This is a genomic window from Silvania confinis (genome assembly GCF_025564085.1).
GTDB lineage: Bacteria > Pseudomonadota > Gammaproteobacteria > Enterobacterales > Enterobacteriaceae > Enterobacter > Enterobacter confinis.
Map to the genome: position 1 here is coordinate 849929 of NZ_JAMGZJ010000078.1, position 114102 is coordinate 964030.

The window sequence follows — 114102 nt, forward strand, 5'->3', positions numbered from 1 at the left end:
TGGCCATCACCTCCAGCGCCACCCCTTTCAGGTAGGCATGCGGCGTTTCGGCAAACAGGAACATCGCTTCGCCGGGGGCCAGTTTCACCACGTTCAGCAGCAGCGGGGAGAACAGGCCGCTGTCGTCCGGGTAAAATTCCGAAATCACGCGAATGGTCTGCCACGGCTCGCCCTGCTGGTTGTTCAGCGCCGCTTTCAGCACGCCCAGTGCGCGCGCTTTTTCATCGCCCTGCATGTTCAGCAGGCTGGCGAAAAGGTGGCTCAGACGGCTGGCGTCGGGTTTTTCGAGGTAGTGGGCAATCGCGCTGTGTGCACCGGCAACCGGCTGCAGCAGGGAGACGATCTCTGAGAATTCGCGGAAGGCGTTCATCGCCAGGAACGGGGTCAGGGCGAACACCAGTTCAGGTTTGTGATTCGGGTCTTTATAGTTACGCTCGGCGGCATCCAGCGGAATACCGGCCGCGTTCTCTTTGGCAAAGCCCTCTTCAGAGGCCTGCTTGTTCGGATGCACCTGAATAGAGAGCGGTTGATCGGCGCACAGCACCTTAAACAGGAACGGCAGTTCGCCAAAACGACGGGCGACAGCGCTGCCTAACAGCGTCTCTTTATCGGCATCGATGACCTCGCGCAGGGCGCGTACGCCGTGGGCATCTTCAATTTTTGAGCTGCTCTTCGGATGCGCACCCATCCACAACTCTGCCATCGGCAGGTTATCCGGGTTGGCGATACCGTAGAGATCCGTTAACGCAGTTTGACTTCCCCAGGCGTAGTTCTGCACTGAGTTGATGAGTTTTTGCATTATCAAGCCCTGTTTCAAATGTGGAATTAACTGCCCGTATTAAAGCAATAAACCGCGCGGAAGTAACCTCTGCGCGGAAAAAGTCGTACTAGTCTCAGTTTTTGTTAAAAAATTGTGTAGGATAGGCCAACTCGCTTTTAAGCAGGGCAACGGAAGAACTGCCTGAACCATAATCAGCAATGTCGTAAGTGAGAGATCAATGTCGAATAAACCCTTCCATTATCAGGATCCTTTCCCGCTGGCAAAGGATCAGACCGAATATTACCTGTTAACCCGCGACCACGTTTCTGTCTCTGAATTTGAGGGGCAAGCGATCCTCAAAGTCGATCCGCAGGCGCTGACGCTGCTGGCGCAGCACGCTTTCCACGATGCCTCCTTTATGCTGCGCCCGGCGCATCAGCGGCAGGTGGCAGACATCCTCAGCGATCCGCAAGCCAGCGAAAACGACAAATACGTCGCGCTGCAGTTCCTGCGTAACTCCGATATCGCCGCTAAAGGCATTCTGCCGACCTGTCAGGATACCGGCACCGCCATTATCACCGGCAAAAAAGGCCAGCGCGTCTGGACCGGTGGCGGCGATGAAGCGGCCCTGGCGCACGGTGTGTACAACACCTATATCGAAGATAACCTGCGCTACTCGCAAAACGCGGCGCTGGATATGTACAAAGAGGTCAACACCGGCACCAACCTGCCTGCGCAGATCGACCTGTACAGCGTCGACGGCGACGAATACAAATTCCTGTGCATCGCCAAGGGCGGCGGGTCCGCCAATAAAACCTACCTTTATCAGGAAACTAAAGCGCTGCTCTCTCCGGGCAAGCTGAAAAACTATTTGGTCGAGAAAATGCGAACCCTCGGCACCGCGGCCTGTCCGCCGTACCACATCGCGTTTGTGATCGGCGGTACCTCGGCTGAGAGCACCCTGAAAACCGTTAAGCTGGCGTCGACCAAATACTATGACGGCCTGCCAACCGAAGGCAACGAACACGGCCAGGCGTTCCGAGATGTTCAGCTCGAGCAAGAACTGCTGGTCGAAGCGCAGAACCTCGGCCTGGGTGCGCAGTTTGGCGGCAAATATTTTGCCCACGATATCCGCGTGATTCGCCTGCCGCGTCATGGCGCCTCCTGCCCGGTGGGGATGGGCGTCTCCTGTTCGGCAGACCGTAACATCAAGGCCAAAATTAACCGCGACGGCATCTGGATCGAAAAACTGGAAAACAACCCGGGCAAGTACATTCCGGAAGAGCTGCGTAAAGCGGGCGAGGGGGAAGCGGTCCACGTTGACCTCAACCGTCCGATGAATGAGATCCTTGCGCAACTGTCGTCCTATCCGGTTTCTACCCGCCTGTCGCTGAACGGTACCATTATCGTCGGTCGTGACATCGCGCATGCCAAGCTGCAGGAGCGTCTGGACAACGGCGAAGGGCTGCCGCAGTACATCAAAGATCACCCGATCTACTACGCGGGCCCGGCAAAAACCCCGGACGGCTATGCGTCCGGCTCGTTAGGCCCGACCACTGCAGGCCGCATGGATTCCTATGTGGATCAGCTGCAGGCCAACGGCGGCAGCATGATCATGCTCGCGAAGGGCAACCGCAGCCAGCAGGTGACCGACGCCTGCCACAAACACGGCGGCTTCTATCTGGGCAGCATCGGCGGCCCGGCTGCGGTGTTGGCGCAGGGCAGTATCAAGAGCCTGGAATGCGTGGAATACCCGGAACTGGGCATGGAAGCTATCTGGAAAATCGAAGTGGAAGACTTCCCGGCGTTTATCCTGGTGGATGACAAAGGCAATGACTTCTTCAAGCAGATCCAGTCATCACAGTGTTCGGCGTGTGTGAAGTAAGTTAAAAAATGCCCGGCGGCGTGTCGGCTTGTGCAAGCGCAGCGCCGCCGGGCAATAACAAGAGCGCACAAAGCGCCATACCGTTTTCCCGTTCTCATCAATACTTATTTCTTTGAGCTGTGAGCAACCCACTTCGTTGTTATCAAGGAGAAAGTAATGACCACCTCACGCAGTGAGAAAGACTCGATGGGTGCCATCGACGTTCCACAGGATAAACTTTGGGGCGCACAAACCCAGCGTTCGCTGGAACATTTCCGTATCTCTACCGAAAAAATGCCCGTAACGGTTATCCACGCGCTGGCACTGACCAAACGCGCGGCCGCCAAAGTGAACCAGGATCTGGGCCTGCTGGCAGCAGAGAAAGCCACCGCCATTATTACCGCCGCCGACGAAGTGCTGGCGGGCAAACACCCGAACGAATTCCCGCTCGCTATCTGGCAAACCGGCTCCGGTACCCAGAGCAACATGAACATGAACGAAGTGCTGGCAAACCGGGGCAGCGAACTGCTCGGCGGGGTGCGCGGCATGGAGCGTAAGATCCACCCCAACGATGACGTCAACAAAAGCCAGAGCTCCAATGACGTCTTCCCGACGGCGATGCACGTGGCGGCGCTGATCGCCCTGCGTGAGCAGCTGATCCCGCAGCTCAATGTGCTGAAACAGACCCTCGACCAGAAGGCCCACGCCTTTGCCGATATTGTCAAAATTGGCCGTACCCATCTGCAGGACGCCACGCCGCTGACCCTGGGCCAGGAGATTTCTGGTTGGGTGGCGATGCTCGATCACAACCTGCGCCATATCGACCACAGCCTGCCGCATCTGGCGGAGCTGGCGCTGGGCGGAACTGCGGTTGGTACCGGGCTCAATACCCATCCGGAGTATGCGGTGCGCGTGGCGCAGGAGCTGGCGACCATCACCCAACAGCCTTTCGTGACCGCGCCCAACAAGTTCGAAGCGCTGGCGACCTGCGACGCGCTGGTGCATGCCCATGGGGCACTGAAAGGATTAGCGGCGTCGCTGATGAAAATTGCCAACGACGTCCGCTGGCTGGCCTCCGGGCCGCGCTGCGGCATCGGGGAAATCAGCATCCCGGAAAACGAGCCAGGCAGCTCGATCATGCCAGGCAAGGTCAACCCGACTCAGTGCGAAGCCATGACCATGCTCTGCTGTCAGGTGATGGGCAACGACGTCGCGGTGAACATGGGCGGCGCGTCGGGCAACTTCGAACTCAACGTCTACCGTCCGATGGTCATCCATAACTTTATGCAATCGGTACGTCTGCTGGCCGATGGGATGGAGAGCTTTAACGAGCACTGTGCGGTCGGCATTGAGCCTGAGCGCGAGCGCATCAGCCAGCTGCTCAATGAATCGTTGATGCTGGTGACTGCGCTCAATACCCATATCGGCTATGACAAGGCGGCAGAAATTGCCAAAAAGGCGCATAAAGAGGGGCTGACGCTGAAGGCCGCCGCGCTGGCGCTGGGCTATCTCTCTGAGGCTGAGTTCGACAGCTGGGTACGCCCGGAACAGATGGTCGGCAGCCAGCAGTAGTCACTCCGCCACATATAGGTGCAGCCGCTCAATGATGGGCCGCAGCGGCTGCGCCTGAGGCTTATAACGGTGCTGAACGTTCTCAGCATCGTAGTTCAGCAATTCCCCGATGTCCGGCAGCACCGCCCCCCGATCGTCGTCATACAGCGCAATCAGCGGCGTGGGGCAGGCGTACTGCACCTGCTTTTGCTGCCCGGCATGCCAGACCCTGGCGATCGGCTGCACTTTTACCGGACGTTTAATCTTCAGCCGCGCATCCGCAGGCAGGGCATAGATGGCGGTATATTCCGCCTCGAGCCGTTCCACCCACTGTTCCCGTGACCAGGGCGCCACCGCCCGCGGCGCTTTCAGGCTTTTTTCCAGCATCGAAAGCACCTCGTCACGGGTGAAGTTTTTAATAATGTGCTTATTGGCCCAGCCGAAGCGCAGCGTCGCCGGATGATGAATGACGGTCAACGTGCGGTAGGCATTAAGGGTAATCAGCCCCGGCAACTGATGATGCACCCACTCAAAGCGCGCCGCGGACGCCAGACCTGACTCCTCGGTGACAATCTTTTCAAACTCGGCTTTGAGCGCATTAATGCTCGCGATCTGCATCGTGAGTTGCTCCCGGTGCGCAGCGTCGCTTTGCAGGCAAATCACCCCAGGCAGGCGCACGGCGGCCTTGCTGCTGCGGTTTTCAGACTGCTGCTGAATAAAAAGATGGCGATAGTGCTGCAGTGCCATCGCCAGCGCCTCTTGCCCCAGATGCTGCTTGACGGCAATGGTGTTGAGCGGATCGTGCTCGGCACCTTTAACCACGTCCGGCAGGGAGAAGACTCGCGCCGCCAGCAGCCGGCAGGTTTGCAGGTCGGCGGTTAATTGCGCCAGCTCGTGCTCCATCTGGCGAAAGGTGGTGTTTAAGCGTTCAATCAAATCGTAAGTCGTCATCGCGCACCGCAGTAGTTACAACATACTGAATATATAGCACAGCACGCCCGGTCAGGCTAGCGTGCGCGTGGGGTCAGGCAGAGGTGAATGACGGCAGATGATGCCAGACCGGCCAGTTAAAGCAAAAACGTGCCCCGCCGAGGTCGCTCTCTTCACAGCTGACGTCGCCACCCAGCGCCTGAGCGATCGAGTGAACAATCGCCAGCCCCAGGCCGCAGCCGCCGGTCGAGCGGTCGCGGCTCGGGTCGAGACGCACAAATGGTTCGAATACGCGCAGGCGGGCATCGGGCGCAATGCCGGGGCCATCATCTTCCACCCATAAACTGGCGCGACTGCCAGTCAGGTGCAGCGAAATACGCAGCTGGTGATCGCTGTAGCGCAGGGCATTGTTGACCAGATTATCTACCACTCGCTCCATCAGGCGCATATCCAGCGCGCCGTAATCGCCGCTCATGCTGTTAACCTGCAGCGTGCGCTGCGGATTGACGCTTTGCACGTCCTCGACATAGCTGCGTAGCCAGCCAGGAAGATCCGGGGTGCTGAGCTGAAGCTCATTCTGCGGGCGGTCAAGTCGGGCGTAAGTCAGCAGCTCTTCGATGAGTGCTTCGAGCTGGCTGATATCGCGGTTTAACGCCTGCGACTCAGTGGGCGTGAGGTTTTCGCTCATCTCCAGACGGTAGCGTAGCCGCACCAGCGGCGTGCGCAGCTCATGGGCGATACCGTCGATCAGCTGTTTCTTACTGGCAATCAACGCGTTAATGTTGTCGGCCATCTGGTTAAAAGCCACGCCAAGGCGCTCGAAGCTGGAGGCGCTGTCAAAATGGATCCGCTCCGTCAGATGCCCATCACCAAAGCGCTGCGCAGCGGCCTCGAGGCGCAGCATCTCCTGCCAGTGGGGGCGCATCCAGATAAACACCGGGAAGGCCAGCGAAATGGCGATAAAGGCCAGCAGGGCGATATCCAGCAGGCGCATTTGATGCTGGAAATAGAGATAGGGGACCGGCCCCACCGACAGCACATAGTTGCTGCGCGGGATGCGCTGGATAAAGGTGTACTGATCGTCCAGCGCTACAATATCGCCACCGCGAAGACGCTGCAGGGTGGACGGGTCCAGAACGTATTTTTTCAGCGGCTCGATGCGCAGCTCAAATGACAGATTGAGGTCCAGCTCTTTCATCGTGCGCGCCCAGTCGCGGGGCGGGATCTCGCGCAATTCGCTGCGCATCAGATACAGAGAACTCTTCATCAAATCATCCAGCGACTGGCGGCCCGCGCGCTCGGCGGTGAATTTATACACCAGCCCAACCAGCATGGTCATCACCAGGAAGCAGACAAACAGCAGCAGGTAGAACTGCACAAACAGCTTTTTCATGACAATACCCGGTTAAGGATTCAGATGTCCCAGGCGTGCGGGGCGAAGAGATAGCCTTTGTTGCGCACGGTTTTAATGCGAAAGGGTTCGGTGGCGCTGTCCAGCAGCTTTTTGCGCAGGCGCGATATTGCCACATCGACGCTGCGATCCATCCCGTCATAGCTGACGCCGCGCAGATTTTTCAGCAGCGCATCGCGATCCATAATCTGCCCGGCATGGGTCGCCAGCTCCCATAGCAGGTCGAAATCGGCGGTCGAGAGGGCTACCTGTTGGCCTGAGAGCAGCACCTGGCGGTTTACCGGGTCGATGGACAACGTACCAAAGCGCAGCGCTTTATGCGGGGTTAACGAAGGCGCCGGGGTATCGCCGGAGGCCGCCACATGCTGGCGCAGATGCAGGCGCAGGCGCGCCAGCAGTACCGCAGGCGGGGTGGTTTTTAGAATATAATCGTTGGCGCCCATCTCCAGCGACAGAATATGGTTCATGTCGCTGTCGAGCGAAGTCAGCAGCACAATCGGGCCGTTCCAGTGGGCGCGCAGATCCCGGCATAACGTCATGCCGTCTTTGCCGGGCAGCATAATATCCAGCAGCACCAGATCGGGTTTCTCCCGCGCCACCACTTCTTCAGCGCGGTCACCGCGCGGTTCGACGATGACATCCATATCATGTTTACCCAGATAAGCTGCAATCAACTGGCCAACTTCGGGTTCATCCTCAACATATACGATCTTGTTCATACGCCGTCTGATCTGCGAAAAAAGCCAACATACACCGCGCAACCTTAACGTTCCATTAATCATTCGCAAAATGTTGCTGTTCCGTTATGCTGCCTGGCACATCGGGTTATTTTTGAAGGGATAAGGGATGGGGTTGTTGATAAAAGCGGCGATTGGCGCGCTGGTTGTGGTATTGATCGGCGTATTAGCCAAAACCAAAAATTACTATATTGCCGGGTTAATTCCGCTGTTCCCGACCTTTGCCCTGATTGCCCACTATATAGTTGCCTCCGAGCGCGGGATCGAGGCGCTGCGTACCACCATCGTGTTTGGCATGTGGTCGATTATTCCGTACTTTCTCTATCTGCTGTCGCTGTGGTATTTCACCGGATTTATGCGTTTGCCGCTGGCGCTGGGCGGAGCCGTGGTGTGCTGGAGCCTCAGCGCCTGGGTGTTAATTTTCTGCTGGAGTCGCTTTCACTAGCGTAACGGACGCCCACCATCGACGCCGAACGACCGGCCGGTGACGTAGCAGCTGGTCATAATATAGTCGATCAAATCAATCACCTCTTTTTCACCAGGCTCGATTTTCATCAGCGATTTATTCAGCGCCTGCTGGCGATAGTCGACATCGTCGTGCTCGTTAAACAGAATCAACGACGGGGCGATGGCGTTGACTTTGACCTCCGGTGCCAGCTTGCGGGCAAACGAGCGGGTCATGTTATCCAGTGCCGCTTTGCTGGCGGCATAGGCGATATGCTTATCGCTTCCGCGCTCTACCACATAGTCAGTAAAATGGATAATGTCGCTGGCTGCATGGCCGTGGCCGCGCAGCAGACCCACCAGGGCGTGGTTGAGCAAGTAGGGGGCATGAACGTGGATCTGCAGCATGCAGGCCAGCGTTTCGCTGAGCGGGGTGTCCGGGGTTTCTGCCATCCATGCGCTGGCATTATGAATAATGGCGCGCAGACCCGAATATTCGGATTTTACGTGCTCGGCAAACGCCAGGATCCCTTCGTCAGTTGAAAAATCTGCCTGAAGACAGACCGCGCCCGCGTGACGCAGGGCGGCTATCGCCGGGTATTCCGTGCGATAGCTGACGATAACGGGCTGGCGAAGATTCAAAAAATGATGCGCGAGGGCAAGGCCGATACGGCGGCCTCCGCCGGTAATCAGGATTGGCAGCGGTTGTGCGTGTCCCATCGTGTTCTCCATATCGTTCGCGATGGGAGCGACCATTTATCCCATCAGCATCCACGTTGCCGGTAATGCGGCAACCAGTAACAATCCAATTAACGCCATTTCACGGCGCTTAAGTGCGTGCTGCAGCTGGTGAGTACGACGGGCGTACATAAACACCAGCAGTCCCGGAGCATAAAGCACCACCGACAGCAGCAGGTGCAGCGGACCGGAAGCATACAGAAGCCACAATCCGTAAATGCAGGCACCCATCCCCACCACAGTGTGCATTGGACGGGTGGCTATTTTCAACAAATAGGCACCGACAAGGAAATAGGGTACCAGAATCATCTCGGAGGCGATGGTTAACAGCGTGTTATAGTCTGAACCTGTGAGCCAGATCAGCACCAGGCAAATCTGCACGCTGATATTGGTCAACCATAGCGACGCTGACGGTGCGTTGTTCTTGTTTTGCCGGGCAAAAAGACGCGGGAACGCTTTATGCGTTGCGGCGAGGAACGGCACTTCCGCCGCCATAATGGTCCAGCTCAGGTAGGCCCCACAGACCGAGACGATAAGCCCTGCCGCGATCACCACTTCACCCCATGAGCCCATCATTTTGACCATCAGGCCTGCCATCGATGGGTTACGCATTTCTGCCAGTTCAGGACGTGCCACTACGCCCAAAGACAGCAGCGTGACCATCAGATAGACCCCCAGCGCCGCCAGTACCGCCAGCATCGTGGCGCGACCAACGTCGTGTTTGTTACGTGCGCGGGCCGACACCACCACCGCGCCTTCCACCCCGATAAACACCCACAGGGTGATCAGCATGGTATTTTTAACCTGCTCCCAGACCGGGACGCCCAGCGCCACGCCGGAGAAGTCCAGGCTAAATACGTCAAGACGAAAGGCAATAAACGCCAGCACGATAAACAGCCCCAGCGGCACCAGCTTCGCCAGCGTGGCGACCAGGTTGATGCCTGCAGCGGTCTGTACGCCGCGCAGCACCAGGGCGTGAACAAACCACAGCAAAAAGGACGAGCCGACGATCGATTGCCAGGTATTACCATCGCCAAACAGGCGCAGTTCCGGGGTATCGGTAAAAAAACTCAGGGCGGAGAAAACAATCACCAGATAAGAGACGTTGGCGATCACCGCGCACAGCCAGTAACCCCAGGCGGAACAGAAGCCAATCAGCTCGCCAAAGCCTTCGCGGGCGTAGGTAAAAATTCCGCCGTCGAGGTCGGGGCGGATACGCGTCAGCAGCAGCATGGCGAAGGCCAGCAGCAGGATCCCCACCCCGGTAATCGCCCAGCCAATCAGCAGCGCCGAAGGGCTGGCAATGGCGGCCATATTCTGCGGCAGACTGAATACGCCCGCACCGAGCATCGAGCTTAAGACGAGCGCAGTTAAAGCGCTCAGGCCAAGTTTCTTTTCCATTGGCTTCCTGTTAAGAAAGAATCAGATCCAGAATAATTATTTCGCCGAAGCGCATAAAAATGGTGAATTACACTAAGGCGCGGGATTTTACGGAGTGTCACCGAGGCATGCAATGAGGAAGGGTTGAATTAGGCGTAAAAATCAAAAAAAAAGGCGGCATCGCGCCGCCTTAATGAACAGTTTGCTTATTTGTACAGATCGGCGCTGATGGTCATGTTATTCCCACGTTCCTGCCACTGGCGGGTAATGTGGTAATACTTGGCGCCTTTCTTCGCCGCGCGCTTCGCCACCTGATGCGAGATTTCCGTCATGTTGCCGTAATTGCCGGTAAACTTAACGCTGTCGAACGGTACCATCTGCGCTGCAGTAGCGTTATTCAGCTCTTCAATTTTGGTGCCATCGGCCAGCGTGACGCTGTAACGGCCACCTTTGGTGGTTTGAGTTTCGAAGAAGCGACCGACCTCAGCACTTGGCGCCGCGGTCGTTGCCACACCCGGGATCTCAACCTTCTTCGCTTCTTCACCGCCTTTGGCGATGGCCGCGCGGCCAGCATCGGAGTCGGCCGGGATCACATCCGGGCTCTGGACGACACGCTTTTTGGCGTCAGCTTTATAAAGGAAAGCGGTAATGCGCTGGTTGCCGCCCTGGTTAGCATCGATCTGACGAACGATGTAGAAGGAATCAGCATCTTTGGCCTTCGCGGCTTTGGTGATGGCTTGATTGACTTCCGGCTGGCTGCGGTAAAAACCCTGAATCGTGACGGTATCGAACGGCTCAAGCATCACGGCCTGTTCTTTTGGCAGCTCCATCACGCCATTGATGACGCGGTTGTTCTCTACGTCTGCTTTTGGGGCATTTTCTTTATACAGGGCCGCGATCACGCGCTGGTTACCGCTGTTGCCGTGATCGGATGAATCAACGACATAAAATGAGGCCGCGCCTTCTTTATCGGCGCGCTTTGATGCGGCAGCGACTGCATCGCTAATGGCGTTAAAACGGCCGACGATGACGACACGATCGTACGGTTTCAACGCTGCTGCTTGCTCCGGCGTTAACTCTGTCGCTGCATTGGCAGACAGGGCGGTCGCAGCAAGGAGTGCGGACGCCAGGAGAGTGTTCTTAAGCTTCATAAAAATAATCCTTCGCCTTACGCAAACCAGGTACTGGTGGAGTTGTTAATTTGAAAACGTGGCCGATTATGGCATTTAACACCTATCGCTGTCTGCGGCATTTTTTGCTGCTAATGCGCAGCAGGCGTTCAATTTGTATAACATTTAGTGATATGTTGAAAAAACAGGCGTTTGACCAGTAAAACTAATAAAGCATATGACTTTCACAAGTTAATTTAATGTTAATGAGTTGTTCTGCGCTGGCGCTATATCGTGTTTTTGCCGCTTCGTCTAAGCTAAATATCGGCCCTGGCGGTGAAATAAAGGGAAATATGCCTGTCAGAACCACCGATCGCTTATTTTTGACAGATAAATGCATAAATAGTGTTTTCTTGCGGTGGATCACAAGCGTCATTTTCAGTAGGTTATAGAAAGTTTGTTACTGTTTTATTTTCTGCGGATATGCGTTAGTCACGGGTTAACACTTCTGACCGTTGTCGTATAACCGTAATGAATGTTCGACAAACCATCATCAAAAACCGATGGAAGGGATTACTATGCGTATTGGGGTACCAAAAGAACGGTTTGCCAATGAAACCCGTGTAGCGGCAACACCGAAAACGGTGGAGCAACTGCTGAAACTGGGTTTTACCGTCGCGGTTGAAAGCGGCGCAGGCAAGCTGGCAAGCTTCGATGACGAGGCATTTATTCAGGCAGGGGCGGAGGTCGTTGACGACGCTAACGTCTGGCATTCGGATATTATTCTGAAGGTCAATGCACCGGAAGAGAGCGAAATTTCGCTGCTGAATCCAGGCACCACGCTGGTGAGTTTTATCTGGCCGGCACAAAATCCGCAACTGATGGAGAAGCTGGCGGCGCGTGGCGTCACCGTGATGGCGATGGATTCCGTGCCGCGTATTTCGCGCGCGCAGTCGCTGGATGCCCTCAGCTCGATGGCGAACATTGCAGGCTACCGCGCCATCGTTGAAGCGGCGCACGAGTTTGGCCGCTTCTTCACCGGGCAAATCACCGCTGCGGGCAAAGTGCCACCCGCCAAAGTGATGGTCATCGGCGCAGGCGTCGCGGGTCTTGCGGCCATTGGGGCGGCAAACAGCCTGGGCGCTATCGTCCGCGCGTTTGACACCCGTCCGGAAGTGAAAGAACAGGTGCAGAGTATGGGCGCCGAGTTCCTCGAACTGGACTTTAAAGAAGAGGCTGGCAGCGGCGACGGCTACGCGAAAGTGATGTCCGAGGCGTTTATCAAAGCCGAAATGGCGCTGTTCGCCGCCCAGGCGAAAGAGGTGGACATTATTGTCACCACTGCGCTGATCCCTGGTAAACCAGCGCCGAAGCTGATTACCCGTGAAATGGTCGATTCAATGCAGGCTGGTAGCGTGATCGTCGATCTGGCATCGCAAAACGGCGGTAACTGCGAATACACCGTTCCGGGCGTGGTCACCACCACCGCCAACGGCGTAAAAGTGATCGGTTATACCGACTTGCCTGGTCGTCTGCCAACCCAGTCATCCCAGCTTTACGGCACCAACCTGGTCAACCTGCTAAAACTGCTCTGCAAAGAGAAAGACGGCAACGTTATCGTTGATTTTGAAGACGTCGTGGTTCGCGGCGTGACGGTCGTGCGTGACGGCGAAGTCACCTGGCCGGCACCGCCGATTCAGGTTTCAGCGCAGCCGCAGGCGGCAGCAAAAGCGGCCCCGGTCGCAAAAGAGCCCGCAAAACCGGCGTCGCCTTGGCGCAAATTTGCGTTTATGGCGCTGGCGATCGTGCTGTTCGGCTGGCTGGCTGACGTCGCACCGAAAGAGTTCCTGGGTCACTTCACCGTGTTCGCGCTCTCCTGCGTCGTGGGTTACTACGTCGTGTGGAACGTCTCCCATGCGCTGCATACCCCGCTGATGTCGGTGACTAACGCCATTTCCGGGATCATCGTGGTCGGGGCGTTATTGCAGATTGGTCACGGCGGCTGGGTCAGTTTCCTCAGCTTTATCGCGGTACTTATTGCCAGTATCAATATCTTCGGTGGCTTCACCGTGACTCAGCGCATGCTGAAAATGTTTCGTAAGGGATAAGGGGTAACTTATGTCTGGAGGATTAGTTACAGCGGCATACATTGTTGCCGCGATCCTGTTTATTTTCAGCCTGGCGGGACTGTCAAAGCACGAAACGTCGCAGCAGGGTAACAACTTTGGTATCGCCGGGATGGCGATTGCGTTGATGGCCACGATTTTCGGGCCGGATACCGGCAACGTGGCGTGGATCCTGGTGGCTATGATCATCGGCGGCGCGATTGGTATTCGCCTGGCGAAGCGTGTCGAAATGACCGAAATGCCGGAGCTGGTGGCTATTCTGCACAGCTTTGTCGGCCTGGCGGCGGTACTGGTTGGCTTTAACAGCTATCTGTATCACGAACCGGGGATGGAGCAGATTCTGGTCAACATCCATCTGACCGAAGTGTTCCTTGGCATCTTTATCGGTGCGGTGACCTTCACTGGCTCAATCGTCGCCTTTGGTAAGCTGCGTGGGAAGATCTCGTCTAAGCCGCTGATGCTGCCGAACCGTCACAAGTTGAACCTGGCTGCGCTGGTGGTCTCGTTTGTGCTGATGGTGGTGTTTGTTCGCACCGAGAGTGTTGGCATGCAGGCGTTGGTGCTGCTGGTGATGACCCTTATCGCGCTGGCCTTCGGCTGGCACCTGGTGGCGTCGATCGGTGGGGCAGACATGCCAGTGGTGGTGTCGATGCTGAACTCCTACTCGGGTTGGGCGGCGGCGGCGGCGGGCTTTATGCTGAGCAACGACCTGCTGATCGTGACCGGTGCGCTGGTCGGTTCGTCGGGTGCGATCCTGTCCTACATCATGTGTAAAGCGATGAACCGTTCGTTCTTTAGCGTGATCGCGGGCGGCTTTGGTACCGATGGACAAACCTCCAACGGTGATGATGAAGTTGGTGAGCATCGCGAAATCAACGCCGAAGACACGGCTGATATGCTGAAAAACTCGCACACGGTCATCATCACCCCGGGCTACGGCATGGCGGTGGCGCAGGCCCAGTATCCGGTGGCAGAAATCACCGAGAGACTGCGTGCGCGCGGCATTAAGGTGCGCTTTGGTATTCACCCGGTTGCCGGGCGTCTGCCGGGCCACATGAACGTTCTGCTGGCAGAAGCCAAAGTGCCGTACGACATCGTGCTGGAGATGGATGAAATCAATGACGACTTCACCGACACCGATACCGTGCTGGTGATTGGCGCCAACGACACCGTTAACCCGGCGGCTCAGGACGATCCTAACAGCCCGATCGCCGGTATGCCGGTTCTGGAAGTGTGGAAGGCGCAGAACGTTATCGTCTTCAAACGCTCGATGAACACCGGTTATGCAGGGGTGCAGAACCCGCTGTTCTTCAAAGAGAACACCCATATGCTGTTTGGCGATGCCAAAGCCAGCGTGGATGCGATTCTGAAAGCGCTGTAAGTTGTGAGATGAAAAAAAGCCGCCTTAATTTGGCGGCTTTTTTATTGCCGGGTGGCGCTAACGCTTACCCGGCCTACGTTTGTAGGCCCGGCAAGCTTGCGCCGCCGGGCGTTTTTACTCAATCGTCTTCATCGTCGTCCAGCTCAATCGGAGTCTGGTACTGATCCGGCTTGATAACCAGCAAATCACATCGCAGATGGTCTATGACCTGCTCAGCAGTGTTACCGAGGAAGGCAGCGGAAAGACCGGTACGACCAATCGTCCCCAGCACCACGATCCCGGCCTGCAGATGTTCGGCTAAATCAGGGATCACCTCTTCAGGCAGGCCTTTTTCGACGTGGGTTAATTTCTCGTCAATACCAAATTTTTGCCGCAGTGCTTTCATGGCAATTAAATGCTGGCCCCGGATCGCATCGTTATAGACGCTGGGGTCAAATTCCGGCAGTTCGATAGCAATGTTGATGGGCGTAATCGGGTAGGCGCCCACCAGGTGGACTTCGGTATGGTTAACCTGCTCGGCAAGATGAATGGTCTCTTTGACCAGCTTGTCGTTCAGGGCATTGTGATAGTTCTCTTCGCTGGCGAGGTTTACCGCCACCACAGCTTTACCCCCTTCAGGCCATGGCTGGTCTTTCACCATCCACACCGGACACGGGCATTTGCGCAGCAGGTGCCAGTCTGTTGGCGTGAAAATTACCGCCTCCAGCTTGTCATGCTGGTGGGTCATTTTCAGCAGCAGGTCGTGTTCACCACTCATCACTTCCTGGATGATGGCTTCAAATGGACGGTTGTGCCACACCACTTTGATATCAATAGGCACGCCGGCATCGAGATAGAATTTTGCCTGCTCGCGGATCCACGCGGTGCGCTGGGTGATCACGCCCTGACGCATCGAAGTGCGTTCATCTGGCGACAGGAGGGTCGTCATTTCGTAAGAGAAGTCATAGATCGGCAAAAACGCTTTAATTTTGCCGCCAATCCGTTGGTGTAAATATACAGCTCGACGTAACGCCGGTTGATCGTCCTGATTAGGATCGATGGCCACCAGCATGTTTTGATACTTTGCCATACAGGTCTCCTTACTACTGTCACCACAGTCTGTAATTAAAAGAGTAACCTATATATGTTGAATGAAACAGGGGGGATGTTTTACCAGATCAATAAATGCGAAAATTTACCGACCTGGCAAAGCAGAAAGCAGAGGTGATTACGCGACGTTGCGGGAATGTCCGGCCAGCACGGCCAGCGCTTCTCCGTTTTCGATGGTGATGTATTTCCCTTTTACCGCCAGCATGCCGCTTTTCTGGAAACGACCCAGCAGACGGCTGATGGTTTCGACGGTCAGACCGAGATAGTTACCGATATCGCCACGGGTCATGGTCAGACGGAACTCACGCGGAGAGAAACCGCGCTCGGCAAAACGACGTGAGAGATTGTAGATAAACGCGGCCAGACGCTCTTCTGCGTTCTTTTTCGACAGCAGCAGGATCATGTCCTGATCGCCTTTAATCTCGCCGCTCATCAGACGCATCATCTGCTGACGCAGATTGGGCATTTTGCCTGACAGATCATCGAGGGTTTCAAACGGGATTTCGCAAACCATTGAGGTTTCCAGCGCCTGAGCAAAGCTCGGGTGGTGGCCGGTCCCGATGGCGTCAAAGCCCACCAGATCGCCCGCCAGATGGAAGCCGGTGATCTGCTCATCGCCTTGCTCGGTGATGGTGTAGCTTTTGATGGTGCCAGAACGGATAGCGTACAACGATTTCAGTTCGTCACCCGCTTTAAACAGCGTCTGTCCTTTCTGAATCGGCTTCTTGCGCTCGATAATATTATCGAGCTGATCAAGTTCATGCTCATTCAGGGTAAACGGAATACAGAGCTGGCTAATGCTGCAATCCTGGCAATGGATAGCACAACCGCCAGACTGAATGCGTCGAATAATTCGCTTTTCCGGGATCATAGGTTTGCTCAAGCCTTAATTGATATTGGTCAATTTTAACATCTTTTTTGACCCTACGTAAGCCTGGGAAACCATCAATAAGGTCAAGAAGCGCGAAAGCGCCAGCATCTTCTTGAAATTCCACAAATTGACTGCGGACTTTGTCGCTAACTTAAGGAAAGGTAAGCACTAAAAGCCTGGAGCTACAGCAGCAAATAACCTTCGTGGCGCAGGAGCCACTCTTTGCGCTGCACCCCGCCGGCATAGCCGGTCATGGTGCCGTTGCGGCCAATGACGCGATGGCAGGGGACCACAATGCTCACCGGGTTAGAACCGTTGGCTGCACCCACAGCACGCGCCGCACCGGGGCGGCCAAGCTGTTCGGCCAGTTGGCCGTAATGCATCACCTGGCCGCAGGGAATGCTGCGCAGCGCCTGCCAGACTTCGCGCTGGAACGCAGTACCGGCGGTGGCGGTGGGTAAGGTGTCGATAATGCTGAGATCGCCCTCGAACCAGGCGCTGAGCTTGTCGCTCAATCCGCCCGGATTGGTCGCACCGATCCGCTCGTAGCCCTCGGCGCGATAGTGGATATTCAACAGTTCCACCATCCGACCGCTGTACTCTTCCCACTCGACGGCGCGCAGATTGAACTGCTCATCGGCAATCACCCACAGAGGGCCGAGGGGGGTAGCGATTTTGTCTTCGAGCAATCTCAGCATAGGGTGTTCCTTAGTTCAGGCGCGGGTAAATCCCCGGTCCAATAGGCAGGCCGACAAGATACCATGCCATCAACATCAGCAGCCATACTCCTAAGAAGATAAGGGGATACGGCAGCACCAGCGAATAGTAGGTACCCAGTTTGGCCTCCGGTTTATAGCGCTGGAGGAAGCCGAGGAACAGCGGGACAAAAGGCGAAACCGGTGCCAGCGGGATCACCGCCGAGTCGGTGACGCGGAACAGTACCTGGGCAAAGGCCGGATGATAGCCGAGCAGCATAAACATCGGCACGAAAATAGGTGCCAGTATCGACCAGATTGCCGAACCGCTGGCGATAAACATGCACAGCAGCGACGAGAGCAGTGCCAGCCCGAGGAAGGCGGGTACGCCGCTGAGCCCGGCGCTTTCCAGTATGTCGGTCAAACCGACCGCCATAAATTTGCCCATGTTGCTCCAGTTAAACATCGCAACAAACTGGGCCAACGGGAACACCATCACGATAAAGCCCGCCATCTCTTTCATCGGCTCAATCATCAGCTGCGGCAGATCGCCCTGGCGGCGTATTTTGCCGGTCGCAATACCAAAGGCGAGCGAGACGACAAAGAAGAACAGGATGATCAGCGGTACGATGCCTTTGATAAACGGCGACGGCAGGACGGTATGCAGCACCGGGTCGCGCAGGATGCCGTTTTCCGGCACCACCAGCAGCGCGATAGCGGCGATAAACAGCAGCGACACCACCCCGGCAACGCGCAGTCCCCGGCGCTGTTCTGGGCTAAGCGAATCCAGCTTCTCGTCGCTGGCGCCCTGCCATTGACCCAGCCGCGGTTCGACGATTTTATCGGTAATCAACCCGCCGACAATGGTCAGCACAATCACCGAACTGGCCATAAAGAACCAGTTATCGATAACGCTGACGTGCATGGCGGCATCGATCGTTTTCGCCGCTTCGGTGCTGATCCCGGAGAGCAGCACGTCGGTGGTAACAATCAGCAGGTTAGCGGTAAAACCGCAGCCGACACCGGCAATGGCCGCCAGCAGGCCTGCCACCGGATGACGCCCCACGGCGATGAAAATCAGCGCCCCCATCGGCGGCATGATCACCAGCGCGGCATCCGAAGAGATATGGCTGAAAAAGGCAATAAACAGCACCATATAGCTCGCATAGCGCGCGCTGACGTGCGACGCCATTTTCACCATCAGGGCCGGCAGCAAGCCAGAACGCTCGGCCAGACCGGCGCCAAGCACCAGGGCGAGGATCGCGCCCAGCGGGGCAAAGCCGCTAAAGTTTTTAATCACATTCGGCAAAAACCAGTGCAAACCTTCCACGCTGAGCAGGTTTTTTACCGCCACCATGCTGCCGTCGGCCGGGTTGCGGGCGCTGACGTCAAAAGCCGACAGCACGGCAGTGGCGATCGCCAGAATCACAATCAAATAGACGAACAGCAGGAAAGGGTGCGGCACTTTATTGCCGACTCTTTCAACCCAGCCGTACAGCTTGCTGGAGGGGGAGTTCGAAGGCAGGGACGACAGACTCATGGGCGTTCCTCGGGAGTGTTGTATTGTGTTGTTGTGTTTTGTTTTATTATTTTAAAGGTGACGGTGTAACGCCATCAGGGATCGGACAGGCGTACGGTTTTTCTCTCAACTGCTGTGCAAACTCCTCGCGGCACGCCGCTAACAGGGCCGGATCCTGCAGGAGCGCCAGCGCCGTAGCGCCCATCACTTTACCCGCCAGCAACATCCCTTTATGCGCAATCGAGGTTCGACCCTGGGCCACCAGCTGCCAGGTATGCAGCGGCGTCCCCACCGTAAAGCACGGGCTGAAGCACTGCGCCACCGGCATTTTCCAGCTGACGTCGCCCACGTCGGTTGAGCCCGCCAGAATGTTGTCGGTGATGGCGTAAGGCGCGACCTCATCGATCAGCAGGGTCTGCTGATGGCGACGGGCAAACGCGTTGCCCGCAACGCCGCCGGTCGCCGCAATGTTTTTCAGGCTGTTTTGCAGATCGTTGTCGGTGAGCGTGGCGCGGATCTCTTGCGCAAACGCGCGTTCTTCGTCGCTCCAGTCCGGCGTGCCGTAATGCTGCACGGCGCGATACATTTCGGCCTCCAGTGTACGGTTGGGCAAATAGCTGGAGCAGGCTTTGTCGAATCGTCGTTCAACGCGGGTTTCGGTCATCAGCGCCGCGCCCTGGGCGATTTTCTCGATCCGTTCGTAGATCTGCTGCGCGTCGGCCATTTCCGGGGCGCGGATCAAATACAACACTTCTGCCTGAGCCTGCACCACGTTCGGCGAGATCCCGCCGGTATCGGTGATGGCGTAATGGACGCGGGCTTTTTCGATGATGTGTTCGTTAAGGAAGTTGCTGCCGGTGGTCATCAGCGTTACGGCATCCAGCGCGCTGCGTCCCAGATGGGGGGAGTTGGCCGCGTGCGCTGCGGTGCCGTGAAAGCGCCACGACGCCTGAATATTGGCCAAGGTGCTGACGTTAAACATGCCTGCATAGGCTTCCGGGTGCCAGGTCACGGCGGCATCGACATCGTCAAACAACCCTTCGCGGACCATAAAGGTTTTGCCGGAACCGCCTTCCTCGCCGGGGCAGCCGTAAAAGCGCACCGTGCCGCTGCCGCCGTGCTGTCCCAGCCAACTTTTAACCGCCACTGCACCGGCAAGCGCGGCGGTGCCGAGCAGGTTATGTCCGCACCCGTGGCCGTTAGCGCCCGGGGTCGCGGTTTGCGCTGTGGCGCAGCGGGCGTTCTGACTCAATCCCGCCAGCGCATCGTACTCCCCCAACAGGGCGATCACCGGCTTACCGCTGCCAAAGCTGGCGATAAAAGCGTTAGGCACGCCACCGGCCTCGCGGGTCAGAGTAAAGCCTTCTTCTTCCAGTGCGTTCGCCAGACGGTTGGCGGACCAGAACTCTTCAAAACGGGTTTCCGGATGATCCCAGATATCATCTGCGATGGCGGTGAAATGCGCGCTTCGGGTATCAATAGCATCCGCAATAAAAGGATAGAGAGCCTGCATTACACACCTCGGGTCCAGGGGAAGTTAAGCGCGGTGCGCGCCAGCGTTTCGATGGCGGTCAGCATCACCTGTTCATCGAAGTCGAATTTCTCGTTGTGATGCCCGGCACTGAGGGTGGTGCCAAACACCATGTAGGAGGCGAGGCCGCCGTTCTGCTGCACGCGGGCCATCATCAGGGTGGCATCTTCCGAACCGGCTGGGGCTTTGACGTTGTCGATAGCGTGTTCCACCCCCGCAACCTGCGCGGCCTGCTCACGCAGGTAATTCACCCACGCCGGCGAAGGCACGCTTGAGGTAGCGGCACCCATCAGGCGCAGCTCGCTGCTGACCCCGTAGATGGCGGCAGCACCGTCGATCACCGCTTTGGCGCGTTCAAATACGTACTGATTAATCGCTTCGCTCTCGCCACGTGTTTCGACCTTCAGCAAGGCGCTGGCGGGCACCACGTTGCGTCCGCTGCCGGCCTGCATCACACCGACATTGACCCTGGACGCGCCTTCGCTGTGTGGGGCGATGCTGTGCAGGCCAAGGGCCGCCTGGGCCGCAGCCAGCAACGCATTACGGCCCTCTTCGGGTTTGCCGCCTGCGTGGGCGGCAACGCCGGTGAAGCGCACGTCAAATTTGGTGGTGGCCATAAAGTTATCGCTGCCGCAGACAACCGTCCCGACGGGCACGCCGGTGCCAATGTGGATGGCGGTGAAATAGTCGACGCCGTCCAGTGCGCCTGCCGCAACCATCGCCCGCGCACCGCGCGTGCCTTCTTCCGCAGGTTGAAATATCAACTTAATGGTGCCATTCAACTGCGACTGGTATTTTTTGAGAAGCTGCGCCAGCCCCAGGCCGATGGTGGTGTGCCCGTCGTGGGCGCAGGCATGCATCATCCCACTGTTGCAGGAGGCAAACCCTTCCCGGAACGGCAGATGATCGTCCAGACGGGCTTCGTCGAGATCCAGCGCATCCATATCGACCCGAAACGCGAGCGTTGGGCCCGGACGACCGGTGTTCAGGGTGGCGACAATACCGGTAAAGCCGCCCTCGAACGCGCTGAGCCATTTTTCTGGTGCACCCTGCTGACGTGCGCGGGCAAAGGCGTGCGCCAGTGTCGCCTCGTCGGGCAGCCCCATTCGGCTGTCGGCATCGACAACATCGCGGCCCATCGCCAGCGCGTACCCCAGCTGGTCTAATACTTCGGCCACCTTTGCCGCGGTGCGAAACTCGACCCAGCCAGATTCGGCATAGTGATGAAAATCACGTCGCCATGCGGTGAGTTGCGGGAACATGGCCTGCAGGTCGTGCGCCAGTGTATGCATATCGTTTCCTGTCATCATTAGAATGTGTGAACTGCTTCACGTTGTGATAGTTTTTACTTATCGCTAACCGTTTTTTCACAGATTTAACCTTTCGTGGCTTACCCTCGCACACTCAATTCCATTACAGTAGATGACAGTTTCTTTTCTCTGATAAACAACGGTTATCGGTCCAGACATGACGTTTCAGATAAAATTTCATCAAATTCGCGCCTTCGTGGAAGTGGCGCGGCAGGGGAGCATTCGCGGTGCCAGCCGGGTGTTGACTCTGTCGCAGCCTGCGTTAACCAAATCAATTAAAGAGCTGGAAGAGGGAATGGCGGCCCAGCTTTTTGTTCGCCGCAGCAAAGGGGTGGCATTAACCGAGTGTGGGGAGAGTTTTTACCAGCACGCCAGCCTGATCCTCGAGGAGCTGCGCAGCGCGCAGGACGATATTCGACAGCGGCAGGGGCAGCAGGCGGGGCAGATCAACGTCGGGATGGGCGCCAGCGTCGCGCGGATGTTAATGCCCCCGGTGATTGTCCGCTTCCATCAGCAGCATCCGCAGGTCAAGGTGCGTATTATGGAAGGTCAGCTGGTCTCGATGATTAATGAATTACGTCAGGGCGAGCTTGATTTTACGATCAATACCTATTATCAGGGCCCCTATGACCACGAATTTACGTTCGAAAGATTATTTGAGAAACCCTTTGCGATATTTTGTCGGGAAGGTCATCCCGCGCGAGGTGCGACTTCGATCAATGACTTGCTGAAATATAGCTGGACAATGCCCACGCCACGAGGCAGCTATTATAAACAGCTGGAGGAATTGTTTAATCATCGTGCCCAAATACCCCGTGTCGGTATTGTCTGTGAAACATTTTCGTCATGTATTAGTCTGGTGGCGCAGAGCGATTTTCTGAGTATTCTGCCACAGGAGTTGGGCTGCGATCCGCTGCTGGCGCACCGACTGGTGATGTTGCCCGTTCAGGAAACACTACCAAAAGCAACCTATTACCTGATCCAGCGTCGGGATTCTCGTCAGACACCGCTGACCGAATCATTAATCACCCAGTTCAGACGTCAGGCCAGACAGGTTATTTGCCCGCCAAATTAAGGGCAAAAAAATAGAGTCTGTCGACATCCAACAGACCCTACAGTACACACAGCATTGCTCCCGATGCATATCCTGCTTATTGTTTCCGTAATGCAGATACATTTAGGTATATCAGCTTTTCCCAATAAATAAAGGAAATAAAAACGTCTTTGTTCACAAAATTTTAGCTAAGTCATAATGGTTAATCAGCAGTAAAAATAAAGTTTAGCTCAGGTAAATAATCAATTAATTAAATTAAATCTGTCATCCGGTATTAATCAGGATAAGGGTGCAGGTCGTCAGTTGAGGCCCATTGAGACAGTGCGGGCGTGCAGGTATAGTACCCTGTCAGTAGAGCCGGAGGATGCCATGAAACCCGATGATAACGCGCTTTTTCTTGCTGCGATGGGCGATGTCCAGCCCCTCAAACGATGTGCCGATGTCCAGTGGCAGCCGGGTCGAACGGCGCGACCGCAGCAGCGTCCAGACACCAGCCAGCTCGACAACTTTTTGACCACCGGTTTTTTGGATATCGTTCCGCTGGCTCAGCCGCTGACGTTTCAGCGGGAAGGGGTGCAGCAGGGGGTTATCGACAAGCTGCGGTCAGGAAAGTACCCTCGCCAGGCCAGCCTCACGCTGCTCCGCTTAACCGTGGAGCAGTGCCGTCAGCAGCTGTATACCTTCATTTGTCAGGCCGAACGCGACGGCTTGCGTAATCTGACAGTGATCCACGGTAAAGGCCGGGAGGATAACGCTCACCCTAATATCGTGCGCAGCTATCTGGCGCGCTGGCTGGCAGAATTTGACGCAGTACAGGCGTTTTGCGTCGCGCAGCCGCACCACGGCGGCAGTGGGGCCTGCTACGTCGCCTTGCGCAAATCCGACGATGCGAAGCTCGAGACCCGCGAGCGCCACGCCAAACGCAGCCGCTAGGCCAGCGCCCGCAGATTGATCCAAAGCCCCGCGATCGCCACCGCCAGCAGAAACAGGGCCGTCGCGACGTTAACCTGGCGGGCGAAGCGTTGCGGTACATAACGCCTGACGCTGACGATCCACAGGCTGAGGATCAGCAGATCCAGCACCACCCAGATCAGGGTAAGAATGCTGATGCTCAGCGTAAAATCGGCAGTGATCCGCACGAACTGCGGAAAGAAGGCGGCAAAAAACAGAATGTCTTTTGGATTGGCAACTGCGGTCACAAAACCCACCGCAAAGCCGCTGCGCTGAACCTGAATCGTCGCCTGCGAGCGACGGCTCTGCAGCATCTGGATAGCCATCCACCCCAAAAACAGTGAACCACCCACACCCACATCCACCAGCGACAGTGCCAGCGGATGATGCCGGGCGCGCGCTGGCTGGCCAGTTGCGGGCCGGATTCGCCACCCTCGAGAGCGCCTGTGAGGCTTTTCGCGGCACCCGGCACCTGCTAAGGCTGAAATCGCCCTCGACCCTGACGGTCAACTGGCTACTGAAAGCGTTGCACGGCTTTCATGAGGATAACTCAACGCCACAGGTGCAGGTATCCAGCGTGTGGATGGATATTGATCGGGTTGAATTCCGCCGCGAAGCCTTCGATTGCGCCATTTTGCTGGGCAATGGCCCGTTCGGCGAGAACACCCGTTCACTGCGGCTGTTCGAGGAACTGCTGGCACCTGTCTGCGCCCCCTGGTTGGTAGAAAATGCGCGTCAGGATTTAACTGCGTGCACCTTGATCCACCCCTCGGTCGATCGACGCGACTGGCGGCGCTGGCTGCAGGGTAGCGAGCTGGAAAGCGCAGTCAATCTCAGCAAAGGCCATCTTTTCGATACGCTCGAACAAGGCAATCAGGCGGCTATCGGCGGGCATGGCGTCTCGGTGGGGGATGTCGCCCTGAGCCTGAACGCACTGGAAAGCGGCCTGTTGGCGTTGCCCTTTTCCCGGTTCACCCGCACCGGCGATAGCTATTATCTGGTGTGGCCAGCCGACAGCAGTCAACAACCGGGCATTCTGCGTCTGGGGGAGTACCTGCTGGCGCGTACGCCGGATGTGGTACATTTGCAGGTTCAATGATTCTGGCGAGGGGCCGCACGCGCATGGAAAACACCGCTTTATACTACCGTCAGTTTGGTGAACCCGAATCGGTGTTAAAGGCCGAAACCGCCGCAAAAGCACCGCTTAACCCCGGTCAGCTGCGGGTGCAGATGCTGCTGGCTCCGGTGAATGCTTCGGATCTGATCCCGATCACCGGAGCTTATCGTCATCGCATCACCTTGCCCGCCATTGCCGGCTATGAAGGGGTCGGCAGGGTGATCGCCGCCCCTGATGACGCGACACATCTGATCGGCAAACGCGTATTACCCCTGCGCGGCGAAGGCACCTGGCAGCAGATCGTTGACTGCCCGGCAGCGCTGGCGATCCCGGTTCCGGATGCCATCCCGTCTCCGTTGGCGGCACGGGCATTTATCAACCCGCTGGCGGCCCAACTGATGCTCAAACTGTATCCTCCTCGCGGCAAACGGGTCCTGCTGACTGCGGCAGGCTCGGACTGCGCAATCCTGCTGGGGCAATGGGCGCATCGGCTCGGCGCGCGCAAGGTGTTTGGCATTCACCGCTCGCCGGTTCATGCCGCCAGACTGCAGGCGATGGGGATCGTCCCGATTGCCCAGCACGACAGCGCCACCGTGCAGGCGGTGGCGGCCGACAGTGATATTGTCTACGACGCCACCGGCGGCGAGCTGGCGCAGATGATCCTCAGTGCGATGCCCGGCACCGGAGAGTTTATTTGCTACGGCCTACTCTCCGGTCAGCCGTTTACCTTACAACCGCATTATCCGCCGATGCGCTGGTTCCATATCCGCAACTATCTGGATGCGCTCAGCCCACAAGCGTGGCAGGCGGAGTTCCAGGCTATCTGGCCAAAAATGGCAGAGAGTCAGTACAGCAACACCACACGGTTGCCCTTTGCCGCATGGCAAGCAGCTGTGGCCGATTACCGCCAGGCGGGGCGCAGCCACAAGCCGCTGCTGACGATGAGCAACGGCTGATGTTTTATTTTAAAAAGATGAAACCTGGGTTATTAAATTAACCGACGTCAAAAATTAAGGGTAAAGAATTGAAAAGGCTTTGAGTAAAATCCTGGCTTATGGTAAAAATCAGCGGTGTTTAACTACCGGAGACAATATTCATCTGCACTGACGAGAAGCAACAACGCAGATAATTGTAATATTATGGACAATCTGTTCAACAAGCGCATTTCAACATCGACTTCACGTATATTCCCCTCTTATTGCCTGCTGACTGGCGAGCAACACTGGCGCACCGCGCTGTAGATCCTTTCTGCCTGAGCTGGCGCCCTGCGCCGTGCCAACCATTATCGCTATTTTTTTACCCGGCTTACTGCTCACAGTAAGCCGCGAAGGATAATATTCTCAAGCAGGAGAAAAACATGTTTTACTGGATCCTTTTAGCCCTGGCTATCGTCGCTGAAATAGTCGGCACCCTGTCAATGAAATGGGCAAGCGTCAGCGGCGGGCACGCCGGTTTTATTTTAATGCTGATGATGATTTCCCTTTCCTATATATTTTTGTCGTTTGCGGTTAAAAAAATCGCTCTCGGCGTGGCGTATGCATTATGGGAAGGGGTGGGTATTTTATTGATCACCCTGTTTAGCGTGATGTTGTTCGATGAGCCTTTGTCGATGATGAAAATTGCCGGGCTGACGACGCTGGTCGCGGGGATTATATTGATCAAGTCAGGCACCCGTAAAACCAAAAAACAGCAGAAGGGGTCAACTCATGCAACAGTTTGAGTGGATCCACGCCGCCTGGCTGGGACTGGCGATTGTGCTGGAAATTGCCGCCAACGTGCTGCTGAAGTTCTCTGACGGTTTTCGCAGCAAAACCTATGGTCTGCTGTCGATTGCCGCCGTGCTCGGGGCCTTCAGCGCCTTATCTCAGGCCGTGCGCGGCATTGACCTTTCGGTCGCTTATGCGCTGTGGGGTGGGTTCGGCATTGCCGCTACGCTTGCCGCAGGCTGGATCCTGTTTGGTCAACGGCTAAACAGCAAAGGCTGGTTCGGGCTGGTCCTGCTGCTCATTGGGATGATTCTGATAAAGCTGGCCTAACCGACTCGCTGCCTGCTATTCCAGGCAGCGAAATTCCTTTGCTGTATTACGCTTATAAGAGGGCATTAAAGAGGTCGAAAAATGCATAACCCGTTAAGCTGGCGAAATATTCCTTCCGCAAGAACCCTGTTTGTCATGATTTTTATGGCAGGGATCGGCTTAATTGTCTCCGTTGTCGCCTTACTCTACCTGTCTTTGAACCTGATCAGCAGCCAGGCCAATGAAATCGATCAACAACGCACCGCGCTCTCGGTGCAGGGGGCGATCCAGACCTCGGTTAACCGGGTCTGGTCGCTGGTGATCGACAATGCGGTGTGGGACGATGCGGTGCGAGAAGCCTATCGTCCCACGCTCGACACCCACTGGCTGTACAACACCTGGGGGTCGGGCTTTAAGATCAACAACCTGTATGACGGCACCTTTGTGCTCAACGAAAACTATCAGGTGCTGTGGGGATCTTTTCGCAGCCAGCCGTTTACAGAGCACAATCTCGATTTCTTCGGGGCTGGGCTCAAATCTCTGATTCAGAAGAACACCAACGCCTTACAAAACGACAAAAATATCTATGCCGGTATCACGCGAACCCGCGCGGGCGTGGCGTTCGTCGGCGTGGGGCTGATTCGCCCGACGGTGGGTTCCCTGTCGGTGGGGGATCAGACCCGCCGTTTTCTGGTAATCACCCGCCACGTCAATCCTAAAATTTTGCGCGATTTGGGCGATACCTTCCAGATTGACAACCTGACATTGTCCCCGGAGCGGTTGAGTGCGGACAACGTCCCCTTTAAAAGTGCCGCCGGAGAAGGGCTGGGCTACCTTTCCTGGCAGCCGCGTCAGCCGGGTGCCGAGGCGGCAAAGGCGGCTTCACTGGAGATTACCCAGATCGTGCTGCTGGCGGCGGCGCTGATCTTGCTGTTTATTCTCGTCAGCAGTATCGCGTTGTATAAGCTGGCGCGCAGTGAAAGTCAGGCGCGGAAAGTGGCGCGTACCGACTGGCTCAGCCACTTACCTAACCGGCGGGCATTGATCGAAGAGCTGGAGCGGGTCAGTCAACGCGGCGACACCGATCGCAAAAGTGTGGTGTTTATCGACCTCGATGGCTTTAAAGACGTCAACGATATCTACGGCCATGAGGTGGGTGATGAGCTGATCGTCACCATCGCCAAAACCTTGCGCGACAACGTACCGAAAGATGGGATGCTGGCGCGGATGGGCGGCGACGAGTTTGCGATGACCATCGGCGGAGAACATGCTGAAGCGTTGGCCTCTGCCTTTGGCGGCTTTGTCCTCGACTACCTTAACTCGGCGATTCGTCTTGGTGAGCGGACGATCCATATCAGTGCCAGTATCGGCATTGCCAGCGGCATCCTGACCGAATGTAACAGCTCAGAGCTGTTCCGCCGCGCCGATATTGCCATGTACCACTCCAAAATCACCGGTAAAGGACGCGTCACCCACTATGATGCCGAGCTGAATAGCGCGCGTGAGCGGCGGCTGGCGATTGAGAGCCAGATCCGCAGCGGGCTGGATAACGGCGAATTCGACGTCTGGTATCAGCCCATTATTGATGCCCGGAGCCAGAAAATGGTCAGCGTCGAGGCGCTGGTGCGCTGGCCTCGTCGCCCGGACGGGGCGCTGGCACCGGACGACTTTATCACCATCGCTGAAACCAGCGGGCTGATCTACGGTCTCGGACAGTTTGTGCTGCGCCGCGCCTGTCAGGATCTGGAGCCGTATTCGGATTTAAAACTGTCGGTCAATATCTCGCCCGCGCAGTTTCGCGATCCGGAGTTTGAAGAGAAGGTGGCAAGCGTGCTGGCGATGACCCGTTTCCCGCCGACGCGACTGCAGCTGGAAGTGACCGAAAACTACGTCCTCGAGAACCCCGAACGCGCCAGGGCCGCCATCAATAACCTTAAGATGCTGGGGATCGCCGTGGCGCTGGATGATTTTGGCACCGGTTACTCCAGCATCGGCTATCTGCGTCGCTTCAACTTTGACACCATCAAAATTGATAAATCACTGGCCGGGCTGGTGGACAATGACGATCAGGCGTCAGCGCTGGTCAGCGGAACGATCCGCATTGCCAGCGCGTTGGGGATGACGGTGGTGGCCGAAGGGGTGGAAAACGAAAAGCAGATGAAACTGCTGCGGTTGGCGGGCTGCGATCAGCTGCAGGGTTTCTGGTATAGCCAGCCGCTGCCGATTGAAGCGCTTAAGGCGCTACGCCAGCAGCGTCACTGCTGAGACTCCTGAGCCAGCGCGGTCAGCTTGTCGCGAAAGCCGGTGATGGAGAGGGCGCGGTTATCCGCCCGCCAGCGATCTTTTGCTGCCGGGGCCGAACTTTGTACCCCAATAACCTGCCAACCGTCGGCGGTTTTCAGCATCAATGGCGATCCGCTGTCACCCGGCAAAGTATCGCACTGGTGCGATAGCACGCTGGTTTGAGCCCAGCCGGTGACAATACAGTCCTGATGGGTATACAGCGTGTCCAGATGATCTTCCGGATAGCCCGCCTGGCTAACTTTGCGGTCGGCCTCTTTCAGCGCGGCGGTGAGATCGGCTTTATCCCCGGTAAACAGCGGCAGCGGGGTGATCCCTGACGGCGGATAGCGTAACACCACCAGCCCAAAATCCCATGATGCGGCGGACGGCGGCACGATCCAGCCGTCGCCGTCGGCCTTCAGCCGTTTGCCCAGCGACGGCTCGACCCGTCCCTCAATGCCGTGAATTTCATAGCGCCAGGCCCCTTTTTGCGACACAAAGCGCAGAGCAACGGCTTTATCCGGCTTGCCTTTTGGCGGCGTCAGCAGGCAGTGTCCGGCGGTCAGGGCCAGATGCGGGGTGATAAGGGTGGCAGTACACAGATTGCCACTGGCCGTTTCAAGCTGACCAATGGCATCCCAGGGTGAACGCGCCGGATCGGTCACGCGCGTGCGGTCGTCATGGCCAAAAAACAGCGTTTGTACTTCCCTGGCGTTCACGGCGTTATCGGCGCTGTCGTCCGCATGAGCAAAACCAGAACAGAGACAAAACGCCCCCAGTACAACCGCAACGGATTTACGCATATCACACTCTGAAGGGGATAATTATGATTATTAAGATGAACCCTGGTTATTAACTATAGACGGGACAGCAGGAAAGTGGGAGTAAAATCAGCGTGCTACATTCACGAAAGATAAAACACGCTGGTGACGATCGCACATAAAATAAGCGTGATAAGGATCAGCTCAAACCGATAGCGTTGCAACATAACGCCCTCCGGATATAAAAACGGCGCTGACACCTTGCCGGTTCAGCGCCGGATAAATAACGTGCCCGCGGGGGCACGTTTCAATGATGTGGCTTATGCTGCTGGTTTAGCAGTTGGCGCTACAGCTTCGTGTTTTACCGCTTTTTTGTGGTGCTTTTTAGCCGCTTGCGCTTTCTGCGCTACAGGTGCTGCTTCGGTTTTGGTTGCTGCTTTTTTGTGGTGCTTTTTAGCAGCCTGGGCTTTCTGTGCAGGCGCTTTTTTGTGTGCTTTGTGGTGCACGGTTTTTGCAGCCGGTGCCGCAGTGGTGGTTGCTGTGGCTGCTGGTGCAGCGGTAGCGACAGTTTCAGCAGCGAAAGCAGCAGAAGAGAGACCCATTGCAGCGGCAACAACCAGAGCTAATACTTTATTCATCATCTTACCCTCGAATTTGTTTTTCATTTAACCCCACTGCGGGGCCGTTGAAATAACTATATGCCTGAAAATCCGAGGCTTCCGTGAGTGATTGGTTTCCGCGTGTAACGCTTTGTACAACGCCGGGTTCAGCACCCGGCGTGGGCCATTACAGGTAGCGGGCGGTGAGATGATCGCGGAAATAGCGGCTGTTTAGATCTTCTCCGGTGGCCTGCTGAATTAGCTGCGCCGTGGTAAAGCGGCTGCCGTGCTGCCAGATATTCTGCTGTAGCCAGTCAAACAGGGCACTGAAATCACCCTGCGCAATCGCGGAATCGAGTCCCGGCAGCGCGGTCTTCGCCGCATGGAACAGCTGCGCGGCGTACATTGCGCCCAGGGTGTACGACGGGAAGTAACCAAAACCGCCGTCGGTCCAGTGGATATCCTGCATACAGCCGTTGCGGTAGTTATCTTTGGTCGACAAGCCCAGCCAGGTCTGCATCTTCTCATCCCACAGCGCCGGGATGTCGTCCACTTCGATCTCGCCGTTAATCAACGCGCGCTCAATCTCATAGCGCAGCACCACGTGCGCCGGGTAGCTGACTTCATCGGCATCGACGCGAATATAGCCGGGCTTCACGCGCTGGTTCCAGGCGATAAAGTTCTCCGGAGTGAATGCCGCCTGGCTACCGAAACGTTCCTGAACCGCCGGGAGCAGATGGGTCAGAAACGCATTGCTGCGCCCGAGCTGCATTTCAAAGAACAGGCTTTGCGACTCGTGAATGGCCGTGGAGCGCGCCAGAGCGACAGGCTGGCCGAGCCAGTTGCGCGGCAGATTTTGTTCATAGCGCGCATGGCCGGTTTCGTGGATCACGCCAAACAGCGCGCTGAGCAGCTCGTTTTCGTCGTAGCGGGTGGTGATGCGGACATCTTCCGGCACACCGCCGCAGAATGGGTGGGCGCTGACATCGAGGCGGCCAGCGTTAAAGTCGAAGCCGAGCGTTTTCATCGCTTCTAACCCCAGCTCGCGCTGGATGGCGGTCGGGAACGGACCCTGCGGCGGCACGTACGACTGCTGGGCCTGCTTCTCGACGACCTGGGCGAGCAGATCCGGCAGCCAGGATTTGAGGTCGGCAAACAGACCGTCCAACCGGGCGCTGGTCATGTCCGGTTCAAAAATATCCAGCAGCGCGTCGTAAGGGGTACAGCCTTTGGCCTCGGCGCGCAGGCGCGCTTCTTCCCGACTCAACTTCACCACCTCTTTCAGGTTGGCGGAAAATCCCTGCCAGTCGTTAGCCGGGCGCTGGCTACGCCAGGCGTGTTCGCATTTGCTGCCCGCCAGCGATTTGGCTTCGACCAACGATTCTGGCAACAGGGAAGCCTGCTGATAGTGGCGGGTCATCTCGCGCAGATTGGCTTGTTCCACGTCGTTCAAATCTTCACTTTCTGCATTGCGCAGCAGTTCGGCCACTTTTTTATCGGTCAGGATCTGATGTTGCAGCACGCTCAGTTCCGCCAGCGCCTCACCCCGGGCGGCGCTGCCGCCTGCGGGCATCATGGTGAACATGTCCCAACTGGCGATGGAGGAGAGGTGCGAGAAACGGGACAGGCGTTGGAAGGTCGTGACAAGTGACTGATAGGATGACTCTTTTTTCATTGTTAATTCTCATCGTGAGTTGGGCAGATGATAAGGAGCATACAGCCCTTCAGGCGCGATTCAAGCACTTGCCGTTCACTGAAGTAGCCTTGTTTTCTCTAAAGCCATCTTCAACCTTAACGCAGCCGCTTATGCAGACGGCTGGCCACCAGCAGCGCCGCACACAGCATCAGAGCAATAAACGCCCCCACGCCATCCCAGCCGTATTGATGCCAGAACACCCCGCCGAGCGTCCCGGCGATGCTGGAACCCAGATAATAACTGAACAGATACAGCGACGAGGCCTGGCCTTTGGCGCGGCGCGCGCGCGGGCCAATCCAGCTGCTGGCGACCGAGTGAGCCGCGAAAAATCCCGCCGAAAACAGCAGCATGCCCGCGAAAATAATCCAGATATTCGCGAGTAACGTCATCAGCACGCCTGCCAGCATAATGCCCGTCGAGGCCAGCATCACCGGGCCACGCCCGAAGCGCATGGTCATGGCCCCGGCCTTCGGTGAACTCCAGGTCCCGGTCAGATAGGCGACCGACAGCAGGCCGACCAACGCCTGGCTCAGATGCCAGGGGGCGAGCATCAGCCGGTAGCCAATGTAGTTAAACAGGGTGACAAAAGAGCCCATCAGCAGAAAACCGGTGAGGAACAGCAGCGGCAGGCCTTTATCGCGCCAGTGCAGGCGAAAGTTAATCAGCAAGGTTTTTGGTCGCAAGGCAGTCGGGCGAAAGTGGCGCGACTCCGGCAGAATTTTCCAGAACATCAGCGCAGCGGCCAGCGCAAAGCAGCCAATCACGGCCAGCGCAATCCGCCAGCTTAAGAAGTCAGTAAAGACGCCACTCAACAACCGCCCGCTCATCCCGCCAATCGAATTGCCGCTGATATACAACCCCATTGAGAACGCGACAAAGCTGGGATGGATCTCCTCGCTCAGGTAGGTCATGCCTACCGCCGCCACGCCGCTCAGGGAGAGCCCAATCAGCGCGCGCATCACCAGGATCCCGTGCCAGCTGGTCATCATCGTCAACAGTAACGTACAGATCGAAGCCAGCAGCAGGGCAGTGACCATCACCTGTTTGCGCCCGATGGCATCGGAGAGGGGGCCGGTAAACAGCAGCCCGACGGCCAACATCCCGGTAGAAACAGAGAGCGAAATACTGCTGCTGGCAGGGCTGACGCCAAATTCCCGGGAGAGCACCGGCAGGATCGGCTGCACGCAGTAGAGCAGGGCGAAGGTGGCCAGTCCGGCGGAGAACAGCGCCAGCGTGACGCGCATAAACTGCGGGGTGCCGCGCTTGATCAGCTGAACTGGCTGCGGCTTGTTGGTTAGGGTTTCGATCTCGCCGGTCGCGGCGATATCTGCGGACAGTGTACGACTCACGTAAATTCCTTGCTTCAACATCCCCGTGATTATGGGTGACGGGTATGACCACAAGGATCAGGGTAGGAAAATGTAAATATTCTGTCTAATATATTAATAATCTTAAATGATACTTTTAAAATATGAATATCGAACTGCGTCATCTGCGCTACTTTGTCGCCGTCGCTGAAGAGCTGCATTTTGGCCGTGCAGCGGCGCGGCTGAACATCTCTCAGCCGCCGCTGAGCCAGCAAATTCAGGCGCTTGAACAGCAGATTGGCGCCCGCCTGCTGGCGCGCACCAACCGCAGCGTGGGGTTAACGGCGGCCGGAAAACAGTTTCTGGCCGATAGCCGTCAGATCCTCGGCCAGGTTGACGAAGCCGCAGCCAGAGCCGCCAGACTGCACCACGGCGAGACCGGCGAGCTCCGGCTGGGTTTTACCTCCTCCGCGCCCTTTATCAGCGCGGTATCGGAGACCCTCTCGTCGTTTCGTCGCGTCTATCCGGACGTGCATATCCAGACCCGGGAGATTAACACCCGGGAGCAGATTACGCCGCTCAACGAAGGCTCCCTCGACCTCGGCCTGATGCGCAATACGCCGCTGCCGGACACCTTAGCGTGGCAGTGCATCCTGCGTGAACCGCTGCTGGCGATGATCCACCGTGAGCACCCGCTGGCGGTGAAGCCGGTCGTCACGCTGGCTGAACTGGCACAGGAGCCGTTTGTCTTTTTCGACCCGCATGTCGGTACCGGTCTGTACGACGATATCCTCGGCCTGATGCGCCGCTACGGGCTCGCACCGGTGATTGCCCAGGAAGTGGGTGAGGCGATGACCATTATTGGCCTGGTGGCGGCGGGGCTTGGGGTGTCGATCCTGCCCGCCTCGTTCAGACGCGTGCAACTGAGTGAAATGCGCTGGGTGCCCATCGCCGAACCCGATGCCGTTTCCGAAATGTGGCTGGTGTGGCCAAAGCATCATCAACTGAGCGCAGCGGCACAGCGTTTCAAAATACAGTTGATTACCGCCTCGCCGGGTGGCTAAAGCCGAAAATATGGGGGCAAAAACGTGCTGCAAATCACAAGCCTAAGTAAAAATTTGACGATTACTGTAGAAGTGCTTCACCATAGCCCACAGTTTATTTCGAAGCGCGAAAATAAGGGAGTAGGTGGTGGTTGCTGATAGTCAGCCTGGGCACATAGATCAGATTAAGCAGACCAATGCAGGAGCGGTATATCGCCTGATTGATCAGCTTGGCCCGGTCTCGCGTATCGATCTTTCCCGTCTTGCACAGCTGGCGCCCGCCAGTATCACCAAGATTGTGCGTGAAATGCTCGAAGCCCATCTGGTGCAGGAAACGGAAATTCAGGAGCCGGGCAGTCGTGGCCGTCCGGCCGTGGGGCTGATGGTGGAAACCGAAGCCTGGCACTATCTCTCTTTGCGCATCAGCCGGGGCGAAATTTACCTCGCGCTGCGCGATCTGAGCAGCAAGCTGGTAGTGGAAGACCGGCTCGAGCTGGCGCTGCATGCCGAGCAGCCGCTTGAGCAGCGCATCGTCGCGCTTATCGATCAGTTCTTTATCCATCATCAGCACAAGCTGGAGCGTCTGACATCCATTGCCATTACCCTGCCGGGGATCATTGATACCGAAAACGGCATTGTGCACCGGATGCCGTTTTACGAAGACGTCAAAGAGATGCCGCTGGGCGAAGTGCTGAAAAATCATACCGGCGTACCGGTTTATATTCAGCATGACATCAGCGCCTGGACGATGGCCGAGGCCTTGTTCGGTGCCTCCCGTGGCGCGCGTGATGTGATTCAGGTGGTGATTGATCACAACGTGGGCGCCGGAGTGATCACCGACGGTCGTCTGCTGCATGCCGGGAGCAGTAGCCTGGTGGAGATTGGCCATACGCAGGTCGATCCTTACGGCAGACGCTGCTACTGCGGCAACCACGGCTGTCTGGAGACCATTGCCAGCGTCGACAGCGTACTGGAGATGGCGCAGGTGCGCTTAAGCCAGTCGATGAGTTCGACGCTGCACGGTCAGCCACTGACCGTGGAATCGCTCTGCAAAGCGGCTCAGCAGGGGGATTTACTGGCGAAAGATATTATTACCGGGGTGGGCACCCATATCGGGCGTATTCTCGCCATCATGGTGAATTTATTTAATCCGCAAAAAATTCTTATCGGTTCCCCGCTGAGTCAGGCGGCGGATGTGCTGTTCCCGGCGATTGCCGACTGTATCCGCCAGCAGTCTCTCCCGGCCTACAGCAAGCACATCGCGGTAGAAAGCACCCAGTTCACCAATCAGGGGACGATGGCGGGCGCGGCGCTGGTGAAAGATGCCATGTATAACGGCTCGCTGCTGATCCGTCTGTTGCAGGGTTAACTGTTTTTTATAAATTTACCAAAAATTGCGCTATCTCAAGCTGAACAGATGGCGCATGCCTTAGACTCCCCCCACTGAATTATTTCCTTGGCTTATATTTTCAAAGCATAACGGTGGAGTGAGTGATGCTTAAGCGTTTCTTTGTAACGGGTACTGATACGTCCGTCGGCAAGACGGTGGTATCCCGCGCCTTGCTGCAATCTCTGATGGCAGGCGGTAAAACCGTGGCAGGGTACAAACCGGTAGCCAAAGGCAGTAAACAGACGCCAGAAGGGTTGCGCAATAAAGATGGCCTGGTGCTGCAAAGCGTCTCATCCCTCGAGCTGCCTTATCACGAGATTAACCCGATTGCCCTCAGCGAAGACGAAAGCAGCGTGGCGCACAGCGGGCTGGTCAATTACACCCTGCTGTCAAACGGCCTTGCCAGTCTGAGCGAGAAGGTCGATCACGTGGTGGTCGAAGGAACCGGCGGCTGGCGGAGTTTGATGAACGATTTGCGGCCGCTCTCCGAGTGGGTGGTGCAGGAGCAACTGCCGGTACTGCTGGTGGTGGGCATCCAGGAAGGCTGCATCAACCATGCGCTGCTGACCGCGCAGGCCATTGCCAATGATGGCCTGCCGCTGGTGGGCTGGGTGGCAAACCGCATCAACCCGGGGCTGGCGCACTACGCTGAAATCATCCAGGTGCTGAGTAAAAAACTCCCGGGCCCGCTGGTGGGTGAGCTGCCTTATCTGCCGCGTGCCGAGCAGCGCGAGCTGTCGCAGTATATCGATTTAACGCGGCTCGGCCGCGCGCTCACCGTAGATCGCGTTCTGGCGTAGCGCCCGCGACAGCGTTGACGCCAGCACGCAGGCCAGCAGTAAACCGGGCAGGAGCGCATATTGCCCGGTCATTTCACAGACCATCAGCGCCGACATCACTGGCGCATGGGTGGTGGCAGCCAGCAGAGTGGCCATGCCGGTCAATCCCAACAATGTTGCCATCTCCGCCTGCGGCAGCCAGATCCCGGCCAACTGCGCAAACAGCATTCCTGACGCCATGCCAATAAACAGCGTTGGCGTAAATACCCCTCCCGGCGCACCGGACCCACTGCTCGCCAGCACCGCCAGCATCTTACATAAAAACACCCCAGCGAGAATCGACAGTAACGGCGGCGACAGCAGCCAGGCCTGCACCACACTGTAGCCGTTTCCCCAGACCGATGGCGTGAGAAGCGACAGCCCCCCGACGATCGCCCCGCCGAGCGCGAGCTGCAAGGGCACCGGGAGCTTCAGGCGTAGGAACAGGCTGTGGCTGGCGTCCATCAGCCACATCAGTACCGGGCCGCCGACACCGGCCAGCAAGCCCAGCGCGAACATCAGGCCATAGTCTGCGCCGTCGGGCGCGGCGCTCAGATGCACCTCATACAGCAGGCTGGCACCAGGGCTCAGCAGGCGGGTAGTCAACAGAGCTACCACCGCGGCGATGATCACCGGGCCGAGCGAGGCCAACATTAAAGTGCCAAACAGGATCTCGGCGATAAACAAGCTACCCGCCAGCGGAGCATGATAGGCGCTGGCCATCCCGGCCGCTGCGCCGCAGGCAATCCACAGTTTCCACTCGCATTGCGGGGTAAAACGGCGGGCAAAAAACGAGGCCGCCAGCGCGGCCAGCAGGATCATTGCCCCTTCGCGGCCGATAGCGCTACCGCTGGCGACCACCAGCAGCGACGCCAGCGATTTTACCAGGCTGGCGGCATAGTCGAACTCACCGTTTTCGGTTTCCAGCGCTTCCATATAGTCGGTGGGGGCGTGCGGACGCTGTTGGTTCATGCGCTGCCATCCCCACAGCAGCAAACCTGCCGCCAGCCCGCCCAGCGCCGGGGTTAACGCCCGTCGCCAGGGGGCTAGCCCGCTGGCGGCGTTTACCAGACTGCCGCTGTCGTTACTGAGTAACAGCCACTCCAGCAGATACATGGCATGACGGAACACGGCCACGGCCAGCGCGGCCAGCACGCCGGTGACGGTGGCAATCAGCAGTCGGCGGAACATCGCGCGGATGTCGGGGTACGCATGAAGACGTTGCATGGGTTACGCGTAGTGAAGAGGGGATACAATATTGTGGCGGCAAAACACGGGGTTAGCAAAAGGAATGGGTGCGATGGTGCATGGATTACTCCCTCTCCCGTTGGGAGAGGGCTGGGGTGAGGGGAAACATGTTGGCACCTGTGGTCGTTCCGTTCACCTTAGGTTCCGCATTTCTTTATATGCTGCGTCACTTGTGAACGTGTAAAGGGGGCTTGCCGCCACCCCCTTTACAATCCCGGCTCCCGGCAACGAAAATCGTCGTTGTAACCTCGGTATCCACATATCGTAATTTATTGCTTTAAGAACATTAGCTCTCGCTAAAAATGTTCAGCGCCCGGCGCGTGCGGCCTGAGCTCAGATACTCCGCAATATAGTCCTGCGAAATTTCGCCGTTATAGCGTCCGTCCTCGTCAACAATCGGCATCCAGCTGGCGTTGCTCTCATACAGACGCGAGAGCACCACGCGCAGGTTGTCTTCGGCTTTGCCGGTCATGCGGAACGGGTGCAGCAGCTCGCCGCAGGTTCCGCTGGCGTGGCGGGCTTCGCGGCGTTTCACAAAGCCCAGCGGTTTGCCCTCGTCATCCACCACGGTGATCGCGCGGATATCGTTGTCGTCCATGGTGGCAAACGCCTCCGGCAGCGAGGTAGAGGCGCGCACGGTAATGGTGGGTTGTTGGTCGGTCACGTCACCTGCAGAGACAAGCAGCAGGCGTTTCAATGTGCGGTCCTGGCCGACAAAGGAACCGACAAACTCGTTCGCCGGTTTGGCCAGCAGTTCGTCCGGGCTGGCGCACTGGACGATTTTCCCCTGACGGAATACCGCGATGCGGTCGCCCAGCTTCAGCGCCTCATCAATATCATGGCTCACCAGCATCACCGTCTTTTTCAGCTTGCGCTGCATCTCGAGGAACTGATTCTGGATCACCTCGCGGTTGATCGGGTCGACCGCGCCGAAGGGTTCATCCATCAGCAGCACCGGGGGATCCGCCGCCAGGGCACGGATCACGCCGATACGCTGCTGCTGCCCGCCGGACATTTCGCGCGGATAGCGGTTCAGAAACTTATGCGGATCCATCGCCACCATATCCATCAGCTCTTCGGCGCGGCTTTTACAGCGCGCTTTGTCCCAGCCCAGCATGCGCGGCACGACGGTGATGTTCTCTTCGATGGTCATGTTCGGGAACAGGCCAATCTGCTGGATAACGTAGCCGATGTTGCGGCGCAGAGTGACGGTGTCCATCCCGCTGGTGTCTTCGCCGTTAATCAGGATGTTGCCGCTGCTCGGCGTAATCAGTCGGTTAATCATCTTCAGAGTAGTGGTTTTCCCGCAGCCGGACGGGCCGAGCAGGACGCACATTTCCCCTTCCGGCACATTCAGGTTGACGTTATCCACGGCCTTCACGCCCTGACCGTTTTTCTGTGAAAATTGTTTGGTGAGGTTTTCCAGTTTTATCATTATCGAATCCCCTTTGGAGTCAGAACGACCTGCAGACGATGCAGCAACGCATCGAGCACAATCGCTAAAAGACAAATCATCAATGCGCCAGCAATCAACATACGAATATCACTCCCACCGATGCCGTTCAGCAGCAGCAGACCCAGCCCGCCCGCGCCAATCACCGCGGCAATTGCCATCACGCCGATGTTCATTACCACCGCAGTACGAATGCCGCCGAAAATCACCGGCAAAGCCATCGGAATCTCTACCCAGCGCAGACGCTGCCAGAAGGTCATCCCGATGCCGCGACCCGCTTCACGCAGGCCGGGCGGCAGGCTGTCCAGCGCGGTGTGGGTATTACGCACAATTGGAAGCAGCGAATAGAGGAACACGGCGGTGATCGCCGGCAGGGCGCCAATCCCCTGACCGATCAGCGAAAACAGCGGGATCATCAGGCCAAACAGGGCAATCGACGGGATAGTCAACACCAGGGTGGCAATCCCCAGCACCGGCGTCGCCAGCCATTTATGCCGGACAATCAAAATCCCCAGCGGCACGCCAATGATAATGGCCAGGCCCACGGCCAGCGCCACCAGCCACAGGTGCTGCAGCGTCAACGTTAATAAATAGTCCCAGTTATCAAGAATGTAGTGAACGGTATCCATAGCGCCTCCTACAGCAACTGTTTGCTACGCAGGAACTCACGGGCGACCTGCTGGGGTGACTGATGATCGATATCCACCTTCTTGTTAAGATCGGCGATAACGTCGTTGTTAAGCTGGGCGGAGAGGGTGTTCAGCGCCTCGTCCAGGCCCGGATTGGCCTCCAGGGTGTCTTTACGCACCACCGGGGTCACCGCATAGCTTGGGAAGAAGCCTTTATCATCTTCCAGCACTTTCAGGTCAAAGCCCTTCACGCGCCCGTCGGTGGTGTAGATAAGCCCGGCATCGACAAAACCATCGCGCACCGCGTTATAAACCAGCCCTGGGTCCATCTGGCGGATCTGCGGGCGATCCAGCTCCATCTTGTACGCCGCCTGCAGCGGTTTCATTCCGTCGCTGCGTCCGCTGAACTCCAGGTCTAAGCCCAGCAGCCAGTTGTTATCCGGATCGGTTTTACGGACCTGCTCAATCTTCGCTACCAGCTCCGACATGGTGTTGATATGTTCTGCTTCGGCGCGCTTGCGCTGCATCGCAAAGGCATAGGTATTGTTCATGTTCGCCGGGTTGAGCCACACCAGGCCGTGCTTCGCGTCCAGCCGTTTCACCGTGTTGTAAGATTCCTGCGGCGACATGCGTTCGTTGATGTGGTTAAAGATGATCAGCGATGTACCGGTGTATTCCCAGGTCATATCGACCTGCTTGTTGATCATCGCGTTACGGGAAATCACCGTCGCAATATTGGTTTGCGGCTGCACCTGAAAGCCTTTCTTCTGCAGATACTGCACGGTCATCGCCGACAGAATGTGCTGCTCGGTAAAGCTCTTGGTCGCCAGAACCAGCGGCGCGGCGAACGTCTGGCTGGTAAAGAGCGCGGCAGCGCAGAGCGCCGTCAGGCTGGAGAACAGTCTCATAAAAGCTCCTTGTTATTGTTATTGTGCGAGATGCGGGCTCATCAAACGCCCCAGCGCCGCCAGCAGCGTATCCAGAATTAAAGCGAACAGGGCAGTGGCAGCAGCACCCAGGATCAGCGTCGGGAAGTCGTTCAGGTAGATCCCAGGGAAAATCAGCTCGCCATAGCTGCTGGCGCCAATCAGGAAGGCCAGCGGTGCGGTACCGACGTTAATCGCCGTGGCGATGCGGATCCCGGAGAGCATCACCGGCCAGGCGTTAGGAATTTCGACCTGACGCAGACGCTGACCTTTGGTCATCCCGATACCGTTCGCCGCTTCCAGCAGCGATGCCGGCACCGAGCACAGCCCGGCATAGGTGTTACGCACAATCGGCAGCAACGAGGCCAGGAACAGGGCGATGATGGCCGGCGTATCACCGATGCCAATCACCACCATCGCCAGCGCCAGTACCGCCAGCGGTGGCAGGGTGTTACCCACGTTAAAGATTTGCATCGCGTATTCAGCAAACCCTTTCGCCGCCGGGCGGCTCAGGAGAATACCGCTTGGGATACCGACCAGCAGGGCAAAGAACATCGAGGAGAAAACCAGGAGCAGGTGCTGTTGGCCAAGATAGACAAGGTCAACCTGGCGCGCTTTGATCGTCTCCAGTCCAATTCCCCAGGTGAGGAGGGCGAGGGCCACGATAATTGCGCCGACAAAAAGCAGCGAACGTTTGAGTAATGGATGCATTGCGGTGTGTCTCCCTGTACGCATGCGTTATAGCAACCACCGGTTGCCTGTTGTTATGCCATGATTCGGCAGGGGTATTTCAGCTATAGCAACGGAATGTAAAGGGTTCCAGCGAAGCGGCAAAATGAGTAACCCTATGAAAATAAGGACAACGTAGCTAAAGCCTGATGGGATAAGGGCTGAAAGAGGGTAGACAGAATAGTCCTAAAGAGAAAACGGGAAAGTGACACCGTAACATCTTGTTAAGCACCCGCACGGCTGGCGTGCGGGTTTGAGCGGGCTACAGCATGCCGTTGTTGCCGTGGCGTAAAAAGGCCGGGCGCTGATGTAAACGTGCGAACCAGGCGTCAATGGCGGGCACGGCGGGATGGTCCAGGGGCGTCATCTTCCAGCGGTTCACCGATAACCCCAGCACCACGTCGGCGAGCGTAAAGGTGTCGCCTGCCGCCCAGGCGCGGGTGCGTTGTAATTGCTGTTCCAGGATCGCAATACAGTGATTCCACTCTTTGATTCCCGCCGCGATGCGGGCGGGATCGTTATAGTCCGGGTTTTTACGCCCCAGCGCCGGGAAGGCATAGCGCCAGGCGTTGTTAAATTCGCTGGCCTGCCAGTCCATCCAGCGCTCGACATTGGCACAGGCCTGCATATGTGTGGGCAGCAGGTCGTCGCGTCCGGCTTTACGCGCCAGATAGCGGCAAATGGCGTTGGATTCCCAGAGCACGAAATCGCCATCAATCAATACCGGCACCATGGCGTTGGGATTTAAGGCGCGAAAGGCGTCCGTTTCTGTTGAGGCAAAGCCGCTGCCGTAATCCTGCTGTTGATACGCCAGGCCCGCTTCTTCGCAGGTCCAGAGTACTTTGCGCACGTTGATAGAGGTAGTTTTGCCAAGAATGTTGAGCATGGAACGGGCGTCCTGTGGGGGAAGGTGTAAACACAATACAGGAGTCGCGAAAGGGGGTCAGGGCAAATTTGGGTGGGGGTGGGGGGTTATCTCAGTCCGGCACGCCCTTTATTCACCGTCCGGGGCGTGCCGGTACATTGTCCGACCTAAATTAATGCGCAAATAACGCAATCAAAATAATAATAGGGATCGGGACGCCGAGAAATAATAACAGTAAAGAACGCATTTTTTATTCTCCTGAACAGTTACTCGCAAATTTTATAAGTCACGTTGACGGCCACCAAAGGTCGCACAAAGGCTGGCAATAAAGGCACCTGACAACAGCGAAACAAATGTCCACAACGCAAGGTAACTTGACGTTTTACGCGCTTTATCGGCTGCTTCTTTTGCCTGGGCTTTAACTTCCTGCACCTTGGCTTGCGCCTTGGTGTAAATATCCTGGACCCGTTTCTCTGCCTCTTGTTGATTCATTCCGGTATTTTGCGCCACTAAGCTGGCGACATATTTAAGGTCATCTGCCGGAAGTGCCCCGGTATTGATGCTGTTAAGGAAAATGCTGGCGACCTCTGCAGATTGTGCTGGCGTAACAGGTTTCGCCTGGGGTTGAGCGGATGTCATCGCGCCCGTGGATTGCATATCTGTTGCAGCAGGATTACTTCCTTGTGCCGGGTTGGTGGTGGCTCTGAATAAAGAGTTAACGAAATAACCCATTGATCCGTCGGATTCACCCTTCGACGCGCTCGCCATACCGGTCATCGATAATGCTGATGCTCCCCCCGCTACCGAACCGATGGCTTTTGCGCCACCGCCGATAATAGAGCCAATGGCGCTGGTTAATAACATTGCTGAGACCAGTGCTGCCACCGCCCACGCAAGGAATCCATGCGCCGTATCGCGGAAATAAACCTCATCAGTATGCGTATCGACCCATTTAGACCGCAGGCGACCGGCCAGATAGCCTCCCATCCCGGATGCTGCAATTTGCGTGAACATCAGCCATGCAATCGTGGCGATACCTATTGTGCCGGCATCCACCCCGTGATTCCCGTAGGGAGAAACTGACGACAGCCCCAAACCGACACCCAACATCAGTAACAGCATGGCTAAAGACGCGGCGCCGGCTGCACCGGCAAATATTGCGCCCCAGGAAACGGCACTGCTATTTGTGGTGGGGAGAGAGACGTATTGTTCAATATTCCCGCTGCCAACAGATGAGCGTGGAACGGGGGTATATTCACTTGTCATATCAAATGTCCCAATCAATATAATCCAGAAACGGCATGCCTGTAATTTCCATGAAGTTAAGCCATAAAATAATCTCATGGTGATTACATGCTTATTGTTGGCGTGATGTGAGTTATCAGCCAAAAATTCACTCCGTGAAATGTACGGTGATAACCATAAATCACTGATCTAATAGTAGTAGAGGGTTTTCAATTAACCATCGGTTGCTTAAAAAAATAAAAGAGTAAGGGCTAACGCATTGAAATAAGAAGCGTTAGTGATTTTTTATATTTACGCTTCGCTTAACCTTGCGTTGTAGGAATATTCTTAAGGCGTGAAGGTTGTTTTTAATCTTAGCGGCTGGTTAGGAATTGTCTTTATTTTCCTGTGAGCCACATAAAATAAAAAATATAGCTAAGCTTATTCAGGCAATACCCAACTTACCGGCCCCAAGTGGGCAATAACAGGAGTTTGAAGATGAACGAAGATCGCATTAGCGGTAACTGGAAGCAGTTCAAAGGTAAAGTGCAGGAACAATGGGGTAAGCTCACCAACGATGATATGGATGTTGTAGAAGGAAAACGTGAGCAACTGGCTGGACGCATTCAGGAGCGTTACGGCTACACCAAAGAGCAAACTGAGAAAGAGATGAAAACCTGGGAAGATCACAACCGTTACAAATGGTGATTCTTCTGGCAGCCCGTTCCGGGCTGCCCTCACGTTTCCTTAGCGCTTAGGGCCTAAACCCCTGGCGATGTCATTTTACCCGGTTGCACTTCCACAATATTCCCCCCCATCATCTGTGCTTCTGCTTCGCTGTGGGTGACCATCAGCGCGGTCTGGCCCGCTTCGCGTAAAATATCCCGCACCTCCTGGCCGATACGTTCCCGCGTGCGGCTGTCGAGGCTGGAGAAGGGTTCATCCAACAGCAGAATTTGCGGACGCGGCGCGAGGGCACGCGCCAGCGCCACCCGCTGCTGCTGCCCACCGGACAGCTGGTGGGGATAGTGGCGGGCATGGCTGCCCAGCTCGACCATCTTCAGCAGCGTATCGACCCGCTGCGACTGCTGGGCGCGGGGCAATCGACGCAAACCAAAAGCGATATTCTCTTCGGCGGTAAGGTGCGGGAACAGGGCGTAATCCTGAAAAACCATTCCCGTTTGCCGCTTTTCCGGCGGCAGATGCAGACGGGGGCCCGCGACCTGCTGGCTGGCGATGTAAATAGCACCCACGCTAACCCGCTCAAACCCGGCTATCGCCCTCAGGACGGTGGTTTTTCCGCAGCCGGATGCTCCCAGCAGGCAGGTCAGTTCCCCTTTGCCAATCGCGAGGGAAAAGCCGTTCAACACCCGGTGCTGGCCGCCGCCGTAAGCAACGTGGATATTCTCCAGACGCAGCGCACTCTCTGACATCATCTGTTCCTTAGCCTCGACGCTGATGACGCATCAGCAGGATCACCGGCAGGACGCCTGCCAGCACAATCAACAGGGCGGCGATGGCCCCGTCTTCATACGTACCACGCGCCGCTTCGGCGTAAAGCAGGGTGGCGAGGGTTTCAAAGTTAACCGGGCGCAGCAGCAAGGTGGTGGGCAGCTCTTTCATGGCGTCGGCAAACACCAGCAGAGCGCTGCTGACCAGCGCCGGTCGCAGCAGCGGAAAGTGGACGCGGGTAAAGGTGCGGCCACCGCTTTCGCCAAGCGATCGTGAGGCCTGCTCAAGCGTCGGCGGAATACGCGCCAGTCCGGAATCCAGCGCCCCGATGGCAATGGTCTGAAAGCGGATCGCACAGCAGATAACCAGCAGAATACCCGCCGACATTAGCGGCAGCCCCCGCATGCCCAGCAGGTCTGCCAGCCATCTGTCCAGCGTCATCGCGGGCGTCAGAAAACCGATAGCCAGAATGGTGCCCGGTACGGCGTAGCCCAGCGAGGCCAGCCGCATCACCCCGCGACGCACCCCCGGGACCGGATTGCCCAGCGCCATGTGCCGCGCGTTCCATGCCACGACCATACTCACCGTTACCACCACCAGGGTCACGCCTGCGGCCAGCGTCAGGGTATTTTGCAGCGCGCCCAGCAGCTGGGATGAGAGCGGCGAATCGTCCGCCAGCCGCTTTGCGCTCTCCCAGGCGAGAAAGCTGACCGGGGCGACAAACCCCAGCACCACGGGCAGGGCCACCAGCGCACACAGCAGGCCGCCGCGCCAGCCGCATACCTTAACCGGTGCCATTTCGCGACTGCTGCGGCTGCTAAAACCCTGCTTCGAGCGGCCATGAAGCTCAACCGACAAAATAGCGAAAATTAACACCAGCATCAGGCAGGCGATTTGTGCCGCGGCGGCGAGATCGGAGCGGGTAATCCAGGTGGTATATACCGTGACCGTCAGGGTCTGGACGCCAAGAAACTCGGAAGCGCCGATGTCATTCAGGGTTTCGAGCAGGGCCAGGCTCAGCCCGACCGCCAGCGCCGGGCGTGCCATCGGCAGCGCCACCCGGAAGAACGCTCCCGTGGCGCTACAGCCGAGGGTCCGCGCTGCCTCCAGCAGGTTGGCCGGTTGGCTGATAAACATCGCCCGGGTGGTTAAATAGACGTAGGGATACAGCACCAGCCCAAGCAGCAGGATCGCCCCGGGTAAGGAGCGCAGGTCCGGCAGGCGGAACTGGCGCGGGCTGTCATAACCCAGCATCCAGCGCAGCGCGGTTTGCAGCGGACCAATCGGGTGCAGCAGATCCAGCCAGGCAAAGGCCACAATGTAGGTAGGCATCGCCAGCGGCAGCAGCAGCGCCCAGCTCAGCAGCTGGCGGCCCGGGAACGACCAGGCGGTTACCGCCCAGGCGCAGCCGACGCCAATCATCGTCACCATCAGCCCCACGCCCGTCAGCAGCAGGGCGGTGTTCATGACGGCGGTGGGCAGCACAAAGCGCAGCAGGTGCTGCCAGTGGGAGAGATCCGCGTGGAAAGCCTGCCAGACCAGCGCCAGAATCGGGGCGCAGACGCCCAGCGCAATCAGGATTGCGGTAAGGTTCAGGGGGGTAAAAAGCGACTGCGGCCCGGAAACCAGGCCGCGGATCGTGGTTAATCCCGACGATTTATTGATCGAATCCAACTTTATCTACCAGCAGGCTTGCCTGTTTACGGTGCTTCACAATCTCGGTCAGCGGGATGTTGTCGACGTTAATCTCGCCGATAGCTTCGCTGATAATCGGATCCAGCGCCACGCCCTTCAGCACCGGGTATTCATAGTTGGCTCTGGCATAGATTTGCTGAGCAGGTGCGGAGACTAAGTACTCCATCAGCTTAATGGCGTTGTCTTTATTGGGCGCATGGCGTGCAACGGCCGCGCCGCTGATATTGACGTGGGTGCCGCCATTTTCGAATGTCGGTTTCACGACTTTGATGGCATCCCCCCATTTGCGGGCATCGCTGCCTTCTTTGGCGCTCTTCATCTGCCCCACGTAGTAAGAGTTGGCCAGGCCCATATCACAGATCCCGCCAAGGATATCGCGGGCAACGTCGCGGTCACCGCCGGTGGCTTTACGCGCCAGGTTGTCCTTCACGCCGCGCAGCCAGGTTTCGGTTTTGGCTTCGCCATGGTGGGAGATCATCGCCGCCACCAGCGCGGTATTGTAAGGATGCTGGCCAGAGCGCAGGCAGACTTTGCCTTTAAACTCCGGGCTGGCGAGCTGCTCGTAATGCCACTTGTCGATCGGCAGATCTTTGTCGGCATACAGCACCCTGGCGCGCATGGACAGCGCAAACCACTGGTTATCCTCAGCACGCAGGTTGGTCGGGATCGCCGCTTTCAGGGTGGCTGAATCCACCGGCTGGGTCACACCCGCCTCGACCAGATCAACCAGGTTACCGACATCGACGGCCATCAGCAGATCGGCGGGGGAGTTTGCGCCTTCGGCTTTGACTCTCTCCAGCATGCCGTCCTTGATGTAGACGGTGTTCACTTTGATCCCGCTACTCTGGGTCCAGCTATCAAGCAGCGGCTGAATCAGGCCGGGTTCACGGGTGGTGTACAGGGTTAGATCGTCGTTCGCCATGGCGGAGAAGCTTACGGGGATCATCAGAGCGGATGCCAGCGTGATGCGGCGCAGTCCGGCGCGAGGCAAAGCAAACTGTTTCATTGCGTGTTTTCCTGTTGAGAGAGAGTCAAAACAAACCCAGCCTGAACACTCATCACTGAGTGATTAATTGATAATCAATATCATTTACTTTGTTATATAATTAAAACAATTATTACATTGCTTTACATTGTCAGGTGGGGAAGACCCCTGTCCCGGCCCCAGGTCGCGCCTTTCTGGAAGACGCCTCGCAAACCCTGAAAGTAACTCTGGGTAATTAAGGGTTAGCTCTTTTTTTCACTGAATTAGGGTCGTAAAGTGACTGCGTTGCGGCACATCCGCAATCGGGCGTAGGAACCCGTATTCCACATTGCGATATCACGATGTCGCGGCAGCGCTGATTTTTTGCTATCACGGTGGCGCTGGCGGAGCAGCTGCAAGGCTGGCCGTTTTCTATGTGGGCGGTATTCCTACCTCTGTCAGCGCTGCCCCCCGAGCGTAGGAACTCACCGGGTGGTTAATGGAATTACATGTAGAGGATGCCAAGATGGCTACTATCCCAACCCTGTTGCACTCAAAATCTGACGAAAGCGTTGTTGATCACCTTATTGCCCGGCCACTGCCGGAGTCGGCAGATCGCTTTGAGGTCGCCGATAACTGCACTGCCCTGGTCTGCGTGCTGATTGAAACCGACGACAGCGCCACCCGCGCCGTACTTTGTGACCGTTTGCTGCACGCCCTGGGCCAGCTGCGAGCCCTCTGCGATACCGAGCTGCCACCGGCGCTTATCGCGCAATTGATCGAGGGGGAAAAACTCACCTCCAGCGTGCCGGACTGCTGGCAGGAAACATCGGTGCAATTGGACTACGCCATGGCGCTCACGCAGGCCATTGCAGGCGGAACGCTGCCCGCCGAGGTTGCGAAAGCATTAACGGGGCTGCTGCACGATATGGTCTGGCTGCTGGCTGAGTATGTGAAGGAGCCGTATATCAGCGCGCACTGAACACGCCAGTTCAGAGGGTGATGTGATGAAGGGGCTCGGTGAGCCCCTTTGCGATGTGGGAGGGGCAGTAAGTCACTACCGTTGGGAACCGTTACGCTCCCCCGGTGTGCGTCCGTTTGTGGCTGTGGATTAGACCGTATCTGATTTTGTCCTCAACACATGGCTGCGGTTTACCGAACAGATAGCCTTGGGCGAGATCGCAGCCCAGAGCCTGCAGACTTTCCAGTTGATCCTCGGTTTCAACACCTTCTGCAACCGCCTTCATATTGAGGGACTTCGCCATGCCAGTGATGAGTCTGATGATATTCAGCGCGTCTTCCTGAGTCGATACCGAATTTACAAACGACTTGTCGATTTTGATTTTATCGAAGGCCAGTTTACTCAGCCGCGAAAGTGAAGAGTAACCCGTACCAAAATCATCGATGGAAATTTTCACACCCCATTCTCTGAGCTTATTCAGGGTGTTCAGCGGCGTACTGTTCTCGGTAAACAGGGAGGACTCCGTCACTTCAAGTTCAAGGCGCTCAGCCGGCAGCCCGGCGTCTTTCAGAATCGACAGCACTGTTCCGGCAAAGGCTTTGCAGCTGAGCTGGAGTGGAGAGACATTGACTGAAATTTTAATCGGAACCGCCCACGAGGCTGCTTCCTGGCAGGCCATTTCCAGCACCGATTTCCCCATCTCGTTAATCATTCCTGTTTTTTCAGCAACAGGAATAAAACTATCCGGCGACAGCAGACCTTTTCGAGGATGTATCCAACGAATAAGGGCTTCATAACTGTAAATTTCGCGGCTGAACGAATCGACAATAGGCTGATAATAAACCACGAATTCTTTATTCTCTATTGCCATGGCCATATCACGCTCAAGGGTTCGGCTTTCTTGCAGCTTATCGAGCATGTGTTGGCGGAAGACTTTTATCTTACCCGGACCTTCTTTTTTGGCTTCATAAAGGGCGAGGTCGGCAAATTTATAAAGATAGTCGGAACGGCGTTCTGTTTCTGAGATAACAATGCCCACACAAGTGGTTATATTTATAACCGTGTTGTGAATTGTGTAGGGATGGTTGATGGCATCACATATTTTTTGGGCGCGGGAAACAGCACGGTTTTCGGTCAGGCCAGTGGAGAGAAATGCAAACTCATCCCCCCCTAAACGATACAGCGTGTCTGACGTCAGGCCCATCGAAATCAGGCGGTTGGAGATCTGGCGTAACAACATATCGCCGACATCATGACCAAACGTATCGTTGACCTCTTTGAACCGATCTAAATCAAACAGCATCACCGTGACGGCATGATTATTTTCTTCTGCGATTTCGATTGTGCTGTTTAAATTTTCCCAGAAAAACTGGCGGTTATTCATCTCGGTAAGCGAATCATGATAGACGTCATATTCCAGTTTGCTATTCTGGATTTGCAGCTGTTCTTTAGAACTCTGCAGCTCTTCAGCAAGGCTCTTAACCTGGCGATGCGCCTGCAGAATATTTCTGTTTTGATAGAATATCAGTACGCCGAGTATCGCACTCAGAATTATCAACAGTACAGAGGTCGCGGAATAAATATAGTACAGCGTTTGAATTTTTAGGTTGGCATTATTGATCGAGCTAATATCTTTATCTAATGCACCGGATGAAAGACGGCTCAGTGGCGCATCTAGCGCATGCATTATTTTCAGGTAGTCCTGAATTTCTGAACGGTTCATTTTATCCAGATTAAGATCCAGATATTCAAGCGTCTGTGCAAGCTTTGCCGCCAGCTCAGAATAGGCGTTGTTTTTTTCTATATAATGGCCTAAATCGCCTTCTTTCATTAAATCACTTTGGCTGAGCATAATATCGAGACGCATGCGCACTTCATCGAACGGCATCGTGTCATCGATAGTGTAAAGACTCAGCCATGATTCGAAGCGGTAATATTCGGATACCAGCTGGGCTGCAGACCATGAATCGGTGTAATGAGTCAGTTTCTGCAACTCTTGTTGCCTTTCATGTACCAGGAAAGAGACATACCCGGTAGAGATGAAAAGGGAAAATATGATGCCCGCCAGTATCCTGTTCATGATGCTCCTCTGAACTTCTACTCAATATTCATGCTGCTGATCTGCCATGCAGACCTTGAATAAAAAATCTGATTATTCAGTTCTGGGATACTGTCATAAGGGTACACAATGAAGAGCGGGCCTTTATCACGGATACGCATATATTCACCGTTGATTTTTAACGCCAGAATCACATTGTATTTTTTAAAATCATCGAGAGGGACAACGGTAGTGTAGTCATTGAGTGCAGTGACCTTAACGACGGTGCCTTTTGCTCCGACATAATCCATCAGCTTTTGCAGTGGAATACCCGTAAAGGTAGTGCGTCCATTATACCAGGGAGAGGTCGTCTGGAAACTCACCATGCCCAGTTTCTCAAGGCTGGCGATATCAAAAACGGCTTTGCCGTCTTCATTGGTATTTTCAATCTTACCGGACAGCGTTAAAAGGACTTTACCGGTAGGTTTAGAAAGTTCCCCCGCCCAGAGCTGTGTGGAGACCACCAGAGTTAACAACATGACAATTAACCGCATTCTAACCTCACCTTAATCCCGGATTTAACAGAATTATAATTTAGTTATTAGGCTATTAACATATGCGGCCTGGCTATTATTGCTGTTATGATTCGATTAGTGATTTAAGTTATTAAAATCAGCACGTTAACAGTTTTCGATTTTTTTAATAATGATTAAGTGGTGAAGGTGTTGTTGTTAAGTTGCGCTGAAATTGATTGTGTCTGTACAAAAAACAAACCCTCCGTAGGGTCAGGCCAAATATAAACGCATTCCCATAAAGGTTTATTTTTGTACAGCCACAGCAGCATTGTGTTGAGCGACGTTGTCCGTTACGGATAAATAGCGTTCTCACACCACCACACACATCGGTCTGCCCGACAGGGGCTCCGGGTGTATTTGGGCTTCCACGCTGAACACGGTTTTGAGTAATGCCGGGTTCATCACCTCGTGCGGCGCGCCTTGCGCCATCACCCGGCCATTGGCCAGCACCACCAGATGATCGCAATAACGGCTGGCCTGATTCAGGTCGTGCAGCACCGCCACCACGGTTTTTCCCTGCGTTTTCAGCTCGCCCATCAGACGCATCAGCTCCACCTGGTGATTGATATCGAGATAGGTGGTGGGCTCATCAAGCAGCACCATCGGCGTATCCTGAGCCAGCACCATCGCCAGAAACGCCCGCTGACGCTGGCCGCCGGACAGTTCGCTGACGCGACGCTCGGCCAGGCTGTGGGTCTGAGTCTGGTTCATTGCCACGTTGACCCGCGCATTGTCTTCTGTCGAAAGCCGACCCCACAGCGACAGCCACGGGCTGCGGCCATAAGCCACCAGTTCCCGGACGGTGATCCCCTCGGGGGTTAAGTGATGTTGCGGCAGCAGCGCCAGCCGCTGTGCCAGCTGGCGGGAAGAGAGGGTGTTGATCGGCGTGTGGTCCAGCAGCACGCCGCCGGACTGCGGGGCTAACAGGCGCGAAAAGCAGTTTAGCAGCGTTGATTTTCCACAGCCGTTAGGCCCGAGCAGGGCGGTGATTTTCCCGGCGGGCAACGTGAGTGACAGCCCATCGAGCACGGTTTGCGCCCCGTAGCGCAGGGTCAGATTTTCAGTACGTAATGTCATTTATCGCATTCTCACAAGCAGCCAGACAAACCAGGGGGCGCCAATAATGGCGGTCAGCACGCCCGCCGGCAGCTCCAGCGGGGGATGAATAATGCGCGCCAGCAGATCGGCAATTACCAGCAATAACGCCCCCGTCAGTGCCGAAACAGGCAGCAGCCAGCGGTGACGCCCGCCGGTGATGCGGCGCACCATGTGCGGCACCACCAGGCCGATAAAGCTGATGGGGCCACAGACCGCAACGCCGGTGGCCGTCATGGCGACCGCCAGCATTAAGCCCCAGAACTGGATGCGCGGCACCGTCACCCCAAGGGTGGCGGCGCGCGCATCGCCCAGCGCCAGCAGGTCGAGATCGCGGCAAAAACGCAGGCTCAGCGGCAGGAACAGGAGCAGCAGCGGGACGGCAGTCTTCACAAAGCTCCAGTCGCGTCCCCACAGGCTGCCGGTCAGCCACAGCAGGGCGCTGTTAACCTCCTGCGGGCGCGACAGCATCAGATAATCCGTCAGGCTCGCCCAGCAGGCGGAGAGCGCCACGCCTGTCAACGCCAGCTTCATCGGCTGGGTGGTATTCGCCAGCATTCGCAGCAGCAACAGGCCCGCCATGCCGCCAGCAAACGCCAGCAGCGGCAGGAAGATAACTGGCAGCGAAGGCAACAGCAGCAGCGCCCCCACCGAGGCCAGGCTGGCGGCGTGGTTGACGCCGAGAATATCCGGCGAGGCCAGCGGGTTACGCACGATCCCCTGCACCAGCACGCCCGCCACCGCCAGCGCGGCACCGACAAACAGCGCCAGCAGCAGGCGCGGCAGGCGATAGTCCATCAGCACGTAATAATGCGTGCGCCCGGGCTGCCAGTCGGTCAGCAGGGCGCGCCACGGCACCGGGATCACCCCCATCTGCAACGACAGCAGGGCACATCCCGCCAGCGCGAGGGTGATGATCATCACCAGCATTATCTTCATCCGCGCCTCCTGACCAGCCAGACGAAGCAGGGCGCGCCAATCAGCGCCAGCACCGCACCTGCAGGCAAATCGCCCGGGAAGGCCAGCGCGCGGGATAACACATCCGCCAGCAGCATCAGGGTTGCCCCGAGCAACATGCTCATCGGCAGCACCTTACGTTGATCGAAGCCAATCCAGAAACGCGCCAGATGCGGCATCAGCAGGCCGATAAAGGCCACCGGGCCCGCCACGCTGACGCAGGCTCCCACCAGCATCAGCACCAGCAGATTAAGCACCAGGCGCAGCCGGGGCAGGTTCACCCCCAGCGTGTGGGCGGTGCTGTCGCTGACGTTGAGCAGGTTGAGCTGATTCGCCAGCAGCAGAACGAGCGGGGCAGCAATCGCAATAACCGGGAACAATTGCCAGAAATCCTGCCAGCGGGCGTGGGAGACGCCACCCGCCAGCCAGTAAAAGATGCCATACGCGTTATCTTCCGCCAGCAGCAAGGTAATGCGGGTCAGGGCCATGCAAAAGGCCGACAGGGCGATCCCGGCGAGGATCAGTTTGTTGCGGTCCTGGGTGTGACGAAATCCGCCCCCGGCGGTCATCACCAGCAGCCAGCTCACGCCGCCCCCGCAGGCGGCGATAAACGCAAGAGAGTAGCCTGCAAGTGGGGCCGGGCTCAGGGCGCTGGTGAGCGCCATCGCCAGTGCGGCACCGCTGTTGATGCCCAACAGTGAAGGGGAGGCCATCGGATTGTGGGTCAGGGTTTGCAGCAGCGCGCCCGCGAGCCCCAGGCTGGCACCAATCAGGATGGCCACCAGGCTCCTCGGCAGACGCAAATTTTGCACCAGCGCTTCGGGGAGCGTAGGCGTGTGCCAGGGGAGCAATGCGTGCAGGGCGTCCGTCGCAGAAACAGTAATGGCCGAGTAGCAAAACAGACTCAGCCAGAAAATAGCGATAAGCGCCGCCAGGGGAAGCCCCCACAGCAGCGCCGGATGTCTGAGCGGTTTCATTTCACGGCGGAGAGGGGTTGGTGAAAGATGCTGACCGTATCGCGGGCAATACGTTCTGCGGCAAAAATGCCGCGCATCCGCGCCCAGGCGTTGCTGTCAACGGCGGCAACCTGCTGCTTTTGCGCGGCGGTTAACATCTGCCACAGCGGATCCTGCATCCAGCGTTTGGCAATGCTCTCTTCGCGGTAGTGGGCAATCAGCAGCCACTCGGGGTTCAGCGCCAGCAGTTGCTCCAGCCCGACCGACGGCATCGCGGCACCCGCCATCACCGGGGGCACATCCAGCCCCAGCGCGGTCAGCACGCTGCCGGTGTAGGTGTCCCGGGTATGCAGGTTAAACTGCTGCTCGCGTGAGGTGCCAAACGCGACGTGCGTGCCTTTCGGCAACTGGCTGGCCCAGTGCGCCATCTGCTGTTTGTGTTGATCTAATCGTGCCTGCATCTGCGCTTTTTTACCGACAACTTCGCCGATAACTGCCGCCGAGTGCAGGTTTTCGGCGTAGGTTTCATTGCGCGATTTGAGCAGCAGCACCGGGGCGATGTGTTGAAGTGCTGCGTAGATGCCGGAATGACGGCTACTGTCGGCAATAATCAGGTCCGGTTTTAAGGCGCTGATGGCCTCTAAGCTCGGTTGGGCACGGGTGCCGACCGACTGCCAGGGCTTAAGATGGGCGCGCACCTCGGGCAGAATGCGGCTGGCATCGTTATCGTCGGCAATGCCTACCGGGCTGACGTCCACCGCCGCGAGCGCATCGGCAAACGACAGTTCCAGCACCACAATCCGTTGCGGGGTGTTGTCCAGCGTAAAGGTGCCCTGTTCGTCCTGAACGGTGGCGGCAAAGGCGTGGCTGGCGAGCAACAGCAGGCCGGTAGCAAGGGTGAGCAATTTTGTGAGCATGCGGGTTGCCTTTAAGCCGGGCAGCGTTTCGCGTACCCGGCTGACAGTTAATGATGGCGTCAGAACTTCAACGAACCTTGCATATACAGCGTGCGCGGCTGGCCTGCGTAGAGGCCTTTGTTGTTGTCATCAAACGAGCGGGTGAAGTATTCCTGGTCGAAGAGGTTCTTCACGCCGAACGCCAGATTCAGGTCGGCCATTTGCGGACCGAAGTCATAGGCCACGCGCGCGCCCCACAGCATAAAGCCCGGAATGCGCCCGGTGCTGCCATCGGCGCTCTCTTTAACGGTGTTGGCGTTATCCGCGAACTGGCTGGACTGGAAATCGCTGTTCAGATTGAACGTCCAGTTACCCGGCTTATAGTCCACGCCGAGTGTCCCTTTGTGCTTCGGTGAGAACGGCACCTGATTGCCGTAGGTGTCGCCTTGTTCGCGGATTTCTGCGTTGACGTACGCATAGCTGGCGTAGACCGAGACATCGTCGAACGTCGGGGTCAGGGTGCCGAGGTCGTAACGCACCTGCGATTCCAGCCCGGTATGACGCGTTTTCCCGCGCGCGGTGACGGTGTCGTTGGTCTGATTGGAGTCATACTGATTATTAAAGTTAATCAGGAACAGCCCCATTTCGGCAGTTAACGCGCCGTCGTCGTATCGGGTACCGAGTTCCCAGGTTCGCGCTTTTTCCGGTTCCACGTTGCCGCTTTGCACAGCCTTGCCAATCTGGCTGTACTGTACGGTGCCGAACGATCCTTCTGTATTAGCATAAAGATTCCAGCTGTCAGTCAGGTGATAAAGCACGTTTAACGCCGGAAGCGGGGCGTTGTAGCTCACTTCCTCGTGCGTGCCTTTGATGTTGTTGTTCTGGTATGACTCGATATGTTCGAAGCGCATACCCGGGGTGATAGTCCAGTTGCCGACATCGACTTTATCGTCGAGATACCAGGCGTGAGCCTCGGTGCCGGAGCGGGTGTTGCGGTCGTAAGGGCTGGAGGAAGACGGCAGCTGGCCGCGAGACGCCGGGGCGTAATAGCGCATTTCGTGGGTGGACTCGCTAACGTAGCGATAGCCCACGCCCACTTCATGCGCGGTCGGGCCGATCATAAAGCTCTGGCTGTAGCGTGGCTCAATGCCGCGCACCCAGTAGTTGCGCGGCGAGAGGGTGATGTTTTTGCCCTGATCGAGGAAGCCGCTGCGCAGGGTCTGGGTATAGAAGCCCTGAATATTGAACTTGTGCTGACTGTCCGGCTGGAACTGATAGCCGAGGCTAGCCAGCTTGCGGCGGCCCCAGAATCGGTCATACGGGCGGGTCGACTGCCAGCGGTCGGCGTCGTAATCCGCGCGCGACAGGCCGCCGGGCATGTCGGCTTCGCCGTCGTAATACTGCAGCAGGCTGTTGAAGGTATGCACCTCGTTCGGCGCATATTTGCTTTTCAGCATCAGATCGTCGATGCGGGTGGCGCTGTGCTCGCGCCAATCGCTGCCGCGCGTGCCGGAATAAAGCAGCGCCGTGCCAAACCCGTTATCCGCCGTGCCGCCAACCATCAGGTTGTGCGTCTCTTTCGGGTTATTTTGCGAGGAGGTTGGGCTGTACTGGCCTTCCACGCCGGCTGCCATGCCAAAATCCTGCGGAATGGCGCGGGTAACAAAGTTCACCACGCCGCCCACGCTTTGCGGTCCGTAACGCACCGCACCACCGCCGCGCACCACGTCGATGGCGTCCATATTACCGAGCGACACCGGTGCCAGCGAAAGCTGCGGCTGGCCGTACGGCGCGAAAGGCACAGGAATGCCGTCCATCAGTACAGTAGAGCGGCTGGCGAGGCGCGGGTTAAGGCCACGGATGCCGAAGTTCATCGCCAGGTCGTGGCTGCCGGTGCCGTTGTTTTCCGGGGCGCTGACGCCCGGAATGCGGTTGAGGACTTCGCGCATCGACGTGGCACCGGTTTTGGCAAAGTCTTCCCGGCGGATCACATCGCGAGCGCCAGCATGTTCAAATACGTCGTTTTCACGCGCATCACCCAGCCAGTCGCCCACCACGGTCAGGGCATCCTCCTGTGGCGCAGGAACGGGTTCCAGCGTCCAGCTGTCACCGCCCAGCGGTTTCACCTGCAGGCCGCTGCCTTTCAGCAACTGCTGCAGACCGCTTTCCACGTCGTAGTCGCCGTGCAGGCCGTTGCTGTGCTTACCGCGCGTCAGGCTGGCGTCCACCGACAGGGTGATCCCGCTGTGTGCTGCGTACTGGTTAAGTGCCTTGTCCAGCGCGCCCGGGGCAATATCTACGGGTGCGGCAAAAGCAGAAAACGACAGCCCGGCCAGCGGCAGCAGGCTCAGGCGAATAGCGTTACCCAAAGGTGTTGTGTTACGAAAAACGCGAAACGGCGTCATACCTTCTCCATCATCATTTTTGTTGTGTTCAGTTATGAGTCGAATGAGAAGGGTGAAAAGGACAATCGAAATAAGAATTATTTTTCTTACAGCGCAGAGATTGTGGTCCAGTATCGCGTAACAGACTGAATTCTAACGGGGAGCGTCTGAGCGATAACCTGCAAAATGGCATCGGTATTTTTTAACGGGAAGGTGCCGCTCAGGCGTAACCCGGCCACGGCGGGATCGCAGCGCAACACCCCGTTGCGGTAGCGGCTCAGGGTGGCGATCACCTCGCCCAGCGGTTTGTCGCTAACGCTCAGCACCCCCTGCGTCCAGCTCAGGCTTTCGTCATCCCCGGGTATCACTGTTGCAAATTCCGTGGCGCTGAATTCCAGACTTTCCCCGGCGTTGACGATGCGTTTTTCCCCCGGGGAGCTGGCCAGCACGATTTCCACTGCATGTTGCTGCACCGCAAGCCGGGTGAGGTTGTCCTGCTGGAAAACGGTAAATTCGGTGCCCAGTGCGGTTAGCTCACCCTGGCGGGTTAATACCCGGAACGGGCGCTGGCGGGCATCTTTGGCGGTGGTGATGGCGATTTCACCGTACCACAGCCGGACGCTACGCTGATGGGCGTCAAAGCGGACATCTGCCGCGCTCTGGGTATTGAGCGTCAGCCGCGATCCATCCTCCAGCCGCTGGTGGCTGACCACCCCTTTGGCGGTGCGGTAGTCGGCGCGCAGCCCTTCGCCCGCCTCGGATTGCCACAGCTGCCAGCCTCCGCCGACGCCGAGCAACAGCATCAGCCCTTTCATCACCTGACGACGGGTCACGCGGGTATCGTGCAGGGCCCGGCTGGCGACATTGCCCGGCACATGGCTCAGTTGGCTGCGCAGGTTTTCAACCTGCTGCCACGCCCACTGATGATCCTGGTCCTGCTGATACCACTGTTGCCAGCGCTGTTCCTGCAGAGGGCTGACGCGCTCGCCGCTGAGCACCGCATACCAGTGAGAGGCCGAGCGCAGCGCCTGACGGCGGGCATCGGTTAATGACGGATTCATAAGCCGTGCTCCAGACGAAATAACAGGCAATGCTCAACGGCTTTGGCAACATACTTTTTCACCGAACTGACCGACACCGCCAGCCTGAGAGCGATCTCGCTGTAGGTCAGCCCCTCAAGCTGTGAAAGCAAAAAAGCCTCGCGCGTTTTACCGCTCAGACCATCGAGCATGGTGTCGATCAGTTGCAGCGTCTCCAACTGACTTTCTCTTTCCTCCGGCGACGGGGCCAGCGCCTCCGGCATCAGGGCCAGCATCTCCAGATACGCCTTTTCCAGCGCGTTGCGGCGAAACAGATCGACCATCACCCGTTTGGCCACGGTGCAGAGAAAAGAGCGCGGATCGCGAAGGCCCGACAGCGCGTCGTTGCCCATCACCCGCAGAAACGTGTCCTGCGCAATGTCATCGGCATCGAATGCGGACTGCAGTTTGTGGGTGAGCCAGCGTTTCAGCCAGCCGTGATGCGCGCCGTACAGCGATTCGAGGGTAACAGCGGCGGTGGTGGTGCGGTCAGACATGCGGAGTGCATCAAAAGTTAATTATCACGGCCGCATATTAATATGAGAATGGTTCTCATTACAATTGAAAATGCAAAACATCCTGTTCCCGGTGCAAAAGCACCGTCTTAGTGCACCTGCCTTGTTGTCTCTCACCAAAACAGGGATTGCCTTACCGCCGCTTTATTTAACCTGCTAATAAACAAAGATAATTAAATCTGGCACAGCGCTTGCAACCCCTCAATACGAAGGGCAGGGCACCATACAATTTGACAATGGCTGGCTAGGGTTCCGGTTCACTTAGTGAATGACTGGTCCAAGAGCTGGCGACCTCTGAGAGGTTACACGGCGGGACAAAAGCCCGGGAGACAGCAGCACCAATGGTGTCGCGCTGCCCCCTAATTTTGAGCCACTCAGAGGTCAAGCATGAAGAAAACGCCACTACTCCGCTCCCTTATTCTGTCGCTGGCGATGCTGGTCAGTCTCCCCACCTTTGCCGCCGTCAAAAAAGAGTTCAACGTCTGCTGGACCATCTACGCCGGATGGATGCCCTGGGGCACCATCAGTACCAGCAAAATCATCGATAAATGGGCCGACAAGTACGGCATCAAAATCAACGTTGTCCAGCTCAACGACTATATCGAATCCATTAACCAGTACACCGCTGGCCAGTTTGACGGCTGCACCATGACCAACATGGATGCGCTGACCATTCCGGCGGCCGGGGGCGTGGACACCACCGCGCTGATCCTCGGCAGCTACTCGGAAGGCAACGACGGGGTGGTGATGAAGGGCGAGGGCAAAACCCTCAGCGATCTGAAAGGAATGAAGATCTACCTGCCGGAACTGTCAGTTTCCCACTATCTGCTGGTGCGCGGGCTCGAGAAAGCCGGGCTGGCAGAGAAAGACGTTACCGTGGTTAACACTTCGGACGCCGATATCGTCTCGGCCTTTAGCACCGCCAGCGTGCAGGCGGCCGTGGCCTGGAACCCGCAGCTGTCGGTGATTAAGGCCACGCCGAAAACCACCGAAGTGTTCAGCTCTTCGCAGGTGCCGGGCGAGCTTATCGACATGATGGTGGTCAACAGCGAAACCCTGAAAGACAACCCGGCGCTGGGCAAAGCCCTGACCGGGGCGTGGTACGAAATGATGGGGCTGATGAAAGCCCAGGATGCCAGCGCCCTGAATGCGATGGCGGCGGCGTCCGGCACCGATCTGGCTGGCTACCAGGCGCAGCTTAAAACCACCCATCTGTTCTACACCCCGCAGGACAACATCGCGTTCCTTACCTCTGCGGAGCTGGCGAAAACCATGCAGCGGGTGGCGTCCTTCTCCTTTGATAAAGGGCTGCTCGGCGAGGGTGCGCAGAGCGCCGACTTTATCGGTATGCATTTCCCCGGCGATGTCACTCAGGGCGATGCCAGTAACGTGAAGCTGCGCTTTGATGACAGCTTCGTGAAAATGGCCGCCGCCGGCACGCTGTGAATACTGACGGAGCTTCCATGCGACACATTAATCGCCATCCCACCTCTGGCATGCGGCTGATGCTTGTGATGCTGCCTTTTGTCCTGCTGCTGGCCGTCTACTTTTTCGGCTCGGCGGTGCGCCTCGAGGCCAACCCGCAGGACAAACTGCTGCCCGGCCTGCAACAGATGCTGGACGCGCTGTCGCGGATGGCGTTTACCGCCGATAAACGCAGCGGCGAGTATCTGTTCTGGGTCGATACCCTGGTGAGCCTGGCCCGTCTGCTTACCGGGCTGGTGATTGCCTCGCTGATTGGCCTGTGCATTGGCGTTACGGCGGGGGTGTTCCCGCTGTGGCGGGCCTCGCTTTCGCCGCTGATGACGGTGCTGTCGATGGTGCCACCGCTGGCGATCCTGCCGGTGCTGTTTATCGTTTTTGGTCTCGATGAGCTGTCGAAAATTATGCTGATTGTGATTGGTATTACGCCGATGCTCGCCCGCGATCTTGAACACCGCGCCTGCGAAATCCCCCAGGAGATCCTGATCAAAGCCCAGACGCTGGGCGCGAACAGCTGGACGCTGGTGCTGCGGGTGGTGCTGCCGCAGCTGCTGTCGCGCCTGCTCACCTCTCTGCGCCTGCTGCTCGGGTCGGCGTGGTTGTTCCTGATCTCGGCAGAAGCCATCTCCTCGACCGCCGGGCTGGGGTATCGCATTTTCCTCGTACGCCGCTACATGGCGATGGACGTCATCATCCCGTATGTCCTGTGGATCACCCTGCTGGCCTGGCTGATGGATCTGGGCCTGCGCCAGCTCCACAAACGCTGTTTCCCGTGGGCGGAAGGAGGCAAAGCATGAGTTTTATCACCATCAACAACATCTGGCAGGAGTACGGCGACCACGTGGTGCTGGAACGCCTGAATTTACAGATTAACGCGGGCGAGTTTTGCTCGATGGTCGGCGCATCCGGCTGCGGAAAATCGACCTTTCTGCGCCTGCTGCTGGGGCAAGAAGCCCCCAGCCGTGGGTCAATTACCCTCGACGGCAAACCGCTGCGCGCCGAGCCCGACAGCAGCCGGGGAGTGGTGTTTCAGCGCTATTCGGTTTTCCCGCATCTCAGCGTGCTGGATAACGTGGCGATCGGGCTTGAACTGCCGCAATCCCCGCTGTTTGGGCGTCTGTTTGGCGCGAAAAAGCGTGCGGCGCGGGAACAGGCCGCGCAGATGCTGACCAAGGTGGGCCTCGGGCATGCGCTGGATAAATACCCGGCGCAGCTTTCCGGCGGTATGCAGCAGCGCTTAGCCATTGCGCAGGCCTTTATCACCCAGCCGCGCGTCCTGCTGCTGGATGAGCCGTTTGGTGCTCTCGACCCGGGGATCCGCAAAGACATGCATGCCCTGCTGCTGCAACTGTGGGGCGAAACCCGGATGACGGTCTTTATGGTGACCCACGATCTTTCCGAAGGCTTTAACCTCGGCACCCGCCTGCTGGTGTTCGACAAAGTGCGCCTCGATCCGCAGGCCCCGAACGCGTACGGGGCGCGCATTACCTACGACATTCCGCTCAACGAGACACGCCTTTCCGGCCTGAGCGGAACGGCTCCCGACAACGTTTATGCATTAAGGGGATAAACCAGTGAACACCACGACTTTACGCGATGAAATCCTGCCGGGCGGCGGCCATCTCTCTTTTGTGCTCAAACGCGGGCAGTGCCTTCGGATGACCGACATCGAAGGCGGGGCCAACGTCAGCCTGATGATGCTCAACCCGCATGAAAAAAGTGAACGTCTGAACCTGCCGGACACCCTGAAAGGCCAGCACACCGCGCGCCTCACCGCCGGGCACTGCTTCTACTCCGATATGGGCCGGGTGCTGGCGGGGATCGTCAAGGATACCTGCGGCTGGCACGACCCGTTTGGCGGGGTGCTCAATGCCGCCGAAGTGACGGAGAAATACGGCCAGGGGCGTTATCAGGAGCTGCGTAACGGCTTCTTCCGTAACGGCACCGACAACCTGCTGGTGGAGATGGGCAAGTGGGATCTCAATCTCGAAGACCTGCTGATGGTGGTGAACTTCTTTAGCAAAGTCTCGGTGAGCGATGACGGGGCGTTCCGCTTCCACCGCGATCACTCCCTGCCGGGAAGCGTTGTCGAGCTGTACGCCCCGATGGATGTGTTGGTGGTGATGACCGCGCTGCAACACCCGATGGACCCGTCCACCGAGTATGCTCCGCGCCCGGTACAGCTGAGCTGGCGGCAGGCCGACGACGAACAGGCGGCCATCAATGCGCTGCTGACGCGCCCGGAAAACGACCGCGCCATCGCCAACACTCACCGATTTGCCCTGTAAGGAGCCACTCATGACGCAACGTAACGAACAGCAGGCCAGCTTCCGCCACGTGATCCCGGCGGGCGAGCCGTACCTGTTTGAAGTGAAAAAAGGGCAGACCCTGCGCCTGCTCGATCTGGAAGGCAATCAGGCGGTCGATACCTTGTTCTATAACGCCGATAACCCGCGTGAGCGTTACGATGCCCAGCGCACGCTACGCCGCCAGAACAATGCCTATCTCACCCAGGGCAGCGTGCTCTATTCCAACCTTGGTAACCCGCTGCTGACCATTGTCGACGATACCTGTGGGCGTCACGACACGCTCGGCGGTGCCTGCGCCCAGGAGAGCAATACCGTGCGTTATTCGCTCGACAAAGGCTATATGCACAGCTGTCGGGACAACTTTCTCTGCGCCTGTCTGCACGATGGCCGCCTGCAAAAGCGCGATATTGGCGCCAACATCAACTTCTTTATGAACGTACCGGTCACCCCGGAGGGCGGGCTGACGTTTGCCGACGGCATCTCTGCGCCGGGGAAATACGTCGAGCTGCGCGCAGAGTGCAACGTCATTGTGCTGATCTCCAACTGCCCGCAGCTGAACAACCCCTGCAACGGCTGGAACCCGACCCCTGCGGAGGTGCTGGTATGGAACTGACGCCAACACGCTGGCAGCGCCTGCGCCTGGCGATTTATCGCCTGTTTGAAGTGCGCGCCGGACGGATCCTGCCGTAACGCTTTTTTCCCCGTGGACGACCATGCGGTGAATCAATTTTCGGCGGGACGACCCGCCACGATTGAGCCTTAACTATGCTAACGAAACTCCTGATTGCCAACCGCGGGGCGATTGCCTGCCGCATCCTGCGCACCCTGCGCGCCATGAATATTGGCGGCGTGGCGGTCTATTCCGAGGCGGATCTCAGCAGCCTGCATATCCGCGAAGCCGACGAAGCCCTGAGCCTGGGCGACGGACCGGCGGCGAACACCTACCTGGTCACCGATAAAATCATCGCCGCAGCCAAAGCCAGCGGCGCGCAGGCTGTGCATCCGGGCTACGGTTTTCTCTCCGAGAACGCCGCCTTTGCCGAGGCCTGCGAAGCGGCTGGTATTGCCTTTGTCGGACCGACGCCGGAGCAACTGCGCCTGTTTGGCCTGAAACATACCGCCCGGGCGCTGGCGAAAGCGCACGGCGTACCGATGCTGGAAGGCACCGAACTGCTGGCGGACGTTGGCGAAGCGCTGCAGGCGGCGGAGCAGGTTGGCTACCCGGTGATGCTGAAAAGCACTGCAGGCGGGGGCGGGATCGGCATGCGTGTCTGCTCCAGCGCCAGCGAACTGAGCGAGGCCTTCGACGCGGTGGTGCGGTTGGGCAAAAACAACTTCAGTGATGCGGGTGTGTTTATCGAGAAGTACATCGAGCGGGCGCGCCATCTCGAAGTGCAGCTGTTTGGCGACGGCTGCGGAGAGGTGATTGCTCTCGGGGTGCGCGATTGTTCCGTTCAGCGTCGCAACCAGAAAGTGCTGGAAGAAACCCCGGCCCCCAACCTGCCGGAGGGGATGGCCGATGCGCTGTGCCAGGCTGCGATCAAGCTCGGTAAAGCGGTCAACTACCGCAGCGCAGGCACCGTCGAGTTTGTCTACGACACCGACGCCGCGCGTTTTTACTTCCTCGAAGTGAATACCCGTTTGCAGGTCGAACATGGCGTTACCGAGCAGGTGTGGGGTGTGGATCTGGTGCGCTGGATGATTGCGCTGGCGGCGGGCGATCTTCCCCCGCTGGCCACCCTGCGCGACAGCCTGACACCAACGGGGCACGCGATTCAGGCGCGCGTTTACGCAGAAGATCCTGGCCGTCAGTTCCAGCCGTCGCCGGGCCTGCTGACCGAGGTGGTGTTCCCGGCGAACGACCGCCGTACGCTGCGCATCGACAGCTGGGTCGAGTCCGGCTGCGATGTACCGCCGTTTTTTGACCCGATGCTGGCGAAAATCATCGCCTGGCAACCGACCCGCGAGGCGGCGAGTGTCGCCCTGCACGCCGCGCTGGGCGAAACCCGCCTGTACGGGGTGGAAACCAACCGCCGCTATTTGCAGCAGATTTTGACCTTTGCGCCGTTCGCCAGCGGCGAGCCCTGGACCCGCTGTCTGGAAGGGCTGGTCTATCAGGCTAACACTCTGGAAGTGCTGAGCGCAGGCACGCAAACCACGGTGCAGGATTATCCCGGACGCATTGGCTACTGGGCGGTTGGTGTGCCGCCTTCCGGGCCGATGGACAGCCAGGCGCTGCGTCTCGGTAACCGCCTGCTGGGTAATGACGACCGCGCTGCGGCGTTGGAAATCACCCTCAGCGGTCCGACGCTGAAATTCAACTGCGAGGCGCAGCTGGTGGTGACCGGGGCAGAGATTGCGCTCACCCTGGACGGGGAACCGCTGGAAAACAACCGCGTCTTCCGCGTGCAGAGCGGGATGACCCTGCGGATGGGCGATATTTCTGGCGACGGCGTGCGCAGCTATTTGTGCCTGCGCGGGGGATTTAACGTACCGGATTATCTGGGCAGCAAAAGCACCTTCACCCTCGGTCAGTTCGGCGGCCACGCCGGACGCGCGCTGCGCACCGGGGATGTTCTGCACCTGTCGCCGTTAACCTCGGCGTGCAGCGAGGCCGTTTTGCCGCCCGCGTTACGTCCTGCGCTGACGCCGGTGCGCACCCTACGGGTGATTTATGGCCCGCACGGCGCGCCCGAGTATTTCACCCCGGCGTACATGCAAACCTTCTTTGCCACCGACTGGGAAGTCCACTTCAACTCCAGCCGCACCGGCGTGCGCCTGATTGGGCCAAAACCCGAGTGGGTGCGCGAGAGCGGCGGCGAGGCCGGATTGCACCCGTCGAACATTCATGACAACCCGTATGCCATCGGCGCGGTGGATTTTACCGGTGATATGCCGGTGATACTCGGACCGGACGGCCCAAGCCTGGGCGGTTTTGTCTGCCCGGTGACCATCATCGAAGCCGATTTACACGCGGTTGGGCAACTGAAAGCCGGTGATAAAGTGCGCTTTGTGGCGGTGGATATGGCCACCGCCCGACGGCTGGCGCAGGCGCAGGAGGCGCAAATCACCCATCTGCAGCCGCAGGCGGCGGCGTGGCAACCGGCGGGGTTGGCCTCGCCGGTGGTGCTGGAACAGGGGCAGGGCGATAAACGGCTGGTGGCGCGCCTCTCGGGCGACACCCACCTGCTGTTGGAGGTGGGTGACCCGGAGCTGGATCTGGTGCTGCGTTTTCGCGCCCATGCCCTGATGCAGGCCCTCGAGGCGCGGGCATTAGAGGGCGTTATCGATCTGACGCCAGGTATTCGCTCCCTGCAAATTCACTATCAGCCAGAAATCCTTAGCCTGGCGAGCCTGCTGGATGACGTTGCCGGGCTGTGGCAGACCGTTTGCGAGCAGGATGCGCTGGAGGTGCCGTCGCGCGTGGTCTGGCTGCCGTTATCCTGGGACGATCCGGCCTGCCAGAAAGCGATTGATAAATACATGACCACCGTGCGCCGGGACGCGCCCTGGTGCCCGAGCAATCTGGAGTTTATCCGCCGTATTAACGACCTGGCGAATGTCGATGAGGTCTATAAAACGGTGTTCGACGCCCGCTATCTGGTGATGGGATTGGGGGATGTGTATCTCGGCGCGCCGGTGGCCACGCCGCTCGATCCGCGTCATCGTCTGGTCACCACCAAGTACAACCCGGCGCGTACCTGGACGGCGGAAAACTCGGTGGGGATCGGCGGCGCCTATCTGTGCGTGTACGGCATGGAAGGACCGGGCGGGTATCAGTTTGTCGGGCGCACGCTGCAAATGTGGAATCGCTATCACCAGGTCGAGGATTTTGGCGGCAAACCCTGGCTGCTGCGCTTCTTCGATCAGATCCGCTTTTACCCGGTGTCAGCCGACGAACTGCTGACCATTCGCCGCGACTTCCCGTTGGGGCGCTATCCGCTGCGCATCGAACAGACCACCCTGAAGCTTTTAGATTATCAGCAGTTTCTCGCCGAGGAAGCCCCGGGCATTGAGGCGTTTCGCAGCCATCAGCAGGGGGCATTTAACGCCGAGCGTGAGCGCTGGATCGCCAACGGGCAGGCGCATTTCGACAGCAGCGAGGTGCTTTCCGAAGAGGGCGAGGAGGCCCCATTGCAGCCAGGACAGGAAAGCATCGATAGCCCGATTTCCGGCAATCTGTGGCAGGTTAACGTCGAGGTCGGTCAAGCGGTACGCGAAGGCGAGGTGCTGGTAGTGCTGGAGTCGATGAAGATGGAGATCCCGCTGGTGGCAAGTCGCGACGGGGTGATAAGCCAGGTGCGCGTCCAGCCAGGTTCTTCGGTGCGGGCGGGGCAATGTGTGGTGGTGCTGGATAAACCCGCCTGATCGAAATGCAGCCAGGGGTTTACCCCGGCTGCCTGTTACTAACGGTAAAGCGGCTTTGCGGCGACCGGGATCAGCAGTGTGGATTGCCAGTCTGCCAGCGTCAGCTGCGCCAGCCTGGCGAGCGTGGCATAGAACGGATGCTCCGCGTTTTCCTCTAACACGCTGAGGAAACGCGGGCCCCACGGCAGCAGATGCCAGGCCAGCAGCTGGTCGCGCTCGGCGTCGCGGCCGGTTTCTGCCAGCCAGGCCGCCAGCAGCAGCAGGGTGCCGATGTGATCTTCCGGCTCGTTCTGCGACATCTCAAAGACAATGCCGTTGTCGCGCATCCACTGGCGCAGCGCGAGAGTGGAATCGCCGAACAGCACGCTTTCGCGATCCAGCCACACCGATCCCCACGGCGGGGCGGGCAGTGCCGACGGGCCGATAAACAGCCGCTGCCAGGCATCAAAGAGCGGCTCGTCGGCAGGCTGAGAAAAGGCCTCTGCCAGCGGGCGCAGTTGGGCATCAGGCAGCGGCCAGTCCTGGAGCCCGTCGCGGTGGGTTAATGCCGTGACCAGCGGTGCGGCCTGAGCGCTTGGCGGCGCATAATAAAACAGCGCCCCTAATACCCGGGCGCTAAAAGCGAAAGATTCGCGTGAGCCTACATCATTCATTTCAGCTTTCCTTGAACGGCGCGGGTTGCCCCGCGCGGACAGATTATCCGGCAATCGCCATGCCGGTGGTCATGTGCAGACCGTAAAACACGCCACGGCCAATCAGCTCCCCGGCCACCACCAACAGCGTGCCTAAGGCCAGCCCGGTGACGCCCGGGACGTTGCGGCGCATCAGGGCGCACAGCCAGCAGCCCAGTCCGGCAGCCACCATGATGATACGCAAAACCTGCAGGCAACCATAATTCGGCACCAGGGTGTTGGCCTGCTGGACGGAACTGTGGATCGTCCCGAGCTCCTGAGTTTGCAGGACGGTGGCCGCGACGCTGACCAGCAGGGCGATGACGGCGAGCCACGCCGCCGCATGTCCCTTAAACCGCGCGTTGGCCACGCGCAGCAGCAGGGCGGCAAACAGCGGACCGCCGAGCAGCATCGTCAGGAAGAAATTCATCGTGGTATAGCCATTGTGCCAGGTGGGCACCGTGTCTATCTGATACACGCGGGTCATCGCCCAGACAAAAATCACCCCCAGCAGCATACTCAGTAGCAGCCAGATCTTGCCCAGCGCGGCGGGCATTTTGCCGAGCACCGCCACCAGCCACCAGAACCCGCCGACGGCGAAGAACAGTGACCCGGCGGCAATTTCGTTACTCAGGCCGGACTCTCCCACCCGGTTGAGCGAGTTAAAGGCGCGCAGCGGTGAGCCGAGATGCAGCACCGAGGCGATAAACCCGATGCCCATCACCAGCCACAAAAAGAACATGCTGCGCACGATCCGCTGCCTGGCCCTGACGTCGTTTTCATTGAACCAGGCAAAGCCCGCAACAATCAGCGCACCGGCGACGCACTGCCCGAATACCGTAAAGATGACCAGCGGCCATTCATGCCATCCACTCCCCATCTCACACCTCCTTTGGATTGGCCAGATAGCCGGTGGTATCACCCGTCGGTCGGCTGTTGGCATTGGGTTTGATCACGATACTTGGCTTAGTGAAGTGCGCGGACGGCAGCGGCGCAACGGCGGCCAGCTTGCCGTGCTTTTTGCGCAGCTCGCCAATCGGGCCAAAGTCCAGCGCCCGCAGCGGGCAGGACTCGACGCAAATCGGCTTGTTGCCGTCGGCCACCCGGTCGTGGCAGCCGTCGCACTTGGTCATATGGCCTTTGGCAGCGTTGTACTGCGGCGCGCCGTACGGACAGGCCATATGGCAGTAGCGGCAGCCGATACAGACCTCTTCGTTTACCACCACAAAGCCGTCGTCACGCTTGTGTATTGCCCCGCTCGGGCAGACCTTGGTACAGGCCGGATCCTCGCAGTGGTTGCAGGCAATCGACAGGTAGTAGGCAAAGACATTCTGCTGCCAGACGCCGTTATCTTCCTGCCAGTCGCCGCCCGCGTACTCGTAAATGCGGCGGAAGCTGACGTCCGGGGTCAGGTCTTTGTAATCCTTGCACGCCAGCTCGCAGGTTTTACACCCGGTGCAGCGGCTGGAATCAATAAAAAATCCATACTGAGTGGTCATTGGCTACTCCTTATGCCTTCTCAATCTGCACCAGATTGGTGTGCTGTGGGTTGCCCTTCGCCAGCGGGGAAGGCCGGTGCGTGGTCAGGGTATTGATACAGGCACCGTGATCGACGCGATCGCCGGTCATGTCCGCCGTGTGCCAGGCCCCCTGGCCCATGGCGCTGACGCCCGGCATGATGCGCGGGGTCACTTTCGCCGCAATGCGCAGTTCGCCGCGGGCGTTGAACACCCGCACCATCTCGCCGTTTTTAATCCCGCGCGCGGCGGCATCCACCGGGTTAAGCCACACTTCCTGGCGACAGGCCGCCTGCAGCACATCCACGTTGCCGTAGCTGGAGTGGGTGCGGGCCTTGTAGTGAAAACCGAACAGCTGCAGCGGGAACTGGCTGCGGTCGGGCGCGTCCCAGCCTTCAAAGGTCGAGGCATACACCGGCAGCGGGCTGATGGTTTCGTCCTTTTCCAGCTGCCATTTATGGGCAATATCTGCGAGGCGGCTCGAATAAATCTCGATTTTGCCGGACGGGGTTTTCAGCGGGTGAGCATCGGGATCATCGCGGAATTTTTTATAGGCGACAAAATGCCCGTTCGGATCTTTGCGCTTAAAGATGCCCATCTCTTTGAGCGCTTCGTAGGTGGGGAGCTGCGGATCTTTAGCCACCATTTTGGCATACAGATACTGCAGCCACTCGGCCTGGGTGCGACCTTCGGTGAATTGCTGATGCACGTCCGGGCCGAGGCGCTTGGCCAGCTCGCTCATGATCCAGTAGATAGGCTTGCGTTCAAACTTGGGTGCGGTCACCGGCTGGAGGAAGATCAGGTAGCCCATATTGCCCGCGTAATCATTGGGAATAATGTCTTCCTGTTCAACGGTCATCAAATCGGGCAGCAGCAGATCGGCATATTTCGCTGACGAGGTCATGAAGTTGTCGATCACCACAATCATTTCGCACTGGCTCTCGTCCTGCAGAATGTCGTGGGTTTTGTTGATGTCCGAATGCTGGTTGATGATGGTGTTACCGGCATAGTTCCAGATGAACTTGATTGGCACGTCAAGTTTGTCTTTGCCACGCACGCCGTCGCGAATGGCGGTCATCTCTGGCCCGCGGGCAATGGCGTCGGTCCAGCTAAAACAGGAGATCTGCGTTTTGACTGGGTTATCCGGCAGAGGCATCCGTTCGATGGTGATGGTGTAAGTCGATTCGCGCGCGCCGCTGTTACCGCCGTTAATGCCGACGTTGCCGGTGAGGATCGGCAGCATGGCGATGGCGCGCGAGGTCAGTTCGCCGTTGGCCTGACGCTGCGGGCCCCAGCCCTGGCAGATGTAAGCCGGTTTGGCGGTACCGATTTCACGCGCCAGCTTGATGATGCGATCGACAGGAATGCCGGTCACGCGGGACGCCCACTCCGGCGTTTTGGCCGTGGCATCGTCGCCGTGGCCCTGAATATAGGCTTTGTAATGACCGTTGGCCGGGGCGCCTTCCGGCAGGGTGGTTTGGTCATAGCCGACGCAGTATTTATCGAGGAACGGTTGATCGACCAGATTCTCTTCAATCAACACCCATGCGATACCGGCCACCAGCGCGGCGTCGGTGCCAGGACGAATCGGGATCCACTCGTCTTCACGCCCGGCGGCGGTGTCGGTGTAGCGCGGATCGATAACGATCATCCGTGCGTTTGAGCGATCCCGGGCTTGTTCCAGGAAGTAAGTTATCCCGCCGCCGCTCATGCGCGTTTCCGCCGGGTTATTGCCGAACATCACCACCAGCTTGCTGTTTTCAATATCCGAGGTGCTGTTGCCGTCGTTGCTGCCGTAGGTGTAGGGCATCGCGCAGGCGATTTGCGCGGTGCTATAGGTGCCGTAATGGCTGAGGAAACCGCCGTAACAGTTCATCAGCCGCGCCACCAGCGAGGCATACGGTGAGGAGCGGGTAATATTGCCGCCGACGATGCCGGAGGAGTAGTTGATATACACCGCTTCGTTACCGTACTTCTCGACTGTGCCTTTCAGGCTGGCGGCCAGGCTGTCTAAGGCTTCATCCCAGCTGATGCGGACAAATTTGCCTTCGCCGCGTTTGCCCACCCGTTTCATAGGGTAGTTCAGGCGGTCGGGATGGTTAATACGCCGGCGAATGGATCGCCCGCGCAGGCAGGCGCGCACCTGATGGTTGCCGTAGATATCGTCCCCGGTGTTATCGGTTTCGACCCAGTAGACTTCGTCATCGCGCACGTGCAGACGCAGGGCGCAGCGGCTGCCGCAGTTGACTGAACACGCCCCCCAGACCACTTTATCCGCGGCGGGTTGCAGGGATTGTTGCAGCGCAGCGGCGGCAGGACGTAAACCGAAGGGTAGCGAAAGACCGCCTGCGGCCAGCGCAAGCGAACCGATGGCGGTAGATTTGACAAGGGCCCGGCGGCTGATCCCGCCGCTATGTTCATTTTCTGACATGACTCACTCCATTACGTTCATTGTTGGTGAACACGTTTAAGCCGCAACTAAAAGCAGGCTAACGGAGTGGGAGTTTTACCTGGAAAGGAGTAGATGATATTAATTTATATCAAGGCAAAGGGCATTCCCCCGCGTTAACGGGGGATAAAATTCACTGCGGTTCGGTTGGCGCTTTACCCTGCGACGCCGCGCCGCTGGCCGGGTAGTTGCCGCTGCTGGTGCGGGTATAGAGGATTTTAAAGGTGTCATTGGCGCAGTGACCGACCACCTGGGCGTCGGGTTGGTCGGCCTGATCGTTGGGCACAATGTTCAGCGTAAAGCCGGATTCCGGTACGCCGTTATTCACGATCCGCTGCTGAATATCGCTTTTGATCCGCTCGCAGGTGTCCGGTGCCGCCAGCGCGGCAGGAGCGATGCCCGCCAGCAAAAGTGCAGTAATCCAGGGTAACCGTTTCATCTCTGCCTCCTTATGACTGTGTGTGACTATAATTTTAGCAGGGTTAATATAAAGGACTGTATTTGCTAATATGATTGAGAATTATCTTCCTCTTTCGGTAAGCCATGTGAATAAACACGCCGTCATTGTTGTGCTGGTTGCTCTGCTTGCGGGGTGTGACAACACCGCCGCGCCGCTGTCGTTTACGCCAGAAATGGCGAGCTTTTCCAATGAGTTCGATTTTGATCCCCTGCGCGGGCCGGTGAAAGACTTTAGCCAGACCCTGTTTAACGAGAAAGGGGATGTGGCAAAACGCGTCAGCGGAAGCCTGTCGACGGAGGGCTGTTTCGATACGCTGGAGCTGCATGACCTGGAGTCGAATTCCGGTATCGCGTTGGTGCTGGATGCTAATTATTATCTGGATGCTGAAACCCGCGAGAAAAAACTGCGGCTGCAGGGCAAATGCCAGCTGGCAGAGATGTCGGCGTCCGGTATTTCGTGGGACACCGATGACAACGGGTTTATCGTCAGCGCCCACGGCAAAAACCTGCAGATAAGCTATCGCTATGATGCTGACGGTTACCCACTGGGGAAGACCAGCGTCTCGGGCGATCAGCATCTGTCGATTGCGGCCACACCGTCCGCCGATAAGCGCAAACGGATGGATTATACCGCCGTCAGTTTACTGAATGAAAAACCGCTGGGGAGGGTGAAACAGACCTGTGATTATGACAGCCACAACAACCCGGTGAAGTGCGAGCTGCGGATTGTGGATCAGAGCGTGAAGCCGGTAGTGGAGCGGAAGTACACCATCGAAAACAGTATCGAATACTATTAATAACCGCGCAGCAGGCTGCGCGGTCAGAAGGCGTTGCGATCAGGGGGCAAGCGTGCGGCCGGTGCGGCGATCGAGGCAGCGCAGGGTGTTCGGTTCCCAGTAGGCATTCACGTTAGCGCTTTGCTGGCACTTATCGCGGACATCAAAGGCCACATCGTCTTTATCCCACTCTTTCTCGACGCGGGTATTCACCTTATTGCGCAGATTGCGGGTGTCATTCCATTGCTCTTTTTCCATGGCCGCGTTCTGACGGCTCTGGGCGCTGTCGCCAGACTCAATCACCAGTTTGCTGGTGTTAGCGGATACCGGCGCGATGAAAACGGCGCTCAGCAGAGCGACCAGGCACAGGTGGGTGCTCAATTTACGCATAGCGAACTCCTTATAAGAGGACGGGAAATCAAGGCTCCCGCCGCAGATTCTACAACAGTCCATTTTAACGGAATATCCACATCAGCGGTGTGGAAGGGTTCCTTTCACGTTCGGGTATGATAACCCATCATTTCTAAGACAACGTTAAATATGTTTAAAACAACTTTGCTCTTTTTTGCCACTGCGCTGTGCGAAATCATCGGCTGCTTTCTGCCCTGGCTGTGGTTGAAAAAGGGCGCGTCGGTTCTGCTGCTGGTACCCGCAGGCGTCGCCCTGGCGCTGTTTGTCTGGCTGTTAACGCTGCATCCTGCCGCCAGCGGACGCGTCTACGCCGCGTACGGCGGGGTCTACGTCTGCACCGCGCTGCTGTGGTTGCGGGTGGTGGATGGCGAAAAATTAAGCCTGTACGACTGGGCCGGTGCGGCCGTGGCGCTGTGCGGGATGTTGATTATTGTGGCTGGGTGGGGGCGCGCGTGAGCGCCTCATTTTGTGATCCGGCATATATTTTTTGATCATCATACTTGTATGGTAGTAGGGTAATTGCGTAAGTTTCTTGCATCACCACATAAGATGTAAGGAACCGGAAAATGAAAATTGTAGGGGCTGAAGTTTTTGTAACTTGTCCAGGGCGTAACTTTGTCACACTGAAGATCACCACCGACGAGGGAATTGTCGGCCTGGGTGATGCCACCTTAAACGGCCGTGAACTGTCTGTGGCCTCGTATCTGAAAGACCATCTCTGCCCGCAGCTTATTGGCCGCGATGCGCACCGTATCGAAGATATCTGGCAGTTCTTCTACAAAGGCGCGTACTGGCGTCGCGGCCCGGTCACCATGTCGGCGATCTCGGCCATCGACATGGCGCTGTGGGATATCAAAGCTAAAGCCGCAAATATGCCGCTGTACCAGCTGCTGGGCGGCGCATCCCGTGAAGGGGTGATGGTTTATTGCCACACCACCGGCCACACCATCGACGACGTGCTGGAAGATTACGCCCGCCATAAAGAGATGGGATTCAAGGCGATCCGCGTGCAGTGCGGCGTGCCGGGAATGAAAACCACCTATGGCATGTCGAAAGGCAAAGGCCTGGCGTACGAACCTGCCACCAAAGGCAACTGGCCGGATGAACAGCTGTGGTCAACCGAAAAGTACCTCGATTTTACCCCGAAATTGTTTGACGCCGTGCGTAACAAGTATGGCTTTAATGAACATCTCCTGCATGACATGCACCACCGCCTGACGCCGATCGAAGCCGCGCGCTTTGGCAAGAGCATCGAGCAGTACCGCATGTTCTGGATGGAAGACCCAACCCCGGCCGAAAACCAGGAGTGCTTCCGTCTGATCCGTCAGCACACGGTAACGCCGATTGCGGTAGGGGAAGTGTTTAACAGCATCTGGGATTGCAAACAGCTGATCGAAGAGCAGCTGATCGACTACATCCGCACCACCATTACCCATGCCGGCGGGATTACCGGGATGCGGCGGATTGCCGATTTCGCCTCGCTGTATCAGGTGCGTACTGGCTCCCATGGCCCGTCGGATCTGTCACCAATTTGTCACGCTGCAGCGCTGCACTTCGACCTGTGGGTGCCAAACTTTGGTGTGCAGGAGTACATGGGCTATTCCGAGCAGATGCTGGAAGTGTTCCAGACCAACTGGACGTTTGAAGACGGCTATATGCACCCTGGTGACAAGCCGGGTCTGGGTATCGACTTCGACGAAAAACTGGCCGCGAAATATCCCTACGACCCCGCTTATCTGCCGGTCGCCCGTCTGGAAGACGGCACCCTGTGGAACTGGTAAAGGAGCAGAAGATGAAAAGTATCGTTGTTCAACAACCCAATACGTTGGTTATCGAAGACCGTCCGCTCCCGACCCCCGCCGCGGGCGAGGTGCGTGTCAAAGTCAAACTGGCCGGGATCTGCGGCTCCGACAGCCATATTTATCGCGGGCACAACCCCTTCGCCAAATACCCACGGGTGATTGGCCATGAGTTCTTTGGCGTGATTGATGCGGTTGGCGAGGGTGTGGATAGCGCCCGTCTGGGCCAGCGCGTCTCAGTGGATCCGGTTATCAGTTGCGGACATTGCTATCAATGCTCGGTGGGCAAACCGAACGTCTGCGCCTCGCTGGTTGTGCTGGGCGTGCACCGTGACGGTGGGTTCAGCGAATACGCCGCGGTGCCAGCTAAAAACGCGAAGCTCATTCCTGATGCGATTAGCGACAAGCATGCGGTGATGGTTGAGCCCTTCACCATTGCAGCCAACGTCACCGGACACGTTAGCCCGACTGAACAGGACGTGGCGCTGATTTACGGCGCGGGCCCGATGGGGTTGGTGACGGTGCAGGCGTTGAAAGGCGTCTACAAGGTCAAGCAGGTGATTGTGGTCGATCGCATCGAAGAACGTCTGGCGATGGCCGAGCGTAGTGGTGCTGACTGGGTTATCAACAATGGCAACCAGTCCCTGCAGGCGGTGCTGGATGAGAAGGGCATTAAGCCAACGCTAATTGTCGATGCAGCCTGCCATCCAACCATTTTGCAGGAGGCGATCACTCTGGCGTCCCCGGGCGCGCGCATCGTGCTGATGGGCTTCTCCAGCGAGCCGAGCCAAATCGTGCAGCAAGGCATCACCGGCAAAGAGCTGTCGATTTTCTCCTCACGCCTGAATGCCAATAAATTCCCGGTGGTTATCGACTGGCTGGAAAAAGGGCTTATAGACCCGGACAAACTTATTACCCATACGTTTGATTATAAAGAAGTTAAAGACGCAATTGAACTGTTTGAAAAAGACCAGCGGCAATGCTGCAAGGTGTTACTGACGTTCTCTTAATAACAATGAATGCGGTTTAGCGGTACGCATCTTACCCTGTTGAGATAGCCAATATGACTCAAGTAAAAAATGAAAGAAGTACATCTGACCTGGTCAAAGCCGCCGTATCGGGGTGGCTTGGCACGGCGTTAGAATTTATGGACTTCCAGCTCTATTCACTGGGCGCAGCCTTAGTTTTCCACGAGATCTTCTTCCCGGAACAGTCCGCCGCGATGGCGCTTATTCTGGCGATGGGTACCTACGGCGCGGGTTATATCGCCCGTATCGTCGGCGCCTTCTTCTTCGGCAAAATGGGCGACCGGATTGGGCGTAAAAAGGTCCTGTTTATCACCATCACCATGATGGGGATCTGCACCACCTTGATCGGCGTACTGCCGACCTACGCCCAGATTGGGATCTTTGCCCCGGTGCTGCTGGTGACGCTGCGTATTATCCAGGGGCTGGGTGCGGGCGCAGAGATCTCTGGTGCGGGCACCATGCTGGCGGAGTATGCGCCGAAAGGCAAACGCGGCATCATCTCTTCGCTGGTGGCGATGGGCACCAACTGCGGCACCCTGAGCGCCACGGCGATCTGGGCGGCAATGTTCTTCTTCCTCGATCGTGAAGAGCTGGTGGCCTGGGGCTGGCGTATTCCGTTCCTCGCAAGCGTGGTGGTGATGATCTTTGCTATCTGGCTGCGTATGAACCTGAAAGAGAGTCCGGTATTTGAGCAAGTCAACGGCGAAGAGGCCACTGCGCAGGCGGCGGATCCGGAAACCACGCTGGGGGCGATGTTCAAAAGCAAATCATTCTGGCTGGCGACAGGCCTGCGCTTTGGTCAGGCGGGTAACTCCGGTCTGATTCAGACTTTCCTTGCCGGTTATCTGGTCCAGACGCTGCTGTTTAATAAAAGCATTCCGACCGATGCCTTAATGATTAGCTCCATCCTCGGATTTATTTCCATCCCGCTACTGGGCTGGCTGTCCGATAAAATTGGTCGTCGTTTGCCGTATATTGTGCTGAATATTTCCGCCATTATTCTGGCATACCCAATGCTGTCGATTATTGTGGATAATTCATATTCGCCGGGGGTGATCATGACCTCGATTATCATTATTCACAACTTTGCGGTACTGGGACTATTTGCCCTGGAAAATATCACCATGGCAGAGATGTTTGGTTCGCGTAACCGCTTCACTCGCATGGCTATCTCGAAAGAGGCTGGTGGTCTGGTCGCCGTAGGTTTTGGCCCATTACTGGCTGGGATCTTCTGCAACATGACCGGCTCCTGGTGGCCTATCGCGGTGATGATGGTGGTTTATTCGGTTATCGGGCTGATCTCTGCCATCCTGATGCCTGAAGTCTGCGACCGCGATTTGAGCACTCTGGGCGATGCGGCTGAAGATAAGGCTCACGTACCTGGCGTCAATCCACGCGGCAACCATAGCGCAATCTCCTGACCGACAATGACTCTCCTGCACCCGCAGGAGAGTCTTTTTTTAGAGTTTTGCAAACACATAAAACCAATAAAAACAACCTTCAGGGAAGTATCGGGAATTAACTGAATATTTCGGTAAGGACACAACATGTCTCGTGCAAACAAGAAAATCACCATTCCGGTGAGTATTGGTTACGGTCTGACGGATATTATGGGCGGCGGTGCATTTACCGTTATTGGAGCCTGGCTGTTATTTTTCTATACCACTTTTGTCGGGTTATCACCGATTGAAGCGGCATCCATTGTGGCTATTGCCCGTATTGTCGATGCCGTGGTCAGTTTATTTATGGGTAGCCTGACTGACCATTTTTATAAGAATTACTTTGGCAAAAAATTTGGCCGTCGGCGTTTCTTTTTGCTGATTGGCGCACCCCTGATGCTGGTGTATGCCTTACTGTGGCTCGATGGCATGAGCTATGGGTTTTATCTGGCGGTGTATCTGGCCTTTGAGATTATCGCTGCGATGGTGCTGATCCCGTGGGAAACGCTGCCCTCAGAGATGACGAAAGAGTTTAACGGCCGCACCAAACTCTCAACCTGTCGTATGTTCTTGTCAGCTTCTGGCACCTTTCTCGCGACCTTTATTCCCGGTCTGCTGATTAATCATTTTGGCGAACACAGCGCCAATGCCTATCTGATTAACGGCGTGATTTTTGCGGTGCTGTTTATGGTTTGCGTCATTATTTCGTGGAAAGTGACCTGGGAGCGTGAACTCACCCCTGAGATGCAGGCCGAGCTGGAAAAATCAGCGCTGCCTACCTGCTTTGGCGAAAAGCTGCGTGCTGTGTCGGCGTTGTTTGCCTCCTACCTCTCCACGCTGAAAATCCGCGCTTTCAGGAAGCATCTGGCGATTTATCTGCTGTCGTTCACCGGTAAAGATGTCTACAACACCGTGTTTGTCTTCTTCTGCGTCTACTGCCTGAACGTCTCGTCCTCGCTGGCGGGCAGCCTGCTGTCGATGAGTATTGTCGGCCTACCGGTGACCTTAATTGCAGGACTTGGGATCATCAAATACGGCCCGGCCCGGCTCTATGTCTTCGCTTATGCGCTGATGATGCTGTGTCTGGCGGGTTTCCTGGCGGTGTACCAGATCCCGTCTTTGAATACGGTCGCCACGTTGTTCGTTTTGGCCGGGCTGTACCAGGTTGGGCGCTGCGTGCTGGAATTTACCCCCTGGAACGTTTTCCCGTTTATCCCGGATATTGACGAAATGGTCAGCCGCCAGCGTCGGGAAGGGCTGTTTGCCGCAGTGATGACCTTTACCCGCAAAACTACGGTGGCGATTGCCACCTTTGTGGTCGGCCTGCTGCTGCAAAGCGGCGGTTTCGTGAAGGGTAGCCAGGTTCAACCCCCGGAAGCGGTGCACATGATTGCAATGCTGATGTTTATCGGCACCGCCGTACTGCTGATTCTGGCGCTGTGGCAGGCGCTCACTTTCCGGCTCAACAAGCAAACCCACCAGATCTTCGTCCAGGAGGTTGAACGCCTGCGGGCCAATGGCGCGAAAGCGTCGGTTGAACCGCATGTCCGGCGTATCGTCGAGGATCTTACGGGCTATGACTACGACACACTGTGGACGGAGCCAGTGCCAGCGGCAAAAGAGGAGAGTACGACGGTGGCGACAGCGGGATGAGTGGTTTACAGCTTTGCGGTAATTTCTGAATGCTGTCACACAACTTTAAATTGATGTCACACCAGATGGCAAAAAGTTAACGTAAATCAAAATGTCAGTATCAACAATCAGTATGGTTAGGGCATTCGCTTTTTATGCCTACTGCCATTCTAGTTGGGTTAGTGGGTCGGTGCTGCGGTTTATTGCGGGCACCGGCCAGGATCATCGCTTCATTAATTTAACGAGTACAATCATGAAAAATCCGTTATTACATGCGCAAGCTACGCTGCCGCACTACAACCGTGAAAATCTGCAGTCCAAAATAGTGCATCTGGGCTTTGGCGCTTTCCATCGTGCCCACCAGGCGGTATATGCCGATATCCTTGCCGCCGAACACGCCAGCGACTGGGGTTTTTGCGAGGTTAACCTGATTGGCGGTGAGCAGCAGATCGCGGATCTCAAAGCCCAGGATAATCTCTACACGGTGACAGAAATGTCCGCTGATGCCTGGACCGCTCGGGTGGTTGGGGTGGTAAAACGCGCCCTGCACGCACAGGTCGATGGCCTGGAAGCTGTGCTGTCGGCGATGTGTGAGCCGCAGGTCGCCATTGTCTCGCTGACCATCACTGAGAAAGGCTACTGCCACGCTCCGGCTACCGGCCAGTTGATGCTGGATCACCCGCTGATCGTTACCGACCTGAATAACCCTCACCAGCCGGGCTCTGCGGTTGGCGTGGTCGTCGAAGCGCTGGCGCGGCGTAAAGCGGCCGGTTTGCCAGCCTTTACCGTGATGTCCTGCGACAACATGCCGGAGAACGGCCATGTGATGCGCAACGTCACCTGCGCCTATGCCCGGGCGGTCGACAGCGAGTTGGCCGAGTGGATCGAATCTCACGTCACATTCCCGTCGACGATGGTCGATCGTATCGTGCCTGCGGTTACCGCCGATACCCTGAACAAAATCGAACAGATTACCGGCGTGCGCGATCCGGCAGGGGTGGCCTGCGAGCCGTTCCGTCAGTGGGTGGTCGAAGACAACTTTGTCGCCGGGCGTCCGGCGTGGGAAAAAGCCGGTGCCGAGCTGGTGGCCGACGTGATCCCGTTCGAAGAGATGAAGCTGCGGATGCTCAACGGCAGCCATTCATTCCTCGCGTATCTGGGGTATCTGGCGGGCTATCAGCACATTAATGACTGCATGGAAGACGCTAACTACCGCCGCGCCGCGCACGCGCTGATGCTTAACGAACAGGCACCGACGCTGAAAGTCACCGGGGTGGATCTGGGCCGCTATGCGGATCTGTTGATCGAACGCTACAGCAACCCGGCGCTGCGTCATCGCACCTGGCAGATCGCGATGGACGGTAGCCAGAAGCTGCCGCAGCGGATGCTGGATTCGGTACGTTGGCACCGTGTGCACCAGCGTAGCTTCCCGCTGCTGGCGCTGGGTGTGGCTGGCTGGATGCGCTACGTCGGTGGCGTGGATGAGCATGGTGAAGCCATCGAGGTATGCGATCCGCTGCTGCCGGTGATTCAGCAGGCAGTGCAGGGGAGTGCCGAAGGGGCATCACGCGTGAAGGCGCTGTTGGGCATCGACGCCATTTTCGGTAATGAACTGCCGCAGGATGCGACCTTTGTTGAGGCGGTAACAGCGGCCTATCTGACGCTGCTGGAGAAGGGGGCGAAAGCCACGGTGGCGCAGTACATCGCGGGTTAATCCTGTCGAATGCCGCCGCCAGGCGGCATTCATTTTTACGGCTACTCTTCGCTAAACCACTCGCTATTTTCCTGCCGAATTAACTGCACTGACGCACCAATCTCCTGCAAATGCACGGTCATGGCTTTTTCCACCGCATCGGCATCGCGTTTTTCCAGTGCTTTGAAAATATCGTGATGTTGTCGCAGCAGCATCTCTGGCGGCGAAACGTGGTCGAGGCTCATGTAGCGCACCCTGTCCATCGTGGCCTTGATGTTCTCGATGGTATCCCACGCCAACTGGCAGTCGGCAACCTGCGCCAGCTTCTGATGAAACTCATCGTCCAGCAGGAAAAAGTCGTTCAGCTGTTTACGCTCAATAGCGATGCGCTGCTGATGCAGATTTTGCTCAAGCAGGTAACACTGATGGCTGTCAATCAGCCCAGCGGCGCGACGCGCCACCGCACACTCGATCGCCTGACGTACAAAACAGCCGTTGCGCACCTGAGAGAGCGAAATCTTGTTCACATAGCTGCCGCGCTGCGGGCGGATCTGGATCAGGCCGTTTTCGGCAAGCTTAATAAAAGCTTCGCGCACAGGCTGGCGGGAGACGTCGAAGCGCATCGACACCTCTTTTTCAGAAAGCGGGGTTCCCGGTGGGATCAGACAGTGGACAATGTCGCTCCGCAAAATGCGGTAAATTTGCTGATTTACGGGTTGTGTCGGATTGAGTTGCGATTCAGCGGCCATTCGATGTGATTTCTCAGAGAGTTAACCCGTAAATACTACCATTCTTTTCACGGGCATCCCATACCCGACCCGCAGGCCGGGTATGGATAGATCAGCCGCGATGCACGCTAAGGCCGGCAAAACTCTGGCTGACTGGCATCATTTCAAGGGTGTTAATGTTGACGTGCTTCGGCAGCGAAGCCACCCACCAGACGGCTTCGGTCACATCTTCCGGGGTCAGGGCGTCGGTGTTCTCATAAGTTTTGCCTACTTTCGCATCATCACCTTTGAAGCGAACATTGGAAAACTCGGTGCCGCCCACCAGACCCGGTTCGATATCGGTTACGCGGATCGCCGTACCGTGCAGGTCGGTGCGCAGATTCAGGCTGAACTGACGGACAAAGGCTTTGGTGGCACCGTAGACGTTACCGCCCGCGTAAGGCCAGCTACCGGCAGTGGAACCGATGTTAATCACGTGTCCGCGATTGCGTTCGACCATCCCAGGCAGCACGGCGCGGGTCATGTACACCAGACCTTTATTGTTGGTGTCGATCATCGTTTCCCAGTCTTCGACGCTGGCTTTGTGCGCCGGTTCAAGACCCAGCGCCAATCCGGCGTTGTTCACCAGCACGTCGATGGCTTGCCATTCCGCCGGCAGACTGGACAGCATTTCTTCAATGGAGGCGCGGTTACGCACGTCCAGTTGCGCGGTCAGAATGCTGTCGCCGAGTTCGTCTTTCAGCTCCTGCAAACGCTCCTGACGACGGCCGGTGGCAATCACCTTGTGCCCGTTGGCAACGAAGCGACGCGTGATACTTTCACCAAAACCTGCAGTTGCTCCGGTCACTAAAATAATCATGTCACTGTTCCTCAACGCTTTTTGTGTAGTACTACCATAGCATGTGATCTGACGCAGGGTAAGGCGACTTTTCGGCCCGCGCACATCACGGAGATTGCAGCCCACCGCGGGCTGGCCTACTCTGGTGGGATTCATCATATTCAGGAGTCTGATATGTCTGGCACTAATCCTTTTTTCGAACCCAGCCCGCTGCCTTATCAGGCACCGCGTTTTGATCTGATCGACGATAGCCATTATCGCCTGGCCTTTGATGATGCGATCGGCCAGAAGCGCGATGAGATCGCGGCGATCGCCGATTCTGCTGAAACGCCCGATTTTACCAATACCGTACTGGCGCTGGAGAACAGCGGTGAACGGCTGAGCCGGGTGAGTAACGTTTTCTTCGCCATGACCTCGGCGCACACTAACGATTATCTGCAGGAACTGGAAGAGACCGTCGCCACCGAACTGGCGGCGCTGGCCAATGATATCTGGCTGAATGACACGCTGTTTGCCCGGGTCGATGCTATCTATAATGCGCGCCAGACGCAGGCAGCGGATGCCGAATCCCTGCGCTTAATTGAAGAGCTGCACCAGCGGTTTATTCTGGCCGGTGCCCGGCTGGGAGATGCACAGAAGCAAGAGCTGAAGGCGCTGAACACCGAGTCGGCCACGCTGACCAGCCAGTTTAACCAGCGCCTGCTGGCGGCCGATAAAGCCGGTGGACTGGTGGTGGATTATATCCATCAGTTGGATGGCCTTAGCCCGGCGGAACACGCCGCCGCCGCGCAAGCTGCCGCCGAAAAAGGGCTTAACGATCGCTGGCTGATTCCGCTGCTGAACACCACTCAGCAGCCCGCGCTGCAGCAGTTGCGCGATCGCCAGACCCGGGAAAACCTGTTTAACGCCGGTTGGCTGCGCACGCAAAAAAATGATGCCAACGATACGCGCGAGCTGGTGCGTCGTCTGGTCAGGCTGCGTGCGCGTCAGGCGGAACTGCTGGGCTTTGCTAACTATGCGAGCTGGAAAATCGCCGATCAGATGGCGAAAACCCCCGACGCAGCGCTGCAATTTATGCGCGGGATCGTCCCGGCCGCGCGCGAACGCGCTCTGCTGGAGCAAGCTGATATCCAGAAGGTGATTGACGATGAACAGGCCCGCTTCACCGTCCAGGCCTGGGACTGGTCGTTTTATGCCGAACGCGTGCGGCTGGCGAAATATGCCCTCGATGAATCGCAGGTCAAACCCTATTTTGCCCTCAACACGGTGCTGACCGACGGGGTTTTCTGGGCGGCGACCCAGCTGTTCGGTATTACCTTTGTTGAGCGGCCGGAGATCCCGGTTTATCACCCGGACGTGCGCGTCTGGGAAATTAACGATCATCATGGCGAGGGGATGGCGCTGTTTTACGGCGACTTCTTCGCCCGTGACTCGAAAGGTGGCGGAGCGTGGATGGGCAACTTCGTTGAACAGTCCCATGAATCCGGGACCCGTCCGGTGATTTACAACGTCTGCAACTATCAAAAGCCTGCCGACGGCCTGCCGGCGTTGATCTCCTGGGATGACGTGATCACTCTGTTCCACGAGTTTGGCCATACCCTGCACGGGCTGTTTGCCAGCCAGCGCTTTGCCACGCTGTCGGGCACCAATACCCCGCGCGATTTTGTCGAATTCCCGTCGCAAATCAACGAGCACTGGGCCAGCCACCCGCAGGTGTTTGCCCACTACGCCCGTCACTATCAAACCGGTGAGCCGATGCCGGATGCCCTGCGCGAGAAAATGCTCAGCGCCACGCAGTTTAATAAAGGCTATGACATGACGGAATTGCTCAGCGCGGCGCTGCTGGATATGAACTGGCACGGCCTGACGGTTGCCGACGCACCAAACGATGTCGAAGCCTTCGAAACTGCCGCGCTGGACAAAGAGCAGCTGTTGCTCCCGGCCATTCCTCCGCGCTATCGCAGCACCTATTTCGCCCATATCTTCGGCGGCGGCTACGCGGCGGGCTATTACGCCTATCTGTGGACGCAGATGCTGGCCGACGACGGCTATCAGTGGTTCGTAGAAGAGGGCGGATTGACCCGCGAAAACGGACAGAAATTCCGTGAGGCGATTTTGTCGCGCGGGAATAGTACTGATTTAGCTGAACTTTATCGGGAATGGCGCGGGCACGATCCGAAGATCGAACCGATGCTGGTGAATCGCGGGTTGAGTTCGTAAGGGCTTTTCAGGCTGAAAACAGAACCGGGCGTAACGCCCGGTTTTTTTGTCCGATTTTTTCTTCCCCAAAATTCCTCCCCAAAATCAACTGCATGCGGTTATTGCCCTGGTAACGGGCTGCTGATTGCTGGCTTCAGTCCCGGGGGTCGCAAGCATAAAAGACATTATTCAGCACTGGCCTACCTGCTGGCGCTGGCGCTGGCGTTCTACTCCATCCCCATCCGTATCTGGGTTGGCGATTATCTCTACATCGACCGCTCAGAGCTGGTGGTCAACATCGGGTTTCTGATTGTGATGATCCTCTCCCGGGGGAATATCATCGGCAAAAGGAGCTGACAGTGAATCAACGGCAATTTGAAAAGTCTGCTGGTGTGAGCGCCAGTTTGGCTGCGCGCTGGTATCCACATATCGACTCGGCAATGAAAGAGTTCGGCATCACTGCTGTGAACGATCAGGCCATGTTTATCGCGCAGCTGGGGCACGAATCGGCAGGCTTTACCTCGCTGGTGGAGAGCTTCAACTACTCGGTCGACGGCCTGAAGAAAACCTTCGGTAGACGCCTGACGCCGTACCAGTGCGAGATGCTGGGCCGGGTGGGTGGTAAGCAGACCGCCCACCAGCCGCAGATTGCCAACCTGGTGTATGGTGCTCGAATGGGCAATAACTCGCAGGGTGACGGCTGGAAATATTGTGGTCGTGGTCTGCTGCAGATTACCGGCCGCGAGAACTACACCAAATGCGGTGCGGCCCTGAAGTTGGATCTGGTAAGCGCACCGGAGCTACTGGTGCAGGATCGTCACGCAGCGCGCTCGCAGCCTGGTACTTTACGTTACGCGGTTGCCTGCTGTATTCCGGCGATATCGTGCGTGTCACGCAGATCATCAACGGTGGGCAAAACGGACTGGCTGACCGCAAGGTGCGTTACAGCCGGGCGCAGGCGGCGCTGGCATGAAGATTCGACATGCTCTTCTCGCGCTGGTGGTCGCCGTCTCGGTCACCGGTGCAATCGCCTGGCGTTCTGGCTGGAGTGCGCACGCTGACCATGTCAACGCGCTGCCAACTCCATCAGCGGATTTGATGCAGGAGCCGTGCCGGGGAAGTAACGCCGGTACCAATAGCGATGAAGACCTGCAGGCTGATATCGAAACAACCCAATGCCTGCGCCAGTTGCGGCTCAACACGTATCGCTGGCAGGCCTGGTATAACGCGTTACGTTAAAGTGAGTGCCGGGCAGCTGTCACCACCCGGCCTTGGTTACTACTGCAGTTCCTTACCTTTTAGCTGTTCAACGTAAAAGTCATAACGTTTAAGGAACCACAGCCGGCAGTCTTCATCCATGTTGCCGGTTATTGCATCCGTGCATAGATGTCGGCCTTGCAAGCGCATCCGGGCAAAGCTAGATGCAAGAAAATCTAAATCCCGGGAAGACACAACACCCTTCTCACTTACTAACTGCATACATTCCTCCTCTGCTAGATGAATCTAAAAGAAAAATGCATCTGATATAAGTATGGCTCAAAAAATCGTAGCACGTGGGTTGCCAGCCGAAAGAATACCGAGCCTCGCAATAGCGGGGTTTTTTACCAACTGAGGGTAAGAATGCCATCTCCAATCATGAAGTAATTTGCGTATCAACATCTCCCGGCACATCTACAGAAAGTGAGTAAGCCAATTGGCGATCTTGCAACGCTGATGGATGAATCACTGCCTGACGGTGGGGAAAAGTCTGCAGGCCTCCGCAAGCTGCTCGAAGCCAAAGATGCACGGGTGCGCGCAAAGCTGGGTTAAGCAATTCCAAGCTCATCTTCGGGTGGGCTTGATAATGGTGAACTCCTCAATAAAAAATTTCCCTTCCGAAATGAAATCCTGCAGTTCGGAAGGGAGGCTAAAAGGGCCATCATTACAAGGAGGACTAGACTGTAGTCTAAGATTCAACAAATAACCGAAGTATTAAAATAATATTATAAACAGAATGGTTTTAACTTTTAGCTTATGACTGATAGCCAGTGTTAAGTGGCGCTTAAAGAAAAATTTAACGCATCTTACATAATAATTTCATTGTTAGGTCTACATTCAAATGACACGAGTGATTCGACATCTTAGCCACTCGAGCCGATCCCCCTAAGCGGTGGGGCAACCAGTAAATGCTGGACGCTTGCGAATTTGCTTACTGGAGTGAGTTCACCGGGAGGCACCCGGGGCTTGAGTGGAAGACTGAAGGAACAGCCACAACATCGAAATTTGTGTGAATTGCTATCTACATTGCTGCATGACCCAGACCAGTTCTGTCCGAGCTGGTCTTTTTTTGCCAGAGAAAGAGGATTACAGACGAAACCACTGAATGCCTGTAAAAATGAACAGTGGGTTTTGCCTGGTTGACATTGAGAATGTATACTTTTCCAGCTAGAAAAGTTTACTTATCAAGGATTCAAAGATTGAAAGATGGCATTTATAAGATGGTTTTTGAAAACAATGGTCAAAGAAACGGTCAATGTGACGGCGTAATCTCAATCCGAAAGAACCATCTTAATGGTGGTGATAACGTGTTTTTTTACCGAGGCATCATTAATTCTGAAGGTGTAAGCCTGAGGGTGGCGAGAATCAACCCTGGCGACACCACTGTGATGAATGGCATTGATAACGTGGAGCTTGTTCTGAAGCTCAATGAAAGCTCTTTTGGAGCAAATTTCGAAGGGCATGTATGGAGTCGGCCTGATTTAACCGTACGCGGAAGCTTGACGTTCTTGAGTGACCTTCTTTAGCATGACTACTAAGCCGCCGTCGGGCGGTTTTTTATTGCCATCACCATGGGCAGACCCATCGAAATGGCACAATAAAAATTAGTCTCAGCTAAGGCATTTACCAACATAAGAATGCCTTTACAAGTCAGGGTCCGTCATTGTTGTTGAGGGTACTCACCTTTTGCTTTCAGATTTTCTTTGACCAAATTGGCGCAGCTGGTTGCATTTTGTGAACTCTGATCATTAACAATAGAAGGATGAGCTTTTAATATTTCGTTGTAAGCATCTTTCACTTTCGGACTGACTGTTGAGGCAAAACTATCTGGTGGAAAGTGACCCAAAGGGTGTTTGTCACCGCTTAAGGCTTTCGCGCAGGCATTATCAATTTGGGCGACAATGCTTAGAGGTTTAGCGTTTGCATATATTGAGCAAGATAAAACCAAACACGCGAGAACAATTCTTTTCATACTCTATCTTTCTTAATGACATAGCGTTTTTTTTTGAAAAAAGCATTTAAACCCTATGAAGATATCAGCATTAATTCGAATGTGAAGGGATCCTTATGACCAAACCGGACTGGGAGGCTATCGAATCGGCTTACCGGGCCGGAGTGATGTCCCTCCGCGAAATAGCATCGCAGCACGGCATCAGTGAAGGCGCTATTCGTAAGCGCGCCAAACGTGATGAATGGTCGCGTGACCTCAATGCGAAGGTGAAAGAACGCGCTGACGATCTGGTACGCAAAGCTGAGGTACGCAAGCAGGTACGCAGCGAAACGGTACTGTCTGAGCGCGTACTGATAGAGGCCACTGCCGAGGTCATTGCTACGGTACGCATGGAGCATCGCGGCGATATCCGCCGGGCGAGAACGCTTGCCAATGCTCTGTTTGATGAACTTGAGGCGGAGTGCGCTGACGTTGAGGCACTGCGTACCTTGGGCCAGTTGATGCTCGACGTGGATGAGAAGGGGCGCGATCGACTGAATGAGCTTTACCACTTCATCATCGAGACGCTGAAAAATCTTATTGGTCTCGAGCGGCAGGCTTACAGCATGAACGAAGGCGAAAAAGATAAGGTCTTGGACGCACTGTCTGACCTGATGGATTCGCTCTCTCAGGGGGCGTAATGAAACCTGAGCACCTCAAGCTGCTGTCTGACAAAGACTGGCGACTGAATAATCTCTATCCGACCATACCGGCCGAGGCGTTCCAGCAGTCTGTCGAGGGCCGTATTACGTCAGGCAGTTCCGCTGGCTCTACACCAATAAGCGCATCGGCCAAATCCCGGATAACTCACACCTCCCGGTTCACACCTTCTGGGATATCGGCGTGGGCGACTCCACGGCTATCAGTGGTTCGTAGAAGAGGGCGGATTGACCCGCGAAAACGGACAGAAATTCCGCGAGGTGATTTTGTCGGGTGGGAATAGCACTGATTTAGCTGAACTTTATCGGGAATGGCGTGGGCACGATCCTAAGATTGAACCGATGCTGGTGAATCGCGGGTTGAGTGCGTAGGGCGTAATCAAGCGGGAAACAGCACCGGGCATCATGCCCGGCGCAATACCACGACTTACTCACGTTCCTTTAACTGCGGCATCTGTTCAATAGCAAACGCCAGAACCTTTTCACCATCCAACGAAGCAAAGGGGTAGCTTTCAATCACCGCGACAGGGCGATCCGGGCCAATGTCCTTTTTGAGTTCATCCAGCTTGTATTGAATGTGGGGAGTAACAAGGAAGCAGTCAAAGGCAGGCGCCACGCTGGCAAAGTTATCCAACCCTACTGCACTGATGATCATCTTATAGCCATGTTCATTCGCGACGGTTTGCATCTTTTTGGCGAGCGAATTGGCGGTATTACCGAACAGGCAACATATAAGCAGTTTTTTCATGGACGTATCCTCGTGGAAACTGCGCATACACTATGCCCGCAGATAACAAGGAAATGAGAGGTTGCTCAATATTCACTGGTTGAATAGGTCAAATGACATGCAACTTGATATTAAGCAAATTTGGACCGGTGAATCGACGAAAATAAATTCAATGACCGTTAGTAGTCATCCTTCAAATCCTGCATAGCAGAAAGTATCGTAAAACCGATTATGCTCACGGCAAGGATGCCGAGTATTACCAGTGCAGTAATCATTCGCTCTCCTGTGGCTGGCCTATACGAAAGAATAGCGCATGAGCGCTCCGGTTATCGCGCAGTTGTTCTACATTCGGAATTCACCTGAAACTTCATACTGATCACAGATTAGGAGAGGATGCTGCCCGGGTTAATCACCAGATAAGGCGATTTTTTATGAAATCGTGGATTAAAAACCGCGTCTGCTGGTCGCAAAATCGCGAGCAGACGCCGTGTCTGACTGTACGTTAAAGCAACAGCGACTTGTTTAGCCTTTATTTATCTTCGCCATGCTAGCTTGATAATGATCCGCAACCTGGTACGGAATGCCCGGTTCGTAGATATCAAAATACAAATCTATCCATGCAAGCATTTACCGCCAGTTTCTGGCGGTTTTTTTTTGCCCCTCTGCAGCATCATGAATTTTTTTCAACACAGATGAATTTTTCTCGTTTGCCCCCGTCGCGTCGCTGTGACATCTTTTTAGACATTCAGCCATCCAGATGGCTAAAACTTCAAATAATGAATTATCACTGTTGGCAATTACCTGGCGGCAGTTAAAGGAGATCAACATGCAGCGACAACACGCCCCGAACCGCGCCGATGTGGTAGGCAGTTTCTTACGTCCCGACGCCATCAAGCAGGCACGAGTGAAGTTTGCCAGCGGCGAGATCGACGCGCGCCAGCTGCGTGCGGTAGAAGACGAGGCGATTCGTCATGTGGTTGAACAGCAGTGCGCCTGCGGCCTGCAGGTGGTGACCGATGGTGAATTCCGTCGCGCCTGGTGGCACTTCGATTTCTTCGACGGGCTGCAGGGCGTGGAGCGCTACGACTCTAATCAAGGTATCCAGTTCAACGGCGTTCAGACCAAAGCCCACGGCGTGCGCGTGACAGGCAAGCTGGGGTTCGGCAGCCACCCGATGCTGGACGACTTCCGCTATCTGCAAAGTATCAGCGGTAGCGCGCAGGCGAAGATGACCATTCCAAGCCCGAGCGTGTTGCATTTCCGCGGTGGACGCAAAGATATTGATGCGACGGTCTATCCTGAGCTGGATGCCTACTTCGACGACCTGGCGCAAACCTGGCGCGATGCGATCCACGCCTTCTACGCAGCGGGTTGCCGCAATTTACAGCTGGACGATACCGTCTGGGCGTATCTGTGCTCGGACGATCAGCGCCGCCAGATCCGCGAGCGTGGCGATGACCCGGACCAGCTGGCGCGCACCTATGCTCAGGTGCTGAATAAGGCGCTGGCAGACAAGCCGGACGATCTGACGGTCGGGCTGCATGTCTGTCGCGGTAACTTCCGTTCAACCTGGATTTCCGAAGGGGGTTACGAGCCGGTGGCCGAGATCCTGTTTGGCAGCGTCAACGTGGATGCCTTTTTCCTGGAATACGACAACGATCGCAGCGGGGATTTCGCCCCGTTACGCTTTGTGCGTCCGGGCAAACAGCAGGTGGTGCTGGGCCTGATCACCACCAAAAGCGGCGAGCTGGAAAACCCGGAAGGGGTAAAAGCCCGTCTGGAAGAGGCGGCGAAGTATGTGGCGAAAGCGCAAATCTGCCTGAGCCCACAGTGCGGTTTTGCCTCCACCGAAGAGGGCAACAGCCTGACGGAAGCCCAGCAGTGGGACAAAGTTCGTCTGGTGGCGCAAATCGCCAACGAAGTGTGGTAACAGGCTTGTTTTACGATATGTTATAATATAACATCCTCGCTCTCTAAAACGGAGTGAGGATGTTATTTTGGCTGGACATATTGGTAAATTTGCAATGACTCTGGGGGCGCTAGTGGTCAGCGTCCAGGCGTTCGCTCATTCCCACGGTCATCAGATGACCGAAGCGGAACAACAAGCGGCGAACGGCGTGTTCGACGATAAAGACGTCAAGGATCGGCCATTGTCCGACTGGGATGGCGTCTGGCAATCGGTGTATCCGTTTTTGCTGAGCGGTGATTTGGATCCGGTCTTTAAAAAGAAGGCCGAGAAGGATAAGCGTCAATCGTTTGAAGAAGTAAAAGCCTATTACCGCACGGGCTACGCCACCGATGTCGAAACCATTGGCATCGAGAATAACGCTATGGAATTCCACGTCGGTAAAACCGTGAGCAGCTGCCAGTATGATTACAGTGGCTACAAAATCCTGACCTACACCTCCGGCAAGAAGGGCGTTCGCTACCTGTTCGAATGTAAAGACGCCAGCAGCAAAGCGCCTAAATTCGTCCAGTTCAGCGACCACACCATCGGCCCGCGCGCCTCGGCGCATTTCCATATCTTTATGGGCAACACCTCGCATGAGGCGCTGTTAAAAGAGATGGATAACTGGCCAACCTATTACCCTAACGAAATGTATAAGAAGCAGGTCGTTGAGGAGATGCTGCACCATTGATTTCGGTGCAGCCTGTGCGCCGGGTAGGCGAAACCGCCACCCGGCGTTACCGCTACGCTAATTTAGGTGCATCCACCCAGCCTTTTACGCTCATCCCGCGCAGGATCATCAGCCACGCCACCACGATGGCCACCATCATAATCACAAACAGCGACCAGTGTGGGAGATGGGTCAATATCAGCCCGGTGATCATCGGGTTAAATGCGGCTCCCAGCCAGCCCAGCGCCTGGGCGGAGAAGTAGCTCGCTTTCATGCCCGGCGGGGCGATGTTGTCGATCAGCATATATTCGCCCGGAGCATAGATTATCTCGCCGATGGTAAACACCGCTGCGGCGATCCCCCAGTAGACCAGGTTACTGCCTGAGAACATAAAGCCCCCCAATCCGAGCACGAAAAACAGGGTGCCGAGCGCCATCAGTGGGCGAATATTGCGCGCCGACAGCTTGCGGCCAATGATGTACTGGAGCGATACCACCATCGCCGCATTCACCGGCAGCACCACGGCAACCACGTTCTGCGCAAAATCGCTGTCGAAATCGGCGGCCAGCACATACTGGGAGATACAGCTGGCAAAGGATCCGCCGACGTACGAAGCCAGCAGCCCGGAAAGCGTATACCAGAACAGCGCCCGATCGCGCAGCAGCACCGACGGTTGCCACGGCACAGGGGGATGTTCACTCTCGGCGGCGAGCCCTTTTTGCACATAGCGTTGAATCAACACCAGCGGCAGTGCGGCACAGAAGGCCGCCACCCAGAACGGCAGCTGCAGACTGTACATCACCAGTAGGGTGCTTAATGGCGGCCCGATGGTCCAGCCGATGTTCAGAAAACTGTAGTTAAGCGAGAAAATCCGCGCCTTTTCCGCCGGGTTTAACACATCAGCAAACCAGGCTTTCAGTACGGTGGAAAAGATCGAATAGGCGCAGTTAATCAGCGAAAAGGCGAGCACCACCAGCACCACGTTATCCACCAGCGGGATCGCCGCAAAGCCCAGCGCGACCGCTGTAATGGCGAGCAGCATGTAACGATTTTTATCGAATTTGTCGGCCAGAATGCCAAATCCCAGGCTAAATACCACCCCAATGGTCAGCGCCACCGACAGCGCGTAGCCAATATTCTCCACGCTCATGTTATAGACGCGCGTCAGGTAGATGGTCATAAATGGCAGCGTTGCGCCGCGCCCGATGGTGAGTAATAACGATGAAGCTAACAGCGCTGTGGTTGAGCGCCTGAGTGATGCATTCATTTTCCTGCCCGACATTGTGTAAATTTTTTGTTATGTATTATCAGGATTATCACGCCATAAGTGGCTTGTATAGCACCTAATTTATCCGTAAGTGCTTCCACTGGCTGCCAGAATTAATGATCTGTTCGTCAGGGATTTTTTTCGTTACCTTGAACAGTCTTTACAAAAACTGAATAAACAGGGGCAGGTATGACGCGCAAAGACGGGCTACTGGCGTTGCTGGTGGTGGTGGTATGGGGACTGAATTTTGTGGTGATCAAAGTCGGGCTGCACAATATGCCCCCGCTGATGCTGGCCGGTTTACGCTTTTTGCTGGTGGCCTTCCCGGCGCTGTTTTTTGTTGCCCGACCTCAGATCCCGTTTCGTCTGCTGCTGGGCTACGGCCTGACCATCAGTTTCGGCCAGTTTGCCTTTCTGTTCAGCGCCATTAACTTTGGCATGCCTGCGGGTCTGGCCTCGCTGGTGCTGCAGGCGCAGGCCTTTTTCACCATCCTACTCGGCGCGGTGGCGTTTGGGGAACGTCTGCAGGGCAAGCAGCTGGCGGGGATCACACTGGCGGTTGTGGGTGTGCTGGTATTGGTCGAGGCCAGCCTCAACGGGCAACACGTTGGGCTGCTGGGCTTTATGTTGACCCTGGCGGCAGCGTTCAGCTGGGCCTGCGGCAACATCTTCAACAAAAAAATTATGCAGCTGGAATCGCGTCCGCCGGTGATGTCGCTGGTGGTGTGGAGCGCGCTGATCCCGATTGTGCCGTTTATAGCCGCTTCGTGGCTGATGGATGGCCCGTCGGTGATGTGGCAAAGCCTGGTCGCCATCGATCTGACCACCATTCTGTCGCTTTTCTACCTGGCGTTTGTGGCAACGATTATTGGCTACGGTATCTGGGGCTCGCTGCTGGGTCGCTACGAAACCTGGCGGGTGGCGCCGCTGTCGCTGCTGGTGCCGGTGGTGGGTATCGCCAGTGCGGCGTTGCTACTGGGTGAAACGCTGGGTGCGCTACAGCTGCTGGGTGCGCTGCTGGTGATGGCCGGGCTGTATATTAATGTCTTTGGTTTGCGGCGGCTGTGGACGGCGCGGGCGAAAAGTTAAAAAAAAGCCCCGCACAGGCGGGGCAAAACAAATTAAGAGCGCTGGTTGTAATACGGCACGCCTAATTCGTCGGATTTGTCGCTGCCAGCGCCCATATGGTTAAAATCATGGGGCGACTGACCGTTGGCCGTTGGCAGGAACGACGCTTCGCGGCTGGTCTGCTGCGTTGCGTTCAGGGTTTGCTCCGCAAAACTCGGGCCAGAGAATAGCACCAGAGCGGTGAGGGCGGCGGAGGCGAAAAGTTTCATAATTTCCTCGATACGTCTTAATACAGGCGTTTAGCAGTTACAGTGGTTGATAGGGAGTAGATAACGAGATTCACCGCGCATATTGGTGATGCGATATTTATGCGGTGGAACGTCGAAATAGTTCTTGAACGTGCGGGTCAGGGTCTGTTGCGATTCAAACCCGTAACGCTCAGCCAGATACAGGATCGGCTCGTTACTTTCCTTCAACTTCTGTGCGATTTCAGTCAATTTACGGCTGCGGATGTACTGACCTAATGAATGACCGGTCTCTTTTTTAAACATCCGTTGCAGGTGCCATTTTGAGTAACCAGAACGCTCGGACACTTTCTCAAGTGACAGCGGGGATTCCAGGTTATCTTCGATCCAGCCCAAAATGCTATGAATAGTGATGGCGTCAGTATTGCGTCTGGACATCGTCATACCTCTTTCTGTTTACGGCAGGATTTTCTTAAGCAAGTGCTCAAGCGTTGCCACTTCATCCGCCGCTAAGTTTTTTGTTAGTTCCTGGTGCAGCTTATGCCCGACTAATTGATGACATTGTTCACATACGGCTGCGCCGTCACTGGTCAACTGCACCAGCACGCCGCGCTTGTCATTCGGATTAGGGCGTCGTTCAATCCATCCCTTACAGACCAGACGATCCATCATGCGCGTCAGCGCACCCAGATCGACAGATAAGATTTTCTTGAGCTCACCCGGCGTGATACAGCCTTCGCAGCGCACGGAACACAGCACTTTGAACTGAGTTGCGGTGATATCCAGCGGAGACAGATAGTCGTTGAGCAGGCGATCTTTTTTCTGGTTAACCATATAGATCAGGCGCCCCAGCGGAATAATTTCGTTGAAGAGGTCACTGGAGCTTGTCACGATGGTTGCCCTGGCAAGTAGTTTAGTTGCGGTGGATATTATTGCTCAGGCAACTATAAGTCAACTGAATGCATAAGCTTATGACACGTTTTGCTAAAACGATTCAGATGCTGTTTTTGCCCTCTTCAGGGCTTCTTGCATAACCAGGAATGATTGATAACGGGTCGCAAATATTACTTACGATGTGCGCGTGGCCGATCCGGCGTTTTTCACCGTATACTTGCCAGGTTGAATTTTGCATAAGGACGATGACGTAACATGGTGGATTTATTCAAAGCACTGGGTCTTGGGCTGGTGGTTTTACTGCCGCTGGCAAACCCGTTAACGACGGTTGCACTGTTTCTGGGGCTGGCCGGTGACATGAACCGGGAGGAACGTAACCAGCAGTCTTTAATGGCTTCTGTTTACGTTTTTGCGATCATGATGGTGGCGTATTACGCCGGACAGCTGGTTATGAATACCTTCGGGATCTCCATTCCCGGCCTGCGTATCGCCGGGGGGCTGATCGTGGCCTTTATCGGTTTCAGGATGCTGTTCCCGGCACCTAAGGCGCACGAACCTGCGGATAAAAACGCGCTTGAGGACCAGCAGGACAAACCGTCGCCTAATATCGCGTTTGTGCCGCTGGCGATGCCGAGTACCGCCGGGCCGGGTACAATTGCGATGATCATCAGCTCCGCCTCCACGGTACGTACCGGCTCGACCTTCCCGGACTGGGTAGTGATGGTGGCGCCGCCGCTGATTTTCGCCCTTATCGGGCTGATTCTGTGGGGATGTTTGCGCAGTTCTGGCGCGATTATGCGCTGGGTGGGCAAAGACGGTATCGAAGCGATCTCCCGTCTGATGGGCTTCCTGCTGGTTTGTATGGGCGTGCAGTTTATCATTAACGGCGTACTGGAAATTATCCAGACCTATCCGTAATCGCGTGCCGGGTGGCGCAATACCACCCGGCCACCGCGTTAAACGTTTTGTGGCTGTTCTTCGAGGGTGACAGGCCATTTACGGAAGATCAGCACCGACCAGATCAAGGCCGCCAGCGCCGGTATCGCCCCCAGATAACCAATCGACTCCATCGACAGATGCAGGCTGATCTGATTCCCCAGCAGTGCTCCCGCGCCAATCCCCAAATTGAAGATCCCGGAAAAGAGCGACATCGCCACGTCGGTGGCATCAGGTGCCAGCGCCAGCACTTTCACCTGCATGCCGAGGCCGATAATCATGATAGCCACGCCCCAGACGATGCTGAGGATGGCCAGATGGGTTTCGCTGCCCGACGCAGGCAGCAGCAACAGCAAACACGCCAGCAGCAGGCCGATGGCGCTGCTCACCAGCAATGAGGCGTGGCGGTTGCCGAGCTTACCAAACAGCATGCTGCCGATGATCCCCGCGCCGCCCAACAGCAACAGCAGCACAGTCGCGAATGAGGCGCTAAAGCCAGCGATGGTCTGCACAAACGGCTCGATATAGCTGTAGGCGGTGTAGTGCGCGGTGACCACGACGACTGTCAGCAGATACAGGCTCATCAGCGCCGGACGGCGGAACAGCACCGGCAGGCTTTTCAGTGAGCCAGAGTGTTCGCTCGGTAATTTTGGCAGCAGTTTGATCAGGCACAGCAGGGTGATCAGCGCCCCAAGACCGATGATAAAGAAGGTGCTCCGCCAGCCAAAATACTGCCCGACGATGCGCCCCAGCGGCAGGCCAAGCACCATCGCCAGCGCAGTCCCGGTCGCCAGCAGGCTCAGGGCCTGCGCGCGTTTCCCGGCCGGGGCCAGGCGGATCGCCAGCGAGGCGGTAATCGACCAGAAGATGGCGTGCGCAAAGGCAATCCCGATCCGGCTTATCACCAGCACCTGGAAGTTCCACGCCAGGAACGACAGCACGTGGCTGGCAATAAACAGCACAAACAACCCGATCAGTAGCTTGCGGCGCTCGACCTGGCGGGTGAGCAGCATAAACGGCAGCGACAGTAAGGCCACCACCCAGGCGTAGATGGTCAGCATAATACCCACCTGCGCGGTTTCCATCTGGAAACTGGCCGCAATGTCGGAGAGCAGGCCAACGGGCACAAATTCAGTGGTGTTGAAGATAAACGCGGCAATGGCGAGCGTCACCACCCGTAGCCACGCCACCCGGCGGGAAACTGTGTTGGTTGTCATAAGCGAATCTGGATAAAGGAGAAGAGGGCGATCTTAAAACCATCACTGCTGAAAATACAATCGCTTTGTGATCTGGATCGCAAAAACTCTCTGGTCAGCATCGTAGTAAATCCGATCGGTTTCATTGAATATAAAACGCGACACAATAAAAACAGAGGTAAGACAATGCAAAAAATTGAATTTTATCTGATCGATGCGTTTAGCGATCGCGCGTTTGGTGGGAACCCGGCTGCCGTTTGTCCCCTTGAGGACTGGCTGCCGGACGAGACGTTGTTAAAAATGGCACAGCAGCATAATCAATCCGAAACCGCCTTTTTTGTGCGTACTGATACGGGCTTTGAACTGCGCTGGTTTACCACTCAGCACGAAATCAACCTGTGCGGGCACGCCACGCTCGCCAGTGCGCACGTGATTTTTGAGTATCTCGACTATCCGCAGACCGAGATTGTCTTCTCCACCCGTTTTGTCGGCGACCTGACGGTGACCCGTCAAGGCGACTGGCTGACGCTTAACTTCCCGGCCTGGGGCTGCGAGGCGGTCGACAACCCGCCGGAGCTGCTGTTCAGCACGCTGGGGATCGCTGGGGCGAAAGAGGTGCGGGCAGGGCGTGACTACATGGTGGTACTGGAAAACCAGCAGCAGGTTGAGGCGCTGACTCCAGACATCAACGCCATGATGCCGCTGGGCAAAATGGTCTGCGTGACCGCGCCGGGAGATAAAGATGACTTTGTCAGCCGCTTTTTCTGCCCGGGTGAAGGGGTGGCGGAAGATCCGGTTACCGGGTCCGCCCACAGCATGCTGATCCCGTACTGGAGCGAGAAGTTGGGTAAAACCCGGATGCAGGCGCGGCAGGTCTCCGCCCGTGGCGGGGATCTGCGCTGCGAGCTGAAGGGCGATCGCGTGCTGATCGGCGGGCAAGCGACGCTGTATCTGAAAGGCACCGTGTTCCTGCGAAAATAAAAGCAAAACGGCACCGCCAGGGGCCGTTTTTAGTCTTTTCTCCCTCTCCCGTGGGAGAGGCCGGGGTGGGGGCATCAGGCCGCACATCACCCCAGCGGCATTGCCCGGCGGCGCTGCGCTTGCACGGGCCTACAAAACCAAACGTAGGCCGGGTCAGGCGGAGCCGCCACCCGGCGCAAGCAGACCGCACCCATCACCCCAACGACGCCCCGCCGCACAGCACCAGCTCCTGTCCGGTGATCGGCGCGGCCTCGGCGCTCAGCAAGTAGTTAACCATCGCGGCCACTTCCTGCGGGGCGATCAGCCTGCCCATCGGCGGCACTTTCGGCGGTGAGGTTTCCCGGCCTGGAGCACTTAACATCGGGGTTTGCGTTGCCCCTGGAGCCACCACGTTGGCGGTGATCCCGCGTGGAGCCAGTTCAGCGGCCCAGCTGCGCATCATCCCCACCAGCGCCGCTTTGGTCGCCACATACTGCGAGCGCCCGGCGGCACCCCGTGAGGTGCGGCTGCCGATCGCCACCAGCCTTCCGCCCGCCTGCATCCGTGGCGCAAAGTGGTTAAACAACTGTTCGGCAGCGTGAATGTGCAGCCCCCACAGGCGGGCGCTGACGTTCGGGTCCAGCTCGCCGAGCGGGGCTGCTGCCATCATCCCGGCGGCATGCACAATCGCCTGCGGCACCGGGAGTGTTGCCAGCGCCGCATTAAACGTGACGTTGTCACTCAAATCCACGCTCAGGCTGGTAAAGTGTGGATGGGCGCAGTCCATCTCGCGGCGGCTTAAGCCTGTCACCTGCCAGCCTTCAGCGAGCAGGCGGGTGACAATGGCTTCGCCAATCCCCGAGCTGGCTCCGGTGACGATCGCATGGCGCATATCACACCTCCAGCAGCGCGCGCGGCACTTTGAATACCGCTTTGCGCACCGTCATCGGTTGATCAACTGCGCACAGCGCCTGATGCGGCTCGCCGGGGAAGAAAATGGCAAAATCCCCGCGGCCCAGCCGGATGCTCACCGGATGCACGGCTTCAGATGCAATCCAGAGATCGGGTTTTCGCTCCTCATCGCCGGTCTGAGCCAGCGACTGCATGCCCGCGCGGATTGTCTCATCGCCTACCAGCACCACCTGAATATCAGCCCATAAATGGTGATACTCGGTATGGCGCTGAGCCTCGGGTTGGGTCTGCGCCGGGCCGATATGGCAGAACCACGGGCAGTCTTCTGGCTGCCAGCGTCCGTCGTCCCTGGCAGACAACGCCGCCAGAGAGCAGTCGGGGCGATCGAGGATCTGCCGCAGCGCCGGGGGCAGCCCTGCCAGCGGCAGGGCATTCAGATGGCCGATAATCACCGTTGCACCTCCTTCACCCACTCGGGCGTTACGCGCACATACTTGATCGCCTGGCGGAAGTAGGTGTAGGCGATATGCAACGACCCGTCGGCTCCCTGTTTGATGCTTGGGTAGGAGAATTCGCGGTTCAGCTTCTCCAGCGAATTGTTGGTCATGCAATAGCCGTCGCCCTCGTCGAGGTTGCGCTGCCATTGCCAGCTTTTGCCGCCGTCGGCGGAGATGGCTACCGTCATCGGCGCGCGCGGTGCGCCCCAGAAGGCCGCGCGGCCATCACCCACGTCCGGCTCTTTACGCCCGTCGCCGTCGTCGATTTCGTCATACAGCGAGGCGCGGCGCTCCAGCGCACCTGCGGCACTCATGTGATTAAACACCAGCGCCAGCTCGCCGCTGGCAAGGGTGGTTACCTGAATCGACGAGTTGTTATTCGGCAACGCAGTAGGTTCCGGCACCGACCAGCTTTCGCCGTTATCCAGCGACTGGCTGATATAAATATTGTCCGCCCAGCGGCTGCGATACAGCGCCACCAGCTGGCCATTGTTCAGGGCGGTGATGTTCATGTGCACGCAGCCCAGGCTCTGTGGCACCGCGACGTCGCGCCAGCTGTTACCCTGGTCTTCGGAGATTTTGACTGCGCTGATGTCGTCGTTGCCGACCCATTTTTCGCCCGGCTGGGTGCGGCAATAGAACACCGGCAGCAGCCAGTTGCCGTTGTCCAGCACCACGATCGGCTGGCGAATAAAGGTGCCGGGGTTATCCAGCAAGGTGGCGATTTCGCCCCAGCTGTGGCCCAGATCCGTCGACTGTCGATAGCGCACGATAGCGGTATCCTGGTTGCCGGAGAGCTGGGCGGTCCACAGCAGCCACAGCACGTTATCCGGGGCGAGGAACAGGACCGGATTCTGCTCGGAGCGGCTGGCGTCGTCCGACAGCTTTACCGCTTCGCTCCACTGGTTGCTGCCGGGGGCCAGGCGCGAGCCCCACACAGAGATATCGGCAATCCCTTCCTGGGTGCCGCCAAACCAGACGCACATCAGCGCGCCATCCGGCAGGGGCAGCAGGTTCGCAGCGTGATTCTGCGGGCAGGAGGAGGGCAGCATCGCCGTTTCCACGCGGGCATCCTGCGGCTGCGGGCGAACAATCCCGTCACGGGTTACGGTTACAGACATATCAGACTCCATTATGTTGAACTGGGGCAGGCACTTTGCGATCCGCTTTATTGGGGATCAAACGGTCAAGGGCCATAATCACCGCCGGGGTGATCAGCGCGATATACATATTGTTAATGCCAAACGGATCGCCCAGCAGATACCAGACTGAGGTCACGACGCAGGCGCCAATCAGGCCAGCGTTCGCCCCACGGGTGCTCTTGAAGAACGGGGCGTAGAACGCAATCACCGCCACGACCGTAATCGACAGACGAATGGCGCGGGTGAAGAACGACAGTTTCAGCACTTCAGGGACCAGCAGCACGAAGATCAGCGGCAGGAAGCCAATCAACAGTGATATCCAGCGGGTGGCTTTAAATTCCTGCTCCGGGGTTGGGTTGCGGTACGGTACGTAGAAATCTTTCACCACCAGCGAGGCGATGGCCAGCGCCACGGTACTGACGCTAACAAAAATCGAGGCAACCAGTGACGTTGTCACTAAACCAGCCAGCCACGGGTTCATGTCCTGCAGGAAGATCGGCATCGCGTACAGGCTGTTGATCTCCGGGTGCAGATACTTCGCCGCTACGCCAATCACTGCAATTGCCAGCCCAATCGGCAGGCAGAAGAAGAACGCCACCCAGGTCGAGCGTTTAGCCGACTTCACGTCTTTGGTGGACGAAATCGCCTGAATCACAAACTGCGTACAGAAGATCGAGCCGATGGTGCCGATCAGCCAGGCAACGATAGTGGTCGCGCCAATGTTGCCATCCCAGGTCCAGTAGTACGACGGCATCTGTTCAATCATCGGGGTAAAACCGCCGGTTTTCGACAGGGCGAAGCCCATGATCACCAGAATACCGAAGTACTTCAGGGCGCTGTGCAGCAGTGTCACCCAGGCCACCCCCTTCATGCCCCCAAAGGCGAAGTAGAAGGTACTGACAATCGCGGTAATAAACGCCGCCACCGGCAGGTTAACCTTCAGCACCGTGGAGATCGCCGCCGCACCGGACACATAGTTACCGACGTTCACCAGTAGCAGGGCGTAAATCATGATGATTGAGATAATGTTTTTGGTGCTGGTGCCGTACTTCTCGGCAATCGCGCCGGAGATAGTGATTTTGCCGGTGCTGTAGATGCGTTTCACCAGCAACAGGCCAAACAGCGGGAAGCCAATGGCCGCGCCGATCACCGACCACGATGCGGCAAAGCCACTTTCAAAGGCCGCCTGGGCGGTGCCGATGGTGGATTTGGCACCGATGTATTCAGACATCAGCAGGATCCCGACGATAAACGCCGGCATCGCCCGGGAGCCCTCCATAAAATCGCCGGAGTTTTTACTGCGCAACCGGAAGGTCAGCCAGGTGGTAAAAATAATGTAGACAATGACAATGCCTACGATGATGAGGGTATCTTCAGCGGTAAAGTTGTTCATCTTTGCCTCTCTCAGGGCGTATGAATCCTGGGCGCCTGCGGCACCCGAATTCTTATGGACGAAATCAAGCGCCGTTTATTGCAGTGACTTCGTCACTATCTGGCGGATCTGTTCTGTCTGTTGCACATCGAAAGCCACCGCATAGCGGCTTTCACCCACCTCTTCGCCCATCACCTGCAGCGCCTTTTTCACGGCGGCCGGGGAGAAGGCAATTTTGTACAAATTGGTGCGCAGGTCCGTGACGCTCTCCTGCGCCAGGCGCGAGCCGTCGATATCCCCCGCCTGGAAACGTGTCCAGATGGCGTTGATCGCCTGTGGCGCAACGTTGGCCAGCCCGGAAATACAGGCGGAACAGCCCTCGACAAAGCCCTGATGAATCAGCGAGTCCGGGCCGTTGAGCACGTCAAAATTATCCATACCCTGCGCGGCTTTCAGGAACCCGCTCAGGCTGTCGTAACTGCCCGCGCTGTCCTTGATGCCGATAATGTTCGGGTGCGCGGCCAGCACGCGCGCGGTCTGCGGCTCAATGGTATTGCCGGTGCGTGCCGGGATGTTGTACAGAAATACCGGCACCGTCAGGGCATCGGCGATGGCGGTGTAGTGGGCGATCAGTTCCGGCTGGCTCAACGGCACAAACCACGGGGTGATCACCGACACAGCATCAACGCCCAGTGCCTGAACCTGCTTACCGAGGCGGATGGTGGCGCGGGTGGAGATCTCACCGATATGCGCCACCACCGGCGCACGTCCGGCGACCTCTTCCACGCAGGTGCGGGTGACGGCCACTTTTTCCTCTTCGCTCAGCACAAAAAACTCGCCGTTGGTGCCGCCGCAGAAAATGCCGTTCCCCGCCGCCAGCTGGCGTTGGATCTGGCGTTTCAGGCCCGGCAGATGCAGCTTGCCATCCTCAGTAAAGGGGGTGACGATCGCCGTCAGCACGCCTTCAATCTTGTTACGCATTTCTCACTCCTTCGATGTTAAATTTCAGGGAACAGGGTCTGGTAAATACCCTGCACCTCGGCATGGCTGACCTGACGCGGGGCATTGTTCATCAGGCGTTTGACGTTCAGCGCCGCGTCGCTAAGCGACGCAATGTCATCCCGCGGGACGCCCAGCGCTTCAAGGTTGTCCGGTAAGTTAAGGCGGCGCACCAGAGCGGCAAAGTAATCCACCAGCGCGTGTGATTTCTCTTCTACTGAAAGCGTGGTATCGGCACCTGGCACCAGATCCCATACCCGGGCAAATTTTTCGGTCGCATCCGGGCGCACCACGCGCATACAAGGGGCCAGCAGGATAGCGTTGGCCACGCCGTGCGGCAGATGGTATTTGCCGCCCAGCGGATACGACAGGGCATGCACCAGATGGGTACCCGCGTGGGCAATCGCCACGCCGCCATAGTAAGAGGCCCACAGCATTTCGAGCCTGGCCGCCAGGTTGTGCGGCTCGGCGCAGGCGGTTTCGATGTTGTTCAGCAGCTTGCGCAGGCCAATCAGCGCCGCGTTATCGCTCACCGGATTTGCCACGGTGGCGGTGTAGCACTCAATCAGATGACACAGGGCGTCGATGCCGGTTGAAGAGGCGATATGCGGCGGCATGCTGGTGGTTAATTCAGGTAACAGCGCCACGTAATCCGGCAGCAGTACCGGGGAGATAATGCCGATTTTGGTGCTCTGCTCAGGAATGGCGAGGATCGCGTTTGGCGTGGCTTCGGAGCCGGTACCGGCGCTGGCGGGAATTAACAGCGATGCCAACCGCTCGGTTGGTTTTTCACCCGCCAGCAGGGCGTCCAGCCCCGGCGAGGCCGGATGACACAGCACCGAGAGCAACTTCGCCACATCCAGCACGCTGCCGCCGCCGACGCCGACCACCAGATCAAAGTTGGTCTCGTTGATGTCTGCCAGCAGGCTGCGCACGTCGTGGCTGGTGGGTTCCGGCGGCACGCGGTCAATAATACTGACGCGGCGGTTGTCGGCTTCCAGCAGGGTGCGGATGGCGCGGGCGGCGTCCAGACGGGCGATGTTGCCGTCGGTGACCAGTAAAAGGCGCGTCTTGCCTGCCAGCAGTGGCGCGAGGGCCGGTATCGCCCCCGCACCGCTGATAATCGTACTGTTAATGGTTAACACATTGCTCTCCTGTTGCTGTGTCTGTGATTGATTTCGCTCAAACCAGGCAATCACAGTCATCGTGTGGCTAAATTTATAATTTATTCGCAAACTGAATACCTTGATCTTGCTCACACATAATCAAACGTGATTGAATATAATCATTGGCAGGAAATGCGAACCCGGAGTGGGGATGAAAGAGAACAACCTGAACAGAGAAGTGGTGGTGATCGCCGATGACTTGACCGGAGCCAACGACGCGGGCGTCAGCCTGGCGATACGCGGTAAGAAAGTCAGCGTGGCGTTTCGGACCCCCTTTACCGGCGACACCGATGCGCTGGTTATTAATAGCGACAGTCGGGCGATGGTGGCATCAGAGGCCGCTGAAAAACTGGCGCTCTACGCTGCCGAGATTGACGCCGCCGCGTGGCTGGTGAAGAAAATTGACTCCACCCTGCGCGGCAATCCCGGCGCGGAAGTCGAGGCCCTGCTGACGATCAGCGGCAAGCGCCAGGCGATTATCGCCCCGGCGTTCCCGGCGGCCGGGCGCACCACGCAAGGCGGCGTCTGCCTGGTTAAGGGTATTCCGGTCACCGAAACCGAGTTTGCCAGCGACCCGAAAACCCCGGTGCGCCATGCGCAGGTAGCAAAGGTGCTGGCGGAACAAACCGCCCTCAACAGCGTGGTCGTCACCCCGGCTCAGCTTGCGGCCGCCCTGCAGGGCGACACCCCACTGCTGATTGTGGATGCCCGGACGGACGCCGAGCTGGATCAGATTATTGACGCTGTCTCGGACGGCGACGAACGGCCGCTGCTGGTGGGCTCGGCCGGGCTGTGCGATGCCCTGGCCCGTCGTCTGGCCCGCCCACGCCAGCTGCTGGCGGTTATCGGTTCGATGAGTGAAATCGCTCAGCAACAGATCCAGCGCGCCGGCGAAGTGGCCGGTGTCAGCCGGGTATTAATAGATATCGATGATGTATTTCGCCACGAGATGGCGGGGTATCTGCAGCAGATCGCCACCGCGTTGGCGGCTGGCCAGCACTGCGTGGTGCATACCTGCACCGATGGGCAGGCCCGTCATCAGATCGACAGTGTGTGCCAACAGCGCGGATTAAGCCGGGCGGCGCTGGGTGAGACCATCAGCGCGTTTCTCGGGGTGCTAACGCGTAAAGCGCTGGAGTCCCACACCCCGGCGGCGCTGTATGTCAGTGGCGGCGATGTGGCGATGGCAGTGGCCAGCGCGCTCGACGCACAAGGTTTTGCAATAAGCGGACAGGTGGCGCAATGCGTGCCGTTCGGTCGTTTTTTGGGTTGTCGCTGGCAGGGGCCAGTCATGACCAAAGCGGGCGGTTTTGGTACCGAGACCACGCTGCTAGAGGTTTTGCATTTTATCGAGGAGAAGATGAGTGACTAATATCATTGCTGTAACCATGGGCGACCCGGCGGGCATCGGCCCGGAAATCATTATCAAATCCCTGACCGAGGGCGAACTGTCCGGCGCAGAGGTGGTGGTGGTCGGCTGCGCCAGAACCCTGCATCGGGTACTGGATAAGGGGATCACCGCCCCGGCCGAGCTGCGGGTGATTTCTGCCGTCAGCGAGGCGCGTTTTGGCCCGGCGATCATCAACGTGCTCGATGAACCGCTGGCCGAGCCGGAGGCGTTACAGCCTGGCGTGGTGCAGGCGCAGGCGGGGGATCTGGCCTATCGCTGTGTGCGTCGCGCCACCGAGCTGGCGATGGCGGGGGAGGTCAAAGCCATTGCCACCGCGCCGCTGAACAAAGAGGCGCTGCATCTGGCGGGCCATCACTATCCGGGGCACACTGAGCTGCTGGCGCACCTCACCGACAGCAAAGATTACGCGATGGTGCTGTATACCGATCAGCTGAAGGTCATTCACATCACCACCCATATTGCACTGCGCAAATTCCTCGACACCCTCAACCAGGATCGGGTCAAAACTGTCATTGGCATTGCGGATACCTTCCTTAAGCGCGTCGGATATAAAAACCCGCGTATCGCGGTGGCCGGGGTCAACCCGCACGCCGGGGAGAACGGTCTGTTTGGCGATGAAGAGATCAAGATTGTCGGCCCGGCAGTACAGGCGATGAAAGCTCAGGGGCTGAATGTCACCGGGCCGTGCCCGCCGGATACGGTGTTTATGCAGTGCCACGAAGGGATGTACGATATGGTGGTGGCGATGTATCACGATCAGGGACATATCCCGCTAAAATTACTCGGTTTTTATGACGGCGTGAACATTACCGCCGGGCTGCCGTTTATTCGCACCTCGGCTGACCACGGCACCGCGTTCGACATTGCGTGGACAGGTAAAGCGAAGTCTGAGAGCATGACGGTCTCTATCCAGTTAGCGATGCAAATCACACGGGAATAATATGAAGGGATATAGCCGGTTAGAACAGATAATGGACTACCTGAAAGGGCACAACCTGGTGACGGTCGATCAGCTGGTGGCGGCAACTGACGCTTCGCCAGCGACCATTCGCCGGGATCTGATTAAGCTCGATCAGGAGGGCGTGATCAGCCGTACCCACGGTGGCGTGACCCTCAACCGGTTTATCCCTTCTCAGCCCACCACCAGCGAAAAGATGCAGCGCAGCCTGATGGAGAAACACGACATCGCCAGCGCGGCAGCCCGTTTTGTCAAAGCCGGGGATTCGGTGGTGCTGGATGCGGGGACGACGATGATTGAACTCGCGCGCCAGCTCACCCATCTGCCGCTGCGGGTGATCACCAGCGATCTGCATATCGCGCTGTTTCTTGCCGAGTTTAAGCAGATTGAAGTGACGATCATCGGCGGGCGCATCGATGACTCCAGCCAGTCCTGCATTGGCGATCACGGTCGCCGTCTGCTGCAGAACGTCTGGCCGGATATCGCCTTTGTCAGCTGTAACGGCTGGGATCTGGAACGTGGCATTACCTCGCCAACAGAAGAAAAAGCGGCGTTGAAGCGCGACCTGATTGCCAACGCCCGACGCCGTGTCCTGCTGGCCGACAGCTCCAAATACGGCGCCTGGTCGCTATTTAACGTCGCCCATCTCAACACCTTAACCGATATCGTCACCGACCGACGTCTGGACGAAACCGTACAGCAGAGCTTAAGCCAGCTCGACGCCAGCCTGACGCTGGCGCCGTAACGACTCAGGGCAGCAGGGCGATATTATTTCTGATCACCTCTGCCGAATGGCGGAATTTTTGCTGTTCATCCTCCGCCAGGTTGAGCTCGATAATCTGCTGCACGCCGCTCTGAGCCAGCACCGCGGGCACCCCAATCGCAATCCCCTCCACGCCATACTCCCCATCCAGAATGCAGGAGATCGCCAGCGCCCGGTGGCTGCCGGTGAAGATATTGCGGCAGATCTCGGCGATGGTCCCGGCAATCCCGTATTCCGTGCAGCCTTTGCGGGCGTAAATCTCGAAGCCCTGCCTGCGCACGTTCTCGGCGAGGGCGGCAAAATCCAGCGTGTTACCGGTGTGCCGATGATATACGTCGGCAATCGGTGAACCGTACACCGCGGAATGGGACCACACCGGGAACTGGGTATCGCCATGTTCGCCCAGAATAAAGGCATCGATACTCTGTGCGCCGATATCCAGCGCCTGGGCCAGGGTACGCCGCAGGCGGGTGGTATCCAGCCAGACTCCGGTGCCAATCACCTGGCTGCGCGGCAGGCCGGAAAGCTGCCACACCTGCCAGGTAATGATGTCGCAGGGGTTGGTGGCGATCAGGAAAATGCCGTTAAAACCACCGGCCATCATCTGCGGCACAATGTCTTTGACGATTTTTGCCGTCGAGGCCAGTTCATCCAGCCGGGTCTGGCCGGGTTTCAGCGCGCCGCCGGAGACAGTGATCACCGCGATATCCACATCTGCACAGTCGCTGGCCTCACGGGTGGTGATGGTCATCATACCGGGCATATAGGCGGCAGCGTCCGACAGATCCCGGGCGTGGCCTTCGCTGCGCGCCGGGTTGATATCCACCAGCAGCAGCTCTTCGCAGATATTCTGGTTCAGCAGCGCGTAGGCGGCGGAAGTGCCGACATTTCCGGCACCGATAATCATCACTTTGCGGGCTTTGGTGTTCATTGTTTTTCCTGATGTTTTAACCGTACCTGCGACCAAACTTACGCCGCGGGGGCAGGTGGTGCAATGGCTGGCGGCAGCTATAAGTTTAAAATATGCCTGTCGCAGAATTGGCTGGCGCTATGGTGGAGAAAAACGACAAAGGAGCTTGCCATGTATTCCATTTCCTCTGAATCGCCCGCGCATCCGGACATCGTTGCCCTGATTGCCGCCCTCGACAGCTACCAGAGCGCACTCTACCCGGCTGAAAGTAATCATCTGCTGGATTTGACCCAACTGCCTGGCCACACCCTGATTATGATGGTGATCCGCGACAGGCAGCTAAACGCCGTCGGCTGCGGGGCGGTGGTGCTGAACAGTGACGGCAGCGGCGAGATGAAACGGGTCTACATCGACCCTACGCACCGGGGTCAGCAGCTGGGCGAAAAACTGCTGGCGGCGCTGGAAGATGAAGCCCTCAGTCGCGGCTGCCATACCCTGCGGCTGGAAACCGGGATCGAGCAGCATGCGGCGGTGCGGCTGTACGAACGCAGTGGGTATCAGTTGCGCGCGGCGTTTGCCCCCTACGAGGAAGATCCTCTGAGCCTGTTTATGGAGAAACTGCTGGTGGCTGACCTTCGTTTAGCAGGGCTATAAACGCTTCCAGCTGCCGGGTCATCGCCCCGCGACGCCACACCAGCCAGGTGGTGAGCCAGCGCCAGTTTTCGGCCAGCGGCCAGGCCTCCACCTGATGATGACCGGGCATACTTTCCAGCATTGAGCGCGGCATCAGCGCAATCCCGGCACCTGCAATCACGCACGCCAGCATCCCGTGATAAGACTCCATCTCGTGGATGCGCCCCGGCGTGGCGCGATCCGCATGAAACCAGCTTTCGAAATGACGGCGATACGAGCAATTGGCGCGAAAAGCATAGATATCGCGCCCGCTGACCTCGGTCGCCCGCTGCACTGGCTGATGTCCGGCGGCGACCACCAGCATCATCTCTTCCCGGTAAACCGGCATCCCTTCCAGCTCCGGGTGGCTTAATGGCCCGTCGACAAAGGCCGCGCTCAGCGTGCCTTTCAGCACCCCGTCGATCATCGTCCCGGACGGGCCGGTAGAGAGCGCAAACTGAATGCGCGGGTAGCGCTGATTAAACGCCGCCAACGAGGCCGGAATGCGCACCGCGGCGGTGCTTTCCAGCGCGCCGAGCGCAAACAACCCCTGCGGCTCATCCCCGGCCACTACCATTCGCGCTTCCTCCACCAGGGCCAGTATTTGCCGGCTGTAGCGCAAGAAATTATGCCCCGCCGGGGAGAGGCGCAGGCGCTGGTTCTCGCGGATAAACAGATCCACGCCGAGATCGGCCTCCAGCTGTTTGATACGCGTGGTCAGGTTAGAAGGCACGCGATGTACCTTCTGCGCGGCCTGAGTGATGCTGCCGGTCTGGGCGACAGCGTTAAACATCTCCAGCTGGGTCAGATCCATATCATTCTCGTTTCGTGAATAAGGTGGTTATTATTATTCATTTTTAAGAAATAGCAGAGTGGGCCACACTGAATCAACTGATATTTAAGGAGCGCAATATGAATACATCCTCTGCCACTCATGCTTTCTCGATTAACCCGACCAACGGAGAAACCCTTGCCCGCTGGCCGTGGGCAACGTCTGCCGATGTGGATCGTGCCCTACAGCAGGCTGACGCGGGCTATCGCCAGTGGCGTAGCGTCCCGGTAAGTGACCGTGCAGAATGCTTGCGCGCGCTGGGTACGGCATTGCGCAATCGTGGCGAAGAGATGGCCCAGACTATCACCCGCGAGATGGGCAAACCCATTGCTCAGGCGCGGGCGGAAGTGGCGAAATCGGCGAACCTCTGCGACTGGTATGCCGAACACGGCCCAGCGATGCTGAACACCGAGCCCACCCCGTTGGCGGACGCGGTGATTGAGTATCGTCCCCTGGGCCCGGTACTGGCGGTAATGCCGTGGAACTTCCCGCTGTGGCAGGTGCTGCGCGGCGCGGTGCCGATCGTTCTGGCCGGTAACAGCTATCTGCTGAAGCATGCCCCGAACGTGCTGGGTGCAGCCCAGCTGATTGAACAGATTTTTGTCGACGCCGGATTCCCGCAGGGGGTGTTTGCGCAGTTGAACGCCACCAATGACGGCGTCAGTCAGATGATTGCCGATCCGCGTATTGCGGCGGTGACCGTCACCGGCAGCCTGCGCGCCGGGGCAGCGATTGGTGCGCAGGCGGGCGCAGCGCTGAAAAAATGCGTCCTCGAACTGGGTGGCTCCGATCCCTTTATTGTGCTGAACGATGCCGATTTGGATCTGGCGGTGAAAGCCGCGGTGACCGGGCGCTATCAAAACACCGGACAGGTGTGCGCGGCGGCGAAGCGTTTTATCGTCGAAGCGGGGATTGCCGACGAATTCAGCCGTCGCTTTGTGGCCGCGACTGCCGCCCTGAAGATGGGGGCGCCTGACGATGAAGAAAACTATCTCGGGCCGATGGCGCGCTACGATCTGCGCGACGAGCTGCATCAGCAGGTACAGGCGACGCTTGCCGAAGGCGCAACCCTGCTGCTGGGTGGCGAGAAACTGGCGGGGGCAGGGAACTACTATCCCGCCACGGTGTTGGCTAACGTGACGCCAGCGATGACCGCGTTTCGTCAGGAGCTGTTTGGCCCGGTGGCAGCCATTACTGTGGCAACCGATGCCGATCATGCGCTCGCACTTGCCAACGACAGCGATTTTGGTCTGTCTGCGACGGTCTTTACCGCCAATACCCAGACGGCGGAGCGCTTTGCCCGCCAGCTTGAGTGCGGTGGGGTGTTTATCAACGGTTACAGCGCCAGCGATGCCCGCGTGGCGTTTGGTGGGGTGAAGAAGAGCGGCTTTGGCCGGGAGCTGTCGCACTTTGGCCTGCATGAGTTCTGTAATGTGCAGACCGTGTGGAAAGACCGGGTGTAGTTTTTTGCGTGAATTCCCTGAGGGTTGGGGTGAGGGGGAACATGCGGCTCTGGAGGTTATTCCGTTCACTTGCTGGCTAATGCTTCTCTGTGATGATGGAACCGGTGAACGTGCCATGGCGGCTCCATCGCCGCCGCCCTGGCAACCCGGGCTCCCGGCAAGAAAATCGCCGCTTCGCGGTACCTTCGTCTTTCGCTTTCGGATCAAAATGACTGGAATACCCCAATACTGAGAGTGATGTTTACGGCATCGACATATTTTCGCTATATGTCGATGAAAACCGTTTTTTTAAACATAAGATCGTGACAGCGTTGCAATCGTTATCGTTCCTCTTGTCATCAGTCTGAAATAGTTCTGTCATTTTCACTGAGTAGACTCGCTGCGTCTAAGGCTTTGTTAATGAACATGATTATGAACCTAACGCAAATTTTACAGCGTATTGCCCCCCGGCAGTTTGGTCTGCTGGTGGGGATTTTCTGCATTATCGGGCTGTTTTCGGCCCTGCAAATTTCCTCTTCGGTCCTGCTTTCCGTCTCGCTGGATGATGCTCAGCGCAATGAACAACGCAATCAGCTTACCCATCTGCAGCAGGCAAAGGTCGACCAGGCGCGGATTTCGCTGCTGGCGGCGAGTGACCTGCTTAACCGGGCGGGCGTCTATTTTATGCAGGATAAAGAGACCGGGTCGGACGGGAGCTGGCACAGCCTGATGGACGAAGCTCAGCAGGCGTTGCGGGATTCGCAGCAGGCCTGGCAGTCGTGGCTGGCGATGAAGCCAACCCAGGACGAGGCGCTGGTCAACAGCTATCAACTGTTCTTCGATGCCATCCACGAGCAGGCCGACGGGCTGGTGAAGAGTCAGTCGATCGACGCCTTCTTTGCGGTACCTGCCCAGGCTTTTCAGACCGATTTTAATGCGAACTACGCCCGCTATCAGCAGGCCAGCGAACAGCGTGCGGCACAGGGGCGGCAATTGCTGACGGCCAGCCTGTCGAACCTGCAGTCGCTGTTCCTGCTGGCCCCGGTGGTGCTGCTGGTGATTGCCCTGGCGGTGTGGTTTGGCATGTCACGCTGGGTCATCACCCCGCTGCGTCGATTGATTGCCCATATCAACCTGCTGGCGGCGGGGGATTTATCAGCACCGCCGCCTGCGGTGAAACGCTTCAACCGCGAGATTGCCCAGCTCGGTGACAGTGTTGATACCCTGCAGGAAGGGCTGGCGCAGTTAGTCACGCAGGTCAGCGAGGCCACCACCTCAATGATGACAAATATCGGTTCGCTGGCGCAGGGTAATCAGGATCTGTACCACCAGTCCGCCCGTCAGGCACAGGAGTTAAAAGCCGTCACCGCACACATCGCGACGCTGGAAACCCACGTTGAGGGCAACACCGGCTATGCAAAACTGGCCAGCAGCCGGGCGGATGAAGCGCGGGTGATGGCGGCTGGGGGCGACCGAATGATGGAGACCGTCAACGCCTCGATGGCGGCGATTGTCGAGCGTTCGGCGGAGATGCAGGGCATCGTCGCAATCATCGATAATGTGGCGTTTCAGACCAATATTCTGGCGCTGAATGCGGCGATAGAAGCCGCGCATGCAGGCAACCAGGGGCGCGGTTTTGCCGTGGTGGCAAAAGAGGTCGGCTTGCTGGCGCGCAAGAGCAGCCATTCGACGCAAACTATTCAGCAGCTGATTAACCATTCACTGCAGGGCGTTGAGGATGGCTCAAAAGCGGTGACCCGGCTGGAAGATAACCTGCAGCAGGTTATCGGTCTGGTGGGCAATCTGTGCAGATATCTCGATCGCTACCCTCAGCCAGGGCGAAAGCATTCATCAGATGACCTGCCAGCTGCAGGCGCTGAATCAGGTCGCCCTGCAGACGGATACGCTGGTCAATACTGCGTCAGAGGCCTCGCAACGGCTGCATAACGAATCCGGCCTGCTGTTACGGGCGGTGGCGCGTTTCCAGCTCCCGGCCTGACGTCATCCATTCGCCTCTGTTATACTCGCTGGCCGTTTTTGGCCAGTGAGCAAGGAGCAATGTATGGCAGCGAACATCAACAATAATATGCTGGAAGCAATCCTGGCGCAGGTTCGCCCGCTGCTGGGGCAGGGAAAGGTGGCCGATTACATCCCGGCGCTGGCCTCGGTTGATGGCAAAAAACTCGCTATTGCCATCTGTACGGTGGATGGTCAGCGCTTTCAGGCCGGGGATGCCAGCGAACGTTTTTCCATTCAGTCGATCTCCAAAGTGCTGAGCCTAGTGGCCGCG

General features: G+C 57.2%; 110 protein-coding genes, 3 pseudogenes and 1 riboswitch (2 of these 114 only partly in view). Of the genes and pseudogenes, 51 read left to right on the forward strand and 62 right to left on the reverse strand.

Annotated elements, in window-relative coordinates; translation table 11 throughout:
• A protein-coding gene (gene manA / locus M8013_RS22050) for a mannose-6-phosphate isomerase (protein WP_271269883.1) crosses the window boundary here: on the reverse strand, positions 1-799 show its 5' portion. Its footprint begins 374 nt before the window's first position; the window shows 799 of its 1173 coding nt (coding positions 1-799); it begins with the start codon at positions 797-799; its stop codon lies beyond the left edge, outside the window.
• A gap of 199 nt (positions 800-998) precedes the next feature.
• Between manA and fumA the strand changes: the two genes are divergently transcribed.
• Positions 999-2645 carry a class I fumarate hydratase FumA gene (fumA, locus tag M8013_RS22055; RefSeq protein ID WP_271269884.1) on the forward strand — a complete coding sequence of 549 codons (1647 nt, stop codon included), beginning with the start codon at positions 999-1001 and terminating at the stop codon, positions 2643-2645.
• A gap of 156 nt (positions 2646-2801) precedes the next feature.
• Entirely contained in the window at positions 2802-4196 is a 1395-nt protein-coding gene (gene fumC / locus M8013_RS22060) for a class II fumarate hydratase (protein WP_271269885.1), read from the forward strand.
• On the opposite strand, the gene tus is transcribed toward fumC, so the two are convergent.
• The 3 genes from tus to rstA all read right to left on the reverse strand — a co-directional run bounded on the left by tus (position 4197) and on the right by rstA (position 7235).
• The gene (gene tus, locus M8013_RS22065) at positions 4197-5126 is read right to left on the reverse strand and encodes a DNA replication terminus site-binding protein (RefSeq protein ID WP_271269886.1); all 930 of its coding nucleotides are present in this window, start codon (positions 5124-5126) and stop codon (positions 4197-4199) included. It lies immediately after the preceding gene.
• A gap of 73 nt (positions 5127-5199) precedes the next feature.
• A complete protein-coding gene (gene rstB, locus M8013_RS22070; protein ID WP_271269887.1) occupies positions 5200-6498 on the reverse strand; it encodes a two-component system sensor histidine kinase RstB in 1299 nt (432 codons plus the stop codon).
• 20 nt (positions 6499-6518) lie between these two features.
• The gene (gene rstA, locus M8013_RS22075; RefSeq protein WP_271269888.1) at positions 6519-7235 is read right to left on the reverse strand and encodes a two-component system response regulator RstA; all 717 of its coding nucleotides are present in this window, start codon (positions 7233-7235) and stop codon (positions 6519-6521) included.
• Positions 7236-7362: 127 nt separating this feature from the next.
• On the opposite strand from rstA, the gene M8013_RS22080 reads away from it, so the two are divergent.
• Entirely contained in the window at positions 7363-7698 is a 336-nt protein-coding gene (locus tag M8013_RS22080; RefSeq protein WP_271269889.1) for a GlpM family protein, read from the forward strand.
• On the opposite strand, the gene folM is transcribed toward M8013_RS22080, so the two are convergent.
• From folM to ydgH, 3 genes are all read right to left on the reverse strand, one after another.
• Positions 7695-8417 carry a dihydromonapterin reductase gene (folM, locus tag M8013_RS22085; RefSeq protein WP_271269890.1) on the reverse strand — a complete coding sequence of 241 codons (723 nt, stop codon included), beginning with the start codon at positions 8415-8417 and terminating at the stop codon, positions 7695-7697. The genes M8013_RS22080 and folM overlap by 4 nt on opposite strands.
• A 36-nt stretch (positions 8418-8453) precedes the next feature.
• Positions 8454-9836: an amino acid permease gene (locus tag M8013_RS22090; protein ID WP_271269891.1), complete on the reverse strand. Its 1383-nt coding sequence runs from the start codon at positions 9834-9836 to the stop codon at positions 8454-8456.
• Between the two features lie 185 nt (positions 9837-10021).
• Positions 10022-10966 carry a DUF1471 family protein YdgH gene (ydgH, locus tag M8013_RS22095; RefSeq protein ID WP_271269892.1) on the reverse strand — a complete coding sequence of 315 codons (945 nt, stop codon included), beginning with the start codon at positions 10964-10966 and terminating at the stop codon, positions 10022-10024.
• A gap of 536 nt (positions 10967-11502) precedes the next feature.
• Here ydgH and pntA point away from each other — a divergent pair.
• Both pntA and pntB read left to right on the forward strand, forming a co-directional pair.
• Positions 11503-13032 (forward strand): Re/Si-specific NAD(P)(+) transhydrogenase subunit alpha, encoded by a 1530-nt coding sequence (gene pntA / locus M8013_RS22100; RefSeq protein WP_271269893.1) that lies wholly within the window; start codon positions 11503-11505, stop codon positions 13030-13032.
• 10 nt (positions 13033-13042) lie between these two features.
• Positions 13043-14431 carry a Re/Si-specific NAD(P)(+) transhydrogenase subunit beta gene (gene pntB, locus M8013_RS22105; RefSeq protein ID WP_271269894.1) on the forward strand — a complete coding sequence of 463 codons (1389 nt, stop codon included), beginning with the start codon at positions 13043-13045 and terminating at the stop codon, positions 14429-14431.
• 118 nt (positions 14432-14549) lie between these two features.
• Here pntB and uspE read toward each other — a convergent pair whose 3' ends face one another.
• From uspE to M8013_RS22135, 6 genes are all read right to left on the reverse strand, one after another.
• Entirely contained in the window at positions 14550-15500 is a 951-nt protein-coding gene (uspE, locus tag M8013_RS22110) for a universal stress protein UspE (protein ID WP_271269895.1), read from the reverse strand.
• Between the two features lie 138 nt (positions 15501-15638).
• Positions 15639-16391 carry a fumarate/nitrate reduction transcriptional regulator Fnr gene (gene fnr, locus M8013_RS22115; protein ID WP_014070017.1) on the reverse strand — a complete coding sequence of 251 codons (753 nt, stop codon included), beginning with the start codon at positions 16389-16391 and terminating at the stop codon, positions 15639-15641.
• Between the two features lie 182 nt (positions 16392-16573).
• Positions 16574-17089: a methylated-DNA--[protein]-cysteine S-methyltransferase gene (gene ogt / locus M8013_RS22120; protein ID WP_271269896.1), complete on the reverse strand. Its 516-nt coding sequence runs from the start codon at positions 17087-17089 to the stop codon at positions 16574-16576.
• Positions 17090-17099: 10 nt separating this feature from the next.
• On the reverse strand, positions 17100-18626 hold the full coding sequence (gene abgT, locus M8013_RS22125) for a p-aminobenzoyl-glutamate transporter (RefSeq protein WP_271269897.1): 1527 nt from the start codon (positions 18624-18626) through the stop codon (positions 17100-17102).
• Between the two features lie 46 nt (positions 18627-18672).
• Positions 18673-20118 carry a M20 family metallopeptidase gene (locus tag M8013_RS22130; RefSeq protein WP_271269898.1) on the reverse strand — a complete coding sequence of 482 codons (1446 nt, stop codon included), beginning with the start codon at positions 20116-20118 and terminating at the stop codon, positions 18673-18675.
• Positions 20118-21428: a M20 family metallo-hydrolase gene (locus M8013_RS22135; RefSeq protein ID WP_271269899.1), complete on the reverse strand. Its 1311-nt coding sequence runs from the start codon at positions 21426-21428 to the stop codon at positions 20118-20120. The genes M8013_RS22130 and M8013_RS22135 overlap by 1 nt, the downstream gene beginning before the upstream one ends.
• Positions 21429-21603: 175 nt before the next feature.
• Between M8013_RS22135 and M8013_RS22140 the strand changes: the two genes are divergently transcribed.
• Both M8013_RS22140 and smrA read left to right on the forward strand, forming a co-directional pair.
• Positions 21604-22521, forward strand: coding sequence for a LysR family transcriptional regulator (locus tag M8013_RS22140; protein WP_271269900.1), 918 nt, complete (start codon positions 21604-21606; stop codon positions 22519-22521).
• Positions 22522-22869: 348 nt separating this feature from the next.
• Positions 22870-23433 (forward strand): DNA endonuclease SmrA, encoded by a 564-nt coding sequence (smrA, locus tag M8013_RS22145; protein WP_271269901.1) that lies wholly within the window; start codon positions 22870-22872, stop codon positions 23431-23433.
• Here smrA and M8013_RS22150 read toward each other — a convergent pair.
• Complete coding sequence (locus M8013_RS22150; RefSeq protein ID WP_271269902.1) at positions 23430-23804, reverse strand: LysE family translocator; 375 nt, start codon at positions 23802-23804, stop codon at positions 23430-23432. The genes smrA and M8013_RS22150 overlap by 4 nt on opposite strands.
• 20 nt (positions 23805-23824) lie before the next feature.
• On the opposite strand from M8013_RS22150, the gene M8013_RS22155 reads away from it, so the two are divergent.
• The 6 genes from M8013_RS22155 to M8013_RS22175 all read left to right on the forward strand — a co-directional run bounded on the left by M8013_RS22155 (position 23825) and on the right by M8013_RS22175 (position 28848).
• Entirely contained in the window at positions 23825-24550 is a 726-nt protein-coding gene (locus tag M8013_RS22155) for a LysR substrate-binding domain-containing protein (protein WP_271269903.1), read from the forward strand.
• A gap of 23 nt (positions 24551-24573) precedes the next feature.
• Positions 24574-25524, forward strand: a complete 951-nt coding sequence (locus M8013_RS22160; RefSeq protein ID WP_271269904.1) for a zinc-dependent alcohol dehydrogenase family protein — start codon at positions 24574-24576, stop codon at positions 25522-25524.
• Between the two features lie 114 nt (positions 25525-25638).
• Entirely contained in the window at positions 25639-25809 is a 171-nt protein-coding gene (locus tag M8013_RS23660) for a protein YdgV (protein ID WP_418939551.1), read from the forward strand.
• Positions 25810-25925: 116 nt separating this feature from the next.
• Positions 25926-26288 (forward strand): multidrug/spermidine efflux SMR transporter subunit MdtJ, encoded by a 363-nt coding sequence (mdtJ, locus tag M8013_RS22165; protein ID WP_271269905.1) that lies wholly within the window; start codon positions 25926-25928, stop codon positions 26286-26288.
• Positions 26275-26604, forward strand: a complete 330-nt coding sequence (gene mdtI / locus M8013_RS22170) for a multidrug/spermidine efflux SMR transporter subunit MdtI (protein WP_271269906.1) — start codon at positions 26275-26277, stop codon at positions 26602-26604. Before mdtJ ends, mdtI begins: the two co-directional genes overlap by 14 nt.
• An 81-nt stretch (positions 26605-26685) precedes the next feature.
• Entirely contained in the window at positions 26686-28848 is a 2163-nt protein-coding gene (locus M8013_RS22175; RefSeq protein WP_271269907.1) for a bifunctional diguanylate cyclase/phosphodiesterase, read from the forward strand.
• Here the strand turns inward: M8013_RS22175 and M8013_RS22180 are convergent.
• The 5 genes from M8013_RS22180 to M8013_RS22195 all read right to left on the reverse strand — a co-directional run bounded on the left by M8013_RS22180 (position 28839) and on the right by M8013_RS22195 (position 33271).
• On the reverse strand, positions 28839-29669 hold the full coding sequence (locus tag M8013_RS22180; RefSeq protein ID WP_271269908.1) for a trypsin-like serine peptidase: 831 nt from the start codon (positions 29667-29669) through the stop codon (positions 28839-28841). The genes M8013_RS22175 and M8013_RS22180 overlap by 10 nt on opposite strands.
• 101 nt (positions 29670-29770) lie before the next feature.
• Complete coding sequence (gene ydgU / locus M8013_RS23715; RefSeq protein ID WP_472925666.1) at positions 29771-29854, reverse strand: small membrane protein YdgU; 84 nt, start codon at positions 29852-29854, stop codon at positions 29771-29773.
• A gap of 93 nt (positions 29855-29947) precedes the next feature.
• Positions 29948-30265, reverse strand: coding sequence for an acid resistance repetitive basic protein Asr (asr, locus tag M8013_RS22185; RefSeq protein WP_271270181.1), 318 nt, complete (start codon positions 30263-30265; stop codon positions 29948-29950).
• 148 nt (positions 30266-30413) lie between these two features.
• Complete coding sequence (locus M8013_RS22190; protein WP_271269909.1) at positions 30414-31901, reverse strand: carboxypeptidase M32; 1488 nt, start codon at positions 31899-31901, stop codon at positions 30414-30416.
• Between the two features lie 116 nt (positions 31902-32017).
• Positions 32018-33271, reverse strand: coding sequence for an MFS transporter (locus M8013_RS22195; protein ID WP_271269910.1), 1254 nt, complete (start codon positions 33269-33271; stop codon positions 32018-32020).
• A 122-nt stretch (positions 33272-33393) separates the two neighbouring features.
• On the opposite strand from M8013_RS22195, the gene M8013_RS22200 reads away from it, so the two are divergent.
• From M8013_RS22200 to bioD, 3 genes are all read left to right on the forward strand, one after another.
• The gene (locus tag M8013_RS22200; protein ID WP_271269911.1) at positions 33394-34293 is read left to right on the forward strand and encodes a LysR family transcriptional regulator; all 900 of its coding nucleotides are present in this window, start codon (positions 33394-33396) and stop codon (positions 34291-34293) included.
• A 127-nt stretch (positions 34294-34420) separates the two neighbouring features.
• Positions 34421-35641, forward strand: a complete 1221-nt coding sequence (mlc, locus tag M8013_RS22205; protein ID WP_271269912.1) for a sugar metabolism global transcriptional regulator Mlc — start codon at positions 34421-34423, stop codon at positions 35639-35641.
• A gap of 125 nt (positions 35642-35766) precedes the next feature.
• Positions 35767-36462: a dethiobiotin synthase gene (gene bioD / locus M8013_RS22210; RefSeq protein ID WP_271269913.1), complete on the forward strand. Its 696-nt coding sequence runs from the start codon at positions 35767-35769 to the stop codon at positions 36460-36462.
• Here bioD and clcB read toward each other — a convergent pair.
• From clcB to M8013_RS22245, 7 genes are all read right to left on the reverse strand, one after another.
• Complete coding sequence (gene clcB / locus M8013_RS22215; RefSeq protein WP_271269914.1) at positions 36415-37707, reverse strand: voltage-gated ClC-type chloride channel ClcB; 1293 nt, start codon at positions 37705-37707, stop codon at positions 36415-36417. The genes bioD and clcB overlap by 48 nt on opposite strands.
• Before the next feature lie 307 nt (positions 37708-38014).
• Positions 38015-39163: an osmoprotectant ABC transporter ATP-binding protein OsmV gene (gene osmV / locus M8013_RS22220; protein WP_271269915.1), complete on the reverse strand. Its 1149-nt coding sequence runs from the start codon at positions 39161-39163 to the stop codon at positions 38015-38017.
• A complete protein-coding gene (osmW, locus tag M8013_RS22225; protein WP_271269916.1) occupies positions 39163-39810 on the reverse strand; it encodes an osmoprotectant ABC transporter permease OsmW in 648 nt (215 codons plus the stop codon). The genes osmV and osmW overlap by 1 nt, the downstream gene beginning before the upstream one ends.
• Before the next feature lie 8 nt (positions 39811-39818).
• The gene (gene osmX, locus M8013_RS22230; RefSeq protein ID WP_271269917.1) at positions 39819-40718 is read right to left on the reverse strand and encodes an osmoprotectant ABC transporter substrate-binding protein OsmX; all 900 of its coding nucleotides are present in this window, start codon (positions 40716-40718) and stop codon (positions 39819-39821) included.
• 18 nt (positions 40719-40736) lie between these two features.
• A complete protein-coding gene (gene osmY / locus M8013_RS22235) occupies positions 40737-41447 on the reverse strand; it encodes an osmoprotectant ABC transporter permease OsmY (RefSeq protein ID WP_271269918.1) in 711 nt (236 codons plus the stop codon).
• Positions 41448-41727: 280 nt separating this feature from the next.
• The gene (locus tag M8013_RS22240; RefSeq protein WP_271269919.1) at positions 41728-42351 is read right to left on the reverse strand and encodes a glutathione S-transferase family protein; all 624 of its coding nucleotides are present in this window, start codon (positions 42349-42351) and stop codon (positions 41728-41730) included.
• A gap of 258 nt (positions 42352-42609) precedes the next feature.
• Positions 42610-43719, reverse strand: a complete 1110-nt coding sequence (locus tag M8013_RS22245) for a hypothetical protein (RefSeq protein WP_271269920.1) — start codon at positions 43717-43719, stop codon at positions 42610-42612.
• A 333-nt stretch (positions 43720-44052) separates the two neighbouring features.
• Here M8013_RS22245 and M8013_RS22250 point away from each other — a divergent pair, with 333 nt between their 5' ends.
• Positions 44053-44262, forward strand: a complete 210-nt coding sequence (locus M8013_RS22250) for a CsbD family protein (RefSeq protein ID WP_271269921.1) — start codon at positions 44053-44055, stop codon at positions 44260-44262.
• A gap of 53 nt (positions 44263-44315) precedes the next feature.
• On the opposite strand, the gene M8013_RS22255 is transcribed toward M8013_RS22250, so the two are convergent.
• The 3 genes from M8013_RS22255 to M8013_RS22265 are packed head-to-tail and all read right to left on the reverse strand — an operon-like array spanning position 44316 to position 47707.
• The gene (locus M8013_RS22255; protein ID WP_271270182.1) at positions 44316-44987 is read right to left on the reverse strand and encodes an ABC transporter ATP-binding protein; all 672 of its coding nucleotides are present in this window, start codon (positions 44985-44987) and stop codon (positions 44316-44318) included.
• Positions 44988-44997: 10 nt separating this feature from the next.
• Positions 44998-46680 carry an ABC transporter permease gene (locus tag M8013_RS22260; RefSeq protein WP_271269922.1) on the reverse strand — a complete coding sequence of 561 codons (1683 nt, stop codon included), beginning with the start codon at positions 46678-46680 and terminating at the stop codon, positions 44998-45000.
• Positions 46664-47707, reverse strand: coding sequence for an extracellular solute-binding protein (locus tag M8013_RS22265; protein ID WP_271269923.1), 1044 nt, complete (start codon positions 47705-47707; stop codon positions 46664-46666). Before M8013_RS22265 ends, M8013_RS22260 begins: the two co-directional genes overlap by 17 nt.
• A gap of 484 nt (positions 47708-48191) precedes the next feature.
• On the opposite strand from M8013_RS22265, the gene M8013_RS22270 reads away from it, so the two are divergent.
• On the forward strand, positions 48192-48647 hold the full coding sequence (locus M8013_RS22270; protein WP_271269924.1) for a hypothetical protein: 456 nt from the start codon (positions 48192-48194) through the stop codon (positions 48645-48647).
• 91 nt (positions 48648-48738) lie between these two features.
• Here the strand turns inward: M8013_RS22270 and M8013_RS22275 are convergent, their stop codons facing one another.
• The 9 genes from M8013_RS22275 to fecI all read right to left on the reverse strand — a co-directional run bounded on the left by M8013_RS22275 (position 48739) and on the right by fecI (position 59103).
• Positions 48739-50706, reverse strand: a complete 1968-nt coding sequence (locus tag M8013_RS22275) for a putative bifunctional diguanylate cyclase/phosphodiesterase (protein ID WP_271269925.1) — start codon at positions 50704-50706, stop codon at positions 48739-48741.
• A 17-nt stretch (positions 50707-50723) separates the two neighbouring features.
• The gene (locus M8013_RS22280) at positions 50724-51218 is read right to left on the reverse strand and encodes a putative pterin-binding protein (RefSeq protein WP_271269926.1); all 495 of its coding nucleotides are present in this window, start codon (positions 51216-51218) and stop codon (positions 50724-50726) included.
• A gap of 330 nt (positions 51219-51548) precedes the next feature.
• A complete protein-coding gene (gene fecE / locus M8013_RS22285; protein ID WP_271269927.1) occupies positions 51549-52316 on the reverse strand; it encodes a Fe(3+) dicitrate ABC transporter ATP-binding protein FecE in 768 nt (255 codons plus the stop codon).
• Positions 52317-53273 carry a Fe(3+) dicitrate ABC transporter permease subunit FecD gene (fecD, locus tag M8013_RS22290; protein ID WP_271269928.1) on the reverse strand — a complete coding sequence of 319 codons (957 nt, stop codon included), beginning with the start codon at positions 53271-53273 and terminating at the stop codon, positions 52317-52319. It lies immediately after the preceding gene.
• Positions 53270-54268: an iron-dicitrate ABC transporter permease FecC gene (gene fecC / locus M8013_RS22295; RefSeq protein ID WP_271269929.1), complete on the reverse strand. Its 999-nt coding sequence runs from the start codon at positions 54266-54268 to the stop codon at positions 53270-53272. Before fecC ends, fecD begins: the two co-directional genes overlap by 4 nt.
• Complete coding sequence (locus M8013_RS22300) at positions 54265-55164, reverse strand: Fe(3+) dicitrate ABC transporter substrate-binding protein FecB (protein ID WP_271269930.1); 900 nt, start codon at positions 55162-55164, stop codon at positions 54265-54267. The genes fecC and M8013_RS22300 overlap by 4 nt, the downstream gene beginning before the upstream one ends.
• Before the next feature lie 59 nt (positions 55165-55223).
• A complete protein-coding gene (gene fecA / locus M8013_RS22305; protein ID WP_271269931.1) occupies positions 55224-57548 on the reverse strand; it encodes a TonB-dependent Fe(3+) dicitrate receptor FecA in 2325 nt (774 codons plus the stop codon).
• Positions 57549-57634: 86 nt separating this feature from the next.
• Positions 57635-58588 (reverse strand): ferric citrate uptake sigma factor regulator FecR, encoded by a 954-nt coding sequence (gene fecR / locus M8013_RS22310; RefSeq protein WP_271269932.1) that lies wholly within the window; start codon positions 58586-58588, stop codon positions 57635-57637.
• Complete coding sequence (gene fecI / locus M8013_RS22315) at positions 58585-59103, reverse strand: ferric citrate uptake sigma factor FecI (RefSeq protein WP_271269933.1); 519 nt, start codon at positions 59101-59103, stop codon at positions 58585-58587. The genes fecR and fecI overlap by 4 nt, the downstream gene beginning before the upstream one ends.
• Before the next feature lie 251 nt (positions 59104-59354).
• A riboswitch (guanidine-I (ykkC/yxkD leader) is annotated at positions 59355-59452 on the forward strand.
• 56 nt (positions 59453-59508) lie between these two features.
• Here fecI and M8013_RS22320 point away from each other — a divergent pair.
• The 6 genes from M8013_RS22320 (at position 59509) to uca (ending at position 67280) form a co-directional block, all read left to right on the forward strand.
• Entirely contained in the window at positions 59509-60567 is a 1059-nt protein-coding gene (locus tag M8013_RS22320) for a putative urea ABC transporter substrate-binding protein (protein ID WP_271269934.1), read from the forward strand.
• Between the two features lie 17 nt (positions 60568-60584).
• Complete coding sequence (locus M8013_RS22325) at positions 60585-61400, forward strand: ABC transporter permease (protein ID WP_271269935.1); 816 nt, start codon at positions 60585-60587, stop codon at positions 61398-61400.
• Complete coding sequence (locus M8013_RS22330) at positions 61397-62173, forward strand: ABC transporter ATP-binding protein (protein ID WP_271269936.1); 777 nt, start codon at positions 61397-61399, stop codon at positions 62171-62173. Before M8013_RS22325 ends, M8013_RS22330 begins: the two co-directional genes overlap by 4 nt.
• Before the next feature lie 4 nt (positions 62174-62177).
• Positions 62178-62891 carry an urea amidolyase associated protein UAAP1 gene (locus M8013_RS22335; protein ID WP_271269937.1) on the forward strand — a complete coding sequence of 238 codons (714 nt, stop codon included), beginning with the start codon at positions 62178-62180 and terminating at the stop codon, positions 62889-62891.
• A gap of 10 nt (positions 62892-62901) precedes the next feature.
• On the forward strand, positions 62902-63525 hold the full coding sequence (locus M8013_RS22340; protein ID WP_271269938.1) for an urea amidolyase associated protein UAAP2: 624 nt from the start codon (positions 62902-62904) through the stop codon (positions 63523-63525).
• 152 nt (positions 63526-63677) lie between these two features.
• A complete protein-coding gene (gene uca, locus M8013_RS22345; protein WP_271269939.1) occupies positions 63678-67280 on the forward strand; it encodes an urea carboxylase in 3603 nt (1200 codons plus the stop codon).
• 38 nt (positions 67281-67318) lie between these two features.
• Here the strand turns inward: uca and dmsD are convergent, their stop codons facing one another.
• From dmsD to M8013_RS22370, 5 genes are all read right to left on the reverse strand, one after another.
• Positions 67319-67933, reverse strand: a complete 615-nt coding sequence (dmsD, locus tag M8013_RS22350; protein ID WP_271269940.1) for a Tat proofreading chaperone DmsD — start codon at positions 67931-67933, stop codon at positions 67319-67321.
• A 43-nt stretch (positions 67934-67976) separates the two neighbouring features.
• Positions 67977-68831: a dimethyl sulfoxide reductase anchor subunit family protein gene (locus tag M8013_RS22355; RefSeq protein WP_271269941.1), complete on the reverse strand. Its 855-nt coding sequence runs from the start codon at positions 68829-68831 to the stop codon at positions 67977-67979.
• A gap of 1 nt (position 68832) precedes the next feature.
• Positions 68833-69450 (reverse strand): DMSO/selenate family reductase complex B subunit, encoded by a 618-nt coding sequence (locus M8013_RS22360; RefSeq protein WP_271269942.1) that lies wholly within the window; start codon positions 69448-69450, stop codon positions 68833-68835.
• Positions 69451-69460: 10 nt separating this feature from the next.
• On the reverse strand, positions 69461-71899 hold the full coding sequence (ynfE, locus tag M8013_RS22365; protein ID WP_271269943.1) for a selenate/tellurate reductase subunit YnfE: 2439 nt from the start codon (positions 71897-71899) through the stop codon (positions 69461-69463).
• Positions 71900-72050: 151 nt separating this feature from the next.
• A complete protein-coding gene (locus M8013_RS22370) occupies positions 72051-72356 on the reverse strand; it encodes a DUF1161 domain-containing protein (RefSeq protein ID WP_271269944.1) in 306 nt (101 codons plus the stop codon).
• Between the two features lie 106 nt (positions 72357-72462).
• Here M8013_RS22370 and M8013_RS22375 point away from each other — a divergent pair, with 106 nt between their 5' ends.
• Positions 72463-73173 carry a YnfC family lipoprotein gene (locus M8013_RS22375; RefSeq protein WP_271270183.1) on the forward strand — a complete coding sequence of 237 codons (711 nt, stop codon included), beginning with the start codon at positions 72463-72465 and terminating at the stop codon, positions 73171-73173.
• A gap of 39 nt (positions 73174-73212) precedes the next feature.
• Here M8013_RS22375 and M8013_RS22380 read toward each other — a convergent pair whose 3' ends face one another.
• Positions 73213-73542: a DUF1283 family protein gene (locus M8013_RS22380; protein WP_271269945.1), complete on the reverse strand. Its 330-nt coding sequence runs from the start codon at positions 73540-73542 to the stop codon at positions 73213-73215.
• 150 nt (positions 73543-73692) lie between these two features.
• Between M8013_RS22380 and M8013_RS22385 the strand changes: the two genes are divergently transcribed.
• From M8013_RS22385 to M8013_RS22410, 6 genes are all read left to right on the forward strand, one after another.
• The gene (locus M8013_RS22385) at positions 73693-74019 is read left to right on the forward strand and encodes a YnfA family protein (RefSeq protein ID WP_271269946.1); all 327 of its coding nucleotides are present in this window, start codon (positions 73693-73695) and stop codon (positions 74017-74019) included.
• 110 nt (positions 74020-74129) lie between these two features.
• The gene (gene manD, locus M8013_RS22390) at positions 74130-75344 is read left to right on the forward strand and encodes a D-mannonate dehydratase ManD (protein WP_271269947.1); all 1215 of its coding nucleotides are present in this window, start codon (positions 74130-74132) and stop codon (positions 75342-75344) included.
• 11 nt (positions 75345-75355) lie between these two features.
• Positions 75356-76372, forward strand: coding sequence for a Zn-dependent oxidoreductase (locus M8013_RS22395; protein ID WP_271269948.1), 1017 nt, complete (start codon positions 75356-75358; stop codon positions 76370-76372).
• Positions 76373-76425: 53 nt separating this feature from the next.
• Positions 76426-77811: an MFS transporter gene (locus tag M8013_RS22400; RefSeq protein ID WP_271269949.1), complete on the forward strand. Its 1386-nt coding sequence runs from the start codon at positions 76426-76428 to the stop codon at positions 77809-77811.
• A gap of 126 nt (positions 77812-77937) precedes the next feature.
• Positions 77938-79482 (forward strand): MFS transporter, encoded by a 1545-nt coding sequence (locus tag M8013_RS22405; RefSeq protein ID WP_271269950.1) that lies wholly within the window; start codon positions 77938-77940, stop codon positions 79480-79482.
• Positions 79483-79714: 232 nt separating this feature from the next.
• A complete protein-coding gene (locus M8013_RS22410; RefSeq protein WP_271269951.1) occupies positions 79715-81175 on the forward strand; it encodes a mannitol dehydrogenase family protein in 1461 nt (486 codons plus the stop codon).
• A 41-nt stretch (positions 81176-81216) separates the two neighbouring features.
• On the opposite strand, the gene M8013_RS22415 is transcribed toward M8013_RS22410, so the two are convergent.
• Entirely contained in the window at positions 81217-81903 is a 687-nt protein-coding gene (locus tag M8013_RS22415) for a GntR family transcriptional regulator (protein WP_271269952.1), read from the reverse strand.
• Between the two features lie 91 nt (positions 81904-81994).
• The gene (gene ydfG / locus M8013_RS22420) at positions 81995-82741 is read right to left on the reverse strand and encodes a bifunctional NADP-dependent 3-hydroxy acid dehydrogenase/3-hydroxypropionate dehydrogenase YdfG (RefSeq protein ID WP_271269953.1); all 747 of its coding nucleotides are present in this window, start codon (positions 82739-82741) and stop codon (positions 81995-81997) included.
• A 153-nt stretch (positions 82742-82894) separates the two neighbouring features.
• Between ydfG and dcp the strand changes: the two genes are divergently transcribed.
• From dcp to M8013_RS22435, 4 genes and pseudogenes are all read left to right on the forward strand, one after another.
• Positions 82895-84940 (forward strand): peptidyl-dipeptidase Dcp, encoded by a 2046-nt coding sequence (dcp, locus tag M8013_RS22425; RefSeq protein WP_271269954.1) that lies wholly within the window; start codon positions 82895-82897, stop codon positions 84938-84940.
• Positions 84941-85063: 123 nt separating this feature from the next.
• Positions 85064-85276 carry a phage holin family protein gene (locus M8013_RS23665; RefSeq protein WP_418939556.1) on the forward strand — a complete coding sequence of 71 codons (213 nt, stop codon included), beginning with the start codon at positions 85064-85066 and terminating at the stop codon, positions 85274-85276.
• Between the two features lie 2 nt (positions 85277-85278).
• Positions 85279-85892: pseudogene (locus M8013_RS22430) on the forward strand (glycoside hydrolase family 19 protein).
• On the forward strand, positions 85889-86158 hold the full coding sequence (locus M8013_RS22435; protein WP_271270192.1) for a hypothetical protein: 270 nt from the start codon (positions 85889-85891) through the stop codon (positions 86156-86158). The pseudogene M8013_RS22430 and the gene M8013_RS22435 overlap by 4 nt, the downstream one beginning before the upstream one ends.
• A 39-nt stretch (positions 86159-86197) precedes the next feature.
• Here M8013_RS22435 and M8013_RS22440 read toward each other — a convergent pair whose 3' ends face one another.
• Positions 86198-86398, reverse strand: coding sequence for a glycogen synthesis protein GlgS (locus M8013_RS22440; protein ID WP_271269955.1), 201 nt, complete (start codon positions 86396-86398; stop codon positions 86198-86200).
• Between the two features lie 201 nt (positions 86399-86599).
• Here M8013_RS22440 and M8013_RS22445 point away from each other — a divergent pair, with 201 nt between their 5' ends.
• Complete coding sequence (locus M8013_RS22445; protein ID WP_271269956.1) at positions 86600-86728, forward strand: hypothetical protein; 129 nt, start codon at positions 86600-86602, stop codon at positions 86726-86728.
• 647 nt (positions 86729-87375) lie between these two features.
• Positions 87376-87702, forward strand: coding sequence for a hypothetical protein (locus tag M8013_RS22450; RefSeq protein ID WP_271269957.1), 327 nt, complete (start codon positions 87376-87378; stop codon positions 87700-87702).
• A gap of 134 nt (positions 87703-87836) precedes the next feature.
• Here M8013_RS22450 and M8013_RS22455 read toward each other — a convergent pair whose 3' ends face one another.
• Entirely contained in the window at positions 87837-88148 is a 312-nt protein-coding gene (locus M8013_RS22455; protein ID WP_271269958.1) for a hypothetical protein, read from the reverse strand.
• 95 nt (positions 88149-88243) lie between these two features.
• On the opposite strand from M8013_RS22455, the gene M8013_RS22460 reads away from it, so the two are divergent.
• Together M8013_RS22460 and M8013_RS22465 are read left to right on the forward strand one after the other, a co-directional pair.
• Positions 88244-88807, forward strand: coding sequence for a hypothetical protein (locus M8013_RS22460; protein WP_271269959.1), 564 nt, complete (start codon positions 88244-88246; stop codon positions 88805-88807).
• A gap of 216 nt (positions 88808-89023) precedes the next feature.
• Positions 89024-89197 (forward strand): annotated as a pseudogene (locus M8013_RS22465) (M3 family metallopeptidase); the annotation flags it as partial.
• 55 nt (positions 89198-89252) lie between these two features.
• Here M8013_RS22465 and M8013_RS22470 read toward each other — a convergent pair.
• Complete coding sequence (locus tag M8013_RS22470) at positions 89253-89573, reverse strand: PTS sugar transporter subunit IIB (protein WP_271269960.1); 321 nt, start codon at positions 89571-89573, stop codon at positions 89253-89255.
• An 805-nt stretch (positions 89574-90378) separates the two neighbouring features.
• Here M8013_RS22470 and M8013_RS22475 point away from each other — a divergent pair.
• A complete protein-coding gene (locus M8013_RS22475) occupies positions 90379-91482 on the forward strand; it encodes a cobalamin-independent methionine synthase II family protein (RefSeq protein ID WP_271269961.1) in 1104 nt (367 codons plus the stop codon).
• Positions 91483-91549: 67 nt separating this feature from the next.
• Positions 91550-92191: a metal-binding protein ZinT gene (gene zinT, locus M8013_RS22480; RefSeq protein WP_271269962.1), complete on the forward strand. Its 642-nt coding sequence runs from the start codon at positions 91550-91552 to the stop codon at positions 92189-92191.
• 52 nt (positions 92192-92243) lie between these two features.
• On the opposite strand, the gene ydeE is transcribed toward zinT, so the two are convergent.
• The gene (gene ydeE / locus M8013_RS22485) at positions 92244-93437 is read right to left on the reverse strand and encodes an efflux MFS transporter YdeE (protein WP_271269963.1); all 1194 of its coding nucleotides are present in this window, start codon (positions 93435-93437) and stop codon (positions 92244-92246) included.
• Between the two features lie 189 nt (positions 93438-93626).
• Between ydeE and eamA the strand changes: the two genes are divergently transcribed.
• A complete protein-coding gene (eamA, locus tag M8013_RS22490; protein WP_271269964.1) occupies positions 93627-94526 on the forward strand; it encodes an O-acetylserine/cysteine exporter in 900 nt (299 codons plus the stop codon).
• A 32-nt stretch (positions 94527-94558) separates the two neighbouring features.
• On the opposite strand, the gene marB is transcribed toward eamA, so the two are convergent.
• From marB to marR, 3 genes are read right to left on the reverse strand one after another with little or no spacing between them, the layout of a single operon-like run.
• Positions 94559-94774, reverse strand: coding sequence for a multiple antibiotic resistance protein MarB (gene marB, locus M8013_RS22495; RefSeq protein ID WP_271269965.1), 216 nt, complete (start codon positions 94772-94774; stop codon positions 94559-94561).
• 30 nt (positions 94775-94804) lie between these two features.
• A complete protein-coding gene (marA, locus tag M8013_RS22500) occupies positions 94805-95188 on the reverse strand; it encodes an MDR efflux pump AcrAB transcriptional activator MarA (RefSeq protein ID WP_072250842.1) in 384 nt (127 codons plus the stop codon).
• Between the two features lie 18 nt (positions 95189-95206).
• The gene (gene marR, locus M8013_RS22505) at positions 95207-95641 is read right to left on the reverse strand and encodes a multiple antibiotic resistance transcriptional regulator MarR (protein WP_271269966.1); all 435 of its coding nucleotides are present in this window, start codon (positions 95639-95641) and stop codon (positions 95207-95209) included.
• A 258-nt stretch (positions 95642-95899) separates the two neighbouring features.
• On the opposite strand from marR, the gene M8013_RS22510 reads away from it, so the two are divergent.
• Positions 95900-96562 (forward strand): MarC family NAAT transporter, encoded by a 663-nt coding sequence (locus M8013_RS22510; RefSeq protein ID WP_271269967.1) that lies wholly within the window; start codon positions 95900-95902, stop codon positions 96560-96562.
• 38 nt (positions 96563-96600) lie between these two features.
• Here M8013_RS22510 and M8013_RS22515 read toward each other — a convergent pair whose 3' ends face one another.
• Positions 96601-97797 (reverse strand): sugar transporter, encoded by a 1197-nt coding sequence (locus tag M8013_RS22515; protein ID WP_271269968.1) that lies wholly within the window; start codon positions 97795-97797, stop codon positions 96601-96603.
• Between the two features lie 165 nt (positions 97798-97962).
• Between M8013_RS22515 and M8013_RS22520 the strand changes: the two genes are divergently transcribed.
• Positions 97963-98757 carry a PhzF family phenazine biosynthesis protein gene (locus M8013_RS22520; protein WP_271269969.1) on the forward strand — a complete coding sequence of 265 codons (795 nt, stop codon included), beginning with the start codon at positions 97963-97965 and terminating at the stop codon, positions 98755-98757.
• Between the two features lie 193 nt (positions 98758-98950).
• Here M8013_RS22520 and M8013_RS22525 read toward each other — a convergent pair whose 3' ends face one another.
• The 6 genes from M8013_RS22525 to M8013_RS22550 form a co-directional block, all read right to left on the reverse strand.
• Positions 98951-99628 (reverse strand): SDR family NAD(P)-dependent oxidoreductase, encoded by a 678-nt coding sequence (locus M8013_RS22525; RefSeq protein WP_271269970.1) that lies wholly within the window; start codon positions 99626-99628, stop codon positions 98951-98953.
• Position 99629: 1 nt separating this feature from the next.
• Positions 99630-100100 (reverse strand): NanQ anomerase/TabA/YiaL family protein, encoded by a 471-nt coding sequence (locus tag M8013_RS22530; RefSeq protein WP_271269971.1) that lies wholly within the window; start codon positions 100098-100100, stop codon positions 99630-99632.
• Complete coding sequence (locus tag M8013_RS22535) at positions 100097-101266, reverse strand: sialidase family protein (RefSeq protein WP_271269972.1); 1170 nt, start codon at positions 101264-101266, stop codon at positions 100097-100099. Before M8013_RS22535 ends, M8013_RS22530 begins: the two co-directional genes overlap by 4 nt.
• Position 101267: 1 nt before the next feature.
• Complete coding sequence (locus M8013_RS22540) at positions 101268-102680, reverse strand: sodium:solute symporter family protein (protein WP_271269973.1); 1413 nt, start codon at positions 102678-102680, stop codon at positions 101268-101270.
• 75 nt (positions 102681-102755) lie between these two features.
• Positions 102756-103640 carry a dihydrodipicolinate synthase family protein gene (locus tag M8013_RS22545; protein WP_271269974.1) on the reverse strand — a complete coding sequence of 295 codons (885 nt, stop codon included), beginning with the start codon at positions 103638-103640 and terminating at the stop codon, positions 102756-102758.
• A gap of 17 nt (positions 103641-103657) precedes the next feature.
• The gene (locus tag M8013_RS22550; RefSeq protein ID WP_271269975.1) at positions 103658-104803 is read right to left on the reverse strand and encodes an iron-containing alcohol dehydrogenase; all 1146 of its coding nucleotides are present in this window, start codon (positions 104801-104803) and stop codon (positions 103658-103660) included.
• A 172-nt stretch (positions 104804-104975) separates the two neighbouring features.
• Here M8013_RS22550 and dtnK point away from each other — a divergent pair, with 172 nt between their 5' ends.
• Genes dtnK through M8013_RS22565 form a run of 3 tightly spaced genes read left to right on the forward strand, consistent with a single transcriptional unit; the run spans position 104976 to position 107938 of the window.
• A complete protein-coding gene (dtnK, locus tag M8013_RS22555; protein WP_271269976.1) occupies positions 104976-106196 on the forward strand; it encodes a D-threonate kinase in 1221 nt (406 codons plus the stop codon).
• A complete protein-coding gene (locus M8013_RS22560) occupies positions 106189-107175 on the forward strand; it encodes a D-threonate 4-phosphate dehydrogenase (RefSeq protein ID WP_271269977.1) in 987 nt (328 codons plus the stop codon). Before dtnK ends, M8013_RS22560 begins: the two co-directional genes overlap by 8 nt.
• A gap of 1 nt (position 107176) precedes the next feature.
• Positions 107177-107938 carry a DeoR/GlpR family DNA-binding transcription regulator gene (locus tag M8013_RS22565; RefSeq protein ID WP_271269978.1) on the forward strand — a complete coding sequence of 254 codons (762 nt, stop codon included), beginning with the start codon at positions 107177-107179 and terminating at the stop codon, positions 107936-107938.
• Between the two features lie 4 nt (positions 107939-107942).
• Here the strand turns inward: M8013_RS22565 and M8013_RS22570 are convergent, their stop codons facing one another.
• On the reverse strand, positions 107943-108887 hold the full coding sequence (locus M8013_RS22570) for an L-lactate dehydrogenase (RefSeq protein ID WP_271269979.1): 945 nt from the start codon (positions 108885-108887) through the stop codon (positions 107943-107945).
• 150 nt (positions 108888-109037) lie between these two features.
• Here M8013_RS22570 and M8013_RS22575 point away from each other — a divergent pair, with 150 nt between their 5' ends.
• Positions 109038-109520: a GNAT family N-acetyltransferase gene (locus tag M8013_RS22575; RefSeq protein ID WP_271269980.1), complete on the forward strand. Its 483-nt coding sequence runs from the start codon at positions 109038-109040 to the stop codon at positions 109518-109520.
• On the opposite strand, the gene ptrR is transcribed toward M8013_RS22575, so the two are convergent.
• Entirely contained in the window at positions 109474-110352 is an 879-nt protein-coding gene (ptrR, locus tag M8013_RS22580) for a putrescine utilization regulator PtrR (protein WP_271269981.1), read from the reverse strand. The genes M8013_RS22575 and ptrR overlap by 47 nt on opposite strands.
• A 98-nt stretch (positions 110353-110450) precedes the next feature.
• On the opposite strand from ptrR, the gene sad reads away from it, so the two are divergent.
• From sad to glsB, 3 genes and pseudogenes are all read left to right on the forward strand, one after another.
• Entirely contained in the window at positions 110451-111833 is a 1383-nt protein-coding gene (gene sad, locus M8013_RS22585) for a succinate-semialdehyde dehydrogenase (RefSeq protein ID WP_271269982.1), read from the forward strand.
• Positions 111834-112244: 411 nt separating this feature from the next.
• Positions 112245-113811, forward strand: a pseudogene (locus M8013_RS22590) (methyl-accepting chemotaxis protein).
• Positions 113812-113874: 63 nt separating this feature from the next.
• Positions 113875-114102 carry the 5' end (the start) of a glutaminase B gene (glsB, locus tag M8013_RS22595; RefSeq protein ID WP_271269983.1) on the forward strand. The gene runs 699 nt beyond the window's last position, so 228 of the gene's 927 nt are visible here — the first part of the coding sequence; it begins with the start codon at positions 113875-113877; its stop codon lies beyond the right edge, outside the window.

What these genes read in the sequence shown, in the direction of transcription:
- uca (WP_271269939.1), top strand. Translation starts at nt 63,678, where the DNA reads ATGCTAACGAAACTCCTGATTGCCAACCGCGGGGCGATTGCCTGCCGC.
- M8013_RS22455 (WP_271269958.1), bottom strand. Translation starts at nt 88,148, where the DNA reads ATGAAAAGAATTGTTCTCGCGTGTTTGGTTTTATCTTGCTCAATATAT.
- M8013_RS22340 (WP_271269938.1), top strand. Translation starts at nt 62,902, where the DNA reads ATGACGCAACGTAACGAACAGCAGGCCAGCTTCCGCCACGTGATCCCG.
- asr (WP_271270181.1), bottom strand. Translation starts at nt 30,265, where the DNA reads ATGAATAAAGTATTAGCTCTGGTTGTTGCCGCTGCAATGGGTCTCTCT.
- fnr (WP_014070017.1), bottom strand. Translation starts at nt 16,391, where the DNA reads ATGATCCCGGAAAAGCGAATTATTCGACGCATTCAGTCTGGCGGTTGT.
- M8013_RS22515 (WP_271269968.1), bottom strand. Translation starts at nt 97,797, where the DNA reads ATGACAACCAACACAGTTTCCCGCCGGGTGGCGTGGCTACGGGTGGTG.
- M8013_RS22140 (WP_271269900.1), top strand. Translation starts at nt 21,604, where the DNA reads ATGACGTTTCAGATAAAATTTCATCAAATTCGCGCCTTCGTGGAAGTG.
- ptrR (WP_271269981.1), bottom strand. Translation starts at nt 110,352, where the DNA reads ATGGATCTGACCCAGCTGGAGATGTTTAACGCTGTCGCCCAGACCGGC.
- M8013_RS22545 (WP_271269974.1), bottom strand. Translation starts at nt 103,640, where the DNA reads ATGCGTAACAAGATTGAAGGCGTGCTGACGGCGATCGTCACCCCCTTT.
- M8013_RS22360 (WP_271269942.1), bottom strand. Translation starts at nt 69,450, where the DNA reads ATGACCACTCAGTATGGATTTTTTATTGATTCCAGCCGCTGCACCGGG.
- osmY (WP_271269918.1), bottom strand. Translation starts at nt 41,447, where the DNA reads ATGCATCCATTACTCAAACGTTCGCTGCTTTTTGTCGGCGCAATTATC.
- fecR (WP_271269932.1), bottom strand. Translation starts at nt 58,588, where the DNA reads ATGAATCCGTCATTAACCGATGCCCGCCGTCAGGCGCTGCGCTCGGCC.
- folM (WP_271269890.1), bottom strand. Translation starts at nt 8,417, where the DNA reads ATGGGACACGCACAACCGCTGCCAATCCTGATTACCGGCGGAGGCCGC.
- M8013_RS22270 (WP_271269924.1), top strand. Translation starts at nt 48,192, where the DNA reads ATGGCTACTATCCCAACCCTGTTGCACTCAAAATCTGACGAAAGCGTT.
- M8013_RS22405 (WP_271269950.1), top strand. Translation starts at nt 77,938, where the DNA reads ATGTCTCGTGCAAACAAGAAAATCACCATTCCGGTGAGTATTGGTTAC.
- marB (WP_271269965.1), bottom strand. Translation starts at nt 94,774, where the DNA reads ATGAAACTTTTCGCCTCCGCCGCCCTCACCGCTCTGGTGCTATTCTCT.
- M8013_RS22325 (WP_271269935.1), top strand. Translation starts at nt 60,585, where the DNA reads ATGCGACACATTAATCGCCATCCCACCTCTGGCATGCGGCTGATGCTT.
- M8013_RS22540 (WP_271269973.1), bottom strand. Translation starts at nt 102,680, where the DNA reads ATGAACAACTTTACCGCTGAAGATACCCTCATCATCGTAGGCATTGTC.
- uspE (WP_271269895.1), bottom strand. Translation starts at nt 15,500, where the DNA reads ATGGCAAAGTATCAAAACATGCTGGTGGCCATCGATCCTAATCAGGAC.
- M8013_RS22370 (WP_271269944.1), bottom strand. Translation starts at nt 72,356, where the DNA reads ATGAAACGGTTACCCTGGATTACTGCACTTTTGCTGGCGGGCATCGCT.
- fecE (WP_271269927.1), bottom strand. Translation starts at nt 52,316, where the DNA reads ATGACATTACGTACTGAAAATCTGACCCTGCGCTACGGGGCGCAAACC.
- rstB (WP_271269887.1), bottom strand. Translation starts at nt 6,498, where the DNA reads ATGAAAAAGCTGTTTGTGCAGTTCTACCTGCTGCTGTTTGTCTGCTTC.
- ydgH (WP_271269892.1), bottom strand. Translation starts at nt 10,966, where the DNA reads ATGAAGCTTAAGAACACTCTCCTGGCGTCCGCACTCCTTGCTGCGACC.
- fecA (WP_271269931.1), bottom strand. Translation starts at nt 57,548, where the DNA reads ATGACGCCGTTTCGCGTTTTTCGTAACACAACACCTTTGGGTAACGCT.
- M8013_RS22575 (WP_271269980.1), top strand. Translation starts at nt 109,038, where the DNA reads ATGTATTCCATTTCCTCTGAATCGCCCGCGCATCCGGACATCGTTGCC.
- M8013_RS22355 (WP_271269941.1), bottom strand. Translation starts at nt 68,831, where the DNA reads ATGGGGAGTGGATGGCATGAATGGCCGCTGGTCATCTTTACGGTATTC.
- M8013_RS22175 (WP_271269907.1), top strand. Translation starts at nt 26,686, where the DNA reads ATGCATAACCCGTTAAGCTGGCGAAATATTCCTTCCGCAAGAACCCTG.
- M8013_RS22570 (WP_271269979.1), bottom strand. Translation starts at nt 108,887, where the DNA reads ATGAACACCAAAGCCCGCAAAGTGATGATTATCGGTGCCGGAAATGTC.
- osmV (WP_271269915.1), bottom strand. Translation starts at nt 39,163, where the DNA reads ATGATAAAACTGGAAAACCTCACCAAACAATTTTCACAGAAAAACGGT.
- ydgU (WP_472925666.1), bottom strand. Translation starts at nt 29,854, where the DNA reads ATGTTGCAACGCTATCGGTTTGAGCTGATCCTTATCACGCTTATTTTA.
- M8013_RS22330 (WP_271269936.1), top strand. Translation starts at nt 61,397, where the DNA reads ATGAGTTTTATCACCATCAACAACATCTGGCAGGAGTACGGCGACCAC.
- ydfG (WP_271269953.1), bottom strand. Translation starts at nt 82,741, where the DNA reads ATGATTATTTTAGTGACCGGAGCAACTGCAGGTTTTGGTGAAAGTATC.
- manD (WP_271269947.1), top strand. Translation starts at nt 74,130, where the DNA reads ATGAAAATTGTAGGGGCTGAAGTTTTTGTAACTTGTCCAGGGCGTAAC.
- fumC (WP_271269885.1), top strand. Translation starts at nt 2,802, where the DNA reads ATGACCACCTCACGCAGTGAGAAAGACTCGATGGGTGCCATCGACGTT.
- M8013_RS22410 (WP_271269951.1), top strand. Translation starts at nt 79,715, where the DNA reads ATGAAAAATCCGTTATTACATGCGCAAGCTACGCTGCCGCACTACAAC.
- M8013_RS22180 (WP_271269908.1), bottom strand. Translation starts at nt 29,669, where the DNA reads ATGCGTAAATCCGTTGCGGTTGTACTGGGGGCGTTTTGTCTCTGTTCT.
- osmW (WP_271269916.1), bottom strand. Translation starts at nt 39,810, where the DNA reads ATGGATACCGTTCACTACATTCTTGATAACTGGGACTATTTATTAACG.
- M8013_RS22385 (WP_271269946.1), top strand. Translation starts at nt 73,693, where the DNA reads ATGTTTAAAACAACTTTGCTCTTTTTTGCCACTGCGCTGTGCGAAATC.
- M8013_RS22080 (WP_271269889.1), top strand. Translation starts at nt 7,363, where the DNA reads ATGGGGTTGTTGATAAAAGCGGCGATTGGCGCGCTGGTTGTGGTATTG.
- M8013_RS22135 (WP_271269899.1), bottom strand. Translation starts at nt 21,428, where the DNA reads ATGCATACACTGGCGCACGACCTGCAGGCCATGTTCCCGCAACTCACC.
- dtnK (WP_271269976.1), top strand. Translation starts at nt 104,976, where the DNA reads ATGAAAGAGAACAACCTGAACAGAGAAGTGGTGGTGATCGCCGATGAC.
- M8013_RS22535 (WP_271269972.1), bottom strand. Translation starts at nt 101,266, where the DNA reads ATGTCTGTAACCGTAACCCGTGACGGGATTGTTCGCCCGCAGCCGCAG.
- mdtI (WP_271269906.1), top strand. Translation starts at nt 26,275, where the DNA reads ATGCAACAGTTTGAGTGGATCCACGCCGCCTGGCTGGGACTGGCGATT.
- M8013_RS22190 (WP_271269909.1), bottom strand. Translation starts at nt 31,901, where the DNA reads ATGAAAAAAGAGTCATCCTATCAGTCACTTGTCACGACCTTCCAACGC.
- dcp (WP_271269954.1), top strand. Translation starts at nt 82,895, where the DNA reads ATGTCTGGCACTAATCCTTTTTTCGAACCCAGCCCGCTGCCTTATCAG.
- M8013_RS22395 (WP_271269948.1), top strand. Translation starts at nt 75,356, where the DNA reads ATGAAAAGTATCGTTGTTCAACAACCCAATACGTTGGTTATCGAAGAC.
- smrA (WP_271269901.1), top strand. Translation starts at nt 22,870, where the DNA reads ATGAAACCCGATGATAACGCGCTTTTTCTTGCTGCGATGGGCGATGTC.
- M8013_RS22510 (WP_271269967.1), top strand. Translation starts at nt 95,900, where the DNA reads ATGGTGGATTTATTCAAAGCACTGGGTCTTGGGCTGGTGGTTTTACTG.
- ogt (WP_271269896.1), bottom strand. Translation starts at nt 17,089, where the DNA reads ATGCTGAGATTGCTCGAAGACAAAATCGCTACCCCCCTCGGCCCTCTG.
- M8013_RS22415 (WP_271269952.1), bottom strand. Translation starts at nt 81,903, where the DNA reads ATGGCCGCTGAATCGCAACTCAATCCGACACAACCCGTAAATCAGCAA.
- M8013_RS22160 (WP_271269904.1), top strand. Translation starts at nt 24,574, where the DNA reads ATGGAAAACACCGCTTTATACTACCGTCAGTTTGGTGAACCCGAATCG.
- clcB (WP_271269914.1), bottom strand. Translation starts at nt 37,707, where the DNA reads ATGCAACGTCTTCATGCGTACCCCGACATCCGCGCGATGTTCCGCCGA.
- fecC (WP_271269929.1), bottom strand. Translation starts at nt 54,268, where the DNA reads ATGAAACCGCTCAGACATCCGGCGCTGCTGTGGGGGCTTCCCCTGGCG.
- pntB (WP_271269894.1), top strand. Translation starts at nt 13,043, where the DNA reads ATGTCTGGAGGATTAGTTACAGCGGCATACATTGTTGCCGCGATCCTG.
- M8013_RS22520 (WP_271269969.1), top strand. Translation starts at nt 97,963, where the DNA reads ATGCAAAAAATTGAATTTTATCTGATCGATGCGTTTAGCGATCGCGCG.
- M8013_RS22435 (WP_271270192.1), top strand. Translation starts at nt 85,889, where the DNA reads ATGAAGATTCGACATGCTCTTCTCGCGCTGGTGGTCGCCGTCTCGGTC.
- dmsD (WP_271269940.1), bottom strand. Translation starts at nt 67,933, where the DNA reads ATGAATGATGTAGGCTCACGCGAATCTTTCGCTTTTAGCGCCCGGGTA.
- M8013_RS22255 (WP_271270182.1), bottom strand. Translation starts at nt 44,987, where the DNA reads ATGTCAGAGAGTGCGCTGCGTCTGGAGAATATCCACGTTGCTTACGGC.
- M8013_RS22460 (WP_271269959.1), top strand. Translation starts at nt 88,244, where the DNA reads ATGACCAAACCGGACTGGGAGGCTATCGAATCGGCTTACCGGGCCGGA.
- M8013_RS22380 (WP_271269945.1), bottom strand. Translation starts at nt 73,542, where the DNA reads ATGCGTAAATTGAGCACCCACCTGTGCCTGGTCGCTCTGCTGAGCGCC.
- M8013_RS22475 (WP_271269961.1), top strand. Translation starts at nt 90,379, where the DNA reads ATGCAGCGACAACACGCCCCGAACCGCGCCGATGTGGTAGGCAGTTTC.
- M8013_RS22240 (WP_271269919.1), bottom strand. Translation starts at nt 42,351, where the DNA reads ATGCTCAACATTCTTGGCAAAACTACCTCTATCAACGTGCGCAAAGTA.
- marA (WP_072250842.1), bottom strand. Translation starts at nt 95,188, where the DNA reads ATGTCCAGACGCAATACTGACGCCATCACTATTCATAGCATTTTGGGC.
- M8013_RS22440 (WP_271269955.1), bottom strand. Translation starts at nt 86,398, where the DNA reads ATGCAGTTAGTAAGTGAGAAGGGTGTTGTGTCTTCCCGGGATTTAGAT.
- M8013_RS22265 (WP_271269923.1), bottom strand. Translation starts at nt 47,707, where the DNA reads ATGAAACAGTTTGCTTTGCCTCGCGCCGGACTGCGCCGCATCACGCTG.
- fecD (WP_271269928.1), bottom strand. Translation starts at nt 53,273, where the DNA reads ATGAAGATAATGCTGGTGATGATCATCACCCTCGCGCTGGCGGGATGT.
- M8013_RS22400 (WP_271269949.1), top strand. Translation starts at nt 76,426, where the DNA reads ATGACTCAAGTAAAAAATGAAAGAAGTACATCTGACCTGGTCAAAGCC.
- sad (WP_271269982.1), top strand. Translation starts at nt 110,451, where the DNA reads ATGAATACATCCTCTGCCACTCATGCTTTCTCGATTAACCCGACCAAC.
- fumA (WP_271269884.1), top strand. Translation starts at nt 999, where the DNA reads ATGTCGAATAAACCCTTCCATTATCAGGATCCTTTCCCGCTGGCAAAG.
- M8013_RS22525 (WP_271269970.1), bottom strand. Translation starts at nt 99,628, where the DNA reads ATGCGCCATGCGATCGTCACCGGAGCCAGCTCGGGGATTGGCGAAGCC.
- eamA (WP_271269964.1), top strand. Translation starts at nt 93,627, where the DNA reads ATGACGCGCAAAGACGGGCTACTGGCGTTGCTGGTGGTGGTGGTATGG.
- M8013_RS22320 (WP_271269934.1), top strand. Translation starts at nt 59,509, where the DNA reads ATGAAGAAAACGCCACTACTCCGCTCCCTTATTCTGTCGCTGGCGATG.
- tus (WP_271269886.1), bottom strand. Translation starts at nt 5,126, where the DNA reads ATGACGACTTACGATTTGATTGAACGCTTAAACACCACCTTTCGCCAG.
- M8013_RS22090 (WP_271269891.1), bottom strand. Translation starts at nt 9,836, where the DNA reads ATGGAAAAGAAACTTGGCCTGAGCGCTTTAACTGCGCTCGTCTTAAGC.
- M8013_RS22470 (WP_271269960.1), bottom strand. Translation starts at nt 89,573, where the DNA reads ATGAAAAAACTGCTTATATGTTGCCTGTTCGGTAATACCGCCAATTCG.
- M8013_RS22300 (WP_271269930.1), bottom strand. Translation starts at nt 55,164, where the DNA reads ATGCTCACAAAATTGCTCACCCTTGCTACCGGCCTGCTGTTGCTCGCC.
- osmX (WP_271269917.1), bottom strand. Translation starts at nt 40,718, where the DNA reads ATGAGACTGTTCTCCAGCCTGACGGCGCTCTGCGCTGCCGCGCTCTTT.
- M8013_RS22250 (WP_271269921.1), top strand. Translation starts at nt 44,053, where the DNA reads ATGAACGAAGATCGCATTAGCGGTAACTGGAAGCAGTTCAAAGGTAAA.
- ynfE (WP_271269943.1), bottom strand. Translation starts at nt 71,899, where the DNA reads ATGTCAGAAAATGAACATAGCGGCGGGATCAGCCGCCGGGCCCTTGTC.
- pntA (WP_271269893.1), top strand. Translation starts at nt 11,503, where the DNA reads ATGCGTATTGGGGTACCAAAAGAACGGTTTGCCAATGAAACCCGTGTA.
- M8013_RS22200 (WP_271269911.1), top strand. Translation starts at nt 33,394, where the DNA reads ATGAATATCGAACTGCGTCATCTGCGCTACTTTGTCGCCGTCGCTGAA.
- fecI (WP_271269933.1), bottom strand. Translation starts at nt 59,103, where the DNA reads ATGTCTGACCGCACCACCACCGCCGCTGTTACCCTCGAATCGCTGTAC.
- M8013_RS22275 (WP_271269925.1), bottom strand. Translation starts at nt 50,706, where the DNA reads ATGAACAGGATACTGGCGGGCATCATATTTTCCCTTTTCATCTCTACC.
- M8013_RS22280 (WP_271269926.1), bottom strand. Translation starts at nt 51,218, where the DNA reads ATGCGGTTAATTGTCATGTTGTTAACTCTGGTGGTCTCCACACAGCTC.
- abgT (WP_271269897.1), bottom strand. Translation starts at nt 18,626, where the DNA reads ATGAGTCTGTCGTCCCTGCCTTCGAACTCCCCCTCCAGCAAGCTGTAC.
- M8013_RS22565 (WP_271269978.1), top strand. Translation starts at nt 107,177, where the DNA reads ATGAAGGGATATAGCCGGTTAGAACAGATAATGGACTACCTGAAAGGG.
- M8013_RS22130 (WP_271269898.1), bottom strand. Translation starts at nt 20,118, where the DNA reads ATGCAGGCTCTCTATCCTTTTATTGCGGATGCTATTGATACCCGAAGC.
- bioD (WP_271269913.1), top strand. Translation starts at nt 35,767, where the DNA reads ATGCTTAAGCGTTTCTTTGTAACGGGTACTGATACGTCCGTCGGCAAG.
- mdtJ (WP_271269905.1), top strand. Translation starts at nt 25,926, where the DNA reads ATGTTTTACTGGATCCTTTTAGCCCTGGCTATCGTCGCTGAAATAGTC.
- ydeE (WP_271269963.1), bottom strand. Translation starts at nt 93,437, where the DNA reads ATGAATGCATCACTCAGGCGCTCAACCACAGCGCTGTTAGCTTCATCG.
- rstA (WP_271269888.1), bottom strand. Translation starts at nt 7,235, where the DNA reads ATGAACAAGATCGTATATGTTGAGGATGAACCCGAAGTTGGCCAGTTG.